Here is a 113,083-nt window from a genome sequence, read left to right as displayed (position 1 = left end):
GCGCGCCCTGACCGAGCAGCTCTGCGAGCCCCTGGCCGTGGAGGACTATGTGCTCCAGACCGCGGTGGAGACCAGCCCGCCGCGCTGGCACATCGCGCACGTGTCCTGGTTCTTCGAGACCTTCCTGCTGCGGCCCTATCTGCCCGGCTATCGGGTGTTCCACCCGCGCTACGAGTACCTGTTCAACTCCTACTACGAGCAGACAGAAACCGGCTTCTGGCCGCGCCCGGAGCGCGGCCTCCTGTCCCGGCCCACGGTGGCGGAGGTCTACGAGTACCGCCGCCACGTGGACGCGGGCATGGCGCGGCTGCTGGAGGACTGCCCGCAGGCGCACTGGCCCGCTGTGGCCGAGCGGCTCGCCATCGGCATCAACCACGAGCAGCAGCACCAGGAGCTGCTGGTGACGGACATCAAGTACAACCTGGCCTACAACCCGCTCAGGCCCGCCTACCGCGAGGACCTGCCGCAGGCGCCCAGCGCCGGGCCGGATGCCGTGGCCTACCTCGGCTTCGACGGCGGCCTCCAAGCAATCGGCGCCGACGCCGCCGCCGGCTTCGCCTACGACAACGAGACCCCACGCCACCAGGTGTGGCTGCGGCCCTACCGGCTCGCCGACCGGCTGGTGACCAATGCCGAGTACCTCGAATTCATCAGCAACGGCGGCTACCAGAATCCCGCGCTCTGGCTCGCCGACGGCTGGGGTGCGGTGCAGCAGCACGGCTGGCGGGCGCCGCTGTATTGGGAGCCGGCGGCGGGCGCTTCCCGGGCGGAGCTCGCGAGCGCCGACGCCTGGGCGCAGATGACGCTCGGCGGACTGCGCCCGCTGAGCCCGGCGGAGCCCGTCTGCCATGTGAGCTACTTCGAGGCCGACGCCTTTGCGCGCTGGGCGGGCAAGCGGCTGCCGACGGAGGCCGAATGGGAGGTTGCTGCGGCGGGTGTGCCCGTCACCGGCAACTGTGTCCAGGCCGGCGTGCTGCACCCCATGCCCGCGCCGGCGCGCACGGCCGGCGGCGGCCTGCGGCAGCTGTTCGGCGACTGCTGGGAGTGGACCGGCAGCGCCTACCTGGCCTATCCGGGCTATCGGCCGCCCGCCGGCGCACTCGGCGAGTACAACGGCAAGTTCATGTGCGGACAGATGGTCATGCGCGGCGGCTCCTGCGCCACCTCACAGGACCACACCCGCGCCAGCTACCGCAATTTTTTCTATCCCCATGAGCGCTGGCAGTTCAAGGGCCTACGACTGGCGGAGGACCAACAATGAAACCGGAGACCACCACTGGGGCGGCGGCCGCAGGCCGCGTCCACTTCCACGACCTGCATCCCACGCCCGCGGACATGCGCGCCGAGGTGCTGGCGGGGCTTGACCTGCCGCAGAAGCGCCTGTCACCCAAGTTCTTCTACGACGCCGAGGGCTCGCGGCTGTTCGACGCCATTTGCGAGCTGCCGGAGTACTATCCCACCCGCACCGAGATCGGCATCCTGCGCCGCCACGGTGCCGAGATGGCCGAGCGGCTCGGTCGCGAGGCCTTGCTCATCGAGCTCGGCAGCGGCTCCAGCCTCAAGATCCGCACCCTGCTGGAGGCATTGCGGCCGGCAGTCTACATGCCCGTGGACATCTCCAAGGAGCACCTGCTGCGATCAGCGCAGGACCTGGCGGCGGCCTTCCCGGGGCTCGACGTGCACGCGGTCTGCGCCGACTACTCCAGCGCCTTCGTGCTGCCGGTGGACCATCATGACCATCCACGGGCGGCGTTCTTTCCGGGCTCGTCCGTCGGCAACTTCGAGCCCGCGGCCGCCGCGCGCTTCATGGCGCGGGTGGGGCAGATTCTCGGGCCCGGCGGGCGGCTGCTCATCGGCGTCGATCTGATCAAGGACCGGCAGCGGCTGGAGGCGGCCTACAACGACGCCGACGGCGTCACCGCCGCCTTCAACCTGAACCTGCTGACCCGCATCAACCGCGAGCTCGGCGCCGACTTCGACCTGAACGCCTTCCGCCACGAGGCCGTCTTCGACGCGAGCTTAAGCCGGGTCGAAATGCACCTGATCAGCACCCGCCCGCAGCAGGTCACCCTGGCCGGCGAGACCTTCAGCTTCGCCGAGGGCGAGAGCATCCACACCGAGTGCTCCTACAAATACCGCATCGACGGCTTCCACGCCCTGGCCGCCGAGGCCGGCTTCACGGCCGAGCAGGTCTGGACCGACCCGGATGCGCTGTTCAGCGTGCACTGTTTGGTTTGGGGTTGAGCGCGGGGGCGCGAGCGTGGTAACCGCAAGCCGGGTGGATCGGCAGCCCTGGTTGCCGAGCCTGATACCGCTTTGCCGTGTCAGGCGTCCGCGGGGCGTTGCGCCCCACCAAGGCGGAAAAGTCCGGCTGCTGTCAGGGGCGCCCGGAGCCGCCGCGTGGAGCGTGGAGGGCGGCACCACCGAGCGGTGTCACGAGAGCAAGCTTCTTAAGAAGAACACTGCACCACGAGGCATACGCAGCGCACGAGCACAGAGAGACGCGTGCAGGCGAGCTTCGCCGGAGGTCTCGCTCACCTGCTGGATGACGCCGCAAACCTGCCTATCCTGCCGGCCCTCTTATGTGCTCTTCGTGCGCTTCGTGACTCAGACAGCGGATCCGGGATGACGCGTTGCTCCCGGGCGATGCGCTCGGGATGCCGCCGGGCGCGGCTGTCATCCGAGGTGGGCGCCGCTCGTGACGGACTGTGTGACGTCCAGCGTTCTCAAGCCGAGGAGGGCGGCCAGATGCTCGTCCAGACCCCGGCTGGGTGCGGACGCCGTGGCCGCGACGGCTCCGGGATGGACGGCCCAGGCGAGCCGTTTGCGGTGCTTGGGCTCGAAGTACTGGTTGCCGCTGCGCGTGCAGAACAGCCAGGCGCCTTTCGTATTGGGTGCATACTCGGTCCGGCCCCAGTACAAGCCGTCTTGGAGATGGGTGAACAATGCCCTGCTCTTGCGCCGCGTCCCGCTGGTGGCGGCGTCGGGACTCCAGCTGCCGCAGCACAGCCGGCCGATTTCATTGCACGGATTCTGCCGTCCGGCGCGCGGTTGGCCGCCGTCGCACGAGGTGGCCGAGAATAGGCACCAGCTGTCGCCGCCGGCGAATCGGGTGTAATTCAGCCACTGCGTCCAGGCGAGCGCCGCCCACCAGGTCATCGCGCCGGTGTCGGTATCGAACTCTGCCGGTGTCAGGTAGTGGGTGTCGTTGGCATCGGTGACGCTTGGTATCCGTGCGATGATGGTATCCACCAGGCCGGGGTCGCTGCGGCATTGCGTTCTGAAAAGGTTCGCATCCGCGGTCCAGGTGAGGCCGTCGGCGCGGGCGTTGACGTCGAAAACCAGGTCCACCCCCTGTGTGCGGCAGCACAGCAGCAGGACGTCTTCGCGATTGCGGGCGGCGTGTGCGCCTGATTCTTGTCGATATAAGTGCGTGTTCGATCTCATTCGTGTCGTGCTCAACGCAAGATGTTGATCAAAGGCATCCGATCCACCGCCGAGCACATCCTTGCCGGCGGCCGCCCTGCTGTCCGGCTGGGCAATGACATCCGTCATCGAGAATCTAGTGCATGCCGATCTGTTTTAATGTAAAGGATTGTATGAATAAGGGGGTAGGCGCCGAGGGCAAGTCCGCCCACTGCTGTTGGAGCGCCGTGCGCCGGGCGATCCTGGCCGGTCGCGGCGAGGACGTCGCACCCGCGGCGCGCAGCTGCTCGCCGAGGTTGTGATGGAGGCCGGCGCCGGGATGGCTTGAAGGGAATGATGAATGGAATGGGGCATTCCAGTATACGCCTCGGGGCTAATCCCTATTCCGGCCACAGATCCCTGCCACAGATCCCTGGAAGAGCATCAGGGTTTCTCTTGGGTACATCGCCGTGCAGGATGGATGGATGCCGCCGTGTCCGGGCATGGTCGGCGTCGTGACCACACCTGGATGCGGCTTCTTCTCGCCGGGATGGAGTGCCGGCGCAGCTGGGGAGCCGCATCTCGAACGGGGCTGTTGCGCGCGACGGCTCGCTCAACCCGCGAACGTCTCCCCCGGCTGCGCCCGCAGCATCCAGCGCACAGTGTCGCCGGCCCGCGGATCATCCTCGGCCGGTGACCAGGGCGCGAAGTCGGCTGCCGCCGTCGGCGCGAAGGGGCCCTGCTTGCACTCGAACAGGACCGTGTCCGGGCTCAGGCAGACGAGGGCGTGCCAGAGACCCTCAGGGTACTCCAGGCCCTTGGCGCCGCGGTGGGCGCCGGCCTCGTGGCGGGCGGTGACGGTCCCCGCGTCGTCGAAGGCGAGCCAGGCGGCGGCGCCCTTCAGCACCAGCATCAGCTCCCACTTGGGTGGATCGCTGTGCCGGTGCGGGCGGAAGTAGGTGCCGGGCTGAACGGCGATGAGCATGCGCTGCACGGGCTCGTCGTGGGCATCGTGCAGCAGATGATGCACGCGCCGGCGTGGGTCGTCGTCGGCGCGCTCGCAGAGACGTTTGAACAGGTCGTTGTCGATGATCTTCATGCGGCGTGCCGCTCGGTCACGGCCGGCGCCGGTGAGGTCGCCGGCGGGGGGCGGGGCTCAGTGGGTGTGCTCAGTGGGCGGCTGCGACGCGCAGGGGCCGGCCCGGGGCGACGGCCGCCTCCAGGTCCGCCGCGGACATGGGACGCCCGTAGAGGAAGCCCTGGGCCTCGGTGCAGCCCTCCCGGCGCAGAAATGCGGCCTGTGCCTCGGTCTCCACACCCTCGGCGATGACTTCTAGCCCGAGGCCGCGCCCCAGGGCGATGATGGCCCGGGCGATGGCGTCGTCGTTGGCATCCGCGGTGAGCTGATCGATGAAGGACTTGTCGATCTTGAGCCGGTGGATGGGCAGGCGCTTGAGGTAGGCAAGGGACGAGAAGCCGGAGCCGAAGTCATCCACGGCGATGGTGATGCCCATGCCGCGCAGCGCTGCGAGGTTGGCGATGACCTGCTCCGCATGGCGCATGAGCATGGACTCGGTGACCTCAAGCTCCAGGCGGTCCGGCTCGATGCGGGCGGCGCGCAGTGCCGCGGCGACCTCCTCCACCAGCCCCGGGCGCTCCAGCTGCAGCACCGACAGGTTCACAGCGAGCCGCGGCACCAGGAAGCCACGGGCATCCCAGTCCGCGAGCTGCCGGCAGGCGTGGGTCAGGGCCCAGGTGCCCAGCTCGACAATGAGCCCGAGCTCCTCGGCGATGGGGATGAAGCGCGCCGGCGGCACGGCCCCGAGCTGCGGGTGATGCCAGCGCATCAGCACCTCGGCCCCGTGCATGCAGCCGTCCTTGAGATGCACCTGGGGCTGATACTCCACGCTGAGCTCGTCCCGGGCCAGGGCGCCGCGCAGCGCGTTCTCCAGGCGCAGGCGCTCCACGGCGCCTTCGGTCATCTCCGGCTTGAAGAAGCGATAGGTGTTGCGGCCCTGCTCCTTGGCGCGGTACATGGCCACGTCTGCCTTGGCGAGCAGGGCATCCATGTCCGCGCCGTCCGGCGGGTAGACGCTGATGCCGATGCTGGCGGTGATGTGCAGCTCGCGGCCCTGTGCCGGAAACGGCTGGGTGAAGACCTTGAGCAGATCCTCCGCCAGCTCGGCAGCGGCGTTGGGCGCTGCCATGTCCTCCAGCAGCACGACGAACTCGTCGCCGCCGAGACGGGCGATGCTGACTGCATCCTGTACGCGCTTGGACATGGCGGCGGCCACGCTCTGCAGCAGGGCGTCGCCCACGGGATGGCCCAGGGTGTCGTTGACGTTCTTGAACAGGTCCAGGTCCAGGAAGAGCAGGGCCAGCATGCGCCCATCGCGGCCGGCGCGCGCGAGCGACTGCTCCAGTCTGGCGCGCAGCAGGGTGCGGTTGGCGAGCCCGGTGAGGGCATCCTTGTGCGCGAGCTCGTAGAGCGCCTCTTCGGAGCGCTTCAGCTGGGTGATGTCGCCGAACACGCCGATGTAGTTGGTGAGTCGCCCGCCGGCGTCGCGCACGGCGCTGATGGTGCTGAGCTGCGGGTAGAGCTCGCCGTTCTTGCGCCGGTTCCAGAACTGCCCGCGCCATTGGCCGGTGCGATCCAGTGCTGCCCACATGGTCTGGTAGAAGCTCGCGTCCTGGCGCCCGGACTGCAGAATACGGGGAGTCTGGCCCAGGGCCTCTGCCGCGGTGTAACCGGTGATCTCCGTGAAGGCGCGATTGACGGCGACGATGCGCTGCTCCGGGTCCGTGACGACGATGCCCTCGGAGGTGTTGTCGAACACCGTGCGGGCGCGCTCCTCTCGCTGCTCGGCGATGCGCCGGTCGGTGAGGTCGTACCAGATGGCGTAGTGGGCCGGGTGGCCGTCGATCTCCACCGGGATCAGCGTCACCTCCACGGGCAGCGTGCTGCCGTCGCTGCGCACATGCTCCCATTCGAAGCGCGCCACGCCCCCGTTTGCGGCCTCGCGCAGCAGCCGGGTCTCTTTCGCGGTGGTGGGCTCGCCGTCCGGCTGCACCGGCGGTGAGACATCCGCGGGGCGCTTGCCGATCAGCGCCGCCGCGTCGGTGCAGCCGAGCATGTCCAGTGCGGCCTGGTTGCAGGACCGGAAGACACCGTCCTGGATGATGGTCATGCCCTCGCCGGCGGACTCGAACAGCGCCCGGTAGCGGCGGTCCTGATCGCGCAGGGCCTGCTCCGCGGTACGCTGCTCGTGGATGTCCGCGATCATGGCGAGCGTGTAGCGGTTATCGTCGTCGCCTTCGACGCGGGTCACCGTGAGCCGCCCCCAGACGACGCTGCCGTCCTTGCGCAGGTAGCGCTTCTCGCGGGTGTAGCTCGAGCGCCGGCCGGCGCACAGCTCGCGGAAGTGCGGGGTCTCCGCGGCCAGGTCCTCGGCATGGGTGTAGTCACGGAAGCTGAGCTGCGAAAGCTCCTCGCCGCTGTAGCCGAGGAAGCGCTGCAGGGCCGGATTGGTCATCACCGGCCGCCCGTCGTTGTCCAGCAGGGCGATGCCCACGGGGGCGGCATCGAAGATGGAGCGGAAGCGGGCCTCGCTGCGCCGCAGGGCTTCCTGCGCGTCGTGGCGTGGCGTGATGTCCCGGTTGATGCCGCGGCGCCCGAGAAAGCGCCCGTCCGGGGTGGTCACCGGCCGGCAGACGTGCTCGATCCAGCGCGTGTGGCCGTCGCGGGAGCGGATGCGGAACTGGAGGTGGCAGGTGTCCGTGTGCGTGCTGTCCTGAACCGAGGCCATGTGCGCCTGCCATTGCGCCAGGTCGTCGGGGTGCACCAGCTGCTCGAATAGGCCCGCGTCCTTGCGGAAGTCCTCGGCGCTGTAGCCGGTGACCGCCAGGCAGGCGGGAGAGACGTAGACGAACCGGCGGTCCGGCCCGTACCAGTAATCCCAGTCCGGGCTGAAGTCGGCGAGCACGCGGTAGCGCTCCTCGCTCTGCTCCAGGGCGTCGTAGGCCCGGGCGAGGGCATTGCGCTGGCGGATGGTCTCCGTCTGGTCCACCACGGCGCAGACGAACTGCAGCGGCGCGCCCTCGGCGCCCGGCAGACGGGCGATGTGCAGGTCCGCCTGGAAGCGGCTGCCGTCGGCGGCGTCGAAGCGCAGTCCGGACAGGCCCTCCGCCTGGCTCTGCTTGGCGCGCTCGAAGGCGCCGGCGACGGCGCTGCGGTCATCCGGGTGGACCAGGCGCACCAGGAAGTATTGGTGCGAGCGCACGTCGCGCAGGGCGAGCAGACGCCGGGCTTGTGGATTGGTCTCCAGCACCAGTCCGTAGCCGTCCACCACCAGACCGGCCATGGGCAGGTTGGTGAACAGCGTGGTGTAGCGCGCGAGCGCCGTCTGCGCGTGCTGCTCGCTGGCGCGCAGCTCCTCGTTCTGGAGCTCCAGCTCCGCCTGGTAGACCCTCAGGTTTTCCACCAGGGCGGCGGCGTCCAGGTCGCCGTCGGCGAGGACCTGCTCCACCAGATCGAAGCGCCCGGTGCGCAGCGCGTCCAGGGCACGGTGACGCAGCGCTGCATCGGTCTCGGTGTAAGCGGCGGGCGGTTCGGCCGCGTCGGCGCTGTGCGTCTTGTCTCTTGTCATGGTTGCCGTTCTGGGCCGCGGTGCCGCCAACGGAGTCAAGCGCCGGGCATCGAGCCGCCGCCACCGGGGTCCCCGCACAGTGGGCACCCGGCGGCGGGCCTTCAGGCCGGGGTGGCGCCGCGATACCAGCGGGTGATATCCACGTGGCTCACGACGATGCCGCCGTTGCCGTGCACGATGGGTGCGGCGTGCATGGCGAACCAGCGCTCCCCGTCGTCGCCGTGGTACGGGTAGATCATGGAGAAGGTCTCGCTGGCCCCGCCGATGAGGGCGTCGAGCCCATCACGCAGTTGGGACTCCTGCGGCTCGTCGAAGCCTTTTTCGCCGGCCCAGGCTTCCGGATAGCGGCTGCCCAGTCCGCCCGCGGCGTCGTGAGCCGCCGCGAACTCACGCCAGGCGCGATTGATCATCTTCACCTCGCCGTCGTCGTCCAGCAGCGCGACGTGCTCCGGCAGCGAGTCCAGCACCGCCTGCAGGCGCTCGGCGTCGCGCAGCACGGTGACGTCCACGAAGGTGGCCACGGCGCCCCGGGCCTCGCGCTCGCGCACCGCGTAGGGCAGCACCCGCAGCAGATAGAGCCGGCCGTTGGCGGCGCGGATCTCGCGCTGGCTCATCTCGCCGTCGGCGATGGTGCGCTTGAGCTCGGCGACGAACTCTGGATAGTCCAGCAGATTGGTGAAGTCCTCGATGGAGCGGCCGATGTCGCCGTCGCGGATCTTGAACAGGCTGGTGGCCTCCGGCGTGAAGCGGGTCAGCAGCAGGTTGGCGTCCACGAAGATGGTGGCGATGGCCGCCGCCTTGGCCATGTTGTCCAGGTCTGCGTTGAGGCGGTTCAGGATCTCGATCTTCTCCTGGTTCTCGGCGTTGACGGTGTAGAGCTCCTCGTTGACGGACTGCAGCTCCTCGTTGGAGGACTGAAGCTCTTCGTTGGAGGCCATCAGCTCCTCGTTGGTGGCCTGGAGCTCTTCGTTGGCGGTCTCCAGCTCTTCGATGGTGGCCTGCAGGCTCTCGCGGGTGGCGGCCAGCTCGCGCTCCAGGGTCTGCACGCGCTCGGCGTGCTCCTGGTCCATGTTCATGGTCTCGATGGCGCTGCCGCGCGCCAGCGTCTCGTCCACCGGCGCGGTGTCCGGCTCGAAGGACAACAGCAGGTGCGGCTCGCCCTGGTCCAGCGACACGCTGCGCGCCACCAGCCGCAGCCGCTCGCTGCTGCCGTCGGGCAGCTGCATGGTGAGCAGGTCCGAGCGCAGCGGCTCATGGCCGCGGGCGGTCTTGTGCAGCAGGGCCTGGGCCACCGGGGCCAGCGCCGGCGGCAGCAGCTTGGCAAGGTCCAGGGTGACGGCGCCCTCGCCGATGCGCAGGTAATGGCTGACGTCGCCGAAGACGTGCATCAGCTCCTGGTTGCCGTTCAGCAGCAGGCTGGTGGGCGCGTAGGAGCGCAGCAGCACGGACTCGCCCGCCTCGATGGCGGCGGCGTCGGTGAGCTGGCGGTCCTTGTGGCTGTGGCGTCGCGGGTGGGCATGGGCAGCGCCGGCGAGGCGCTGCAGCTGCGAGGCGCCGGTGTCCAGCGGCAGTGCGACGTGGCGCAGGATGCGGAACACCTTGGCCTTGGAGTTGACGGCGGTGAAGTCGGTCTGGAGCTGTGCCAGGGTCTCGCTGGATCCCAAGAACAGGAAGCCGCCGGGGGCCAGGGCGTATTGCAGCCGCCTGAGCGCCCGCTCCTGGGCCTCGGTGCGGAAGTAGATGAGCAGGTTGCGGCAGGAGACCAGGTCCATGCGCGTGAAGGGCGGGTCCTGCAGCAGGTTGTGGCGTGCGAAGACGATGTTCTGGCGGATCTCGTTCTTGATGACGAAGTGGTTGCCGCGTTTGTAGAACCACTGCTCCAGGCGCTCCGGCGAGACCTCGGTGGTGATGGCCTCGGAGAAAACGCCGGCGCTGCCGAAGTCCACGTTGTGCTGCTCGACGTCGGTGGCGAACAGCTTGATCGGCGGCCAGCGCCGCGCCCGCGCGCAGGCCTCGGCGAAGAGAATGGCGATGGAGTAGGCCTCCTCGCCGGTGGAGGCGCCGGGCACCCAGATGCGGATGGGCTGGTTTTCGCCGCGCTCCTTGACGATGGTGTCGATGGCGGTCTGGGCGAGGACCTCGAAGGCCACGGGATCGCGGAAGAAGCTGGTGACCGGGATGAGCAGCTCCCGGCGCAGGGCGTTGAGCTCGGTGCGGTCGCCGTCCAGCAGGCGGGCGTAGTTCTCCAGGTCCGGCACGTGGCGCACCTGCATGCGGCGCTCGATGCGGCGCATCACCGTGGCCGGCTTGTACTCGCGGAAGTCGATGCCGCCCTGCTGCTGAAGCAGGTGCATGGTCTCCTCCAGCGCGCTCTGGCGGTCCGCGGTGATGCCTTCCTCGGGCGGGCGGATGCGCGGGCGCGGCGCCTGGCTGATGTGGTCCATCACCCGCGGGCCCAGCTCCTCCGGCGGCAGGGTGCCGTCCACCAGCCCGGTGGCAATGACGCTGCGCGGCATGCCGTCGAACTTGGCGGACTCGGGCTCCTGCGCCAGCAGCAGGCCGCCGGCGTCGTTGATGGCCACCGCGCCGCGGGTGCCGTCGGAGCCGGTGCCCGACAGCACCACACCGATGGCGTACTTGCCGAACTCCCGTGCCAGGGCGGTGAAGAAGAGGTCGATGGGCAGCGTGAGCCCACGGGGGTTCTTCGGGCTCAGGCGCAGCTGGCTGCGCGAGACGCTCATGACGCTCGCCGGCGGGATCAGGTGCACCCGATCCGGCTTGATGTCCATGCCGTCCTCGACGGTGACCACCGGCATGCCGGTGTGTCGGCCGAGGAGGTTACCCATCATGCTCTTGTGATCCGGCGACAGGTGCTGGATCACCACATAGGCGGCCCCAGAGCGCGCCGGCAGGCCGTGGAAGAAGCGCTCCAGTGCGTCGAGTCCGCCGGCGGAGGCGCCCACGGCGACGACATAGAATCTGGCTTCAGCCGGTGTGTCCTCGGTGTGCGGCAGGTCGACGCCGCTGCTGGTGTCTGGCATTGGGGGCACTGCTCTGCGTGATAGGGTCCAGCGTTATCCTACGGATTGTACGCCATTGAAGCGCCTAAGCCCTGCGGGGAGGTCGCAGTCTGCCGCGGCGGCCCCCCTGCCTCGGCACCGGGTGCACTGGTGATGGCCTGCCGGCGGCATCCATCGGCCCAGCCCATCCAGCGTCCAGTGGAACAGCGCCTTGCCCGGCGGCGCCGCGAGCCTTGCCGTTGACCCGTGTCAGGCGGCGCGCTTGCGGTCGGGGGCAAAGAAACATCAGAATATTCGGGCTTTCCGATGGGTGCCCCGGCCGCCGGCATTCGCCAGGCGGTGGCGGGGTTGAACGGGAAGCCGGTCCAACGCCGGTGTCGGTGCGCGCAACCGCAGCGCTGCCGCCGATGCCGCGTGATGCCGGCGCTGCCCCCGCAACGGTAGGCGAGTCGCGCCGTGACACATGCCACTGTGGCCAGCTGGGCCGCGGGAAGGCGTCGCGGCCGGGATGTGCGGGCAAAGGCCCCCCAGGAGCGCCCCCGGGAGCCCCCCCAGGAGCCCCCCAGGAGCCCCCCAGGAGCCCCCCAGGAGCCCCCCAGGAGCCGCCAGGCCCGCCTCCCAGCTCGTGAGCCCGGATACCGGCCCAACGGTTGCTCGCGGCGTCGCGGTGGGCGGTGCCGGCGTGCCGGTGCCGCTCGTGTGCCCGCCGCAGCAATCGGTCGCGTCCGCATCCGCGGGCCGCCGCCTTGTGCGTCCTGCCTCGTCCATCGCCCACGCCGCCCGCCGCCTCTCGGCGCTTGAATTCACCGAAATCCCCAGCGGGTGAGCGGGGAGTCGAGAGGTATTGCATGACACGTCTACCAGAAAAGCCTCTGCGGCAGCGGCGCCGCAGCGGTGTGCTCGTGGCAGCGTCGCTGCTGTCGCTCGCAACAACCGGCGCGACGAGTGCCGCGACTGACGCCGATTCCGCCCCGGACGCGGGCTTCGTCGATGCTGTGAGCGAGGTGGACCCCGTGGTGGTCACGGCCACCCGCACCGCGGAAACCGCGGATGCCACCCTGGCGCCCGTGAGCGTCGTCACCCGAGACGACATCGAGCGCTCCCAGGCGCGCAGCACCCTGGACCTGCTGCGCGGCCTGCCTGGCATTTCCATGGCAAGCTTCGGTGGGCCGGGGCGGGTCGCGAACCTGTATCTGCGCGGCACCAATCCCAACCAGGTCCTGTTTCTGGTGGACGGCATCAAGGTCGGCTCCGCCACCACCGGGCAGACCGAGTTTCAGAATCTGCCGGTGGATCAGATCGAGCGCATCGAGGTGGTGCGCGGCCCACGCTCCAGCCTCTATGGCTCGGAGGCCGCGGGCGGCGTGGTGCAGGTCTTCACCCGCCGCGGCGGCGGGCCGCTGCGGGCCTTCGGCAGCCTCAGCGCCGGGCGGTATCAGACGGCCGGTATCGCCGGCGGCATCCGCGGCGGCGGCGAGCAGGGGCGCTTCAGTGTCGCCGGCAACTTCGATCAGAGCCGCGGCTTCGATGCCTGCGCCGGGCGCGGCTTCCCGTACTTCGACGGCTGCGGCACGGACGAGCCGGATGCAGACGGCTACACCAATCAGGGTGTCAGCGCCAGCGCCGGCTACGACCTCTCCGAGCGGTTCAGCGTCGACGCCACATTCCTGCGCGCCGAGACGGACGTGGACTACGACGGCGCCTTCCAGAACCAGGCCCGCAACGTCCAGCAGGTGGCAGGCGTCAGTCTGCGCCTGCGCCCGCTGGACGCCTGGGACGTGAAGCTCTCCGCGGGACGCAGCTGGGACGAGCAGCGCAACTTCAAGGACGGCGCCTTCGCAAGCCGCTTCGACACCCGTCGCGACAGCCTGAGCCTGCAGAACGATGTCGCCGTGGGCGCCGATCATCTCGTCACCGTCGGCGTTGACTACCAGGAGGACGCCGTCACCAGCGACGTGGACTACACCCTGAGCTCCCGGGACAACATCGGCGTCTTCGGCGAATACCAGGCCTGGCTCGGTCCCGCCGCGGTCAAGGCGAGCCTGCGGCATGACGACAACGAGCAGTTCGGCGGCCACACCACCGGCGACCTTGTGCTCGGCTATGACATCACGCCGGACCTGCGGGTCACCGCGGCCTATGGCACGGCCTTCACGGCACCCACCTTCAACGACCTCTACTATCCGGGCGATGCCTTCTTCGCCGGCGGCAACCCGGACCTGGACCCAGAGGAATCCCGCAGCGCCGAGCTCGGCATCGCCGGGCGCGCCGGTCCCTTGGACTTCTCGCTGAATGTCTACGAGACCCACATCGACGACCTCATCACCCTGGTGCCGCCCACCTTCGCCGCCGAGAACATCGACCAGGCGCGCATCCGGGGCCTGGAGGCCGTGACCGTCGGCCGCCTGCTGGGCACGGACATTCAGGCCAACCTGACCCTGCTCGACCCACGCAATACATCCAAGGGCCCGGATGACGGCAATCTGCTGGCCCGGCGCCCGGAGCAGAGCTTCCGCCTGGACCTGGACCGCCGCTTCGGGCGGGTCGGCGTGGGTGCAAGCGTTTTCGCCGCCGGCCGGCGCTTCGACGACCCCGCGAATTCCGTGCGCCTGGACGGCTATACCCTGCTGGACCTGCGGGCGTCCTACGCCTTCAGCGAGGCCCTTAAGATCCAGGCCCGGCTGGAGAACGTCTTCGACACCGAATACGAAACCGTGGCCTACTACAACCAGCCGGGGCGGGGGCTCTATGTGACGCTGCGCTATGTGCCTTGATTTGAAGGGCGAGGGGCGAGAGGCGGGCCTCCTGCTGCATTCCCGGACAATGCGCCGCGTCACCCGAACCGCGAACCTCGAACCTCGAAACTCGATACGCGAACCTGGATGTCCATGCATAGGCTGATCCTGGGCGGCGTCCGCTCCGGCAAGAGCCGCCTCGCCGAGCGCCTGGCGCGCGATTCGGGCCTCGCCGTGACCTATATCGCCACCGCCAGGGCCTCGGACGACGAGATGACGGCGCGCATTGCCGCCCACCGCGAGCGCCGGCCCGCCGACTGGCGGCTGGTGGAGGAGCCGCTGGCGCTGGTGGACAGCCTGCGCCGGGAGGCCGCCGCCTGCCGCTGTGTGCTGGTGGAGTGCCTGACGCTCTGGCTCAGCAACCTGCTTTGGGCGGGCGACGAGGAGCGGTTGGGTCGGGAGCTTGAAGCCCTGCCGGCCCTGCTCGCCGACCTGCCGGGGCAGGTCATCTTCGTCGGCAACGAGACCAACCTCGGCGTCATCCCCATGAACGCGCTTGCAAGGCGCTACTGCGACCTCGCCGGCAGCCTGCATCAGCAGCTGGCGGCCCGTTGCGACGCCGTCTACTTCACCGCCGCCGGCCTGCCGCTGGCGCTCAAGGGGCCGCCGCTCCAAGGCAACGATTGATGACTGACATTGACTGGCTACGCCGACCCGCCATCGCACCGGACCCGGACGCCGCCGACCGCGCCGCGGCCCGCCAGGGCGAGCTCACCAAGCCCCGCGGCGCCCTGGGGATGCTGGAGGGGCTTGCCCTGCGCCTGGCCGGTCTGCAGCGCCGGGCGCGGCCGACGGCGGACCGGGTGTGGATCACCGTGTTCGCGGCGGACCACGGCGTCGCCGCCGGCGGCGTCTCGGCCTTCCCGCAGTCCGTCACCGCACAGATGGTGGCCAACATGGCCGCGGGCGGTGCCGCCATCTCCGTGCTGGCGCGCGAGCTCGGTGCCCGGCTCGAGCTGGTGAATCTCGGCACCGTGGTGGCGGTGCCGGAGCACCCGCTGGTGCAGGACGCTGTCATCGCCCCGGGCACCGCGGACTTTTGCCAGGGGCCGGCCATGCGCGACGGCGAGGTGGCGCCGGCGGTACAGGCGGGCGCCGCCGCGGTGGCGCGGGCGCAAGCGCAGGGCGTGGACCTCTTCATCGGCGGCGAGATGGGCATCGGCAACACCACCGCCGCCACGGCCGTGGCCTGCGCCCTGCTCGGGGCACGCCCTGCGGAGCTTGTGGGTCCCGGCACCGGCCTCGACGCCGCCGGCGTGCGGCGCAAGGCGGCCGTCATCGAGCGGGCCCTGGCGCTGCATGCGGGGCGGCTCGGCGACCCGGCCGCGGTGCTCGCGGCCGTGGGCGGCTTCGAGATCGCCGCGCTGGCAGGGGCCTATGTGGCCTGTGCCCAGCAGGGCGTCCCGGTGCTGGTGGACGGCTTCATCAGCACGGCGGCGGCGCTCGCGGCGACCCGCCTCTGCCCCGGCGCCGGCGACTGGCTGCTGCTCACCCATCGCTCGGCGGAGCCCGGCCATGCGGCCATGCTGGCGGATCTGGACGGGGCGGCGCTGCTGGACCTCGGCATGCGCCTGGGCGAAGGCAGCGGCGCCGCCGCGGCGGTGCCGCTGCTGCGCCTCGCCTGCGCGCTGCACAACGACATGGCCACCTTTGCCGAGGCGGGTGTTGCCGCGGGGCGTTGATGGTCGGCTTCCGGCAGCTCGGTGAGAGGGTGCGGCGATGACGGGATACGTCGAAGACGCTGGCTTCGTGGACCTGCTCCGCCACGGCGAGGCCGCCGGCGGGTCCTGTTTCCGCGGCAGCCGCGACGACCCCCTCACCGCGCTCGGCTGGGCGCAGCTGGAGGCGGCCACGGCGGACGCCGCCGCCGGGCACTGGGATGCGGTGCTGTGCTCGCCGGCACGGCGCTGCGCCGCCTTCGCCGAGGCCCTTGCGATCCGGCTCGACCTGCCGGTGACCGTGCTGCCCGCGCTGCGCGAGCGCGATTTCGGCACCTGGGAGGGCAAGCGCGCGGCCGAGCTGCCGCCGGCTGATCTGGCCGCCTTCTGGACGGACCCCGCCGGCTTCACGCCGCCGGGTGCCGAGCCGCTCGCCGACTTCCGCGGGCGCGTCGCCGCCGGCTGGCGCCAGGTGCTGGACGCCCCGGCCCGGCGACCCCTGGTGGTGACCCACGGCGGCGTGGTGCGCGCCATCCTCGGTGAAGTGCTTGGCCTCGCCGATACGGCGCTCCTGCTGCTGGAGGTGCCCCACGCCTGCCGCAGCCGCATCCGCCTGCCCATGGCGGGCGGGCTGCCGAGCCTGGTGGCACACGGTCGCTGAGGGCTCGGACTGTCAGCCGCAGCGGGCCAGCTCCACGAACCGCCCCGCACAGGACGGACAGACGCCGTGCCTGGTGCGCGGCAGCCGGTCGCAATCGAACAGGTGCAGGCGCAGCACCGCGTCCTCCAGCTCAAGCCAGCCCTGGTCCGTGTCCACCCGCTTGCAGGCGCTGCAGAGCGTCACGCTGCGCTCGTCGGTGGGGTGCTGGACGTTCAGCAGCTCCTGAGCGGTGCGCCGCTCGATGCGCAGAATCCGGTTGCGGAACTCGATCTCCCCTAAGCGCTGGTGGTAGAGCATGTGCATCTGCATGTAGCGCCGGCAGTCCGGTGCGTCGCAGCGGTATGGGAAGCGGAAGGGGCCGTGACCGTCCCGCAGCCGGGCCATCAGCAGGCCGTAGAGGTAGCGCAGGTGGCCATCCGCGATGCTGTCCATCAGCGGCCGCCCGAGCACGTCTGCGGCCGTCACCGACCAGCCGTTCTCCGTGGCGAAGTCGAGCCAGGCGTCGTTCACGTGACTGAGGCGGCCCCGCGCGTCCACGCAGTGCACGAAGGTGCGGGCATCGATCTGCTGGAACAGCTGCATGTCCGGCTGGTCCTGGCGCTTGGAGGGCTGCGGGGGATGTACGGCTTCCAGCCAATTCAAGATAACCCATTTCGCCGCTGCGGTGCTGCCCGGAAGCGCCGGTCCGGGGTACGCCCAGGGCCCGGCTGGGCAAGGCGGGGCCATTGGCAACATGTCGGATGGCAGATCCGTCACTGGTGAGGCGTGGCACCGAGCCGGCGGCCTGTTGTATCAGCCGCCGCATCCCGGGCACCATCCGCGCCGGGGCAGAGACGGGCGCAGCACCGGGAGGGCTCAGCCATGACAGATCGCGCAGAGGCGGCGCGCCAGATGCCGGATGCGGCATCGGGCATGGACGCGGCGGACTACGCCGAGTTGGCCCGCCGCCTGGGCCGGGCACGGCTGCGCCGGCGGCTCAACACCCAAATCGACCATGTCGCCGGCGACGCCCACCAGGATGCGATCCTGCTCGGGCTCTCCCGGGTGCTGGACATCGACGTGCTGGCGGACCGCACGGCACGCCTGCTGCGCATCCACGGCTGGGGCTATCGCAATTTCCTCGACCTGCGGCTGGTGGAGCACCGCCTGGCGCATCCGCGCCTGCCGCCGGCGCTGGCAGGCCTGCGCGTGCTGCAGCTGAGCGACCTGCATCTGGACCTGGACCCGGCGCTGGGCACCGTGCTGCGCGAGCGGCTCGCCGGCGTGGACTACGACATCGCCGTCATCACCGGCGATTTCCGCAACACCACGGATGCGGATCACGGGCCGTCCGTGGCGGAGACGCTGGCGTTGCTCGGGGTGCTCCGCCCGCCTGTGTATGCGGTGCTCGGCAACCATGATTTCATCGAGATCGTGCCGCCGCTGGAGCGGGCAGGGCTGCGTTTTCTGCTGAACGAGGTCGTGCCGGTGCCCTACGGCGGCGCCCGGCTGTACCTCGCCGGTGTGGATGATCCGCACTTCTACCGCACCCATGACCTGGCCGGTGTGCGCGATGCCATCCCCGACGAGGGCTTCACGCTGCTGCTCTGCCACTCGCCCGAGACCTACCGCGAGGCGGCGGATTACGGCTTCGATGTGATGCTCTCGGGCCACACCCATGGCGGACAGATCTGCCTGCCCGGCGGCCATGCGCTGGTGCAGGTGTGCAACGCGCCCAAGCCCATGCAGGCCGGACCCTGGCACTACCGGCAGCTGGTGGGCTACACCTCCGTCGGCACCGGCGCCTGTGGGGTACCGCTGCGCTGGTTCTGCCCCCCGGAGATCACACTGCACCGGCTGGAGCGTGGCTCATGAGGCGCGCTGCTTGCTTGCCCGCGGGCGGCGGCGCTGCTACCGTGCCGTCCGGGCGCCGAGCACCCGGTCCCGCCGCCGCACGCATTTGCGGCGCCCCTGTCTCTACCGGACGCTGCACACAGGAGCCACGATGGCCACCAGCCTGCTCGCCCTGCTCGATGACATCGCCACCGTCCTGGACGATGTGGCCGTGCTCACCAAGGTCGCCGCGCGCAAGACTGCCGGGGTGCTCGGTGACGACCTCGCCGTGAACGCAGAGCAGGTGACCGGGGTGCGCGCACAACGCGAGATCCCTGTCGTCTGGGCGGTGTTCAAGGGCTCGCTGCTGAACAAGGCCATCCTGGTGCCGGCGGCCCTGCTGCTGAGCGTCATCGCGCCCTGGGTCATCACGCCCCTGCTGATGGCAGGCGGGCTCTTCCTCTGCTACGAGGGCTTCGAGAAGCTCTCACACAAGTACCTGCACCCGAAGGAAGACTTCGATCGCCACCAGGAAATTGCCGACGCCCTGAACGACCCGAACGTCGATCTGGCCAAGCTCGAGCGACAGAAGATCAAGGGCGCCATCCGCACGGACTTCGTGCTGTCGGCGGAGATCGTCGCCATCACGCTCGGTATCGTCGCGGCGCAGGCCTTGCCGATGCGCATTCTCGTGCTCGCCAGCATCGCGCTGTTGATGACCGTGGGCGTCTACGGACTCGTCGCCGGCATCGTCAAGCTCGATGACGCCGGGCTCTACCTCACCAAGCGCAAGGGCGAGGGGCTGTGGCGTGAAGTACAGCACCACACCGGGCGCGCCATCCTGGCGGCGGCGCCCTATTTGATGAAGTCCCTGTCCGTGCTCGGCATGATCGCCATGTTCCTGGTGGGCGGTGGCATTCTGGTGCACGGCATCCCGGCGCTGCACCACGGTATCGAGCACCTGTCCCATGTGGTCCACGGCATGCCGGCGCTCGAAGGGCTGCTCGGCGTGGTGGCGAACGGACTCATCGGGGTCGCCGCGGGCGCCGCCGCCCTGACAGCGGTGAGCTACCTGGCCCGGCTGCGCGGCAGCCCGGCCTGAGTGCGGCCCAACTCCGGCCCCAACTGCGGCCCAAGTCCACCCTCAGCCCATCCCGCAACGAACGCTCGTGGTCACCCGGCTCCGCGACGCCCTTCGGGCATTGCTCCTCGCCGGCCGCTTTCTGACGCGCTGGCCCTTTCCGGTGGCCACGGACGCACCGCCGACGCTGTACGGGCACGCGGCGCCCTTCTACCCCGTCATCGGCCTGGTGCTCGGTGCCGTGCTCGGTGGGCTCGCCTGGGCCGGCCAGATGCTCGGGCTCGCCGGTGGGTCGGGTGCACCGGCGCTGGCGCTGGTGCTGCTCGGCCTCTGGACCTGGTCCACCGGCGCGCTGCATCTGGACGGGCTTGCCGATTGTGCCGATGCCTGGGTGGGCGGGCTCGGCAGTCGCGAGCGGACCCTTGCCATTCTGAAGGACCCGCACATCGGCACCATGGGTGTGGTGGCCCTGCTGCTGGTGCTGCTCGGGAAGCTGACGGCCCTGGGGGTGCTGCTGGGGCCCGGCATGGGCGACGCGGGTGGGGGTGCGATGCCCGGCGTCTGGGTGCTGCTGTGGGTGCCGGTGCTGGCACGGGCGCAGATCCTCTGGCTTGCGCTCACGACGCCCGCCGCGCGCCCTGAGGGTCTGGGCGCGGTGCTCGGCCGCCACCTGCCGCGCCGCCGTGCGTGGCTGGCCACGGGCATCGCGAGCGGTGCGGCGCTGCTCGGCATCGCCGCCGTGAGTCTGCCGGCGGCCCTGGCGGCCGGCATTGCTGCGGGCTTGGTGCTGGTGCGCTGGCGCGCCTCCCTGTGCCGGCGCCTCGGCGGTTACACGGGCGACGGCGTCGGCGCCCTGGTGGAGCTGACCGAAACCCTGGCGCTGCTCGGCGCCGCCCTGGTGCTCGCCGCAACCGGAGCCCCTCTGTCCGGCCCTCTGGCGGGTCAGGCGCCTGTCCCATGACCGTTCGGTTACGGTAGACTCCCGCGCGCCATGCCGGTGGCCGCGCGGCCTGAGCCGCGGTCATGGCCCGAGCGTACAACACCGCTGCCCGGAGCACGCGGATGACCGAGCCTTGCTCACCCCGCCCCCGCTGTCATCCCGAGCCGGCCGCCGCGCCACGGCCGCCGGAGCCGCCGCCCAGGCTGGATGATCTCACCCGGCTGCGCGAGCGCCTTGCGGATCTGCAAACGCTGTCCCGGGCGCAGGAGGAGCAGTGGTCGCAGCTCGCCAACCGCATCGGCGCCCTGGAGCGGGCGGCGGCACCGGATGCCGGACTCGCCGCGCGTGTGGACGCCGTGGCGGCGGAGGTCACTGCGCTGCGCGATCTGCTGGCGGCGCCGTTCGGCGGCGCGGACCCGGGCCCCACGGCGCTGCTGGGGCTGGCGGCCGCCAATGACGACGCGGCGCACAGCGCGAGCCTGGAGCAGCGGCTCACCGAGCTCGCCGATGCCCTGACCGCGCGCCTGGACGGGCTCGAGGCCCAGGTCACCGCCGCACGCACCTACGCCCGCCGCCAGGCAGAGACCCAACGCGCGTGGAACGACGCCCGCCGCCGCCGCTCAGTGCTGCTGCTCGGTGGCCCCTTCGCCGCGGCCCTGGCGATGGTCGGCCTGCTTGCCGCGGGCGCCTGGTGGCAGCTGGAGCGCCAGGCGGCGGCCATGGACCGGCGCCTGGCGGCGCTGGACGAGCAGGCCAGCAGCGAGCGCCATGCCGATCGCGCCCAGCTTCAGCAACGCCTCGCCGCGCTGCAGCAGGAGATCACCCGCCTGGAGGGCGCCGACGCGACCCTGGCCCAGCGTCAGCGTGAGGTGCTGGCGCAGGTGTCCGACAGCGCGCTGATGGGCGATCTGCTGGCGCGCCTGCGACGGCTGGAGGCGGCGGGCGGGGACAGCCGTCGGGCTGCGATGGGCGCGGTTGCCGCCGGCGAGCGTACTGCCGCAGCGCCGCCGCAGCGTCCCGGGCAGCCTGCGGCGCCGCACCACGGCGCCGTGGCGCCGGCACCCTGGTTGATCCAGCTCATCGGCTTTCGGGACGCGGCGCGGCTTAAGTCCTTCGCGCTGGAGCACGGCCTCGCGGGCGCCGACGCACCCGGCGGCTGGATGTCCACCGGCCGCTGGCGCGGGGCGCCCTGGCATACCCTCTATCTCGGCGGTTTCCGCACCCGCGCCGAGGCCGCACGGGCCATGGGGGCGCTGCCGCCGGCATTGGCGCAGCTCGACCCGATCCTGCGGCGGCGGCCAGCGGACCTGCGGCTGACCCGGGTCATGACGCCCGGCGATGGCATCGGCGGCACCTGAGCGTCGCAGCGGTTGGCCCTGGGGCCGGTATGTGAGCCACGCGGCGCACGAGGAAGGCCGCGCTCCGGCGGGCTCAGATGTTGCGAAAAGTCTGCCGGCCGTTGCAGTAGGTCGGCGGGTTTATTCACAGCCGCTCAGGAACGCTCGCCCACCTGCTCCATGGCAGCGTCATAGCGGGCGCCCAGCTCGTCGCGCAGACCCGCCGTCTTGGCGCCGGCACAGCCGCCCATCTCGCGCAACCGGGTGAGGAAGTCCTCCTGCATGCGCTCCCGGGCGCTGCGGTAGTAGCCCTCCGGGAAGAGGTCGTCGAGGACGTCCAGCACCGTCATCCGATAGCGGCTCACCAGCTCCTTGTTGAGGTTCTCCGTGCGCCGACCGGACTGATCGTTGCGGCAGCGGGCGTTGTAGAGGTCGAGCTCGTAGGCCGCCTCCACCGCCTCCACCAGCAGTGCGCGGTCCGCGTCGGTGAGAAACGCCTCATCCACAGCGCCCGCCGCGGGCGGCAGACAGGCGAGCAGGAGCCACAGTGCCGCTGTGCGCCGCAGGTGCCGGCGGCGCCCGTGCGCCGCCCGCTGCGGCTCCGTGGTGACCGCGACCTGGGGTGTCTTGGGTGCCGGCACGCTCAGCTGCGCCCGTAGACGGGCACGGCGGCACCGCTGACGCAGCGCGCGGCCGGGGAGGCGAGGAAGAGCATCACGTCCGCCAGGGCATCCGTGGGCACCCAGCTGTCATGGTCCTTGTCCGGCATGGCGGCGCGGTTCTGCGGTGTGTCCACGGTGCCGGGGAGGATGCAGTTGACGTTGATGTCGAGCGCCTTGGTCTCGGCGGCGAGGCTCTCGGTGAGGGAGACCACCGCCGCCTTGGAAGCGCAGTACGGACCCATGTTGCCCTGGCCCTGCAGGGCGGCGCGGGCGGCGACATTGACGATACGCCCATAGCCCGCGGCACGCATCAGCGGCAGGACGGCGCGGGCCATGTGGAAGACCGAGCGGGCGTTCAGGTCCAGCATCAGGTCCCAGGTGGCGTCGTCGGTTTCGTCCAGCGGCGGTCCCATGGCGAAGCCACCGGCGACGTTGGCCAGCAGATCGATGCGGCCGAAGCGCTTATGCACGGCCTCGACGGTGCCCTGCACCGAAGCCGGGTCGAGCAGGTCCACGGTGAAGCTGGCGGCGTCCGTGGCCTGCGGCAGCTGCGCCTGCTGCTGCGCCATGGCTTCGGCGTCGCGGTCCAGCAGCGCGATGCTGGCGCCGGCTTCGGCGAGCCTGCGGCAGAGCGCCGTGCCGAGGTTGCCGGCGGCGCCGGTGACCACGGCGACTTGGCCTTGGAATTCGCTCATAAGATGGGTCTCCTGATGGGGCTGGCGTTGCATTCCAAGCCAGGACAACTGAGGGCGCGCCCGCCCGGCATAAAGCGCCCGGCACGAAGCGCTCCGCGTCAGGCGCCGCCGCGGCGCCCGTCTGCGCATGGCCGCCGGCAGCGCAATGCGGCGGCCAACCTCAGCTTGTATGATAACCGCATGACCCCAGCACACACCGCCGCAACGGTTGTCCTGGCGTGCCCAGGCAGTGGCATGGCTGTGTCGCGCCCGGCCGCGGCTTGCGCCTGTGCGGCCGCCGGGCTCGTCCAGGGCCTGCCCTTGCGCCGGCCGCACGCCGGCGTGGGACCTCGCCGACACCGCAGCCGCCTGGGGCCGGACTCGGGCGGCCTGGGGGGCGGCTGATGGAATGGCTCTTCCTGCTGCTGCCGGTGGCCGCGGCAAGCGGCTGGTGGATGGCGCGGCGCAGCACGCGGGCCAGCGGCGGCGACGAGCGGGAGCCCGTATTCTTCCGCGGCCTCAACTACCTCCTGAATGAGCAGCCGGACAAGGCCATCGACGTCTTTCTCAAGCTCGTCGAAGTGGACAGCGAGACCGCGGAGACGCACCTGGCGCTCGGGGCGCTGTTCCGGCGTCGGGGCGAGGTGGACCGCGCCATCCGCATCCACCAGAGCCTGGTGGCCCGGCAGGGTCTCGGTGCCGCCCAGCGCGGCGTCGCGCTCTACGAGCTGGGGCGGGACTACATGCTGGCGGGACTGTTCGATCGCGCCGAGAGCCTGTTCCGGGAGCTGGTGGAGCATGGGCTCCAGCAGCAGCGCGCCCTGCGCGCCCTCATCGAGATCTACCAGGCCGAGAAGGAATGGCCCAGGTGTGTGGAGACGGCCGAGGCGCTTCAGCGCATCAGCGACGAATCCCTGAGCACCGAGATCGCCCATTATCACTGCGAGCTGGCCGAGCAGTGCCTGCGCGAGGGCAACGGGGACCTTGCCCGCTCCCACCTGCTGGACGCGCAGGCGGTGGACCCCGACTGCATTCGTGCCAGTCTGGTGCAGGCGCGCATGGAGCTCGCCGGAGGGGATGTGGAGACCGCGGCACTGCTGTATCGCCGTGTGGCCCAGCGCGGCCCCAGGTATCTGCCGGCGATGCTGCCGGGCTTGATGGAATGCTGGCAGCGGCTCGGCCGGGGGGCCGTCATTGCGGAGCTGCGGGGGCTGTTCGAGCAGCATCCATCGCCGCCGCTGATGCTGCGGCTCTGCGACGCCATCGAGGCGGAGCGCGGTGTCGCCGCCGCACGCGAGTTCCTCGTGAGCTACCTGAGCCGCCGTGCGGATCTCGCCGGCGCGGAGCGGCTGCTCGCGCTGCGGGGGCAGGTGCAGCAGCCGCCGTCGGTGGAGGACTGCGTCTTGCTGGAGGTCATCGCCCGCCAGCTCGCGGCGCAGCCCGGCTATCAGTGCGACCATTGCGGCTTCGAGGCGCGGGAGCTGCACTGGCAGTGCCCGAGCTGCAAGCGCTGGGGCAGTATCAAGGCCGTCGAGCCCGAGCCCATCGCCATGCCGGCGGTGCTGCGCCAGCGACAGATCGCCTGACCGCCCGAGCTGCCATGTCCATCGCGCCGCTGCAGCACCGCCACCGCGGCGCCGACTGTCCATACACAGGAGCGCTCCCGCAGCGATGACTCACCCCGTCGGACCGCGCATCATCGTCGCCCTGGACTTCGCCGACACAGCGCCGGCGCTTGCCCTGCTGGAGCGCCTGGACCCCGCGCGCTGCCGCGTCAAGATCGGCAAGGAGCTGTTCACCCGTGCGGGTCCTGCGCTGGTGCGGCGGGCGGTGGATGCGGGCTTCGCCGTGTTCCTGGATCTCAAATTCCACGATATCCCCAACACCGTGGCCGGCGCCTGCGCGGCGGCGGCGGACCTGGGCGTGTGGATGGTCAACGTCCATGCCCAGGGCGGTCCTGCCATGCTCGCCGCCGCCCGGGAGCGGCTCGCGCAGTGCCGCGAGCCGCCGCTGCTCATTGCGGTGACCGTGCTCACGAGCCTCGGCGCGGAGGACCTCGCCGCCATCGGCTGCCCCGGCATGCCCGCCGAGCGGGTGCTGGACCTCGCCGGGCTGGCCGCGCGGGCGGGGCTCGACGGCGTGGTCTGCTCGCCGCAGGAGGCGGCGGCCCTGCGGGCGCGGTTCGGCCCGGACTTCCGCCTGGTGACACCGGGCGTACGGCCGGCGAGCGCGGCGGTTCAGGACCAGAAGCGGGTCATGACGCCCGCGGCAGCCGTCGCAGCCGGCGCCGATTACCTGGTGATCGGCCGGCCCATCACGGGCGCACAGGATCAGGCGGCGGCACTGGCCGCCATCGCCGCGGAACTCGGCGACTGAGCCCGGCTCACGCCGCCGGCACCGGGATCGGCCCCTGGTGCACCGCATCTCTTCGACACGAGCAACACACAACAGGAGTCGATATGGCCAAAATCCGCAAAGCCGTGTTCCCGGTGGCGGGCCTCGGGACGCGCTTTCTGCCCGCCACCAAGGCGAGCCCGAAGGAGATGCTGCCGGTGGTGGACAAACCGCTGATCCAGTACGCCGCCGAGGAGGCGGAAGCCGGCGGCGCCGAGCACCTGATCTTCATCACGGGCCGGCACAAGCGCTCGATCGAGGATCATTTCGACAAGAACTACGAGCTGGAGACGGAGCTCAAGGAGGCCGGCAAGGACCGGCTCCTGAAGCTGGTGCAGAACGTCCTGCCGGAGCACGTGGACTGCATCTTTCTGCGCCAGCCGGAGGCCCTGGGACTGGGCCATGCCGTGCTCTGCGCCAAGCCGGTGGTGGGCAACGAGCCGTTTGCGATCATCCTCGCCGACGATCTGATCCGCAACGACGCCAAGGGCGTGGTGGAGCAGATGGCGGAGGTGTACGAGCGCACGGGCGCCAGCGTGCTGAGCGTGCAGGAAGTCCCGCCGAGCGAGACCGACAAGTACGGCATCGTCGCCACCGAGCAGCAGCCGGACGGCACGCTGCGTGTGGTCTCCATGGTGGAGAAGCCCAAGCCCGGCGATGCGCCCTCGAACCTCGCCGTGGTGGGCCGCTACCTGCTGTCACCGACCATTTTCGACAAGCTGGAGCAGACCAAGCCGGGCGCCGGCGGCGAGATCCAGCTCACCGATGCCATTGCCGCGCTGCTGGAAGAAGAGCCCGTGGTGGCCTATCCCTTCGAGGGTAAGCGCTACGACTGCGGCAGCAAGGAGGGCTACCTGGAGGCCACGGTGGAATATGCGCTGACGCACCCTGAGCTGGGTGAGGCCTTTCGCGCCTATCTGAAGCAGCTGGCGCTCTGAGCGCTGCCTGCGCGCAGGGGTCCGGCGCGCGCCCGCCGCGTGGGCTGGGGCGCGTGGGTTGGCCAAGCGGGCGGGTCTGACGGAGGGGCGCCGGCGGCCGCGCTTAAGCAGCGCACAGGCTCGCGAAGCTCGACAGGCGGTTGCGGCCTGCGCGCTTGCTTGCATAGAGCGCCTCATCGGCGTGGCGCAGAAGCTCCTCGACATCACCCGCCGCGACGGGCAGCGTGGCGAGCCCGATGCTGACGCTGACGCTCACGTGTCCTGCCGATCCCTCAACGGGTGCATCGGCCATACGCTTCAAAATGCGCTCGCCCGCGTTCTGTGCAGCGCTCTCGGGTGCGGACGGCAGCAGTACGATGAACTCATCCCCGCCATAGCGCGCCACCACGTCGTTTGCGCGCACACAGTCCTTGATGGCGGCAGCCACATTGCGGATGGCGCGGTTGCCCGTCTCGTGGCCGTGGTGGTCGTTGATGGCCTTCAGGTTATCGATGTCGATCATCAGCACCGACAGGGGCTCCGCGCGCCGGCGTGCCAGGCGCTCGTGCTGTGACAGGGCCTGATTGAAGGCGCGCATATTGCTGAGCCCGGTGAGGGTGTCGGTGTCGGCGAGCTGCTCGACATAGGCGCGCGCAAAGCCGAGGTCCGCCGCCAGCAGGGAGGTCACATAGGCCACCAGCACGAAGGGCGCGAAGCGCAGCATGAGCGAGCTGAAGATCTCGTAGCGGAAGATCTCGATGCCCCCCGCGGCATAGGCGGCGAGCAGATAGAAGCTGGTGATGAGCGCAAGCTCCAGCAGGGTGATGACCTTGCCGAGGGTCAGTGCGCTGAAGATGACCACCAGCAGGAAGAGATTCAGCAGCGGGCTGTCCACCTTGCCTGTGTGCCAGACGGCCACCGCGGTGAGGGCGAGCATGGCCCAGGTCTCGATGGTGAACTTCCAGCGCGCCGGCAGCGTGAACAGGTTGGCGTAGCGGAAGCCCACCACGAAGGCCGCGAAGGCCGCGCCGGCGGCAAGGATGCGCAGGGGCTGATCCACCGGCTCGTCCGGCAGGGTCATGTACACGAGGATCAGCACCAGCAGCAGCCACTCGATCTCGGCGAGGGTCCGATTGAACCCCTTGAGCTCGATGGTGCCGGCTTGCTTACCGGCGTCGTGCGGCTCCGTCATGGCGGCAGTGCGTCAGTGGTCTGGTTGTTTGTGGCTTGGTTGAGGCGTGCGTGCCGATGGAACAGCCCGCGGGCATGGTGAGTGCCTCACACCCGGGCGGATGCACACCCCGCCGGTCTGTGTGCCGGAGCCCCGACGCACACCGCCCTGCCGCAGTTTGCCCGGCCACAGTCTGTCCGGCCACAGTCTGTCCGGCCGCAATCCACCCAGGCGCATCCCGACCAGCTCTGATCGATTCAGCCCAATCGATTCAGCCCAGTAGGGCGTCCTCCAGGCGGTCCAGCGGCACGGCATCCAGATAGGCCTCAAGCGTTTGCTGGTCCACGCCGCTGCCCTCCACCTGTACCTGGATGCGCGTGCCCACCAGCAGCAGGATGCGGCTCGTGCCGCCTTCGTGCAGCTCCAGCACGCCGCGGTGGCCGGCGCGGGTGTAGGGGGTTGCGCTCGGGCTGGCCTGCATCAGCGTTGTGAGCATGGACAGCAGCGGGGAGTCCGCTGTGATGCTGACCGTGACGCTGGCGCCGTTCTCCCGGCGGTAGGTCCGCATCAGGTTGTTGCCGGTGAGCATCGCCGCAATGCCGCCGGCGTCGCTTACCGGGTCCTCTGCGGTCCAGCCGGGCAGGGGTGGCGGCAGCAGGTCCAGCTGCTCCGCCTTGAGCTGCTCCTGGATCTGCGCGACGGCGAACTCCAGCGCCTGGATGGCGACCTGCTCCTCGCCTGCCTCGTAGGCGCGCTTGGCGGCGTCGATCTGGTCCGTGACCGGGTCGGCGTGGGCGGTTGCTGCGACCACCAGGGCCGCGGCAGTGAAAGCGATCAGGCGTGACATGACACCGGCTCCATGCGGGATGACTCAGGACTGCTGCGGGAACGGCCCGCCGACCGGTATGCGGCAGCCCCTGGGCCAGCACCTGCCGAGCATCGGCCTTGATGCGACCGCTCCAACCCTATCCGGCGCAAGTCTAATGGATTTCCACAAAGGACACGATGCCCTTTGCGCGCGCTGCCCGGGCCAACCGTTGGAGTTGTGATGCCGGTCGGGTTGCGCGGTGCTCAGTACAGGAGCCGGGAGAGCTTGGCGCGGTAGGTCTTCACCAGCGGATCATCGCCCAGCAGGTCGAAGACCATCACAATGGCTTTGCGGGCGGCATCGTCGCCGTAGCCGCGATCGCGCTGCATGACTGTGAGCAGGTTGTCCAGGGCCGCCTGGTAGTCACCTGCGAGCACCTGCTGCGCGGCGAGTCCGTAACGCGCGGCGCTGTCGCCGGGGTCAGCGGCGAGGCGGGCCTCGCACGCCGCCGGCGACGGCGCCTCGGCCGCGGCCTCCGCAAAGGCGATCTGTCCGTGCAGCTGCGCGATCTCGGGGTCGTTGGCGAGCTCGATGGGGGTGTGCGCCAGCATGTCGGCCGCGGCGTCGTGCTCGCCCCGGGCCAGTGCCAGGCGCACCTCCAGCGGAAACAGGCGGGTGTTGTCGGGGTCTTCGGCCCGCAGCTCGGCGAGCAGCGAGGCGGCGGCCTCCAGCTCGCCCCTGGCTATCGCATCGGCGGCGGTGGCGATGCGGCGGTCGCTCTCGCTTTCGACGTGGCGGGCCAGGAAGTCGCGGATCTGGCCCTCCGGCAGCGCGCCCATGAACTGATCCACGGGGCGGCCGCCCTTGAACAGCTGCACCGTCGGCAGGCTGCGGATGCCGAACGCCGCCGCCAGGGCCTGCTCGGCTTCCGTGTCCACCTTGGCGAGCAGGAAGGCGCCGGCAAACTCATCTGCGAGCTTGGCCAGGAGCGGCATCAGCTGGCGACAGGGTGCGCACCAGTCGGCCCAGAAGTCCACCAGCACGGGGCGCTCGGCGGAGCCGGCGATGACCACCCGCTCGAAGTCGGCTTCGGTGACGTTGATCACGTGCGGTGACTCGGCCATGCAGTGCTCCGGATGTCTGGCAATTGCTCACGCGGTGGAAAATAATTGGTCAGTGACGCCGATTCAAGCAGGGCGCCCGCGAGCCGCGGGTGACCAGAGGAAACTGCCCGGAGGAGAGCGCCATGGCCGATCCGCTGCACCTCGTCTGTCCGCATTGCGATGCCGTCAACCGGGTCCCCGGGGCACGGCTGACCCAGGGGCCTGCCTGCGGCAAGTGCCATCGACCCCTGTTCGACGGCCACCCGGTGGCGCTGGACGAGGCGCGGTTCGAGCGCCACATCGCCCGCAGCGATGTGCCGGTGCTGGTGGACTTCTGGGCGCCCTGGTGTGGCCCATGCCGGATGATGGCGCCCGCCTTCGAGGCCGCGGCCGCACGCCTGGAGCCCAACGCCCGACTGGCCAAGGTGAACACCGAGGAGGCGCAGGGGCTTGCCATGCGCCACGGCATCCGCTCGATTCCGACGCTCGCGGTGTTTCGCGGGGGGCGGGAGCTGGCGCGCCAGGCGGGCGCCATGGACACGGCACAGCTGGTGCGCTGGATGCAGCCGTATCTCTAGCGGCGGCCCAGCCGGCGGGGCGCGGTCACGGCTGCGGGCCTCTCGCAGCCGCAGGCCCGTCAGGCGGTCCCGCTGCATCTGCCCCCGGGCAGCCCATGTCCGGCCCGCCGCTGTCGTGCGCCGTCGCCCGCAGGCGGACACAGCCGGCGGGGCGCGTGGACAGCATCTGGGGCATCCATTAGTATCTCGCGAGCGCTGTCCCCTGCGCCGGCATGGGCGGCAGCGCACTCTTGGCACGACGCTGCGGCTCGGCACGGTGACAGGCGGGATGGCCGGCACCGCGAAGACGCCTGCGTCATAGTGCGCCCCATTGGCCGACCCACAGCTCGCCCACGCTTCGCCCGGAGGTCCCCGTTGCACCAACCCGCCGTTCTGGTTCTGGAGGATGGCTCGATCTTCCGCGGCGTCTCCACAGGTGCGGCGGGCGAGGCCGTCGGCGAGGTCGTGTTCAACACGGCCATGACGGGCTACCAGGAGATCCTGACGGACCCGTCCTACGCCCGTCAGCTGGTGACGCTCACCTATCCGCACATCGGCAACACCGGCGTCAACGACGAGGACGAGGAGTCCGCCCGCGTGCATGCGGCGGGGCTGGTGGTCCGGGACGTGCCGGCGCGCACCAGCAACTGGCGCCGGACGCAGGACCTGCCTGCGTACCTGCGCGACCAAGGCGTCCCCGGCATCGCCGACATCGACACCCGCAGGCTCACGCGCATCCTGCGCGAGAAGGGCGCCCAGAACGGCTGTCTGCAGGCGGGCGGCGGCATTGACGAGGCGGCGGCGCTGGCTGCGGCGCGGGCCTTTCCGGGGCTCGCCGGTATGGACCTGGCGCGGGAGGTCACCACTGCGTCCACGTACAGCTGGACCGCCGGCCTGTGGTCGCTGGAGCTGGGGCAGGGGGCGCCCGTCGCGGCGGACGACCCGTCGCTGCGGTTCCACGTCGTCGCCTACGATTACGGCATCAAGCGCAATATCCTGCGCATGCTCGCCGCACGCGGCTGCCGCATTACGGTGGTGCCCGCCGAGACCCCGGCGGCGGAGGTGCTGGCGCTGCGCCCGGACGGCGTCTTCCTGAGCAACGGCCCGGGCGACCCGGAGCCCTGCGACTACGCCGTCAAGGCCATCCGCACCCTGCTGGACGCGGAGATTCCGCTGTTCGGCATCTGTCTCGGGCACCAGCTGCTGGGTCTCGCCTGCGGCGCCCGCACCGTGAAGATGAAGTTCGGGCACCATGGTGCGAACCACCCGGTGGTGGACCTGGCGACGGGCACCGTCATGATCTCCAGCCAGAACCACGGCTTCGCGGTGGACGAGTCGACGCTGCCGGCGGCGGTGGCGGCGACCCATCGCTCGCTGTTCGACGGCTCGCTCCAGGGCATCCGCCATCGCGAGCGTCCCGCGTTCAGCTTCCAGGGCCATCCGGAGGCGAGTCCAGGTCCGCACGATGTGGCACCGCTGTTCGATGCCTTCATCGCGGCCATGGCCGAGCGGCAGTGATGCCGCGGCCGCCGGACGCACACCCGGGATGACAGCGACCACGTGCCTCTGCGGCGCCTGATTCGCCCGCACCGGAATAAGCCATTCGCCGCCGCAACCGTCAGCCCCTGCGCCCACTGCGACCGGGACCGATGGTGCAGCGGGTCAGTGAACACAGACAGCCAAGCCAGCGGTCATGCCAAAGCGCACCGACATCCACAGCGTGCTCATCATCGGCGCCGGGCCTATCGTTATCGGCCAGGCCTGCGAGTTCGACTACTCCGGCGCGCAGGCCTGCAAGGCGCTGAAGGAGGAGGGCTTCCGGGTCATCCTGGTGAACTCCAACCCGGCCACCATCATGACCGACCCGGAGATGGCCGATGCCACCTACATCGAGCCCATCAACTGGCGCGTGCTGGAGCGCATCATCGAGCGCGAGCGCCCGGACGCACTGCTGCCCACCATGGGCGGCCAGACCGCGCTCAACTGCGCCCTGGACCTGGCCCGCGAGGGCGTGCTGGAGCGCTTCGGCGTCGAGATGATCGGCGCCACGCGGGAGGCCATCGACAAGGCCGAGGACCGGGATCTGTTCCGCCAGGCCATGCGCCGCATCGGTCTGGGCCTGCCGCGCTCGGCCATCGCCCACAGCCTGGAGGAGGCGCAGCAGGTGCAGGCGCAGGTGGGCTTCCCGGCCATCATCCGCCCGTCTTTCACCATGGGCGGCAGCGGCGGCGGCATCGCTTACAACGCCGAGGAGTTCGACGAGATCTGCCGCCGCGGCCTGGACCTCTCGCCCACCAGCGAGCTGCTCATCGAGGAGTCCGTGCTGGGCTGGAAGGAGTTCGAGATGGAGGTGGTCCGCGACCATGCGGACAACTGCATCATCATCTGCTCCATCGAGAACTTCGACGCCATGGGGGTGCACACGGGCGATTCCATCACCGTCGCCCCGGCGCAGACGCTCACCGACAAGGAATACCAGATCATGCGCGACGCCTCTCTGGCGGTGCTGCGCGAGATCGGTGTGGACACCGGCGGCTCCAACGTGCAGTTCGCCATCAATCCGGAAGACGGGCGGATGATCATCATCGAGATGAACCCGCGCGTCTCCCGCAGCTCGGCGCTGGCCTCCAAGGCCACCGGCTTTCCCATCGCCAAGGTGGCCGCCAAGCTCGCCGTCGGCTACACGCTGGACGAGCTGCGCAACGAGATCACCGGCGGTGCCACGCCGGCCTCCTTCGAGCCGAGCATCGACTATGTGGTCACCAAGATGCCGCGCTTCGCCTTCGAGAAGTTTCCGCTGGCGAACTCGCGCCTCACCACGCAGATGAAGTCCGTGGGCGAGGTCATGGCCATCGGTCGCAGCTTCCAGGAGTCCCTGCAGAAGGCCCTGCGCGGGCTGGAGACGGATCGCGACGGCCTGAATCCGGTGATCAATCCGGCCGATCCCAAGGCCCCCGACATCCTCCGGCGCGAGATCCGCCAGCCCGGGCCGGACCGGATCTTCTACCTCGCCGACGCCATGCGCCTCGGCTGGCCGCTGGACGAGATCCAGGCCCTATCGGGCATCGACCCCTGGTTCCTGGCCCAGGTGGAGGCGCTGGTGGCGCTGGAGGGCGAGGTGAAGGCCGCGGGCAGCGCGGGGCTGGACGCGCAACGGCTGCGGATGCTGAAGCGCCGCGGCTTCTCGGACAAGCGCCTTGCCAAGCTGGTGGGCGGCACCGAGGCCGGCATCCGCCGGCTGCGCCACGAGCACGGCATCCGCCCGGTGTACAAGCGGGTGGACACCTGCGCCGCGGAGTTCGCCTCCGCAACCGCGTACATGTACTCCACCTACGAGGAGGAGTGCGAGGCGGCGCCGTCGAGCCGGCAGAAGATCATGGTCCTGGGCGGCGGGCCGAACCGCATCGGCCAGGGCATCGAGTTCGACTACTGTTGTGTGCACGCGGCGCTGTCGCTGCGTGACGACGGTTTCGAGACCATCATGGTCAACTGCAACCCGGAGACCGTCTCCACCGATTACGACACCTCCGACCGGCTCTACTTCGAGCCGCTGACCCTGGAGGACGTGCTGGAGATCGTCGCCGTGGAGCAGCCCCTCGGCGTCATTGTGCAATACGGCGGGCAGACCCCGCTCAAGCTCGCGCGGGACCTGGAGGCCGCCGGCGTGCCCATCATCGGCACCTCGCCGGACTCCATCGACCTGGCCGAGGACCGCGAGCGCTTCCAGCGCCTGGTGCACGAGCTGAGCCTGAAGCAGCCGCCGAACGCCACCGCCCGCAGCGAGAGCGAGGCCATGGAGCAGGCCGCCGCCATCGGTTATCCACTGGTGGTTCGCCCGTCCTACGTCCTCGGCGGTCGCGCCATGGAGCTGGTCTACGACGACCTGGAGCTGGCCCGCTACATCCGCAATGCCGTCAGCGTCTCCAATGCGGCTCCGGTGTTGCTGGACCGCTTTCTGGACAATGCCATCGAGGTGGACGTGGACGCGGTCTGCGACGGCGAGCGGGTACTCATCGGCGGCATCATGGAGCACATCGAGCAGGCCGGCGTGCACTCCGGGGACTCCGCCTGCTCGCTGCCCCCGTACACCCTGTCCGGGGCCGTGCAGCAGCGCCTGCGCGAGCAGATGACGCAGCTCGGGCTCGCCCTCGGCGTGCGGGGTCTGATGAACGCCCAGTTCGCCATCCAGGACGATGACATCTACATCCTGGAGGTGAATCCGCGGGCCTCGCGTACGGTGCCCTTCGTCTCCAAGTCCATCGGTGTCCCGCTCGCCAAGGTGGGTGCCCGCTGCATGGCCGGCCGCAGCCTGGCCGAGCAGGGGCTGGAGCAGGAGGTCACGCCGCCGCGCTGTTTCGTCAAGGAGGCCGTGTTCCCCTTCGTCAAATTCCCCGGTGTGGACACGGTGCTGGGTCCGGAGATGAAGTCCACCGGCGAGGTGATGGGCATCGGCGGCAGCTTCGCCGAGGCCTTCGGCAAGGCCGTGGAGGGGGCGGGGCAATCGCTGCCCAAGCCCGGCAAGGCCATGCTCAGCGTGCGTGCGGCGGACCGGGTGCGGGTGGTGGCCGTGGCGCGGGTGCTGCGCGAGCTCGGTTTCGCCCTCTACGGCACCCACGGCACCGCGCGGGCGGTGCGTGAAGCCGGTATGGACTGCGTCGGTGTCAACAAGGTCAAGGAGGGGCGCCCGCACATCGTGGACATGATCAAGAACGACGAGATCGCCTTCATCGTCAACACCACCGAGGGCGCCCAGGCCATCGCCGACTCCGCCGAGATCCGCCGCGCGGCACTTCAGCACAAGGTGAGCTACACCACCACCATCGCGGGGGCGGAGGCCACCTGCATGGCGTTGCGCCAGGGCGATCTGCTGAACGTGAGTCCGTTACAGGCGCTTTACTGACCCAGGTGCCGGCGCTAGGCTAAGGCCCTCTCACGCGTCCGGCGCGCTGCAAGGTCGGGATCGCGCCGGGCTGCCCGTTGCAGCCGGCGCGGCCGGCCCGTGACTGCCAGCTCGCAACAGCCGGCCTGTCAACGGCATCGGCACTCGGCGCCGGAGCACCTCCGAACGCAACCCAAACAGCACGCCGCGGCTCGCAGACGTACCGTGGCGCGGAAGAGGATTTCACAGATGAGCCAGGTACCTCTCACGGCCAGGGGCGCTGAGCAATTGCGCGCCGAACTGGAGCACCTGAAGAAGATCGAGCGTCCGCGCATCATCGAGGCCATCGCCGAGGCGCGGGCCCACGGCGACCTCAAGGAGAATGCGGAGTACCATGCCGCGCGCGAGCAGCAGGGCTTCGTCGAGGGCCGCATCAAGGATATCGAGGGGAAGCTCTCGCATGCGCAGATCATCGATGTGTCGCAGTTGCCGCGCACGGGCAAGGTGGTCTTCGGCGTCACCGTGGACGTGCTCGATGTGGACAAGGACGAGGAGCACACCTTCATCATCGTCGGCGACGACGAGGCGGACATCAAGCAGGGCAAGATCAGCATCAGCTCGCCCATCGCCCGGGGCCTGATCGGCAAGGGCGAGGGCGATGTGGCCCTGGTGGATGCACCCGGCGGCAAGCGCGAGCTGGAGGTGCTGGAAGTCCGTTACGAATAGCCCATGCCTGTCATGCGACCCACCCAGACTGCATCTCCCCGTGACCGGCAAGCCCCTGCCGGCGCCTGCCGGGCGCGGGTGACCCTTATGCATCGGTGCCTTGTCCTGCTGTTCTGCCTCGCCGTCGCGGCGCCGGCCCAGGCGCTGCGCTGCGGCACCAATGTCGTGAGCGAGGGCGACAGCACCTTCAAGCTGCTCAAGACCTGCGGCGAGCCGACGCTGCGGGAGACCACCGAGCGCAAGATCCCCTACCAGATCTACGACCGGGTGCAGGGCCGCACCATCACCGCTTATGACAGCGTGCCCGTGGAGATCTGGACCTACAATTTCGGTCCGCGGCGCTTCATCCAGCGCATCACCATCGAAGACGGCCGCATCAAGCGCATCGAAAGCGGCGGCTACGGCTACTGAGCCGGGTTATACAGGAGCGCTGTATCGGGGGACCGGGTGCCCTGGTCAGGGGGGCGGCTGCCCGGCATGCACGCCCTTCGACGGGCTGCCTATACTTGGCGTTGATCGTTTGCAGCTGACTCTCGTGCCGGCGGCCTCCGCGCGTGGTCTGCGCAAAGTCCGGCTGCGTGCGTCGTGAATGGCGGCTCCGAATGGAGGCGCCGGCTCATCTGCTTGTCCAGGAGGACACCTGCATGTACGTGGTCACCAACCGTGAAGTGCGCGAAACCAAGCCCGGCGCACCCGAGGACCTCGATATCTTCGGCAAGCGGCCCAACCGCGACGGCCCCAATGAGCTGCGCATCGTACGTGTAGAGCATGACGGCAACGACTGGACCGCCGAGACCCTGAAGGACGAGCTTTTGGTGCGCGAGGCCCGCGCGCTCAAGGAGCAGTGGAACCTGGACATCGACCCGAGCGAGGTCCGGCATGCGAGTCTTCAGGTGGCCTGCGAGCTGTACGAGCAGACCCAGACCACGGGCCGCAATCTCGTCGTCTATGTGCACGGCTACAACAACGATATCCGCGATGTGGTGGAGACGGCGGCGCAGATCGAGGCGGACCACGGCGTCATCTGCCTGGTGTTCAGCTGGCCCGCCAACGGCGGCGGTCTGGTCAGCGGTACCGTCGCCTACCGCCGGGACAAGAAGGATGCCCGGGCCTCCATGGACGCGCTGAACCGCTTCTTCGAGAAGGTGCAGTTCTTCCACGAAACGCTCACGGCGGGCATGCGCGAGACGCTGCGCCGCAAGGCCGCCGAGCGCCATCCGGACAACCCCGACCGCACTCAGGCCCTGTATGCCAAGCTCTGCAGCGAGCAGTGCGCCACCAAGCTCAGCCTCGTCTGCCACAGCATGGGCAACTATGTGCTCAAGTATGCGCTGCGCCCGAGCATGGCCGGCGCCCGGGCGCTGATTTTCGACAACGTCTGCCTGGTGGCGGCGGACGCCAACAACAGCGGACACGAGTCCTGGGTGCAGGCGCTGGATGTGCGCAACCGCGTCTACGTCTTCATCAACGAGGAGGACTTTGCGCTCAAGTGGTCGCGGCGCAAGCCGGGCGAGGAGCAGCTGCCGCGCCTCGGGCACTACGTCAAGAACCTCGTGGCCGCCAACGCCTTCTATGTCGATGTTACCCATGCCGAAGGCGTCGGCGAGGCACATGGCTATTTCGTGGGCGAGGTACCGGCGGCCAACGCGGCCCTGAAGCAGCTCTTCACCGCGGCGCTGAACGGCGGCAGCCCGGAGTCCATGCCTGACACCATGCTGGCGTTCGCCGCCGACCTGAACCTCTACCGGCTCACCGGCGGCTGAGGGCGCGCACGCCCGGCGGCGGCGCCGGATCGCACTCAGGCTTGCACTCAGGCTCGCACACAGGCTCGCGATGAAGGCCCTGCTGGACCTCGACCGGCTGCTCGCCGACGGCGAGATCAGCGCCCGGCAGCACGCACGTCTGCGCCGGCACGCCGCGCAGGAGACCGCGAGTTTGGCCTACGGCCTGTTGGCGGGGCTCGGCGTCGTGGCCGTGGCGGGCGCGGGCATTGCGCTGCTGCCGGCACCGCAGACGGCCATGGCAGTGGGACTGGCAGTGGCCGCGCTCGGCCTCGCCCTTGCCTGCTTCGGCGCATCCGCCTGGCGGCTCGTGGCGACGCTCTGGGTCTTCGTCGGTACGCTGCTCACGGCGGGAGGGCTGGTGCTGGCTACCGAAGGGGCGCCGGCGGCCTTCGTGGCGGCAGCGCTGCTGCTGGCGGTGCCGGGGGTGCTGGTGCGAAGCCACCTGCTGGTGGTGCTCGCGGTGCTGGCGCTGGCCTCCGCGCTCGGCGCCAGGGCGGGCTATTTCGACGCGAGCTACCTGCTCGGCGTGGACGCCCCGGCGCTGACGGTGCTCGCCTTCACGCTGTTCGCCGGGCTCGCCTTCCTGTTGCATCTGCGCCTGCCGGCGAGCAGCTCCGGGCTGGCGCTGAGTGCCGCCCGCACCGGCGTCTTCCTGGTGAACCTCGGCTTCTGGGTGGGCTCCCTGTTCGGGGACCGGCTGGCGCTCGGTGAGGCCGAATGGGCCATCAGCCCGCTCGCCTTTGCCGTCACCTGGGCGCTGGCGCTGCTGGGCGCCGGCCTCTGGGGCTGGTGGGCCGGGCGTCGCTGGCTCGTGAACCTTTGCGCCGTATTCGGCGCCATCCACTTCCTGACGCAATGGTTCGAGCGCCTGGGGGCGGCCCCCGGCTCGGTGCTGGTGGCGGGGCTGCTGACGCTCGCCTTCGCGCTCGGCCTGCGGGTGCTGAACAGGGACGGCGGTGCACTCGGGTGAGCGCGGACCGGGGCGCGAACCGGGGCCGGCGGGCGGCCTTCGGGGTATCATATGCGATTGCTTTCGCAATCACGGAGACGCGCGTCATGGCGAGCTACAAGACCAACGAATTCAAGGGCGGACTCAAGATCATGCTGGATGGTGACCCATTCACCATCGTCGAGAACGAGTTCGTCAAGCCCGGCAAGGGCCAGGCCTTCAACCGGGTCAAGGTGCGCAACCTGAAGACCGGCCGGGTGGTGGAGAGGACCTTCAAGTCCGGCGACTCGGTGGAGGCCGCCGACGTCCACGAGACGGACCTGCAGTACCTCTACAACGACGGTGAGATGTGGCACTTCATGGACACCGAGACCTACGAGCAGCTCGGTGCCGACGCCGCCGCCGTGGGCGACGCCGCCAAGTGGCTCAAGGAGCAGGACATGTGCAAGGTCACGCTCTACAACGGTGCACCCCTGTCCGTGGAGCCGCCGAACTTCGTCATCCTGACGATCACCGAGACCGACCCCGGCGTGCGTGGCGACACCGCCACCGGCGGCACCAAGCCCGCGACCCTGGAGACCGGCGCCGTGGTCAACGTGCCGCTGTTCCTGGAGCAGGGCGAGATGATCCGCGTCGACACCCGCAGCGGCGAGTACCTCTCCCGCGCCAAGGAAGACTGACCGCCTCACTGGGCTCCGCGGTGACGCAACACCACTGGCGCCCACTCGCCACGCGCGCAGCCCTCGAGGCCCGCGCCCGGCTTCTCACCGAGCTGCGCACCTTCTTCGCCGAGCGCGGCGTCCTGGAGGTCGAAACCCCCATCCTCTCCGCCGCTGCGAACCCGGACCCCGCCATCGAGCCGCTGCACCTCGACGCCGACCTCACCGGCACCGGCAACCGGCGCTGGTATCTCCAGACCTCGCCGGAATTCCCGATGAAGCGCCTGCTCGCCGCCGGCAGCGGGCCCATCTACCAGGTCTGCAAGGTCTTCCGTGCCGACGAGCGTGGCCGGCGCCATCATCCTGAGTTCACCATGCTGGAGTGGTACCGACCGGGCTTCTCGCTGGAGGACTTGATGGACGAGGTGGCGGTGCTGGTGCGCCGCCTCGTCGGGCGCCCGGAGCTGCCGGTGGAGCGGCTTCGCTATCGCGAGCTGTTCCGGCGCCGCCTCGGCCTCGACCCCTGGACGGCGACCACGGCCGAATTGCAGGCCGCGGCCCAAGCCCGGGGCATCGCCGATGCGGACCTGCTGGCGCTCGACACCAACGGCTGGCTCGACCTGCTGCTGACGCACTGCCTGGAGCCCGACCTTGGCCGCGATGGGCTCACCTTCGTCCACGATTATCCCCCGAGCCAGGCAGCGCTCGCCCGCATCGAGCCCGGCAACCCGCCGGCGGCACGTCGCTTCGAGCTGTATTGGCAGGGCATGGAGCTCGCCAACGGCTTCGACGAGCTGCTGGACGCGGACGAGCAGCGCCGGCGTTTCCAACGCGACCTCGATGAGCGACGGGAGCTGGGCCGGGTGTCAACACCCATGGACGAGCGTCTGCTGGCGGCGCTGGAGGCAGGGGTGCCGGCAACCAGCGGTGTCGCCCTTGGCCTGGACCGGCTGCTCATGGGCATGCTCGGCGCCGACCATCTCGACGCAGTTCTCGCGCTTCCCGTCGAGTGGGCCTGAGGCTTCATGCACCTGTGCAGGTCATTCTCCGGCGGATGGTGCGCAAATTGCACCAAAACGGTGCGGCCCATCGTAGCCCGGGATGCGCCACGCTGGGGCGGTCTTCGCGCTTGCAGGGGCATAGCGCAGACGGCCAGCTTGGCCCGGCCCTTGCTTTCATTGCGGCGCCATCGCGGGCGACCCCAATGCCCGCCGCACTTGACCCGATACGGAGCCCGAACCTATGCGGAACCCCTTGCCCCTGTGGTCCACGATTTCACGACGCAAGTCCTTTGTGCTCGCCGCCGCCCTCACGGTCGGCCTTAGCGGCGGCCTGGCGCACGCCGAAGAGGAAGGCGAAGCGACCGAGGCCGCCGGCGACGAGACCATCAAGGTCGGCGTCCTGCACTCGCTCTCCGGCACCATGGCCATCAGCGAGACGACGCTGAAGGACACCATGCTGATGCTCATCGAGCAGCAGAACGAGAAGGGCGGCCTGCTCGGCAAGCAGCTGGAGCCCGTGGTGGTGGACCCGGCCTCGGACTGGCCGCTGTTCGCCGAGAAGGCGCGCGAGCTGCTGGATCAGGAGAAGGTGGCGGCGGTGTTCGGCTGCTGGACCTCGGTGTCGCGCAAGTCCGTGCTGCCGGTGTTCGAGGAGCTGAACGGGCTGCTCTTCTACCCGGTGCAGTACGAGGGCGAGGAGTCCTCGCGCAACGTGTTCTACACCGGCGCGGCGCCGAACCAGCAGGCGATCCCGGCCGTGGACTATCTGAAGGACGAGCTGGGCGTGGAGCGCTGGGTATTGGCGGGCACCGATTACGTGTATCCGCGCACCACCAACAAGATCCTCGAGGCCTACCTCAAGCAGAACGGTGTGGCGGATGAGGACATCATGATCAACTACACGCCCTTCGGCCATTCGGACTGGCAGTCCATCGTCGCCGACATCAAGCAGTTCGGCTCCGAGGGCAAGAAGACCGCCGTGGTCTCCACCATCAACGGCGACGCCAACGTGCCCTTTTACAAGGAGCTCGGCAACCAGGGCATTTCCGCCGAGGACATCCCTGTTGTGGCCTTCTCCGTGGGCGAGGAGGAGCTCTCCGGCATCGACACCAAGCCGCTGGTGGGCCATCTCGCCGCCTGGAACTACTTCATGAGCGTGCCCACGGACGAGAACGACGCCTTCATCGAGACCTGGCACACATTCATCGAGGACGAGGACCGGGTCACCAATGACCCCATGGAGGCGCACAAGATCGGCTTCGACCTCTGGGTGAAGGCCGTGGAGAAGGCCGGCAGCACCGACCCGGATGCCGTCATCGACGCCATCGTGGGGCTTGAGACCAAGAACCTCACCGGCGGCACGGCCAAGATGCTCCCCAATCATCACATCACCAAGCCGGTGCTCATCGGCGAGATCCAGGAGGATGGCCAGTTTGCCGTCGTCTGGCAGACCGATGAAGAGGTGCCCGGCGATGCCTGGTCCGACTACCTGGAGGGCTCGAAGGACCTGAAGGGCGACTGGACCGACCCCGTCAACTGCGGCAACTACAACACCAAGACCGAGGAGTGCCTCGGCGCCGAGGCCGCGGAGTAAGGGCGCGGCGTGGGTCGTCGCGGCGGGAGCGCCGGTTGTTCGAGCCCGGCTCGCCGGCGCGCGGCGCCGGCGGCTGGGCCGATGCCCCCGTTTTCGGACCAGTGCTCCCGTCATCACAGCTCCCAATGCAGGGAATCCCTCCACTGATGCGTAGATCGCGTCCATTGAGCGCAAGTGCCGGACACCTGCCCCAGGCGGGCGCCCCAAGCCAGTGCAGCAGGGCGTCGCTGTGGGCGGCGCTGATGCTTGTCTGCGGCATGGCTTGGGGGCAGTCGGCCCCGGAGTTGACGCTTGAGCAGTCCGCCATCGGTGCGGTGTCCGACGAGCAGTCGGCGCCGATGCAGCCGTCCGTGCTCACGGACGCGGCGGCTGAGTCTGGTGCATCGGCATCGGCCGAGGCAGCGCTGCAGCCGGAGGCCGCAGGCGCACGAGACACCGAAGCGACGATGTCCGGGACCACGGACCGGACTGCCGCCGCGGCCGCTTCGGCGAACGACAGCGCGGGGGCGGTCTCCGGGGCAGAGGTTCCGGCAACAGCGCAGGAGCAGCAGCCCCCGGCGTCATCGCAGGCCGCGGGCGCCGAAGCCCCGACACCGGACGAGGCCGTGGGAACGGACAGCGCGGGCGACGCAGCAGCCGTGGCGAGCGGCCCGGAGCCGCCGAGCCTCGCGGCGGCCCTGGCGAAGCTCACGGACCGCTCCTTCAAGGTCAAAGAACAGGCGGCGGCGGACATCGCCGCAAGCGGTGACCCCCGTGCCGCGGAGTTCCTGAAGGCCTTGCTTGAGGGCGACCTCTACTACCGGCGCGATGACAACCGCATCGTCTACGCCGAGCGCACCAGCGGCGGCTGGGCGCTCACGGACGCCCTCACCGGCGACGACCTCGGCAGCGTCGGCAGCCGCGACGCCCGCAAGATCACCATCAACAACCGCATGCGCAGTGCGCTGCGCACTGACATCGCCGCGCTGACGCTGGCGAGCCCGGACCCGGCGCAACGGCTGTCCGCCGCCAAGGAGATGATGGGTGACGTGGACGACACCGGCGTGGCGGCGCTGCGGGCGCAGCTGGCACAGGAGGAGGACCCCCAGGTGCGCGACGCCATCGAGCTGGCGCTGGCCGTCGCCGGCCTCCAGGCCGAGTCGCCGGCGGAGCGTATGGCGGCGGTCCAGGCGCTGGGCACCAGCCTCTATCCGGAGGCGCGTAACGCCCTGGATGACTTGATCGGCACCGAGCAGGACCCGGCCGTGCTGGCGGCGGCCGAGGCGGCGCGGGCCGACATGGCGCAGCGGGTCAAGAACATGCGCCGTCTGGAGACCGTCTTCTTCGGTTTGAGTCTGGGCTCGGTGCTGGTGCTGGCGGCCATCGGGCTCGCCATCACCTTCGGTGTCATGGGGGTCATCAACATGGCCCATGGCGAGCTCATCATGATCGGCGCCTACACCACCTACCTGGTGCAGCTGGCCATGCCCAATGCCATCGACTGGTCGCTCTTCGTGGCGATCCCGGCGGCGTTTCTGGTCGCCGGGCTCTTCGGCGTGGCCATTGAGCGGGGCGTGATCCGCTTCCTGTACGGGCGCCCGCTGGAGACGCTGCTGGCGACTTTCGGTCTCAGCCTGATCCTCCAGCAGCTGGTGCGCACGACCATCTCGGCGCAGAACGTCATTGTCGAGAACCCGAGCTGGATGAGCGGCTCGCTTCAGCTGAATCCGGCGCTGTCGCTCACCTTCAACCGGCTCTACATCTTCGTCTTCGCGCTGCTGGTGTTCGTGGCCCTGCTGCTGGTGCTGAAGCGCACGGCGCTCGGTCTTCAGGTGCGGGCCGTGTCCCAGAACCGGGCCATGGCGCGGGCTATGGGCGTGCGCTCGGCGCGGGTGGACGCGCTCACCTTCGGGCTCGGCGCCGGCATCGCGGGGGTCGCCGGCGTGGCCCTGTCGCAGCTCACCAACGTGGGCCCCAACATGGGGCAGGCCTACATCATCGACTCCTTCATGGTGGTGGTCTTCGGCGGTGTCGGGAATCTCTGGGGCACCCTGGTGGGCGGGCTCACGCTCGGCGTGGCGAACAAGTTCATGGAGCCCTGGACCGGTGCGGTGCTGGCGAAGATTCTGGTGCTGGTGTTCATCATCCTGTTCATCCAGTGGCGCCCGCGTGGGCTGTTCCCGCAGCGGGGCCGGGCGGCTGAAGGATAGGCTCTAGGGGCGAAGAGCGCGCGTATCCGTCCGGCTCCCAAGCTCCAGCGTGGGAGCCCTGGCGGACGTTCCGCCCCCGGGACCGGGACGCCAACCGGGGGAGCTTGAGATCCCATCTCGTGACACCGCAGAGCGGTGTCACGAGGTTTTCAACCGATATTTACGAACGCGGGGTTCGGTCCATTGGCGCTGTTGAAGGGTGATACCGGCGGGCAGGTGATGCTCGGCCTGCTGCTTGCGGTGGCCGTCGTGGTGCCGGTGCTGAATCTGGCCGTGCCCGAGGGCCATCCGCTGCACGTCAGCACCTACACGGTGACCCTGCTCGGCAAGTACCTGACCTATGCGCTGCTGGCGGTGGCCGTGGACCTGGTGTGGGGCTATCTCGGCATCCTGAGCTTGGGGCACGGCGCCTTCTTTGCCCTCGGCGGCTATGCCATGGGCATGTACCTGATGCGCCAGATCGGCGACCGTGGCGTCTACGGCGACCCGGTTCTGCCGGACTTCATGGTGTTCCTGGACTGGCAGGCGCTGCCCTGGTTCTGGCACGGCTTCGACATGTTTTGGCTTGCGGCGCTCATGGTTGTGCTGGTGCCCGGGGCGCTGGCCTTCGTGTTCGGTTGGCTGGCGTTCCGCTCCCGCGTCACCGGCGTCTACCTGTCCATCATCACGCAAGCGCTCACCTATGCCCTGATGCTTGCCTTCTTCCGCAACGAGATGGGCTTCGGCGGCAACAACGGTCTGACCGATTTCAAGGACATGCTGGGCTTCAACCTGCAGGCGGACAGCACCCGGGTGGGGCTCTTCGTCGCGTCGGCTGTGGCGCTGGCGCTGGGCTATCTCGCCTGCCGCTGGATCGTCACGTCCAAGCTCGGTCGGGTGGCCGTGGCCATTCGGGATGCCGAGGCCCGCACCCGTTTCATCGGCTACCGGGTGGACCGCGTCAAGGTCGCCATCTGGACCTTCTCGGCCATGCTTGCGGGCATCGCCGGCGCCCTGTACGTGCCCCAGGTGGGCATCATCAACCCGGGGGAGTTCTCACCCCTGAACAGTATCGAGCTGGTGGTCTGGGTGGCCGTCGGTGGCCGGGCGACGCTCTATGGCGCGGTCATCGGCGCCATCGTCGTCAACTACGGCAAGACCTATTTCACCGGCGCCTTTCCTGAGGCCTGGCTGTTCGCCCTCGGTGGCCTCTTTGTGCTGGTGACCCTGTTTCTGCCCCAAGGCATCGCCGGACTCTTTCGGCAGCTGAAGCGCCGCCGCAGCGGTGCGGCTGCGCAGAGCGCAGCCGCATGAGCAATATGCAAAGTCAACCGCATGATCTGCTGCTTCCCGGTCGTTCATTCGAGTGAACGGCGCAGAGGCGCAGGATCTGAAGTAAGGAGGTAACTCCATGAGCATGAGCAAAGATACGCCGCGGGACCTGCTGCGCCGCGACCGCGCCTTCAGTTTTCGGGGCCAGCGCCAGACTTGGCAGCAGTTCCGGGAGTCCATTCGCCGCGACCGACAGTTCCAGTTCGTGGTCAAGGCGAAGGGGCGGAAGCAGGAGGATTGAGCTTGAGTCAGATGGTCGACAACGGGCGCGACCTGCTGCATCGGGACCGCGCCTTCGACTTCAGTGCCCAGCAGCGGGCGTGGCTCCAGTTCAAGGAGAGCATGCGCCGGGACCGGACCTTCGACTTCATGGTCAAGGCCAAGGACCTGGAGCTGGACGTGAGCCATGGCCCGATCCTGTACATCGAGGACCTGAACGTGAGCTTCGACGGCTTCAAGGCCATCGATCATCTCAATTTCTATGTGGACGCCGGCGAGCTGCGCTGCGTCATCGGTGCCAATGGCGCCGGCAAGACGACCATGATGGACATCATCACCGGCAAGACGCGGCCTGACTCCGGCAGTGTGTACTTCGGCCAGAAGATCGACCTGCTCAGGCTCACCGAGCCCGAGATTGCGGAGATCGGCATCGGCCGCAAGTTCCAGAAGCCCACGGTGTTCGAGCACCACACGGTGTTCGAGAACCTGGAGCTTGCCATGGCCGCCGACAAGCGCGTCTTCCCGACGCTGCTGGCGCGGCTCACCGCGGCACAGCGGGAGCGCATCGACGAGGTGCTGGAGACCATCGGCCTCACCGAGCACGCTCGCCGCGAGGCGGGCAGTCTGTCCCACGGGCAGAAGCAGTGGCTCGAGATCGGCATGCTGTTGATGCAGGACCCACTGCTGCTGCTGGTGGACGAGCCCGTCGCGGGCATGACCCACCAGGAGATGGACCGCACCGCGGAGCTGTTGCTGTCTCTCCAGGGCAAGCATTCCGTCGTCGTCGTGGAGCACGACATGGACTTCGTGCGCTCCATCGCCCGCCGCGTCACCGTGCTGCACCAGGGCAGCGTCCTCGCCGAGGGGAGCATGGACCAGGTGCAGAACGACCCGCGGGTGGTGGAGGTGTATCTGGGTGAGTAGACTCCGGCCAGGGTTTCCGCACCACGACACCGCCCGAACAGCCAGCATGGCCAGCGACTACGACGCCGACTTTTACGCCTGGGCGCTGGAGCAGGCGCGCCTGCTGCGCGCAGGCCGCTTCAGTCAGCTCGACGTCGAGCACGTCGCCGAGGAGATCGAGGACTTGGGCAAACGGGAGCGCCGGGCGCTGCAAAGCCGGCTCGGGGTGTTGCTGGGGCATCTGCTCAAGTGGCGCCATCAGCCCGACTATCCGAACCGCAAGTCCTGGCGTGCGACCATCAATACCCAGCGCCGGTCACTGGCACAGCTGCTGGATGAGAATCCGAGCCTGCGCGCCGGGCTGGGGCAGGTCATCGAGCGGGCCTATGCCGATGGTGTGGACCTTGCCGTTGCAGAGACGCCGCTCGACTACGACGCCTTTCCGGCCGCTTGCCCCTGGACCATCGACGAGATTCTCGGTGACCATTGGCCGCAGGCGGCGCCGGCCTGAGCCGCTCGGGTCATGTCCGCAGGGTCCGCTCTGCGGATCATTCGCAGTGAAGGTCAGCGCTGCAGGCGCATTGACTGAAGATTGCAGGATTGCGTGAGGATGACTCGCGCTGATTCGCCGTCGGAAGCTGATACATCGATGCTCACGATCAACGCGCTGAACCAATACTACGGCGAAAGCCACACCCTCTGGGACCTGAACGTCGAGGTTCCGGCGGGGGAGTGCACCTGTGTCATGGGCCGCAACGGCGTCGGCAAGACCACGCTGATGCAGTGCATCATGGGGCTGCTGCCCCTGCGCGGAGGCAGTATGGACTTCATCGGCCGGGACATCGCCAGGCTGCCGGCGGAGCGCCGCGCCGAGCTCGGCATCGGCTATGTGCCCCAGGGCCGGCAGATCTTCCCGCTGCTCACGGTGCAGGAAAACCTGGAGATCGGCCTGCCGGCGCGCGTGGACGGCAAGCGCGAGGTGCCCGCCTACATCTTCGACCTCTTCCCGGTGCTCAAGGACATGCTGCGCCGCCGCGGCGGCGACCTCTCCGGCGGCCAGCAGCAGCAGCTCGCCATCGGCCGCGCCCTGGTCATCGATCCAAAGCTCCTGATCCTGGACGAGCCCACCGAGGGTATCCAGCCCAACATCGTCCACGAGATCGGCGACATCATCCGCAAGCTCATCGACGACCTGGGGCTCACGGTGCTGCTGGTGGAGCAGAAGCTCCCCTTCGCCCGCCGCGTCGCCGACCGCTTCGTCATCCTCGACCGCGGCCGGCTCATGGCCGCCGGCCCCATGCCGGAGCTGAGCGATGAACTGGTGAAGCAGTATCTGACCGTCTAACGTCGAGAAGCCGGATCGCAGACGCCCGGCGAAGGGTCAACCAGCGTGCCTGTCGGCGCGGCGGCTTATTGTCTACTGGATCGCATCGGCTCTGGCATACGCTTGGCAGGTCGCCCTTGGCCCATGGCACGGCGCTTGGACGCGGCGGGCTCAACCGGGTCATGGCACGCAGGAAACTTGGTATCGCGGGCTGCGGAAACTGCGTCCATTCACGCCCAGTTCATCGTATTTTCGATCAGTAGCCGGATCGCCTCGACTTGCGCGACCGCGCTGCACATGGCGCCCAGCGCCCCCACGATCTGCGCCGTGGGCTCGCCGTCAGGCGGCTGGTGCAACGGTATCGTGACGCTGCCGATCTCGATCAGATGATCCTGGCGTTCTTGAGCTGTTTGCGGTACACCAAGATCCGCATAGGTGCTGATCTCTCTCGGCAGCCCTCGGAGTTGACTGCCTTGGTCGGCGAGAAGCTCGACCGGTTCGTCGCGCCTGCAATGGCCAAGGATGAGTAAGCCAGCCCAGGCTCCCCCTCGTTTCCTGCAGTCGTCCGCAGCTGTGTCGCCGGGTCTCTCTCACGGCAGACCGGGCATTCTCTGAATCTCCGGTCGTGGCGCCAGCCCATAGGGCCACTGACAGGTCATTTCCGGCCCGGCGTGGATGCCGGGCCAGTCCCATACCAACGGCTGGTTGGCCGGCAGCACGCGCCTGCGCAGAGGTGGCGGTCATGATGGCCGCTGATCCACTGCCCGGCTGTAGTTGCGGCGTTCTCTTAAACATTCCTCCAGTGACGGTATCAATCATTGGGCCGGGAGCAGGTTGTTGTCAGACTGCTGGAGGACTTGACGCCTGCAACAGAGATCGCCTGATGCCGTCAATCCAGTCTGCGCTAACATTCGAATTAGCATTATTTTTTTGAATCTGGAGATGCAGTCGTGCGACGTCGTGTTGCCTTTGTCGCAGCATGGCGAAGCCGACAAGCATGTGCGAAGAGCCGAGCACGGACGGTCGCTGAGCGTCGATGATGCAACAAGCGCAATGGGGGAATTGCGCACGGTTGATCGCTGTTCAGCGCTTACCGGTCAGAGGTTCCCCCATTTACCTGCCATCCCGGTCTTCGATCACCACGCCAAAAAAACCATCCCGCCAGATCAGCCACGAGCCCGCAGGGAACAAGTCCTTCCTCCAGTGCGGCAACAGGTAGGTCCGTCTACAGGTATCCGCATATACTAATTTGCGTAATCTCTCGTCGGCTTTGCAGGGCATATAGAGCAAGTGCGCAAACACCTGTGCAGCCGCAGGCGCAGCACCGCGGCCGTTCCGTTTGTGAAGAGAATCTGGGGGAGCAGGGGCGCGTCCAGACCAATCGCGCAAACCCAAGGCGACGTACGAGCAAAATGGTCCGAAAGCCTGCCGTCGCAGGGCAAAGTGACAGCAGACTGGGCACGCGATACTGACGTGCCGTGAATACTTGTGTCAGGCTGAACAATCGGAGGCGCCTTGGCGAATGATCGGAAGTGATTTGTTGTGGTTTCATGAAGATTAGGCAACTCATGTTGTCGGCGATGGACAACTCTTGAAGCGGGAGGACACCGATCGTGACGATTCGATATCTATCGACTCAAGCTGTTACGGCTTTGATAGCCGGCACACTTGTAACCGCGGCCGCATCAATCAGCGCAGAATACGTGGAGCCGGATGCCAAGCGCATCCGTCTGGACTATCCGCTGAGATCTGATACCGCCGGTATCAACACCATGGAAGACTGGTTGGTCAATCATCCGACCACATATGCGCTGAACCCTGTCAACTTGCGCGCCGGATTCCACCCGGATCGCTCCGATCCCGATGAGAAAGGCGGAGACTACGATGTGGTCTATGTCTTCCCCGATGCGGCCACTGCGAACGCCTGGTGGGACCCGACGCTGAGCGATATGCCGCCGAACGAGATCCCGGATGACGCCGTCGCCTTGATCCACTGGGAGCTCGATAACGGCAGCGGCTCGTTCCCGGGTATCATGTCCAAGTCGGATGTCGAGGGTTTCAAATCGCGCAACTGCATCATGGCCGCGGGCGACGAAATCCCAGATCCCGAGGATCCTCTGGGTATGATCGAGAAGACCTGCAGTAACCCGCAAGGGACTGCCAAGCGCTTCAAGATGAACGTGCTGAAGGCGGACGTGCCGATCGACCTGGTATACAACGTCGAGCCGGCCGAGTTGACCTACACGAATTACGACTCGCTGCCGACGTTTGACGGCGTCGAGGAGTCAGGTCGCATCTACCGCGCTCTGCAGAAATGGAACAATACCACTGCGATGGATTCGGCGAGCGAGGAGCGCGACGGTGTGCGCATTGCCGGCTTCAGCCTCGCGCTCGGACAGGGCGTCGGCGGCGCCTTTGAGCCTATCCCGGATGCGCAAGGCTCCGGGCTCGAAGTGGACAAGGCGCTTGGCTTTGAGCTGCGACCCTGCATGCCGGACCACTTCTTTGACGTGCTGCGCGGAGGTCCGAATGTCGGCAGCAATCCGTGCTCGGACCAAGTCGACTCCACCGGCCAGCGCCTGCCGCAGGAGATCTGGCTGGAAGAGGAATACGCGACCTTCTCGCCGGCGATGTTCTCCTTCGTCGATGACAAGCGCAGGCCACTCGGCGGGTTCTGGGACAAGCGCCCGGCCGGCATCTACCCGCCCGCGGTCCAGGCGCTGGGCCTGCTCGACAGCGGGTATTTCGACAGTGACGACAATGTTTACTGGGACAGCCGCGTCGATGGCGCGTTGGCGCTGGCAGGTTATGTTGGTGCCACCACGCCCAACTACTTCGATCTGATCGTCACGCAGCTCATTGAGAACAGCGTCACAACGCTCGATGATGTGCCGATGCCGAACCCGTTCGGCTATCTTGCGTTCCAGGGCGTACTGTCCGACGAGAGTTACGGCGGGTTCGGTGACTCCGGTATCCTGCCGCAGGGCATTTATCGAGACGATGACGGTGACCCTGCGACCGAAGGCAGCCTGATCGCGTGGTGGGATGGCGTGCAGTACCGCTGGGGCATCGATGGTGAGGTGTTCGACGGTGTAGTCGAGCCGGATGAGGCGTACAGCCCCGTCGATCTTGCCGATCTGCAGGAGTGGGCACTGAATCCGTTGCAGGAAGAACCGGACTTCGACCGCTACCCGGATACGGGATTCCCACCTGGCCCGTTGTACGAGCTTGGCGTCAATGACGATTTGGGTGGTCTCAACATCGACTACTTCGTCTATCTGGGTCGCGGCTTCGACGTAGTGGCGAGCGAGACCTTCACGATCCGTATGACCCCGGTGTCAGTCGAGGCTGTGGGGATCGAGGCAGGCGACTACGGCAACGACATCCCGGCCTGGATAGACAATCCGGCGCCGCCGCTGGAAACCTTCCTTAAGAGTGCGGACGTTTTCCTGTCCCGCATCAATGTACCCAGTCAGCTGAATCTTCGCGACGACGAGAAAGAGCTGCGCCTGCGTGTCTTCGGCGATGGCGACACCATCGAGCAGGAGGCGACCGTGACCCTGACCGCGACAGTGGCGGGCGACGATGAAGAGGGTGTCGAGGTCGAGATCGAGCCGGAGAGCCGCACCAGGACCGTGGTACCCGGCGGCCGGGACACCGGTTTCGGCTTCCAGGCCGAGGTTGAGTGCGAGGAGAGCGGTGCGTACGAGATCACCTGGACAGCGATCATCGACGCGGCCGAGAACGGAGACCCCACCAACGACATGGTCGAGGCAGTGACCCTGGTGCAATGCCGGGTCGATGACGAGGGAAATAAGGAGGACAAGGACGATGACGAGGACGATGACGACGATGGAGAGGACGAGGACGAGGACGAGGACGAGGACGAGGATGAGGATGACGACGACGAAGAGGCCCGGGAGGAAGATGACGACTGACGGCAGTTGACAACGGCGTCCCTGTCAAAGGGGGAGGGGTTGATCCCCTCCCCATTTTTTGTGCGCGAGATTGAACGCCGCGGCGTCATGACGTGGCGCTGCCCGGGCGGCTGTCGCCGTGGTCCGGTGAGAGGGCGGCGAGTCCGCTCGGCGGGCTGGGCCGATGGGGAAGGACTCCGGCGCGAGGTGGAATCCAACGCGCTTGACTGAATCCGGTCCTCTGCGAAAGCGTCGCTGCCGGCGTTGTCGAAGGCAGGCAACGCAAGGCGTGTGTGCCTGCGTTCGGCGCCTCAGATCTGGGACTGCAGGTTCTTCGGCAGCGCCTTCACCAGCAGGCCGGTGACCACGGAGAAGGTGGCGGTGACGGCGGCGATCTTGGCCAGCTCCTGCGCGGGCGGCATGGTGAGCTTGAACTCGCCGCGGGCCTTGGCCTGGCCCATGTTGTAGTGGATGAGCGCCTCGGTCATGAAGACGCCGAAGGTGATGCCGGTGACGATGAGGTTGCCCACGGGGCGGTCGGCTCCTGGTTGCACAATGGTCCCTGCAAAGATAGCAGGGCCGGCGCGGCTCCGCCGGGACAGGAAGCCCATTGCGTGGCCCAGAGTGACGGCGTGCAGCTGTCGGCTCAGCGTGTGGCGCGCAGTTACAGGATGAGCCGGTGCTGCGCGGGTATCGGATCGGCCTGCGGCTCGGTCCCGGGGCTCAGTCGGCGCCCGCCGTGTCCGCGGCGGCGGCGGGCTCCGCACCATGCCCCGCAGCGGCATCGCGCTCCAGACGCATGCCCACCGCAAGGTCGACGACATAGAGCAGCATGGTCAGCGCGGGCGCCAGCAGTTGGCCCTTGAGCAGCTGGTGGATGGAGAGCGTCGTCATGATCAGGAAGACGACGATGCGCATGTCGTTCAGCGAGACGTGGAACAGGTGGCGCTCGGCATGCTCCGGATGGAGCTGGTCCTCGTCCAGCAACAGCAGGCCGGTGCGGCTCAGGGCCGACGGCAGGGCTGCCTCATGCACCGGATCGAACCAGAGCAGCACGCTGCCGGTGGCCGGGTTGATCGTGACCTCGTCGATCTCCGGGGCTGCGCTCAGTGCCTCGTACAGCGCGAGGAAGAAGGGCAGGTCGTGCCGGCGCTGCGGCAGGCGCAGGCGCAGGCGGCCGCTGCTGCGGTGGGCGATGCGTGCGGCGGCGGCGCTCACGGTGCGCACATCGGGCTCGGGTGGTCTGAACGGCTCAGGCGCCGCCGCGCGGCCCGTCCTCGGTGTCGCGGTGCATGGCGGCGAGGGCGGCCTCGCGCTCCTCACGCAGTTCGTCGCGCACCTCTGCCACCAGATCGTCCATCATTTCGCCCAGCTCCGCCGCGGTCTCTTTGCCCTTTTCCAACGCGAGGAGACCCGCCTTCACCACCGAGCGTGCCGCCGGTCGCACATAAGGCGCCAGGAAGGTCACGGCCACAGGCACCAGCACAGCGACACCGATGCCGATGGCCGTATTCCGCACCGCTTTGCTCTTGGTCAGGTTGGTCAGCTGGGGCATGTCCCGGGCTCCGTCTGCGTGCAACATCTGTGGCTCCGGGCCGGCCGGCACCGGTCCGTCGGCGCGCAGTCTAACGCAAACGACGCAGCCCGGGCGCCTGCGGTACCTGCGGCCCAGTGCTCCAATGCGGAAGTGGCGAGGTCGCCCCGGGTCTGCCGACTTCAGTAGGCACCCTGGGCCAGGCGGACTTCAGTCCACCGCTGGCAAGTGATCGGAGGGCATCGGATTTTTCGCGGCACTGCATCAGCGATGTGCGCTCCGGCAGCGGCGGTCCAGCCAATGATCGACGCTGAGATAGCGCCCCGCGCCGATGAAGAACAGCACGAGCAGCATGACGAAGTAGGTGGCGGCGAATTCGATGCCGTTGTTCAGCACCACGAAGCTGCCGGCCTCCGTCAGCCAGTCGTAGTTGCCGTGCTCGCGAAGAATCGCCTTGGCGGCAGCGAGGCGCTCGCCGGCCGGACCCACGTCCTCGAGCTGGAAGATGCCGAGCCTGGGTGATGCGAAGGCGGAGCCGGAATCGGCAATGGCCTGCCAGCCGTTCTGGATGTGCACGGTGACCATGGCCACCAGCATGGTCACCATCAGCGGGATGCTGATCCAGCGCACCGCGAAGCCCACCAGCAGCAGGACGGCACCCACGACCTCGGTCCCCGTGGCCAACGCCGCCATCAGGGTCGGGAAGGGCAGTCCAAGACCCCAATCGGGGTTGCCGAACCAGGCGACGGTGTTCTCGAAGCCCACGACCTTATTGGTCCCCGCCACCCAGAAGACGGGCGCGAGGTAGAGCCTGAGGGCCAGTGGGCCGAGGAAGTCCAGGGCGCGGGTGGCATCGAGCAGATCCTGGAGTTTGTTCAACAGCTTGATCACGGGGGTCTCTCCCAGTCTTGGCGTGGACTTGCAGAGGATTCCTCAGCAGAGACCGGGACTGCGGCTGCTTCTTGTCATGCGCGTGTATTCGATCGATCTGCCCAGGGCTGGGCATTTGTCTGGCTACCGGCGGAGTACGCCGATGTCGGCCTCTGCGACGCAGGCCGTCGCGCAAATAAGGTTACCGTCCCCGTATTGGGTCCCCTTAGTCGTGCGGGGTGCGGACGGTGGATGGGACTTAAGTATACCGTCCCCGTTACAGGGTGTAGCCCTTTGGCGCGGCCATGTCGCGGTTTGGGTTACCGTCCCCGAAATTGTTCGCGAAATTGGGGTGGTCAGGTCGTGTTGGGGCGGCCTGTGCCGAGGATGACGTCGCGCCGGCGCAGGTCGGCGAGCATCCTGGCGCCAGCGGCGATGACCTGGTCCGGTGCCGTATGGCCCAGCTCCGTGGCGATGACCTGCATGGCCTCGCGGCCGGTGCGCGGCGTGTCCTCCTGGAGCAGGGTGAGCAGGCGCTGGGTGACGGCGTTGATCTGCAGGAACTCGATGCGCTCGGCGCGGTTACGGTAGACCACCAGATGGGTGGGCGTCGCGTCCGGGGCATCCGGCTGAAAGTCGGGGCCGATGCGGTGCACCGGGAAGCGATAGCTCAGGTTCCAGGCGAGGGGGGAGATCACCGGAATACCGGTCAGCAGATCGCCGTTGGGGTCGGCGTGGGTGGGGTCGGGCTCGTCGTCGCTCACCGCCAGTGCGAGCTCGACCCATTCGTAGTGGGCCAGCTCCAGCAGGAAGGGCGGGTCATCCGTGCTCTGGTCGGCACGGGTGGTGCCGAGGTAGTCGAGAAATTCCTGCGAGAGCTCCAGGAACAGGGGGGTGGCTGCGCGGTGATGCACCATGAAGTCCCGCACCAGCGCGTCCCAGTCCACATCCGACAGTATCCGGCGCAGCACCGGAAAGGCGGCGCCGAGCAGGCCCGAGATGTTCTTGAAGAAAAGCTCCCGATAGACAGCCATGCGGCGCTCTTCCACATCCGCCGGCCGCGGCGCATGCGCCGGGTCGCGGATGTGCGCCGCGAAAGCCCGCTGCAGGGTACGGAAGTCAGCGCCCGTCGGCGCTGCTGTGACGGGCTCAGCCATGGGCCACCTGCCTGTGCTCGGGGCGGCGCTGTCGGGCTCGATGTTGGGCTTGGAGTGCGGCGATGTGGGCGACCTCGGCGTTCAGCTGCTCCAGCGGGGGGATGTTGAAGTCCCGCTCCAGCAGGGTGGGGAAGACGCCGAAGCGGGCGTAGGCATGCTCGAGCAGGTCCCAGACCGGGTCGATGACGTCGGCGCCGTGGGTGTCCACGCGCAGGTCCGGTGCCTCTTCGTAGTGTCCTGCCACGTGACAGTAAACGACACGCTCGGCGGGCAGGGCTTCGAGGAATTCGACGGCATCGTAGCCGTGGTTGATGCTGTTGACGTAGATGTTGTTCACGTCGAGCAGCAGGTCGCAGTCGGCCTCTGCCAGCACCGCGTTGATGAACTCGATCTCGCGCATCGCTTGCCCGGGGGCGGCGTAGTAGGAGACGTTCTCCAGCGCGATGCGCCGCTCCAGAATGTCCTGCACGCGTCGGACCCGGTCCGCCACGTGCCGCACCGCCGCGTCCGTGAACGGGATGGGCATCAGGTCGTAGAGGTGACCGTCGTCTGAGGTGTAGCTCAGATGCTCCGTGTAGGCGCGGATGCCGTGGATGTCCAGAAAGGCCTTCACGCGGTGCACGAAAGGCTCATCGAGTGGTGACGGCGAGCCGATGGACAGTGACAGACCGTGGCAGACGAAGGGGAAGCGCTCGGTCATGGTGCGGAACAGGCGCCCGAAGCGACCGCCGACGCCGATCCAGTTCTCTGGGGCGACTTCGTAGAAGCTCACCGCGGTGGGCGGCTGCTCGGCCGCGGCGGCAAGGAACTCCCGCCGCAGGCCGAGGCCGGCGCCCTGGACGGGGCAGCTTGGTTGGTACATGGCAACAGCCTGGGAGCGGTGTGTCTGCGTTGGCGGCCGGACCCGGCATTACGGGTCCGACCGTCTCAGGGTCGCGGGATGCACCGGGCGTGCATCGGGCGTAGGGCCCGGCGCTCAGCCGCTGTGCGCGATGGGCATCATCCCTCGCCGCACTTACCCTCGCCGCACTTGCCTTCACCGCACTTGCCTTCGCCTTCGCCCTTGTCGCCGCCGCACTTGCCTTCGCCGCACTTACCCTCGGCGCCGGCGACCTGCATGTAGCCGGCGTCGAGCTCGGTGGCGCTGAACAGCTCGTCCGCAGACAGCTCTGCGGTGGCGGCCTGGGCCGTGCTCAGGCCGCCGGCGAGCGCGGCACCGACGATGGCGGCAACAGGGGTGATGCTCTTCTTGGACATTGGATGGTCCTCGGTTTATCAAAAAATGGTCGTGGCTTGTCAGTGGTCGCGTCGGTCTGTCGCTCGGCCGCGAAGGCCGTGGTCCAAGCACGCGCGAGCGTTTTGATAACACGGAAACGGGGCCGTTACCATAGTGCGACGCTGGGTCTTTACGTGTCATCGCCTCTTAGAGACCCTCCTTGGGACTTGGTTCTTTCAAGCGTTCTGGGGGGGCAGCAAGGCGCTTTGGAGTCGATGCACCGCGCCACGGCCGCAAGCAGCCGCAGATGGCTGCGCTCGGTCGGCTGACCGCAGCGGCTGCGGCGAAGCGATGCTGGCTCAGCGATCGACCAAGGAGCCGTACCGGGCGGGCGGCCGACGGTGCCGCGTCGCCTGCTCATAGGCGTAGGCGTATTGGAACAGCTTTGGCTCGCCGAAGGGACGGGCGAGCAGTTGCAGGCCGAGCGGCAGCCCCGACGCGGTGAAGCCCATGGGCACGCTGATGGCGGGTTGGCCGCTGTGCGGGGCGATGATGGGGCTGTTGTTGCCGTGGGGGCTGGCGTCGTCGCCGACGCGCCGCGGCGGGTTGCTCCAGGTGGGGTAGACCAGGGCATCCACCTGCGACGCATCCATCGCCGTGACCACGGCGTCGAGCAGGGCCTTGCGGCGCGGGTCGCCCGCCACATCCACGCAGGGCGGCACCTGGTCGGCGGGGTCTCCGGGCGCCGCCGTCGCCCACTGCATCGCATCGGCATGCCGCGGCAGGAACAGGCCGGCGCTGACGATGGCGTCCAGCGAGCGTACGGGAGCGGCAGGTCCCAGAGTTGCCAGATAGCGGTCCAGGTCGTAGCGGAAGCGGCTGCAAAACCCTGTGCCCTCGGTGACGGCGTCGAGGCGGGGGATGGTGAAGGGGTCCACCAGTGTGGCGCCCGCGCGCTCGAGGTCGGCCAAGGCGCGCTCGAAAACGGCGGTGACCTCCGGGTCCGCCGTCTCCGTGTCGATCAGCGCCCGCAGCACCCCGAGGCGGGCGCCGCGCAGACCGTCGCGCTCGAGAAAGCGCCGGTAATCCGCGGGCACCCGCCCGCGCGCGGCTGCGGTGATGGGGTCCGCCGGATCGGGCCCCGCCAGCACGGAGAACACGATGGCCGTGTCGCGCACCGTGCGCAGCAGCGGTCCACCCACGTCGCGGTTGGTCAGCAACGGCACGATGCCGTCCCGGCTGGTGGCGCCGAGGGTGGCGCGGATGCCCACCAGCCCCGTGTGCGACGCCGGCCCGCGGATGGAGTTGCCCGTGTCCGTACCCATGCCGATGATGCCGAGATTGGCCGCGATACCGGCCGCCGTGCCGCCGCTGGAGCCCGCCGGCACGCGGGACAGGTCATAGGGATTGCGGGTCTCGCCGTGGGTGGAGCTGATGGTGCGGTAGGGACTGAAGGCCCACTCGCCCATGTTGGTCTTGGCCAGGACGATGGCGCCGGCGGCGCGCAGCCGCCGCACCATGAAGGCGTCGTCCGGCGGCAGGGAGCCCGCCAGTGCTGCGGAGCCCGCCTCCGTCGGCATGTCCGCCGTATCGAAGTTGTCCTTGAGCAGCACCGGGATGCAGTGCAGCGTGCGCAGGCGCCCGAGCCTCGCCTGCTCCGCGTCCAGCGCCCGTGCGCGGTCCAGGGCATTGGGATTGACGGCAATGATGGCGTTCAGCGCGTCCGGCGCCGACTCGGGTATCCGCAGGCGGCCCACCGGCGCCCCGGACCCGGCAGCCGATGGTGAGGGCGCCGCCAAACGTGGTTCTGTCGGCTCGCTGTCCGAAGCCTGATCCGGCGCCGGGTCATAGGCCCGGACACGCGCCAGATAGCCCCGAATCAGCCCCTCGCAGCTGAGCCGCCCGTCCCGCAGCGCCGCATGCGCGCGGTCGATGGTGAGCTCCACCAGACCCGGCGTTGCCGGCGGCGCATCCGGCCGCGCACAGCCCGACAGCACCACCACCAAAATAACGGGGACGGTAACCAAAATAACGGGGACGGTAACCTTATCTCGCCACATGCTACACCCTCCAGGGGGTCGACCTTCAGCATGGAGACACCGGCCTCAGGCGGGACCCTCGCCACCCGCGCCGTCACGCGGTTGGGGCACCTCGGGCGATGGCTGCGTCCAGTCGGCGTCAATCGCAATCGATCTCGCCGCGGCCCGGGTAGACCGTGCACTGGATGGGTGCGATGTCGGTGCCGGCGACTTCCAGCGGATAGCCCTCGGTGCTCTGCCGGGCGCGATCAGCGGCTTCGGCGCCGCGGGCCATGAATGCGACCACCCTGAGCCGGGTCACCGTGGTGGGATCGGCGATGGCGTAAGCAGCGCTGCGCTGGAGGGCGTCCCCGGACGCGGGCAACTGCGTGAAGGTTGTGGACAGCGTGAGGCCATCGGGCAGGGGCTCGGTGGGGTCCGACTCCAGGATCTTCACCAGCACGGTGGCGCAGACGTCATCCGGCCCGCTCTCGCCGGTCCAGCCGGGGACGCCCTCCGGTCGGGCGGCGGGGTCGAAGTGGTCCCGGGCCACCTGGCAGTCGCCCGGGAAGCTCAGGTCGGTGACCGACAGCACCTCCCACTTCTCGAAGCAGCCGGCAAGGGGAAGGCAGAACAGCGCGATGGCGAGCGATTTGCGAGAGATCATCGAGACCAGCTTCCTCGGTGGGCAGTCAAGGCGCCTGAGGCTGTTGCTCAGCGCTCAGGACCGGGTGGATGCGCGTGTGGCGGCGCTGCCGGGGCTCCGTTCGGACTCGCTCGGGCCGCTCAAGACTTCTCCGCCAGGCGATGCTCGAAGTGGCTCAACAACCGCGAGCGCAGGGTCTTTTCCTTGTGCTTGGCAGCAGCGGCAAGGCGCTTCTCGGCCACACCGATGAGGGTCTGCTGGGCGCCCTTGGCCTTCTCGTCCTCGGGCGTGCGCTGGGTGTATTGACCGTCGGCGTCCATGTCCCAGGCGGTGCGCTGGTCGGCGAGCTGCACGTCCAGGATCAGGCGCAGCTCCTGGCGCAGCTCCGGGTTGTCCACGGGTGCATGGACCTCCACGCGGCTTTCCAGATTGCGGCGCATCATATCGGCGGAGCCGATGAAGTATTCCTCGTCGCCGCCGTTGTGGAAGTAGAGAATCCGTGCGTGCTCCAGGAAGCGGCCGACGATGCTGATGACCTGGGCGTTCTCGCTGATGCCGGGCAGACCGGGGCGGAAACGGCAGGTGTCGCGGACGATGAGGTCCAGCTTCACACCGGCGCGGGTCGCCTTGTACAGCGCGCGAACGATGTCCGAGTCCTCCAGCGCGTTCATCTTCATCTGGATGTGGCCGCTGCCGGTGCGCTCATGCACGGCGATCTCGCGGTCGATCTTGTCCAGGATGCCGCGCTTCAGGGTGTAGGGTGCTGCTAGGATCTTGCGGTAGCTCGGCGGCGGCGAATAGCCGGTGAGATAATTGAACAGCTCGGTGAGGTCCTGGCCGACGTCCTCATCGCAGCCGAGCATGCCCAAGTCGGTGTAGAGCTTGGCGGTGCCGCCGTGGTAATTGCCGGTGCCGATGTGATAGTACCGGCGCAGCTGGGCGTAGTCCCGGCGCACCACGAAGATGAGCTTGCTGTGGGTCTTGAGGCCCATGACGCCGTAGGTAACATGGATGCCCTCGGCCTCCAGCCGCCGCGCCCAGCCGATGTTGGCGGCCTCGTCGAAGCGGGCCTTCAGCTCCACCAGCACGGCCACCTGCTTGCCGTGCTGCGCCGCCTCGATGAGCGAGTCCAGAATGGCGCCGCCGGAGGTGCGGTACAGCGTCATCTTGATGGCCAGCACCTTTGGGTCCTTGGCGGCCGTGGACAGGAAGCGCTCCACGGTGGTGGAGAAGGACTGGTACGGGTGCTGGAGCAGCAGCGGGCCATTCTCGCGGATGATGTGGAAGATGTTGCGGCGGTCGTTGCCGAGCACGGGGTGGTCGCCGGGGCGATGGGGCTTGTCGCGCAGCTCCGGGATGTCCAATGAGGCGAGCTCGAAGAGGTCCCGCTTGGCCATCATGCCCGGGACCTCATAGACATCTTCTTCTTCGTTGAGGCCAAGCTCCGCCGCGAGCATGCCGCGGTGCGTCTTGTGCATGCCCGCCTGCACCTCGAGCCGCACGATGGGCGCGAAGTGGCGCTCGCGCAGCTCGGTTTCGATGAGCTCCAGCAGGTCGTTGGCGGCCTCCTCGGTGGGCTCGACGATGGCATTGCGGGTGACGCGGAAGAGCTCGCAGCTGTCGATCTCCATGCCCGGGAAGAGCATGTCGAGATTGTTGACGATGAGGTCCTCCAGCGTCACGAAGGTGTTGACGCCGTCCACCTGGATCAGCCGCTTGCTGATGTCCTTGCTGACGGGCACCTTGATGCGGGCCATGTAGACCTCGGAGCCGCCCGGGTAGCGCAGCGTCACCAGCAGGTTCAGCGCCAGGTTGGAGATGAACGGGAAGGGGTGCGCCGGGTCCATGGCGAGCGGCGTGATCATTGGGAAAATGTCCCGACGGAAGTGCTCCCGCAGGCGCTCGCGGGCGTCCTTGGGCAGCGCGTCGATGGTCGCCAGGCGAATGTCGTGGGCTTCGAGCGCCGTCAGCAGCTCCAGAAAGATGCGGTCCTGCTCCGCCTGCATGCCGGCGAGCACGCTGCGGCATTCCTCCACCTGCTGACCGGGGGTGCGCCCGTCCACGGTGGGCGTGTGCACACCGGCGGCGATCTGCTGCTTGAGCCCGCCGATGCGCTTCATGAAGAATTCGTCGATGTTGTTGTTGACGATGGCCAGGAACTTCACGCGCTCCAGCAGCGGCGTGCGCGGATCATCCGCCTCGTGCTGCACCCGCTGGTTGAAGGCGAGCCAGGTGAGCTCGCGGTTCAGGTACAGCGTGGGGTCGTCGAGGTCCGGCGGTGCGGGTGGCGGCACCGCTTCGGTGTCCACGGCGGCGATGTCGGTATCCTCGTCGAGCACGGCGGTGGGGCTGGAATCGTTCATGGCGCAGGGGGCCTCGCGCGGGGCAGCGGTTCGCGTTGACAACAGGTTATGGTACCAATGCCGTCCGGTCGGTGCGTGGCGCTTTTGGTGCCGCCGACTCCGCCGGCCACAGGGTCCCGCCAGCGCTTGCCGCCAGCGCTTGCCGCCAGCGCTTGCCGCCAGCGCCGGCGCAGCCCGTGCCGGACGTGTTCCTCTTGCAGCCGAGAGCCTGCCATGTGCCTGCCATGAGCGACGTCACCGAGACCACCGATGAGCTCTTCGCGGGCGCCGCTCCGCCCACGGACTTCGTGTTCGATGCCCGGGTGGCGCAGGTCTTCCCGGATATGCTGCGGCGCTCGGTGCCGGGTTGGCCAGAGCTGCTGCGCCTGCTCGGGCTGGTGGCGGCGCGGGTCGCGGTGCCCGGGCGGACCATCTATGACCTCGGTGCCTCGCTGGGCGCGACCTCGGCGGCGCTGCTCGCCCGTCTGCCGCAGGCGCGCATCGTCGCCGTGGACAACGCACCGGCCATGCTGGAGGCGCTGCGGGTGCGCCTCGCGGAGCCGGTGGCGGCGGGGCGCATCAGGCCGGTCTGTGCCGACATCGCCGAGGTGCCGGTGACCGATGCCGGACTCGTGGTGCTGAACCTGACGCTGCAATTCGTCCCGCCGCCGGCCCGGCTCGACCTGCTGCGGCGCCTGCGCAGTGGCTTGGTGCCGGGGGCCGGGCTCATCCTGGTGGAGAAGGTGATCTTCCCGGATGCCGACACCGAGCGCCTGCTGGACGGCCTGCACCAGGACTTCAAGCGCGCCCAGGGCTACAGCGCGCTGGAGATCGCCCGCAAGCGTGCGGCATTGGAGGCGGTGCTGATGCCGGATGACATCGAGACCCACGAGCAGCGGCTGCGCCGGGCGGGGTTCCGGCGCATCGAGCGCTGGTTCCAGTGCCTCAACTTCATCGGCTGGGTGGCGCGCTGAGTCCGGCTCGGCAGGGCTTGGGGGCCGGGGCCGCTGCACCGGGACGAGGGCAGTGACGACGGCGCGCTTCGAGCCCTTCTTCGCCCGGCTCGCCAAGACCCGGGCGGGCGCATGGGCCGCCCCGTTGCGCCGGCTCACACACGAGCGTCTGCATCCGGCGCGCCATGGCGACCTGCCGGCCTGGCTTGCCGCGCTGGCCGGGCTGCCGGCCATCGCGGCGGGTGAGGTCCGGCTCGATGCGGCCTGTGTGTCGGTGGCGCCCCAGGCCACCATCGACGCCGCCGCCCGCGCTGCGCTGCACGCCGGGCTCGCGGCACTGCACCCCTGGCGCAAGGGGCCGTTCTGCGTGCACGGCGTCACCCTGGACGCGGAATGGCGCTCCGACTGGAAGTGGTCCAGGCTCGCAGAGGCCATTGCGCCCCTGGACGGGCGCCTGGTGCTGGATGTGGGCTGCGGCAATGGCTACTACGGCTACCGCGCGCTCGGCGCCGGTGCCGCGCTGGTGCTGGGCATCGACCCGACCCTGCGCTTCGTGCTCCAGTTCCTCGCCGTCAACCGGTACTTCGGCGAAGACCGGCTCGCGGTGCTCCCCGTGGCGGACAGGGATCTGCCGGCCGTGGATGCCGCGGGTGCGTTCGACAGCGTCTTCTCCATGGGCGTGCTGTACCACCGCCGCGATGCCGCAGCCCATCTCGCGCGGCTCCTTCAGGCGCTGCGGCACGGCGGACAATTGGTGCTGGAGACGCTGGTGCTGGACGACCCAGCACCTGACTCCGGCGCCGATCGGGTGCTGTATCCGCCGGGCCGTTACGCCCGCATGCGCAACGTCCATGCGATCCCCGGCACCACGGCGCTCGCGCACTGGGTCGCCGCCGCCGGCTTCCGCCGCATCGACGTCGTGGACATCACCCGCACCACCAGCGCCGAGCAGCGCAGCACCGACTGGATGCGCTTCGAGTCTCTGGACAAGTGTCTGGCGCCGGATGATCCGACGCGCACCGTGGAGGGCCATCCGGCGCCGGCGCGGGCCCTGCTGCTGGCGGAGCGGCCCTGATCGGCGCCGGCGTGCCTGCCGCCGAGGCGCGGCTCGACACCGTGCAGTGCCCCCTCGTCACATCAGCCATACCCAGCGGCCCGGCCACGTGCTTGACTGCGGGGGCGATGCCGCATCCCCCAAACCGCCGCCCATGGAGCATCCGCCATGCCCGCGTCCAAAGTCCTGCCTGCCCTTGTCACCGCCATCGCGCTGGCTGCGCCCACGCTGCCACTGCAGGCCGCGGAAGGCCTGCTCGTCGTGCAAAGCCCTTACGATGCGACAGCCACCATGGACAGGCTCGAAGCCGAGGTGGAGCGCCGCGGCCTCACCGTGTTTGCGCGCATTGACCATGCCGCCGGCGCCGTCGACGTGGATCTGGAGCTGAGGCCGACGCAGCTGCTCATCTTCGGCAATCCCAAGGGCGGCACGCCCTTCATGCAATGTGCCCAAAGCGTCGGCATCGATCTGCCGCTGAAAGCGCTGGTTTGGGAAGACGCCGCGGGCGACGTCCATCTCGGCTGGAACGATCCGGCCTACATCGCCGCGCGCCACGGGGTGCCGGACTGCCCGCCCGTCGGCAGGATCCAGGGGGCACTGAGGGGGATTGCGGAAGCCGTCGTCGCGCGCCAATAGGGCCGTTTGCTGGGCACGCGAGGTGTGCGTTGAATGGACACCAATCCACGTGGCAGCGCATGACCGACTTTCCCGACAAACTGCGGCTTAAGGAGCAGGCGGAGGAGGATCAATACTTCGCCCGGCGTGACCGTGAGCTCGTGGCCGCGCTGCACGCCCGCCGGCAGCAGCCGGTGGCCAGGCTGGTGAGCGGCGGGCAGACGGGCGTGGACCGGGCGGCGCTGGACGCGGGGCTCGCCGCCGGCGTGCCGGTCGGTGGCTGGTGTCCGCGCGGGCGGCTCGCCGAGGACGGCAAGATCCCGGCACGCTATCCGCTGCGCGAGACCCCGGACAGCGACCCGGCGCAGCGTACGGCCTGGAACCTGCGTGACAGCGACGGCACACTGATCCTGCACCGCCGCGGGCTCGCCGGCGGCACGGCGTTGACGGCGAACCTCGCCCGACGTCAGGGCCGGCCGCTGCTTGTGATCGATCTGAATCGGGCACCGGCGCCCGAAGACATCAGGGAATGGCTTCGCGCGCAGGGCATACGCGTGCTGAACGTCGCAGGGCCCCGGGAGTCCCAGGACCCGGGAATCGCTGCGGTGGCGCGGGCGCTGCTGCGGCGGGTGCTGGAGCAGTCCCCGGACGCAGTCGAGTCTGCCTAGGGGGCGGCGGTTGCGGTAGACTGCGCGCCTCGCGGACGTCTGCCTCCCCATGAATCTGCCCTTTGTTGTCCTGATCCCGCTCCTCGGCGCACCGCTCGCCGCCTGGGTCTCCCGTTACGGTCGCCTGCATGCCGCTTGGCTTGCGGGCGCGACGGCTGCGCTCGCCCTGGTGGTGCTGATCCCGGCCAAGCCGGCGGTGTTTCGCGGCGGCACCGAGGTTCAGTCGATTCCGTGGATGCCTGAGCTGGGCCTGGACCTGGCTTTTCGGCTGGACGGGCTCGGGATGCTGTTTGCCATCCTCATCCTGGTCATCGGTCTGCTGGTCATCCTCTACGCCCGGTACTACCTGAGCGAGTCGGACTCCACCGGCCGGTTCTTTGCCTATCTGCTGCTGTTCATGGGCTCGATGCTCGGCATCGTGCTGTCGGAGAACATCCTGCTGCTGCTGATGTTCTGGGAGATGACGAGCCTGTCGTCGTTCCTGCTCATCAGCTACTGGCAGCATCGCAGCGACGCCCGAAACGGCGCCCGCATGGCACTGGCGGTCACCGGGCTCGGCGGGCTTGCACTGCTGGCCGGCTTCCTGCTGCTTGGGGAGATGGCGGGCAGCTATAACCTCTCGGCCATTCTGACCCAGGGCGACGCCATCCGGGCGCACCCGCTCTACCTGCCCATGCTGGGGCTGATCCTGCTGGGTGCCTTCACCAAGTCGGCGCAGTTTCCGTTCCATTTCTGGCTGCCGCAGGCCATGGCGGCGCCGACGCCGGTGTCGGCCTATCTGCACTCCGCCACCATGGTGAAGGCGGGGGTGTTCCTGCTGGCACGGCTGTTCCCGGTGCTCTCAGGCACCGATGCCTGGTCCACAGTGGTCATGGGCGCGGGTCTGACCACGCTCGTCATCGGCGCTTACTTCGCGCTCTTTAAGCACGACCTGAAGGGGCTGCTGGCGTATTCCACCATCAGCCATCTTGGGCTGATCACGCTGCTGTTCGGCATCGGCACGCCGCTGGCCGCGGTGGCGGGTGTGTTCCACATCATCAACCACGCCACCTTCAAGGCGTCGCTGTTCATGGCCGCCGGCATCATCGATCACGAGTGCGGCACCCGGGACATGCGCCTCATCAACGGCTTGTGGCGCTACATGCCCTACACGGCCACGCTGGCCATGGTGGCCGCGGCGTCCATGGCCGGGGTGCCGCTGTTCAACGGTTTTCTGTCCAAGGAGATGTTCTTTCACGAGGCGGTGAACTTCCAGAAGTACACCACCTGGGACTGGCTGCTGACCGCCGGCGCGGCGGTGGCGGGTGTCTTCGCGGTGGCCTATTCGCTGCGCTTCATCCACGACGTGTTTTTCAACGGCGAGCCCCAGAACCTGCCGCGGGAGCCGCACGAGCCGCCGCGCTGGATGCAGGTCCCGGTGGAAATCCTGGTGGCCATCTGCCTGCTGGTGGGCATTCTGCCGGCGTATACGGTGGCGCCCCTGCTCAAGGTGGGCGTGGCCGGGATGCTGCAGGCGGAGCCGCCGTATTACAGCCTGGCCATCTGGCACGGGTTCAACGCGGCGCTGGTGATGAGCATCATCGCGCTGGTTGGGGGTGTGCTCGTGTATATCGGCCGCCGCCCGCTGTTCAAGATCGCGCACCGCTGGCATGGTCTGCTGGACGCCCCGGCGGTGTATGACTGGGTGCTGCGGCAGCTGCTGGCGCTGGCCGGCTTCGTGACCCGGATGCTGGACACGGGCTCGCTGCAGCGCCTGCTCGCGGTGCTCATTGTCGCGGCGCTGGCGGCCGGCGCCGCGGGCATCATCCCGCCGCACGTGCCCATCACCGGCCCCGTGCCCATCACCCTGCCGGATGCCGCCAGCGTGCTGGTGGCGGCGGCGCTGGTGCTGGCAGCGTTCGCGTCGGCGCTCGGGCATCAGCGCCGGCTGACATCGCTCATTGTGCTGGGCGCGGTGGGGCTCCTGGTGTCGCTGATCTTCGTGAAGTTCTCCGCGCCCGACCTGGCACTGACACAGTTGTCCGTGGAAATCGTCACCATCGTGCTGCTGCTGCTGGCGCTGTACTTCCTGCCCCGGCGCACGCCGGTGGAGACGGACACGGGCCGGCGGCTGCGGCATTTCCTCATTGCTCTGGGCGCGGGCTGGGGTGCGGGCCTGCTCACCTGGGCCATGCTGACCCGCCCGCATGCCTCCATCTCGGGCTTCTTCGTGGAGAACAGCGTCCCCGGTGGCGGCGGCACCAATGTGGTCAACGTGATTCTGGTGGACTTCCGCGGCTTCGACACCCTGGGCGAGATCACCGTGCTGGCCCTGGCCGGACTCGGCATCTATGCCCTGCTGCGGGACCTGCGGCTGTCGGGCCCGGTCCACGACATCGCCGGGCGGGCGTGGAGCTGGGACCTGCACCCGCCCATCATGGCGGCCCTGGTGCGTCTGCTGCTGCCGCTGGCGCTGCTGGTGGCGGTGTTCATCTTCCTGCGCGGGCACAACCTGCCGGGCGGCGGCTTCATCGCCGGCCTGGTGACCGCGGTGGCCCTGATCATGCAGTACCTGGCCAACGGCGTGACCTGGACCCACGAGCGCATGCCGGGCAATCTGCATCCGGCCATCGGTCTGGGTCTGCTGATTGCGGTGGTCACCGGCACCGTGAGCATGGCGCTTGGCTATCCCTTCCTGACTTCGGCCTACACCCATGTCCACCTGCCGTTCGCCGATTTCGAGCTGGCGTCGGCCATCGCCTTCGACCTCGGCGTCTACCTGGTGGTGGTGGGCGCCACGCTGCTGATCCTGGTGCACATGGGCCTGATGCACGGGGCGAGCCATCTGCGCGATAGCCGGGGCGTCCGGGCCATGGCGCCGCGGGCCGGCGATGCGGATGCCGCAGCACGCACGCAGGGCGCGGCGGACACCGAGCCATCCACCGGGCGCAGCCGCAGCCCGGTGACCGAGCCGACCGACTGACGGAGCTGGACCGCCATGGAAGCCCTGCTTGCCGGCATCATCGCGAGCCTCACCGGCTGCGGCGTCTATCTGGTGCTGCGCGCCTACACCTTTCCGGTGGTGCTGGGCCTGACGCTGCTGTCCTATGCGGTGAATCTCTTCCTCTTCGCCACCGGGCGGCTCACCGTCGGGCAGCCCGCCGTCATCAGCGCCGAGGCCGCCGGCTACGCGGACCCGCTGCCGCAGGCGCTGGTGCTGACGGCCATCGTCATCGCCTTCGGCATGACTGCGTTCGTGATCATGCTGGCGGTCAAGGCGCAGGCGGAGCTCGGCAACGATCACGTGGACGGTCGCCCGGAGGCGGCGGCCTCCTCGCGGAGGGATGCGATGGGAGACGCGATGGGCGATGCGATGGGCGATGGTCAGGCAGATCCCGGGGAGGAGCACCCTTGAGCCAGGTGATCATGCTCCCGCTGCTGCTGCCGCTGGCGGCGGCCATCCTGCTGCTCCTGACCCGCCGGCGGGTGTCGCTGGCCGTGCGCCGGCGGCTGAACCTTGGGGCCACGCTGCTGGAGCTGGCGGCGGTGCTCTGGCTGTTGGCGTTGGTGACGGGGGAGGGCATCCTCGTGTACCAGGTTGGGAACTGGCCCGCGCCCTATGGGATCTCGCTGGTGGCGGATCGGCTGAGCCTGTGGATGCTGCTGATCACCGCGCTGCTGGCGTGCTGCGCACTGTCTTATGCCGTGCAGGGCACGGACAGCGGCAGCCGGCACTTCCATCCCTTGTTCCAGCTCCAGCTGTTCGGCCTGAACGGCGCCTTCCTCACCGGCGATCTGTTCAATCTGTTCGTGTTCTTCGAGGTGCTGCTGCTGGCCTCCTACGGGCTGCTGCTGCATGGCGGCGGCCGGGCGCGGGTGCGTGCAGGCCTGCACTTCGTGGTGGTGAACCTGGCGGGCTCGACCTTGTTCCTGTTTGCCGTGGGTACGCTGTACGGCATCCTCGGGACGCTCAACATGGCGGATCTCGCGGTGCGGGTTGCGGAGACGGCGCCGGAGGATGTCGGCATCGTGCGCGCGGCAGGCCTGCTGCTGTTCACGGTCTTCGCGTTGAAGGCGGCCCTGCTGCCGCTCTATCTTTGGCTGCCGGCCGCCTATGCGCACACCTCTGCACCGGTGGCCGCGCTCTTCGCCATCATGACCAAGGTGGGGGCCTATGCCATCCTGCGGGTGGAGACCCTGATCTTCGGCGACGCCGCCGGCCCGCTGGCCCATCTCATCGAGCCCATGCTCCTGCCGTTGGCCCTGGCCACCATGACCGTGGCCGCGCTGGGTGTGCTGTCCGCCCGGGGGCTGCGCCGCCAGAGCGCCTATCTGGTGGTGCTGTCCATCGGCACCCTGCTCACTGCCTTCGCGCTCGGCACACCCGCCGGCATTGCCGCCGGGCTCTACTATCTGCCGCACAGCACCTTCGCCGCCGCCGCCCTGTTTCTGTTGGCGGACGTCATCGCCCGTGGCCGCGGAGCCCTGGCGGACCGGCTGGACCCGGGGCCGACGGTGCCCGCCGCGCCCGTGGTGGGCGGTGTGTTCTTCTTTCTCGCCGTCCTGATCTCCGGCTTGCCGCCCTTGTCCGGCTTCCTCGGCAAGTGGATGCTGCTGCAGGCGGCGCTGGACCGGCCGGGCATGGCCTGGGTGCTCGCACTGGTGCTGAGCGCGAGCCTGCTGACCATCGTCGCCCTGGCGCGCAGCGGCAGCCTGCTGTTCTACCGGGCCGATGGTGCGGTGCGCGGCGATGCCGCGGCTGCCGCGGTGACGGGCACCGGGAGCGGCTCCGGCGGCGCAGAGACACTGTGCCTTGCCGAAGACGGCCGCGCGCCCGGCACGGTGACCGGCTCCAGGGTGGACTGGCCCCGACTCCTGCCCGTGCTGGGCCTGGCGGGCCTGTGCCTCGCCCTGGTGCTGGCCGCGGGGCTGGTGACGGACTTCACCAACGCCACCGCCGAGGCCGTGCTCGCTCCCGAGCGTTACATCCAGGCCGTGCTGGGTGTGGACGGAGCGCGTTGACCATGCTGAGCCGTCTGCTGCCGCATCCGCTGCTCACTGTCACACTGACGCTCACCTGGATGTTGCTGGTGAACAGCTTCACCGCGGGCCAGGCGCTGCTCGGCGTCCTGCTCGGCTGGGCCATTCCGGTCTTCACCCGCCGCTTCTGGCCGGACCGGGTGCGCATTGCCCGGCCCTGGTGGCTGGTGTTTTTCCTGGTCAAGGTGTTGTGGGACATCCTGATTGCCAATGTGACGGTGGCGGCCCTGATTCTGGGTGGACAGCGCTTCGCGCGGCCGGCCTTCGTGGCGGTGCCCTTGGAGCTGCGCACCGAGCTCGCCATCAGCATTCTCGCGAACACCGTGTCCCTGACGCCGGGCACCGTCTCCGCGTGGCTCAGTCCGGACCGCCGCACCCTCATCGTTCACGGCCTGCGGGTGACGGACCCCGACGCCCTGGCGCATGAGATCAAGACCCGCTACGAGCGGCCCCTCAGAGACATCTTTGAGCCACCATGCTGAACATCGCCCTGATCATCGCCTTCACCCTGGTCTGCGCCGCGCTGCTGCTCAGCCTGTGGCGGCTGGTGGTGGGGCCGGATCACCCGGACCGGATCCTGGCCCTGGATACGCTGTACGTGAACACCATCGCGCTGCTGGTGCTGCTTGGCATCCTGCTCGGCAGCGCGCTCTACTTCGAGGCGGCGCTGCTCATCGCCATGATGGGCTTCGTCGGCACCGTGGCGCTGTGCAAGTACCTGTTGCGCGGCGACATCATCGAATAGGTGATCGATGCTTGAGCTTGCCATCTCGGCGCTGATCATCGTCGGCGCCGCCTTCACCTTCATCGGCTCCCTGGGCTTGGCGCGGCTCGGGGATTTCTACACCCGTCTGCATGGTCCCACCAAGGCCACGACCCTCGGCGTCGGCGCCTTGTTGATTGCGTCGGTGACCTTCTTCAGCACCCGCGGGGAGGGGATCAGCCTGCACGAAGTGCTGGTGACGGTGTTCCTCTTCATCACGGCGCCCGTGAGTGCGCATCTGCTGGCCAAGACTGCGCTGCACCTGCGCGTGCACTCCATCGCGCCGACGCCCGCACAGGTTGAGGTGGCGGATGGTGCGCAGGCGGGTGAAACTTCGCGCTGATCCCGTGGTCTGGATGGGCCAGGGCGACAGGGACTGCGGGTGTGCCTGCGGGGGGGGGCGCGCCGGGAACGGCCGGCGTCCCCTGGCCCGCCTGCTGGTCGCCGGAGGCAACCAGCGCCAGGCTTTTTTGCGATCCGCGAGTGGCGTGAGTGCGGAAGTGGGGAAGGGGGCGGCGCGCGCCTGCGTGCACGCCCTTGCCGGATGAGAACCGGCGGCCCGCGGTCAAGCCACGGCCAGCCTCACGCGGAGACGCGCAGGCGTCAGTGCGCGAAGGCGCCGTCAGTGCCACCCCGGGGCTTGTGCGGTCCCGTCGCCTTGTGCAGCCCGGTGTCGGAGACCAGGTCCAGTTTCCAGTTGACAACGCCGACCTGGGCGCCATCACCAAGCAGCTCACTCATGGAGACCATGGGGCTGCCGGCATTCACCGGGAAGCTGCTGTGACGATAGCGGCTCACCTGGAGATTCAGGCCGCGCAGCGGCTTTTGCTCCAGCGCGTCCATGAGCCTGAGCGCAAGGCGCGCGGGCTGGATGGAGACAAGGCCCCGATGCGAGACCACGCCCGTGGCGGTGTTGGTGAGACGCAGGATGCTGCAGCTGCGGATGGCGGGCGGAAACCGAAAACTGCTGTCGTCGAGGTCGTCGATGACCGTCTGGATGTGGGACTTGAGGTCTCTGCGCGAGACCTGGGGAGGCAGGTTGCCGATGGACAGCAGGATCGCTCCGGTCTTCCCGAACATGCGTGCTCACCTCGTCTGTATAAGGGGGGTTGGACGAGTCGCCGAGTCCGTCTCTGCGGTGCCCTCCGTCACAACCGGCGCGTCGCCGAGAGGCCGGTCGCGGGACCGCATGGCGTCATCCCCACTGCGGCGATATTTTACCCTTCACATGTGACGATGCGGCGTGCGGTCCGCACACATTATGTCGGCTCATTCGCGCCGTCGAGAACACAAATGATTGGATGATAAACACTTATCGTACACGAGCCTAAGGGCTGTTTATTTCGTGTATGTAAGGGTTTTGATATGAGTGAACATACGGGGAGCTCTTATCTATTGAAGCGGACGCAGCCTTCTGCCATGGGGCGCCTGCCGTGGCTGCGGCGCGGGGAAAATGTCGAGCGCCGACCCCAGCGGCGGCGCCTGTTCTGGGCGATTCACCAGTCGGGGATGCCACGCGCGAGTGACGACCCGCGTTGTTCTGAAGGCCCATCACCCCGACTCTGTGTCGGCAGGCGCCGAATCGACGAGCCGTCCCGGCGCACACTTCCGCCGAATCCTTGCCTTCTGCCGGCCTTCGCTGACACATCGTTAAGACCCATCCCGTGCGTACAGTCTTCAAGATTCTGCTGCCGATCCTGGTGCTCGCCATCGGCTTCGGTGCCTTTCGGGTGCTGAAATCCACCAAGCCCGAGCAAACCCCACCCGAGGTTCAGGAGCGCATTTGGCGCGTGGAGGTGGAGCGTGCGGTGCCGCAGCGCCTGGCGCCCGAGCTGACGCTCTACGGACGGGTTGAGACGCCGGACCTGATGCGCGCCACCGCGTCTGCGCCTGCCTGGGTCACGGAGGTGGCGGTGCGCGACGGCGATCGCATCGCCGAGGGGGATGTCCTGGTGCGCCTCGACGAGCGCGACTTTCTGCCGCGCATCGCCCAGGCGAGGGCACAGATTGCCGAGCTCGAGGCCCAGATCGACAGCGAGCGCAACCGCTACGAGACCGACAAGCTGGCGCTGGAGAAGGAGAAGCGGCTGCTGGCGCTGGCCCGGGATGCAGTCGCGCGCCAGGAGCGGCTCAAGACGCAGCGGGTCGGGGCTGAGCAGGCGCTGGACGAGGCCGAGCAGGCCGCGGTGCAGCAGGCCCTCGCCGTGTCCAATCGGGAAATGACCCTCGCCGACCATCCCACGCGGCTGCGTGCGCTGGAAGCGCGGCTCGCGAGCAACCGGGCGCGCCTCGACGAGCTTGAGCTGGAATACGCCCGCGCCACGGTTCGTGCACCCTACGACGGCATCGTCACCGGCGTGGAGGTCACCGTGGGGGATCAGGTCTCCAAGGGTCAGGTTTTGGCGCGCATGTTCGCGCTGGACAGCCTACAGGTGCGCGCGCGCGTTCCGGCGCCCTACCAGGCGGAGCTGGTGACGGCGCTGCGCGAGCGGGGCGAGCTGCCCGCTGAGGCGGAGATCGGCAAGCAGGCGTTGGCGCTGACCCTGGACCGCATCGCCGGCGAAGCTGGCCCGAGCGGCGTTGACGGCCTGTTTCACGTCGCCGGCGATCCGGCGGCGCTGCGGCTCGGGCAGATGCTGACGCTGCGCCTGGAGCGTCCCGCACGCGACGCTGTCATCGCCGTGCCCTTTCGGGCCGTCTACGGTGGCGGGCGCGTCTACAAGCTCGAAGCCGGCCGCATGGTGGGTGTCGATGTGGAAACGCTCGGCGAGCGCCGCGGCGGTGATGCCGGCGAGCGCCTCCTGGTGCGCTCGCCGCAGATCCAGGCAGGCGACCTCATCGTCACCACGCACATGCCGAACGCGGTGGACGGACTGCGGGTCGAGACCCTGGCGGAGGGGCGGGTGGCGAAGGCGCCCGCCGGCAGCGACCGGCCCGGCGGTGCGGCGGCGAGCGCGGGCAGCACGGACGCCGGCAAGACGCAGGCGGTGCAGTGAGCGAGTCCTCCGTACCCACGCCCGGCGGCCGGGCGCCCGGCGGCGGCCCGCGCACCTTCAACCGCCAGCAGCCCGCCATGCAGCATCGGGGCGACCTGATCGGGCTCTTCGCCCATCACAAGGTCGCTGCCAACCTGCTGATGATCATCATGATACTGGCCGGTGCCTTCGCGCTGGACCGGCTCAACGTGCAGTTCTTCCCCACGTTCGAGCTGGACATCGTGCAGGTGCGGGTGGTCTGGACCGGCGCCAGCGCCGAGGACATCGAAGACGGCATCACCGAGCCGCTTGAGCAGCGCCTGCGCACGGTCGACAACCTGGACAAGATGACCAGCACCTCGAGCCAGGGTATCTCTGCCATTACGCTGGAATTCGAGGAGGGCACGGATTCCCTGCTCGCCCTGGACCAGGTGCGCCGCTTCGTGGACGAGTTTCGCAACCTGCCTCAGGATGCAGAAAAGCCTGAAGTTTCGCTGTTGACCCGCTACGAGCAGGTGGCCAGGCTCCTGATCACCGGTCTCGACGATCCGGGCGAGATGCGCAAGCTCGCGCGTCGCTTCGAGTCCGAGCTGCTGGATCGGGGCCTGGACAAGGTGGACATCCAGGGCCTGCCCGACGAGGAGATCGCCATCCAGGTGCCCACCGAGCATCTGGAGCAGCTGGAGCTCGGCCTGACGGACCTGGGCGAGCGCGTGGGCGCGTTCAGCCGCGACCTGCCGGCGGGTGCGGTGGGCCGCGGCGAGGGCGCGCGGGAGCTGCGCAGCCTGGACAAGCGCCGCGACCCGCTCGCGTTCCGGGATCTGCCCGTGAAGACCGAGGAGCAGCTGCGCGTCAACCTGGGCGACGTCGCCGAGATCGCCCGCGAGCCCAGCGACAACACGGTGGACGTCACCGTGCACGGCAAGCCCGCGGTGGAGATGATCGTCCGCCGCGCCGAGACCGGCGATACGCTCAAGGCCGCACAGTCCCTGGCCGAGTGGCTCGACGAGACCCGGCCGATCCTGCCGCCGGGGGTGGAGATCACCGTTTACGACGCCTCCTGGGAGCTGGTGCGCGAGCGCATCATGCTGCTGGTGCGCAATGGCCTCGGCGGCCTGGTGCTGGTGGTGGCCATCCTCTACCTCTTCCTCACCGGCCGGGTGGCCTTCTGGGTGGCCTGGGGTATCCCGGTGTCCTTCGCGGCGACGCTGTTCATCCTGTATCTCACCGGCGGCAGCGTGAACATGATTACGCTGTTCGCACTCATTATGGCGCTCGGCATCATCGTCGACGATGCCATCGTCGTCGGCGAGGACGCCATGGCCCATTACCAGATGGGCGAGGACCCTCTGCTGGCGGCGGAAGGCGGTGCCCGGCGCATGCTGGCGCCGGTGATCGCCTCTTCGCTCACCACCATCGCGGCCTTCCTGCCGCTGATGCTGGTGGGCGGTCGCATCGGCAACATCCTCGGCGCCATTCCGTTGGTGATCATCTGCGTCATCCTGGCCTCGCTGGTGGAGAGCTTCCTGGTGCTGCCTGGGCATCTGCGCAACGCCTTCGTGCACACCCACAAGACCAAGCCCAACTCCATCCGCGCCCGGCTGGACCGCGGCTTCGAGGCCTTCCGCGACCGGGTGTTCCGGCCCTTCGCCAGCGTCGCCATCGCCAACCGGTTCACGACGGTGGCGGCGGCCATGGCGCTGCTGCTGTTCGCGCTCGGGCTCATGGCAGGTGGGCGCATCGGCTTCACCTTCTTCCCGACGCCCGAGTCGCAGATCATCAATGCCAATGTCACCTTCGTCGCCGGCACGCCCCGGGCTACGGTGGACCGCTTCCTGCTGCACTTGGAAGAAACGCTCTACGCCACCGAGGAGGCGTTGGATCACCAGCGCACCGACGGCAAGCTCATCAACGCGGTGGTGGCCTACCATGGCACCAAGGCCGGTGACGGCGGCAACGCGGATCAGCTGGGCGGCCTCACCGTGGAGCTGCTCGACGGCGATCTGCGCGATGTGCGCAACACGGACCTCATCCGCGCCTGGCGCGAGCGCATCGAGCTGCCGGCGGGGCTTGAGAACCTGAACATCGCCTCCCGCCGGGTCGGTCCGCCCGGACGGGACCTGACCATCCGGCTCACCGGCAGCGACGCGCAGCAGCTCAAGGCCGCCGCCGTGGACCTCGCCGAGACCATCTCAGGCATTGAGGGTGTGCGCGAGGTGGAAGATGACATGGCCTACGGCCGTGAGCAGCTCATCTACTCCCTGACCCCGGCCGGCGAGGCCCTGGGACTGACGGTGACGGACCTGGGTCGGCAGCTGCGGGCGGCCTTCGACGGCTTGCTGGTGCAGATCTTCCAGGACGGCCCGGACGAGGTGGAGGTGCGCGTGCGCCTGCCGGATGCCGAGCGCTCAAGCCTCGCGAGCCTGTACCGGCTCAACATCCGTACGCCGGCGGGCGAGTCGGTGCCGCTTACCGCGGTGGCGGAGTGGCGCTCCCGGCGCGGCTTCGAGGTGCTGCGCCATGCCGACGGGCAGCTGGCGGTGGAGGTCACGGCGGACGTCAACACCGAGGTCAATAACACCAACCGCATCATCGCCTCGCTGGAAGAGGGGCCTCTGCCGGCGCTGGCGCGGGACTACGGCATCCACTACTCCTTCGAAGGGCGCTCCGCGGATCAGCGCGACACGCTCTCCGACATGCGCAAGGGGCTGGTGCTCGGCCTGATCCTGATCTATCTCATCCTGGCCTGGGTGTTCTCCTCCTACGGCTGGCCGCTGGTGGTGATGGCCGTGATTCCGTTCGGACTCACCGGTGCCCTGGTGGGGCATTGGGTTATGGGCATCGACCTCACCATCCTGTCGCTCTTCGGCATGTTTGGGCTCTCCGGCATCGTCGTGAACGACAGCATCATCCTGGTGACCTTCTACAAGCACCTGCGCGCGGGCGGGATGCCCATCCAGGAGGCCTTGGTGGAGGCCGCCTGCCAGCGCCTGCGCGCCGTGCTGCTGACCTCGCTCACCACCGTCGCGGGTCTGACGCCATTGCTCTTCGAGCAGTCCTACCAGGCCCAGTTCCTGATCCCCATGGCCACCTCCATCGCCTTCGGCCTCGCGTTCGCCACGGTGCTGGTGCTGCTGGTCATCCCGTCGCTGCTGTCCATGCACGAGAGTGCGCATGGGCTTGTTCAGCGTCTCGGCGGCAGGCCCGAGCCGGCGCCGAGCGCCTGACGCGACGGCTCGACGAGTCGGCCGGGTCGGAGGCGCCGCGAGGCACCGACACGAAAGACTGCAGCATCGCGATGCGCCCGCTCACCCCAGGCGGCGATGCGACTCGAAACCCTAGAACGGGGGCGGTATACCGAATACCACCGTGACGCCCGTCAGCCCGGCGTGCCCACCACCCACCCCGCATCGTCGCAACGCGCTGCGGCGAGAGCCTGCAGCGAGTCGATCTCCGGCACCTGCTGACGCAGGATGCCGTCGGCAATGCTGTAGATCCAGCCATGCACCACCAGCCGCCGGCCTTGCTCCCAGGCGTGCTTGACGATGGTGGTGTTGCAGACGTTGGTCACCTGCTCCGTGACATTGAGCTCGCACAGCCGGTCCAGGCGCTGGCCCGAGGCCAATTCCGCCAAAGCGTCGGCATGGAAGCGGCCGACGTTGCGGATGTGCCTGAGCCAGTTGTCGATGAGGCCGTGATCCTGCGGCTCCAGCGCCGCCTTGACGCCCCCGCAGCCGTAGTGCCCGCAGACGATGATGTGCTCCACCTGCAGCACGTCCACGGCGTACTGGATCACGGACAGGCAGTTCAGGTCCGAATGCACCACCAGGTTGGCAATGTTGCGGTGCACGAAGACATCGCCCGGCGCCAGCCCGATGATCTCATTGGCCGGCACCCGGCTGTCGGAGCAGCCGATCCACAACAGCCTTGGCGCCTGCTGCCGCGCCAGACGGGCAAAGAAGTCCGGGTCATCGCCCTTGACGGACGCAGCCCAGGCGCGGTTGTTGTCGAACAGGTGGGGCAGGGTCTTCACGGGCGGAGTCCTCCTTCAGGACTGCGAAGCTCGCGATGGTTGCCGCGCATTGTCGATGAACGGGGCGTGGAAGGGCAGGGGGCAGGACGGTCAGCCGGACGCACCGCCGGCAGCCTATCCCCGGCGCCGTGGCCACGGGCCTGCCCGGCCTCGGCAGCCTGAGCGACGGCACCACCACGGAACAGCCCGGCACCATCATGAGCTTTCGAGTGGTATTGAGCGGTGGGCTCAGGGTCTGCGCTGCTTGGCGCGCATCCAGGGCGGGGCACGCCTCAGCTCCCCGACAGGTAGACGCTCACTGGTTTCACCGGCTGCCCGTCGGACCAGGTGCCGAGGTCGAAGGTGAGCTGATCTGCCCCTACGCCGTCACGGATAACGCGGTCCAGCGCGGACCAGAGGTAGCGCCAGTCCAGGTCGTCCACGGCACCGACGCCGTCGAGCAGCAGCAGCGCCAGCAGCGGCGGGAAGAAGCTGGTATCGGTGGTGGCCTGTTCGTGATTGGCGTAATGGCCGGGGCAGCCGTGAGTGTCGGTGAGGGACAGGAACAGGCGCTTGTGCTCGGTCTTGGTGGCGCCGAAAGGCGTATCCCACTGGGCCTCGGGCACCACCCAGTCCGCATCGCCGTGCAGGATGGCCACGGGCATGGTGAGCGCCTGCCCGGTGACGTTGATGTCCACGTCGTGCGCCAAGCGGTCTCGCAGCTTGGCGAGCTTGCCGTGCAGCTTGGCGCCGGAGGTGCTGGGGTCGCTGCGGCGCTGCGTCGGCGAGCCGGGGCCGCAGGCGTGCCGGAGCGGCTCGCGTCTGTCGCGGTCGGCGCGCAGCACGGGCCGAGGCGTCCGGCTGTACACGCACCGGACGCGGCCGCCGGCTCAGGTGGACGACACGGACTGCCCGGCCCGCTCCGCCACCGCGCGCTTCAGCGCATCGGCGCGCTTGTCGATCCAATTGTCCGTGGGCACGAGTCGCTCCAGGCGCAGGCTCAGGAGCCGCTTGCGGGGCTGCGGGTGCAGCCCGGCAAAGTAGACGCGGCAGTTGTGCGCAACGGCGTCGCGCACGGCGGCCTCGATGGCCAGCGACGTGGTCACACCCAGGTGCGGCACATCGGTGAGGTCCACCACCAGGCTCTTGGCCTCGGCGATCTCGTGCTGCTGGCGGGTGATGGCCTTGGCGGCGCCGAAGATGAGCGGGCCGCTCAGGCAGAGCAGGGCGATGCCGTTGCCCGGGTCGTCGAGGATCTTGCGCTCTTCCTCGGTGGCCTCGGTGCCCTCGGTGCAGCGGGCTCCCGGCTCCTGTCCCGGCAGTCCCAACAGCTTCACGCCCTCCGACTGCAGGTCGGCGAGCCGACGGATGGTGAGCACGTTGGCGACGAAGAGCCCGATGCCGACGGCGGTGATGAGGTCCACGAACACCGTCATCAGGATGACGCCGTACATGATGAGCGCCCCGCGCATGGACACCCGCTGCGCGCGCCGCAGGAAGCCCCAGTCGATGATGTCGATACCCACCTTGATGGCGATGCCCGCCAGCACCGCCTTGGGGATGGGCTCCACCATGGCGCTCGCGCCGAACACCACCACCGCCAGGATCAGCGCCCGGGTGAGGCCGGACAGGGCCGTGCGTGCGCCGGTCTGGATGTTCACCACCGTGCCCATGGTGGCGCCGGCCCCGGGCAGGCCGCCGAACAGGCCCGAGGCCAGGTTGCCGAAACCCTGGCCTATGAGCTCCTTGTCGGAGTTGTGCTGGGTGCGCGTGAGGCTGTCCGCGATGACGGAGGTCAGCAGGGCGTCGATGGAGCCGAGCAGCGCCAGCACCAGGGCATCGATGACCATCACCTGCCATTGCTCCGCGCTGAAGGTGGGCATCTGGAGGCTCGGCAGTCCCCCCGGCACCTCGCCGATGGCGCGGTAGGAGCCGCTGCCGAGCACGAACATGGCGAGCAGCGTGCCCACCACCAGCGCCAGCAGCTGCGGCGGCACGAAGCGCCGCCAGCCGCGCGGCATCAGGACCAGGATGGCAAGCGCCAGGCCGCCTAGGGCCGCCTCGCCGACGTTGACCCTGGCAATCAGCTCCGGCAGCGCAGTGAGCGAGCCGAGGACACCGCCGCCCGGGGACGCGAAGCCGAGCAGCGGCGGCAGCTGGATGATGATCAGGATGAAGCCGATGCCCGACATGAACCCGGAGATGACCGTATAGGGCATCATGGTCACGTACCGGCCGAGCTTCAGCAGGCCGAACAGGACTTGGAACAGCCCTGTCATCATGACCGTGGTGAAGGCCATGGCCATGCCGTTCTCAGGGTTCGCGGCCACCATGGTGGTGATGACGGCCGTGAAGACGACGGTCATGGGCCCGGTGGGCTCGGAGATCAGCGTCGGTGTGCCGCCGAACAGCGCCGCGAACAGGCCCACCAGCACGGCGCCGTAGAGCCCGGCCTCCGCGCCGGCACCGGAGGCGACACCGAAGGCGAGCGCCATGGGCAGCGCGATGACCGCGGCCGTGACACCGCCGAAGAGATCGCCCTTGGTGTTGTCGAGCCTGATCTGGTTGAAGATCTGCATGCCGGTGTCCTCTGCCGGGCTGGGGTTGACGCGCACAAACCGGCGCGGCAGTTTCAGCGCGGTCGCATACTAAGGGAAATCGATAAATCGAATCGAAAAGATAGAGCTTCGATGATGCTGCGTTGCCCGCGGTGCTGCCGGCAACGCGCCGCGGCGGGCCAGCGAGGATGCACCCGGGCGACGATGCACCCGGACAGCCAGGCAAGCGATCAGGCCGGCAGCCGGTGCCTGCGCACCCGCGGAGCCTGAGACGCCCGGCACTCGCTGCGGCACGACGTTGAGCGCCTGCGCAATGGCCCCAGCGCCGGCTCCGGCTTTTCCATTATATAAGCGATGGTTATTGGCATATCCGATTGATGGAATTGCCGCTTCAGCCCCCCTGTGGCAGCCTCTAGGGTTTACCAACCATCACACTGAGGCAGCATCCATGCGCGTCATCCTGCTCGGCGGCCCCGGGGCCGGCAAAGGCACCCAGGCCGGCTTCATCAAGGAGCATTTCCAGATCCCGCAGATCTCCACCGGCGATATGCTCCGCGGCCACGTCAAGGCGGGCACCGAGCTGGGCAAGGCCGCCAAGAAGATCATGGATGAGGGCGGCCTGGTGTCCGACGACATCATCATGGGCATGGTGAAGGAGCGCATTACCGAAGACGACTGCAAGAACGGCTTCCTCTTCGACGGCTTCCCGCGCACCCTGGCGCAGGCGGATGCGCTGAAGGAGGCCGGTGTGTATGTCGATGCTGTGGTCGAGATCGCCGTGCCGGACGAGGAAATCATCAAGCGCATGTCCGGGCGGCGGGTGCACCTGGCCTCGGGCCGCACCTATCATGTCGAGTTCAACCCGCCGAAGGAAGCCGGCAAGGACGACGAGACGGGCGAGCCACTGATTCAGCGCGACGACGACAAGGAAGAGACGGTCCGCCAGCGCCTCAAGGTCTACCACGATCAGACCGCCCCGCTCATCGACTACTACTCCAGCTGGGCGGAGCAGGGCGGCGAGGGTGCGCCACGCTACATCAAGGTCGAGGGCGTGGGCAGCGTGGATGACATCCGCGCGCGCATCATCGACGCGCTGGAGCAGAGCTGACCCCGCCCGCGGCGCTGCTCAGGCCGCACAGCCCACCTCGCCCACCGCGGGGACGCCGAGTTTCACTCGGCGCAACACCGCACCCCTGGGGACGCCGAGTTTCACTCGGCGCAACACCGCGCCCCTGGGGACGCCGAGTTTCACTCGGCGCAACGCCGTGCCCCTGGGGACGCCGAGTTTCACTCGGCGCAACACTGCACCCCTGGAGACGCCGAGTTTCACTCGGCGCAACACCGCGCCCCTGGGGACGCCGAGTTTCACTCGGCGCAACACCGCGCCGGCGTCCACCGGCCGATCAGTTGTTCGAGCCTGCGGACAAGCGGCAATCCAACCACTGCATGACGTGCCCGCGATGGTGATCGACCCCGCCGCCGGCGCGGGCCGACTGGAAGTCGGCGCCCCCAGGGGGCTGCGGCCGGCGCGGGCCGACTGGAAGTCGGCGCCCCCAGGGGGCTGCGGCGGGCGCGGGCCGACTGGAAGTCGGCGCCCCCAGGGAGCTGCGGTGAGCGCGGGTACACGGGAAGTCGGCGCTCTGCAATCTGCAAGCCCGATTCGCCCGCCGCACGCGGGTCCCGCCCACTCGCGCCGCCTGAATCTTGGGCGGGCGCCGCCTTTTCGCCGGCCGGCATGCGACAATCGGCGCATCACTTCGATGGGACCGGTCTCGACCATGTGGCTGCGGAGTTGTTCGACAGCGCTGCTGCTCTGCTGCTTCGGTGCCCCGCTGGCGGCAGGTATGCACAAATGCGTGGACGCCGACGGCAATGTGACCTATTCGCAGACTGCCTGCCAGGCGCCACCTGGGGCGACCCCACGCCGCGTCAGCGCGGCTGCGGAGGCAGCCGCCGACGGCAGCGGCGCCGCGCAGGGCGACGTGCTCTGTGAGCGGGTGCGCGCCTTTGCGCTGGAGCTGGCGGTGGCCATGCGCCAGGGGGTCGGACTCGACCGCACGGTAGCCGTGCTGGGCGGTCGGGCAGACCCCGCCGGCGTCACCGCGCGCTACGGCAGCAGCGCCGGTACGGGCAGCCGGCGCATCATCGGCGACGATGCGCTGGAGATCATCAACCATGTGTTCGCCTTCGCCGGTCGGGGTGCGGTGGAGCCGGCAAGCATTGCGGATTCGGCTGCGCAGCAGTGTCTGCGCGGGCGCTTCGAGTTCGAGCGCGGCGCCCCCGGCGGCGCCGATGGCCTGCGGCGCAGCGCCGGCAGCGGCATCCTGCTGAATCCACAGGGCATGGTGCTGACGGCGGACCGGCTCATTGCGGAGTGCCGCGGGCTGCGCGCCTATCGCGATGGTGCCTGGCAGGATGCGCGGGTGCTGCGGCGCGCCCCGGCCCTGGACCTCGCCGTTTTGGTGGCGGACGGCCTGCATGGGCGCCCGGCCGTGCTCACGGACGCCGACGGGGTCGAGGCGCAGCGCCTGTTTGCGGCGAGCCTGCCGCTGCGAGGGGTGCTGACGGGGGAGGTAAGCGTCATGGATGTGGCACCGTCGGACGCTGCGGCGGGTGACGGCGCCGGGCGCGGTTCGGCATCCGCGCCGGCCGGGCGCCAGGGCGCGGCGACATCCGGGCTGCCCGTTCCTGAGTCTGCCCTCCCCATCAGCCTGCCCGACGGGCCGGCGCGGCTGGGTGCACCCCTCATCGGCAGCGGCGGGCTCGTGGCCGGCGTCACCGTGGCGGGTGCCGATGCCGGGACCTTCGCGGCGGTGCCGGCGCCGGTGCTGCGGCGCTTCCTTGCGGATGCGGGCGTCGCCTTCTACAGCGCCGCTGCCCTCGGCCGCCTCACGCTCGAAGAGGTGCGCCGCCGGGCCGCCGGCTTCACCGTGCACCTGGAGTGCATGCCTTAACAAATCGTCATTCGCCGCCCCTTGCGGGCGGCGCCCCTGCTGCTGTGAAATCCCGCCGCCCTGGCGGGGGCGGCGTCAGGCCGGTGCACAGCACCAGCATCCAGATGGCCAGCGCCCGGGCCGCTCACCGGCGGGCATGAGGAATCAAGCCGCCGATTGCGGGCAGCTGTGCCAGCCTCCACCGCCGGCCGGACAGGGGTGCGTGCCGTGCCGCCCAGGCGGCGTCGCCGTTTCGGGCCGGCGCCGGCAGGGCATCCAGGCAACCCATCTCGATCATTGGACTGAACGGCTGCAACACGGTAAGTGCGAACATGATCGAAGTACGCGACCTGAGCCGCAGCTACGGCGCGCTCAAGGCGGTGGATGCGGTGTCTTTCGACATCGGTCGCCGCGAGATCGTTGGTCTGCTGGGCCACAACGGCGCCGGCAAGACCACCATCATGAAGATGCTCACCGGCTTTCTGGAGCCGAGCGGCGGCAGCATCCGCATCGACGGGCAGGACATCGCCGCCCGGCGGCGTGAGGTGCAGCGCAGGATCGGCTACCTGCCGGAGAACTGCCCACTGTATCCGGACGTGACGGTGCTGGAGCATCTGGACTACCAGGGCGCCCTGCACGGCATTGCGCCGCGGCAGCGCCCGGCGGCCATCCGCCGCGCCGTGGAGCGCACCGGGCTCGGCCCCAAGGCGACGGCGACGGTGGCGACGCTCTCCCGCGGCTACCGCCAGCGCCTGGGCGTGGCCTCGGCCCTGCTGCACGAGCCGGACGTGCTCATCCTGGACGAGCCCACCAACGGGCTTGACCCCTCGCAGATCCAGCACATGCGCGCGCTGATCCGCGAGCAGGCGGGCCATGCGACGGTGATCGTCTCCACCCACATCCTGCAGGAGGTGGAGGCCATCTGCGGCCGGGTGCTCATCATGCGTGCCGGGCAGCTCGCGCTGGACAGCGCCATCGGCGCCATCGGCGCGACCCCGCGGCTGCGGGTGACGCTGGACCGCCAGCCGGGCGAGGTGCGCGAGGCGCTGGGTGCGCTGCCCGGCATCAGCGCCGTGGACCACATCGGCGAGGAGGGCGTCCGGCGCGATTTCGCGCTCACCACCGAGGACCCCGACGCCGCCGCACCACGGGTGGCGGTGGCCGTCGCCGAGCGCGGCTGGGCGCTCTACGCCCTGGCGCGCGAGCGCCACGACCTGGAGGCCGTGTTCGGGCAGATCGCGGAGGGGGGCGCGGCAGGCGCCGCGGCGTCGACGCAGGAGGTGGCGACCCATGGCTGACATCCTGCACGTGACCCGCAAGGAGCTGTCCAGCTTCTTCGGCTCGCCGGTGGCGTATCTCTTCATCGGCGCCTTTTTGGCGGCCTGTCTCTTCGTCTTCTTCTGGGTAGATGCCTTCTTCGCCCGCAACCTCGCGGACACCCGGCCGCTGTTCGACTGGATGCCGGTGCTGCTGATCTTCCTCGCCGCCGCGCTCACCATGCGCCTGTGGAGCGAGGAGCGCCGCGCCGGCACCCTGGAGGTTCTCGCAACCCTGCCGGTGCCCACCTGGAAGCTGGTGCTGGCCAAGTTCCAGGCCGCGCTGGCGCTGGTGACGGTGGCGCTTGCGCTGACGCTGCCCCTGCCGGTGACCGTGTCCATCCTCGGGCCGCTGGACTGGGGGCCGGTGCTCGGGGCTTATCTGGCGACCCTGCTGCTGGCGGCGGCCTACATCGCCATTGGCCTCTTCGTCTCCGCGCGCACGGACAACCCCATCGTCGCGCTCATCGGCACCGTGCTGCTCTGTGCCCTGTTTTATCTCATCGGCTCGCCGGCGCTGACGGGGCTGTTCGGTCATGGCGCCGGTGAGGTGCTGCGGCTGTTCGGCACCGGCTCGCGCTTCGAGTCGATCACCCGCGGCGTCATCGACCTGCGCGACCTGTACTACTACCTGAGCCTGACGGCGGTATTCCTGGCGCTCTGTGTCCACAGCCTGGAGCGGCTGCGCTGGGCGGCGGACAGCGCGCAGCGCACCGACCACCACCGCTGGACGCTCGTCACCCTGCTGGCGGCGGCCAACCTCATCGCCGCCAACCTGTGGCTGCAGCAGGTGGGCACGGCCCGCGCCGATCTCACCGAGGGGCAGCGCTACACCGTCTCCGAGGCCACCCGCACCTATCTTGAGCAGATCCGGGAGCCGCTTCTGATCCGCGGCTATTTCAGTGCCGAGACGCACCCGCTGCTCGCACCCCTGGTGCCGCAGCTGCGCGACCTGCTGCGGGAGTACGAGGTGGTGGGCGGCGCCAATGTACAGGTGGAATTCGTGGACCCAGCGACGTCGCCGGAGCTGGAGCGCGAGGCCGGCGAGCAGTACGGCATCCGCCCGGTGGCCTTCCAGACCGCGAGCAAGTACCAGGCGGGGGTGGTCAACTCGTATTTCGACATCCTGGTGAAGTACGGCGATCAGTTCGAAACCCTGGGCTTCCAGGACCTCATCGAGGTGAAGGTCCAGGGCGAGACCGACCTCGACGTGCGCCTGCGCAACCCCGAGTACGACCTCACCCGCACCATCAAGAAGGTGCTCTACGGCTACCAGGGTGGCGGCGACCCCTTCGCCGGCGTCGGCGGCCCCATCCGCTTCCGCGGCTTCATCTCGCCGCCGGCGCTCCTGCCGGAGCCGCTGCCGGCGCTGCGCGAAGACCTGGAGGCGGTGCTGGAGGAGCTCGCTGCCGAGGCCAACCGCGGTGGGCGCATGACGGATCAGGCGCCGGATCAAGCATCGGACCGGGCGCGCTTCACCTGGGACATCGCCGACCCGGATCAGGACCCGGCGCTGGCCCAGGAGATCGACGAGCGCTTCGGCTTCCAGCCCCTGGTGCTGGGCCTGCTCGACCCCCAGCCCTTCTATTTCTACATGGTGCTGGAGCAGGGCGAGCGCGCGGTGCCCGTGCCGTTGCCGGAGGGGCTCGACAAGGCAAGCCTGGCGCGGGCCATCGAGGCCGGCATCAAGCGCTTCGCCCCCGGCGTCCTGCGCACGGTCGCCCTCTACACACCGGACCCGGCACCACCGCCCATGCCCGGGCTGCCCGGCGGCGGCGGACCCGGCTACACCCTGCTCAAGGACACCCTGCGCGAAGGCTTCGCGCTCACCGAGACGGACCTGGCCTCGGGTCAGGTGCCGGAGGATGCCGATCTGCTGTTCGTGGTGGACCCGACGGGGCTCGACGAGCAGCAGCAGTTCGCCGTGGACCAGTTCCTGATGCAGGGCGGCACCGTGATGGTGGCAAGCGCAAGGTTCGACGTGGACCTGACGGGCAGCCAGATCAGCGCCGGCCCGGCGCAGACGGGGCTTGAGGACTGGCTCGATCACCATGGTGTGGGCATGGCCCCGGCCCTGGTGATGGACCCGCAGAACACGCCCTTCCCGATTCCGGTGCCGCGGCAGGTGGGCGGCTTCGTGGTGGAGGAGATCCAGACCCTGGACTATCCCTACTTCCCAGACGTGCGTGACGACGGTCTGTCCGGGGCTAGCGGCATCACCGCCAATCTGCGCCAGATCACCATGAACTGGACCTCGCCCATCACGCTGGATGCCGAGAAACAGGCCGAGCGCGCGGTCACCCGGCTCATCCAAAGCTCGCCGGCGGCCTGGACCAGCGAGACACCGGACATGCAGCCGAATTTCGAGCAATTCGGCCGGCTCGGCTTCCCGGTGGGGGATGACCGCGGCCGCAAGCTGCTGGCGGTGCTGGTGGAGGGGCGCTTCGAGTCCGCCTTCGCCGGCGCGCGCTCGCCGCTGCTGCCGGCGGACGATGCGGGCGATGACACCGGCGCGGCCGCCGACCCGGCAGCCGGAGATGCGGCCGCCGACCTTGCCGCCGACACCCCCGTCGAGCCCGCCGCCGGCGACGGCGAGCCCGACACACCTGTCATCTCCACGGTGGTGGAGCATTCGCCGCCGTCGGCACGGCTCATCGTCATCGGCTCCGACAGCTTCCTGTCGGACACGGCCATGAGCCTCGCCACCGAGGCCACCCAGAGCCGCTACCTCAAGCCCCTGGAATTCGTCCAGAACGCCGTCGAATGGTCGCTGGAGGACCGGGGCCTGCTGGCACTGCGCGGTCGCGGCCAGTTCAACCGCCTGCTGGAGCCGGTGGGCCGTCAACAGCGCATGTTCTGGGAGTCGCTGAACTACGCCCTGGCCGCCGCGGGCCTGGCCCTGGTGTACTGGCTGCACCGGCTGCTGCGGCGCCGGCGTGAGCGGGCGCTGGAGGCCATGCTCGTGGATGACAACGCCGGGAGGGCACTGGCATGACGGAGGCGAGCATGAGTCAACCGGCAGCCCCGCGCCGCTTTGGCCTGGATACGGCCTGGCGCTCGGCGCTTCTGAGCCCCCTGGTGCTGCTGCTGGCGGCGCTGCTGGTGGTGCAGCTTGTCATGGCCCTGCTCATGGGCGGCGGCCGCAGCATGGCGCCGGCGGCGGGGGATCTGCCGCTGCTGGATCTGGACATGGACGCCGTGACGGCCATCGAGATCAGCACGGCAGACGGCGACAGCGTGCGGCTGGCGCGCAGCGGCGACGACTGGGTGCTGCCGGCGCTGGACGGCTTCCCGGCCAGCGGCAGCCGGATCGAGACATTGCTGGACGACCTCGCTGGCCTCGAGCGCCCGCTGCCGGTGGCCACCAGCGCCGAGGCCCGGCGCCGCTTCCGGGTGGCGGACGACGCCTTCGAGCGGCGGCTGACGCTGCGGGGCGACGGCGGCGCGGCGACGCTTCTCGTCGGCGACTCGCCGGGCTTCCGGCGGCTGTTCGCACGTGTCGGCGGCGAGGAGGCCGTGTACGACCTGCGGCTCGCCCTGTTCGACCTGGGCGCGAGCCCGGACGACTGGATCGACCGCGGCCGGCTCCAGTTCGACCGCGGCGAGATCAGCCGCATCAGCGCCGACGACTGGACGCTGGTGCGCGGCGAGGAGGGCTGGTCGCTGGAAGGCAGCGACGCCACCGTGGACAGCGCCGCCGCCGACCAGCTGGCCGACGCCGTCGCCACCGTGGGCTACATCAGCGTGCTCGGCCCGGACAGCGCGGCCGACTACGACCTGGATGATCCGGCGCGGGTCATCGCCATCGAGCACGCGGGCGGCGAGCGCCGCTACCGGCTCGCCCCCATCGCCGACAGCGGGGACTATGCGCTGCGGCGTGACGGCGAGCCTTATGTCTATCGCCTGAGCGCCTTCGACGCCGAGATCCTGGTGGACACCGACCGCGCGCGGCTGCTGGGGGAGACGGCGGCCGACGAGGACGGCGATGTTGATGGCAGCGCGGATGAGGCAAGCAGCGCGGCTGATGCAAGCGCTGCGCAGCCGCCGATGGAAGATGCCGCGGCACCGGCTGAGTCTGAAGCCCAAACGACAGCGCCGCCCACTGCGGATGTTGCGCCCGAGGCTACCGCAGCAGCCATGGGCTCGTCGGCGACGGCCGCGGGTGGCGAGCCGCAGGGGGTGGAGCCCGGAGCAACACCGCCGATGCCTGAATCTCCGGCATCTGAGCAGACCACCAGCGACGCGGACTGAAGTCCGCGCACCCGGGGGCGGCTCCGCGACGTCGGCGGTTGTGCCCCAGCCCGCGCTGATTTCAATGCGGGCGAGGCCGCCCTGCTGCGTTGCAGCGTGCGCCGCCGCACCGGCATACTCCGGACTCCGGGCGGGCCCACCCGCCGCAGCCGGAGCCCCCGAATGGCGCGCATCAAGCTCGAATTCCAGAACCCAGACGGCCACAGGCTTTCCGGACTCCTGGAGACGCCGCCGCCCGGCGTACCGACCCTGCGCTACGCGCTCTTCGCCCATTGCTTTACCTGCGGCAAGGACATCGCCGCCGCCTCGCGCATCAGCCGGGCGCTCGCGGCCCGCGGCATCGCCGTGCTGCGCTTCGACTTCACCGGGCTCGGCAACAGCGACGGCGACTTCGCCAACACCAGCTTCACGTCCAATGTGCAGGACCTCATCGCCGCTGCCCGGGCGCTGACGGCGGAGCATGCGGCGCCGGTCATGCTCATCGGCCACAGCCTGGGTGGTGCTGCGGTGCTCGCGGCGGCGCACGAGCTGCCGAGCGTGGAGGTGGTGGTGACCATCGCCGCGCCCGCCAGCCCCAAGCACATCGAGCACCTGTTCAGCGGCGTGCGGGGGGAGATGGAGACCACCGGCGCCGCGGAGGTCCAGGTGGGCCACCGCCGCTTCCGCATCAAGCGCCAGTTCCTGGACGATCTGGAGCACCATGCCGACGCCGAGCACATCAAGCGGCTGAAGCGGGCACTCCTGATCTTCCATTCGCCGGCGGACGAGATCGTGCCCATCGGTGAGGCAGCGAAGATCTACCAGGCCGCCAGGCACCCGAAGAGCTTCATCTCCCTGCATGACGCCGATCATCTCCTCACCAACCGCGAGGACTCGGAGTACGTCGCAGAGACCCTGGTGGCCTGGGCGAGCCGCTACCTGGGCCTGCGCACGCATGCCGAAGAGGCCGGGCTGGGCACGGCGCCCGAGGTCGCCCCCAAGGAGGTCGTCGTCACCGAGCGGGAGGGGCGCTTCCTGCGCGGGCTCTACACCGAGCATCACCAGCTGCTTGCAGACGAGCCCAAGTCCGTCGGCGGCATGGACCTCGGGCCCTCACCCTACGACCTGCTGCTGATGGCGCTCGGCGCCTGTACCTCCATGACCATCCGCATGTATGCAGACCACAAGGATCTGCCGCTGGACGATGTCGAAGTGCGCCTCAAGCATGAGCGCATCCACGTGGACGACTGCGAGGCGGACTGTGATGATGAGATCCGCGCCGGCGCCGACAAGCAGGGCCGCATCGAGCGCATCGAGCGCCGCATCGACCTCACCGGCGACCTCACCGGGGCTCAGCGCGCCCGCCTGCTTCAGATCGCCGACCGTTGCCCGGTGCACCGCACCATGGAGGGCAAGCCGCTGCTGGTGGCGCGGCTGGCGGGGGAGGGCGGTCCATCCTCAGGGCCAGAGGCCGCCGACTGATACAGGCCCGGCGCAGACAATAGGCTCGCGCAGAGCCGCAGAGGCAAGAAGTCAATGGACCCAGCCAACCGACAGAATGTCCTCCGCACGTCTCTGCTGCTTACATTCTGGCGTTTTCTCCCGTCCTCTCTTGTCCTCTGCGCCTTCGCGTCTTTGCGCGAGCTATGCATGAGGTCAGCACCGGGCACCCCAGGCTGGGGTTAAGGGAAGTGCATCCACCGCAGACCTGGAGCGCGGTGACGCCCCGGCCGGCCGGCAGCATCTCAAAACGCAAACTCCATCTCCCGAAAGATCCGCCCGGCGTTGCGCCGTGCCAGCTCCTCGAAGGTATCCAGCTGGCGGTAAGCGGACTGGTCCACTTCATAGGCGTCGGTCAGGCCGCCGCCCGCGTCGATGAGGGCACCGATCTGCTCGCGCATGTAGACAAGATAGTCCTTGGTGTATTTGGTTACCTCGGTCATGTTCGTGGGCTCGCCGTGGCCGGGGATGACGATCTCCGCCCCCAGGGCCTCGAAGGCATCCCAGCTGTCGATCCAGCCGGCGGTGTCCGTGTCCTCGAACACCGGCAGCAGCCGTTGATGAAAGGCGATGTCGCCGGCGACGACGAGCTTCTGCTGCGGCAGCCAGACGGAGATGTCGCCGGGGCTGTGGGCAGGCCCCAAGTTCAGGATCTCGATGCGCTGCCCGCCCAGCGTCAGGACCTTCTCGTCTTCGAAGGTCTCGTCGGGCATGACCACCTCCGTGAAGCTGCCCTTGTCCCGGCGCCCCTGCCGCATCCGGTCCAGGATCTCTGCACCCTGGGCCTCGATCTTCGCGGCGGCGTCGGCGTGCGCGATGATGGTGGCGCCCTGCGCCTTCCAGTAATTGGACCCGAGCATGGCGTGGCCCTGGCCGTTCTCCAGCACCACGTATTTCACCGGCTGGTCCGTCACCTGCTTGATCTGCGCATGCAGTGCGCGGGCCAGCAGGTAATTGTCGCCGGCGTTGATCACCACCACGCCCGCGTCGGTGACGATGAAGGAGAGGTTGTTGTTGTGGCCGGAGTTCTCGTAGGTGGGCGGCGCCGTGGCGCCGATGGCGGACCAGACGCCGTCCGCCACCTGCTGCGGCAGCCGGTAGAGCATGGATTGCGGCGCCGGGTCCTGGGAGGTTACCGGCAGCCCGGCGTCGCGCCAGGCGGAGAAGCCGTCGGCATAGTTGTAGACCTGGGTGTAGCCCATGCGGGCCAGGGTCTGCGCCGCCAGGGGGCTGCGCAGGTTGGTGCCGCAGTAGACGACCACCGGCGTGTCCCGGTCCGGCACCGCCGTTTCGATCTGCAGCTCCAGCCAGCCGCGGGGGATGTCCAGGTGCCGGGGCGCATCGATGCTGCCGCCCGCCCGCCAGGCCTCCCGGCCGGTGCGGATGTCCACCACCGCGGCGCTCGGGTCCCGCTCGATCAATGCCGCCAGCGCGTCTGTGGTGATGTCCTGCACCGCCGCTTTGGCCTGGTCCAGCAATGCCTCGCCCGTCGGCGGCGCCGGCGCATCGGCGCGCGCCGTGGCCGCGAGCGGCGACAGGGGCAGCAAGAACATGAGCAGCAGTCGGGGGGCGAAACGCATGGGTGATGGTCTCCAGAAGGTGATGAGCGGCAGTGGGGTCCCGTGCCGGCGTGCTCAACGCAGCGCAAGCCGTGTCAGTCGTGCCGGCAGCCGGGCGCATGATCGAGCCCTCGAATGCCCCAATCGTCACCCCGGAAACAGCACCCCGGAAACCGCCGACGGCTGCCGGCTCTGCGTCAAGCGGGGGCATCTGCCGATCTGAGCCGGCACACAGCATGCGGGCGATGGCAAGGCGTCCGGTGCTGTTACAGCTGAGGATCGGGTGCCGACAACGCGCGCCGCCGCCCAGGACCATCCTGTCGGGCGTCGGTCGCGGGCAGTACCGAAACTGAGCACGGACAACGCGAGCGGTCCGCGCTCCGTTTCAGATCAAGTGGACCCGATCCTTTGCCGGCGGTGCTTTCGCAAAGCGCGCATCCCGCGTCCAGACCGGGCAGTCCAGGGCCTCGGCGAGCACCAGGTAGGTGGCGTCGTAGGCGCTCAGGTTGTCGCGGTAGTCCCAGAGGCGGGGCAGCAGCAGGGTGTGTGGGTAGCGCTCAAGGGGCAGGTCGGCGAGGTCGTCCAGTGCGGCACGGCCACGCGCGGCTGACAGCTCGCCAGTGCTCACATAACGGCGCAGCGCCTGGGCGACCTCGATGTCCACCAGCTGCGGTGCGTTGAGTACGCGCGCAGGGTCCAGAAGCCTGTCTGTCAGGGTTTGTGCGTCCTCGGTCTGAAGCAGCAGGTCCACCAGCACGGAGGCGTCGACGACGATCATGGCCGGTGCCGTTCACCCGCTGGCCCAGCCCCGTCACGCTCGCGTCGCAGCACGTCTGCCGCGGGCTCGGTCACACGCACCGGCTCGCGCCCGGTCAGGCGCTCCCGCATTTCCTCGGGTGTCGGTCGGCTCGCCAGACGGCGCATGTAATCCATGAGGTAATCGGACAGGGACATGCCTGCCATGGCGGCCCGCGCCTTCAGCGTCCGGTGCAGCTCATCGGGGACGTTGCGGATTTGGATGTTTGCGGCCATTGCATTCGCCCGACGGCATGCGCTGAACATGAAAGCATGTTGAGGAAAGGCTGTCGCGCTGTCAAGCTCGGTCGTCGCTCGCTGCGCCGGTGTTGAGCGCTGGGTCCGAGGGCGGGGCGGGCAGCGCTTGCGGTGAGAGGGGCCGGCATGGGTTGAGGGGCCTTCAAAGGAGTGGTCCCGACCCGGGGTGCCGGCGGGGCCAGGGCGCCCTGGGGCACCTCAAGCGCTGCGCAGCCGGGTCAGCTTGACGAAGGCGATGGCCGCGAAGGGCAGCAGCAGCGTCAGCGCCATCACCGTCCACAGCAGCGCACCGAGCTCCGAGTAGTCCGCCGGCACTGTCACGACGCCGTCCTCGCGGACTTCGCGGGTGACGGTGAAGATCTGGTTCAGGTACTTGGTGCCGAGCTGGCTCGCGGACAGGGCCAGGTTGACGAAGGACGACATCACGGCGAAGAAGGTCGCCTTGAGGTGCGCGGGGGCGGAGTTGGCGATCCATGCGAGCATCGGGATCATGGCCACCAGCCCCAGCGGCGACTCCACCGCCGTGTCCACCAGGGCGATGAAGCGGGCGTCCACGATGCCGCCGGTGTGCGCGGCGGTCCACTCGTGCAGGCCGTAGTACATGGCCAGATTGGGCAGGGACAGGAGCGCAGTCAGGACAGTGAGAAAACCGACGATGTAGACGATGGAATGGTCCGCCAGGAAGCGGCGGAAGATGAACATGGCCGCCAGTGCCATGCCGCTGCCCACCAGCTGCAGCACGGAGACGAACTGCTGGTCGAAGCCCAGGTCGTCGATCATCCACCAGGTTTGACCGGCGCCGGGGTTGGGCAGCGCCCGAAAGGCGAAGACGACGACGGCGGTGCCGAGCAGGACGCGCGCGGCCTCCGGCGTCAGCTCCTTGAGCAGCCGCGAGATCAGGAAGCCGACGATGGCCATGGAGCCGACGAAGACGATCTCTTTGTTGTAGGGCAGGTCGCCGAGGCCCACGGCGAGGGTGAACAGCACGAAGGCCAGGCTGCCGCCGAGGATCCAGGGGTTCGGCCTGGTGCGCTGCTCGCCGCCGTGGATCAGGCGCTCCGCTGCCGCGGCCTCACCGAGCGCGCGCAGGCGGCGCACCTCGCGGTGCTTGAGGATGCCGCCGAGCATTACGCCGGACACGGACGCGATGGGGATCGCCAGCGCCAGCTCGTAGATGTGGATGTAGGTGGCGACCTTGGTGGCCTCGTCCATGGCATCGACGCCGCGGAACAGCCAGACGTTCAGGAGTGCCACGAGCACCGAGCCGCCGATGATGGCGACCCGGCCCAGGGTCTGCATGGTGGTGTGCATGAGCCGGCGCTGCTCGGGGTCGATGGGCCGGCCGTGCTCGTCCAGCGTCGGGACGGCTTCCACGGTCATGGCGTCCGCCACCACGTCCTGCACCACATAGCCGAGTGGCGCCAGCAGCACGCTCAGCACGTACCAGGTCTCCACCGGCATGACGGCACCCATGCTCTCCGGCCGGGCGAGCAGGCCCAGCATGATCAGCAGGCTCGCTGTGATCAGCAGCGCACCGAAGTACACCAGCAGCGCCTTCCAGCGCCAGACCAGGTCCACCAGGTGCCCGAGCGGCATCTTCAGCGACCAGGGGATCATGGCCCAGAAGCCGAGCGCCGCCAGGAACTCCGCCGACAGCCCCAGGTAGTCCTTGACGAAGAAGGTGCCGACAATCGCCGTGAGCCCCTGGATGCCGGCGGCCACGTACACCATCAATGGGGGCAGATATGACAGCCGCAGCTCCCGGCCGAGCTCCAGCACCGTGCGATCAAGCCATTGGTATGTGCGCGTCCACATGGGCGAGCTACATGTGGGGCGGCGGGGGTGAGTGCAACTGAGGGGGGGTGATGTTAGCTCTGCTCTGCGGTGATTCAGCTTGGCTCGACGGCGTCGTCACGCAGCTGGATCAGTGCGGCGGTGGCGCGGGTCTGGGGACGCCGACTTTCAGTCGGCTTGGCCGCCGTGAGGCGGCCTGTTGCGGCGAATGGGTGGTGCCTGTTGGCGGTGCCTGTTGGCGGTGCCTGGTGCAGAGGTGTCGCGCGGCGCCGACTGGAAGTCGGCGGCCCCGGGTGGGCCGACGGGACGTCGGCGGTTCCAGTCAGTTCCAGGCCAGCGCCGCGCGGGTGCGCCAGTAGGTGTCCGGGGCTTCCTGGAGCGCCTCGACCGCGGCCTCGGCGTCGGCGTCCCAGTTGACCTTACTCGCCGTCAGGTTGGCTTGCAGCTGGGCGGTGGTGGCCGCGCCGCTCAGCACCACGTCGGCCCAGGGCTGGGCGAGTGCTGCGGCGAGGGCCACGGCATCGAGCCCGACACCGAGGCGCGCCGCGAGCGCGCTGAGCCGCTGCCGGCGCTCGGCGAAGCCGGGTGCGGTGTTGCGGTCGGTGAGCCGGCCGTTGGCGAGCGCCTCCTTGACGATGACCCCGAGCCCTTCGGCGTGCGCCTGGGCCAGCGCCGGCCCGGCGGAGGGCTCCAACAGATTCCAGGTCGCCTGCACCGCATCGAACAGCCGGACGCCGTCCACGCGGATGTCCATGGCCCGCCGCAGCACGTCTGCCTGGGTCGGGCCGCTCAGCGTGAGCCCGATGCGCAGGCCGTCGGACTTGAGCCGCGCCAGTGCGCCGTGGACCTGGGCGTCGTCCAGCACGCCGCTGTCGAACGTGGCGGAGTGGATCTGGTACAGGTCGAGCCAGTGGCCCAGGTGCTCGCGGGTCTCGGCCCACTGGCGCTCCAGCACCGGCAGGCGGTGGTCCTTCACCTCGTGCCTGTCGGCGTCTACCTGCCAGTCCGCGGTGTAGGTGTAGCCCCACTTGGAGGCGACGGTGACGGCATCCGCCGGGACCTGCCGTGCGGCGAGCCAGGCGCCCAGAAAGGCCTCGCCGCGGCCATAGGAGCGCGCGGCGTCGAAATAACGCACGCCGGCATCCCAGGCGGCGTCCAGCACCTGCCAGGCGCGCGCCTGCATGGCCTCGACGCTGCGGCCGTCCTGGTAGTCCTCGCCGTGGCCCAGGTTGATGTAGCCGGGGCGGCCGAGGGCTGCCATGCCCAGGCCGAGGCGCAGGGCCTGGCTGCGGCCGTGGGCGAAGGGGTTTTGGGAAGGTGCTGTCTGCGGCATCGCGCTGTCCCGCTGCATGTCCGGCAGGCGATGGCCCCGGCAGCCGTTGCTGCGATGTCCGACGCGGCCTGCGCAGGTCCCGGTCGCGTGGGGCGGTCGCCTTTGAATGCATTCATGTCCTGCAGTGACGCTATGGTGTTCTGCTCGGGCCGAGACAAGGTGCTGTTCCTGTGTTTCGCCGCCGAGCGTGCGGCGGCGAGCCGACCGCCTGCCGATCCCCGCTCGGGTCCGGGCGCCGACGCGCCAGCCCCGGCCGGCATGCGATGATGGCGCCTCATGCCGCCGTCGGGCATGGTCGGCCGCCGCCCGCCTCGCTGCCCGGCCGCGCTCGCGGCTGCGCCCCGCCCGCCCGCCCGGTGTCCTGATGCCCATCTCTCCGTCGCTGCTGTTGACGCTCGGGCTCCTGTCCGCGCTCACGCCCTTTGCCATCGACATGTATTTGCCGAGTATCCCGGCCATCGCCCGGGACCTCGGCGCGCCTGTCTCGCTGGCCCAGCTCAGTGTTACGGCCTATCTGGGCGTATTCGCCGCCGCGCAGCTGCTGCTCGGGCCGCTGTCCGACGTGCTCGGCCGGCGGCTGCCGGTGGCGGTGGGGCTCGCGGTGTTCGCGCTGGCAGACGTAGCCTGCGCCCTGGCGCCCAACATGACGGCCATGCTCGCGGCCCGCGCCGTGCAGGCGCTGGGCGGCGCGGCGGTGGCGGTGACCGTGCCGGCGCTGGTGCGGGACTTGTTCGAGCGTGACGACTATGCCCGCGTGATGGGACTGGTGATGCTGGTGATGGGCCTCGCCCCGCTGCTGGCGCCGAGCCTGGGCGGGCTCGTGGTGGTGGTCGGGAGCTGGCGCTGGGTGTTCGCGGTGCTGCTGGGCATCACGGCGGTCACCGCCGTGCTCTTCTTCCGGCAGCTGCCAGAGACCCTGCCACCGGCGCATCGGCATCGGCTGGACCCGGCGGCGGTGGCGCGCAACTACGGGCTGCTGCTGCGCCACCGCGCCGCGCTCGGCTACCTGCTGACAGGCATGGCGAGCTTCGGCGGCATGATGATCTTCATCGTTGCCTCGCCCTATGTCTATATCGATCTGCACGGCGTGCCCGCGAGCTGGTTCGGCCCGCTGTTCGGCATCAACATCGCGGCGGCGATGGTGTTCTCGTATCTCAATTCGCGCTGGGTGCCGCGCTTCGGCGCCGAGCGGCTGCTGCGGGCGGGGCTCATGGTGCAGGGCGCGGCGGCGGCGGCGCTGGCGCTGCTCGGGCTGGGGGCGGTTGCCCTGGGTGCAGCACCGCCGCTCTGGCTCATCGCCCTCGGCGCCGGCGGCTACATCGCCATGGCGGGCGTGGTGATGGGCAATGCCATGGCGGGCTTCATGGCCTATTTCCCGCGCATGGCGGGCACGGCGTCGGCCTTCGCGGGGGCGGGGCGCTTCGGCTTCGGGGCGCTCGCGGGCACGCTTGCGAGCCTGGCGCACAATGGCACCGCGCTGCCGCTGCTGCTGGGCATGGGGCTCAGCGGCCTGCTGGCGGTGGGTACCTACCAGCTCCTCTGCTGCAGCACGGTGCCGGCGGCGGCGCGGGCGCGGGAGTTGGGTGGGGACCGGCCACCGCGGCTGCGCTGACCACAGGCCGCTGAGCCCCGGTCCGTTGACCCCGGCTCGCGTCGGGGCCGCCGACGGCAGCATGCCGGGCGGATCAGCGCAGCGCATCCGCCGCCCCGGTCGGTGCCTGCGCTGCGCTCAGCCAACCGACAGACGACGGGCTGCGGCGGCGGCCTCAGCGCGTGGGGATGCGCCCGAGCACCTCAATCCCATCGCCGTCCGGGCGCACCACGACGATCTCGCCCGAGCCCGGAAAGACGTCGGTGAGGGCGGTGATGTTGACCTGGTGGGTCACCAGCACCAGAGGCGGCGTCCCGGCTCGGGTCCGCACGCGGATCAGGTCCAGCACCGCGGCGGTGTGCCCGGGCGCTGCGCTGCGGTTGCGGAAGAAGGAATTCAGGCCCGGGAAGGGCTCCACCTCCCCCAGCGCCAGCCCTCGCGCGGTGTCCAGGCAGCGGCACCATTGGCTGGAGTAGAGCCGGGCGGTGTCGATGCCGTGGCGGCGGAAGCGCGCGCCGATGGCCGCGGCCTGCTCACGACCTTCGGCGGAGAGATTGCGCTGGGTGACGCAGTCGCCGAGGGCGAAGTCCGCCGGGTCGCCGGTGCCGGGGGCCAGTGCGTGGCGCATGAGTGCTGCGGCCTCGCCGGCGCGCAGCTGCTGCCAGAGGGCGTCATCGTCGGCGGCTGCGGCGGCGCCGATGCCGAGGGCGAGCAGCAGGAGCAGGGTGGCCAGAGATTGCATCGGCGTCTCGTCGAGTCGGGTGGATGGGTGCGCGGCGGGCTACTCCCACCGGAACAGCCGGGCCGCCGTGAACAGCAGCAGGGCGGCCAGCGCCGTCAGCAGCACCAGCTGCGGCAGCACGTCCAGCACGCCGGCCCCGTCGATCATGATGCCGCGGGCGGCGTCCACCACGTGGGTGAGCGGCATGAGCTGCGAGAGCCATTGCGCCGCGGCGCTGGTGCCCTCCATGGAAAACCAGACACCGGAGAGCAGCACCATGGGCCAGGCCATGAGGTTCAGCAGGCCGTCGGCGAGCTCTTCGGTGCGCAGGCGCGAGGCCACCAGCAGACCGAGGCTGATCATGCACAGGCCGCCGGCGATGTACACCAGTACCAGTGCCGTGTAGGAGCCGCGCATGGGGAAGTCCAGAATGGCCAGCGCGCCCAGATACACCAGGGTGCCTGTGGCGATGACCACCAGCAGGCGCGAGATCACCTGCGCCGAGAGGAACTCCAGCGGGCGCAGCGGCGTCGCCTTGAGCCGGCGCAGCACGCCGTTCTTGCGGTAGCGCACCACCACCCAGCCGACGCCCCAGAGGCTGGAGAACATGACGTTCATGGCGAGCACGCCGGGCAGCACCCAGTCGGCGTAGCTGAGTGCCTCGCCCGCGGCAAGCCGGCGCTCCGGGGCCGGCTCGTCGCCGCGGGCGTGGGCGCCGAGCAGCAGGCGCTCGGTGATCTGGCCGTTGGGCGACGCCGGGTTGACCCAGTAGCCCGTCACCGCGCCCCCCGGCCCGCGGCTGTCCACCAGCAGGTCCAGCTGGTGGCGGGCGACCTTGGTGACGGCGGCGCCCTGGTCCGAAACCGGCACGAAGGTGACGTAAGGTGTCGCGAGGAAGCCCGTGTCGTCCGCGGCGGTGTCAGGGTCGCCCAGCACGCCGACCTTGAACAGGTCGTCCGGGCCGCCGCCGAAGATGAAGGCGAAGGCGACGATCATCATCACCGGCATCATGATGTTCCAGATGAGACCGGCGCTGTCGCGGTAGAACTCGCGGTTGCGGGCGGTGAGGACGGCTGTGATGCGTTGCCACATGGCGGATGCTCGGTTGCGGGAGTCGGTTGCCGACGAGGGCTCGGCAGCGGGGTCGCACGCGTAACGGCCCACTGTTCAGGGCTGAGGGCTGAGGGTTGAGGGCTGAGGGCTGGGCCGGGATTCCTCAGCCCTCAGCCCTTTCCGCTCGGTGAGCGTCTGCCACTCTCACGCCCGCAAACTGTGCCCCGTGAGCTTCAAAAACAGGTCCTCCAGGCTCGGCGTCTCCACCCGCAGCGCCGTGAGCCCGGCGCCGATGCGCTCCAGATAGTCCAGCACCGGCGGCACCTGGTCCGTGTGCAGCTCGATTTCGTGCTCGGCCTGGCGCGCGTAGTCCGGCAGCGGCTCGCCGGCGGGCCAGGCGTCCGCGGGCAGGCGCACGACGGCGGGTGGGAAGTGCTCGCGCACCAGCGTCCGGGGCGCCCCCTGGATGATGATGCGGCCGTGGTCGACGATGGCGATCTCGTCACACAGCCGCTCGGCCTCTTCCATGTAGTGGGTCGTCAGCAGCACCGTCTTGCCGCGTGCCCGCACGGTCTCGATGAGGCCCCAGAAGTTGCGCCGGGACTGGGGGTCCAGGCCCGTGGTGGGCTCGTCCAGGAACACCAGCTCCGGGTCGTTCACCAAGGCGATGGCGAGCAGCAGCCGCTGGCGCTGGCCGCCGGAGAGCTTGCGTGTGTCGCGGCTCAGGATCTCGCCGAGATTGCAGAGCCGGACGAGCTCGTCGCGATCAGTGGTGCGACGGTAGAGCCGCGCGAACATGCTGAGCGACTCGCCGACGGTCTGGAAGTCCTGCAGCGCCGTGGCCTGGAACTGGATGCCGATGGCCTCGCGGAAATCCGCGCCCAGCGGCGCGCCCCGGAACAGGATCTCGCCCGAGGTGGGCGCCTGAATGCCCTCCAGCATCTCCAGCGTTGTGGTCTTGCCGGCGCCGTTGGGGCCGAGCAGCCCGAAGCATTGCCCGGGACGCACAGAAAAGCTGATGCCATCAACCGCCTTGACGCCCGGGAAGTGCTTGCAGAGCGCCCGCGCCTCGATGAGCGCTGTCTGATCAGTGCGGGCGGCGGTGTCCATGGGCGCAAGGTGGGGGCGTTCGGGGCCGTCAATAGATCTGTGATGAGCGCACGGCTTACCCGAGCAGGGCTGCGACAAACCTGACGGCACCTGATCTTCTGGCACCAGCGGACTTTAGTCCGCCTGCCCCAGGGTGCCGGCAGAAGTCCGCGTCCCCGGAGGCCGCCGTGCGAGGGCGGCGGCGGTGCACCGGCGGCATGCCTTCTCGGCTGCGTTGCCCGCTTAGGGGTGTCACCGCCGGGGCTTAACGCCAGACACGCAAAAAGCCCCGCAGCCGCCGGCTGCGGGGCCCTGCTGTCTGCCGCCCCGGGACCGGGGCGGCGGCGGGCGCTTACTCGCCCTGCTTCTTGGTGCTGATGTTCAGCGGGATGTAGGCCAGGCAGGTGCCGAAGTAGGCGGTACCGACGGCGATGAGTCCGAGGATGCCGAGGATCCAGCTCTGTAGGAAAAGGCCAGCCAGAATGAGCAGCGCGCCGGCGCCGTAGCGGATGTTGCGGTCCTGCAGACCAATGTTCTTGACCATGTGTGAAGCTCCAATGGGCTTGCTGAGGCTTGTGGTCGGCGTGCCCGCCGGGTCCATCGTGCGGCGAGGGACGGGTGGCGCAGCGCCGGTTGCGAAGGGAGATGGGTGCGGGCGCGGTGAATTTCTCACCAATGACCCTGCTGATGAAGTGGTTAGTATAGCCGGGGCGGATCGGCCGGTCGTTGCGATCGGACAATCAAACGGCGCTCGCGCCGGCTCAAGCTGCGCCGCGGCCACAGGTGTGTATGGCCCACTTGTGCGACCATTGGCCATCGCCCTGACGCGGTGGCTCGGATGCCGCCGGCGTCCGGCTGCCGCGTGCCGCTCGGCTGCCGTTCAATTGCCATCGCGCGGACCCTGACATGCACGGTTTACCACTGTCGCGGCTCCTGTTCTGGGCCGCCATCCTGTTCCTCGCCTCCGTTGCGCTCAAGCCCTGGCTGGAGGACCTTTTCGTCAGTATGCAGGCGGAGCCGCGGGCGGTGACGGCGCGCGGCGAGCTCGCCGGCGACGAGGAGGCCACCATCGAGATCTTCCAGCGCGCGAGCCCGTCGGTGGCCTACATCGCCACGACGGCGCCGCTGCTGAGCCCCTGGACGCGCAACCTCACCGAGGTGCGCCGCGGCACCGGCAGCGGTGTGGTCTGGGATCGCGACGGGCACGTCGTCACCAACTGGCATGTCATCGAGGAGGCCCGCAGCGCGCGGGTGGGGCTCTCCGACGGGCGCAGCTACAATGCCCAGTTCGTCGGCGCGAGCCCGGAGCACGACCTGGCGGTGCTGCGCATCGGCGCCTCGGCGGCGCGGCTTCAGCCGGCCATCATCGGCTCCAGCGCGGACCTGCGGGTGGGGCAGAAGGTGCTCGCCATCGGCAATCCCTTCGGCTTCGACTACAGCCTCACCACCGGCGTGGTCTCGGCGCTGGACCGGACCATCCTCTCCGAGCAGGCCGGGGAGATCCGCCGCCTCATCCAGACCGACGCCGCCATCAACCCCGGCAACTCCGGTGGCCCGCTGCTGGACAGTGCCGGGCGGCTCATCGGCATCAACACCGCCATCTACAGCCCGTCCGGCAGCTTCTCCGGCATCGGCTTTGCCGTGCCCGTGGACACGGTGAACCGCGTGGTGCCGCAGCTCATCGCCCGCGGCGAGTACGTGCGCCCGCGCATCGGCTTCTATGGTGACGACGACATCGCGGGCCCCGTGCTCAAGGAGCTGGGCGTGGAGGGCGTGCTGGTGCTGCGGGTGGAGCCGCGGTCGCCGGCGGCGCGCGCCGGGTTGCGGGGCACGCAGGTCTCCGGGGCCGGGGAGCTCATTCCGGGTGACATCATTCAGCGCATCGACGGTGTGCCTGTGGACAGCATGGCGGCGCTCATCGATCTGCTGGAGCGCTACGACGCCGGCGACACGGTCACGCTGGACGTGCTGCGCGACGGTGCGCAGGTGCCGTTGGACGTCACCCTGGGCGGGCGCTACGGGCGGCTCGACTGACGTGTTGTGAGCGAGTCCACTGACCCGCTGCTGATGCGCGCGGACGCGTCCGGTGGTGCCGCAGAGCTGGCGCAGAAGCGCGCACGCAGGTCGGCATCCACGGGACCGTCGCCTGCCAGCGCCCGTTCCAGGCGACCGGCTGCGGCGGCCAGCTCCGCCGCGCCGAGCGCGCCGGCGGCACCGCGCAGGCGATGCAGCAGATCGTGCACCGCTGCGCGGTCGTCGGCGTCCAGGGCTGCGCCGATGGCAGCGATCGCCGCGGGATACTCGGCGAGGAAGGTGCGCACCATGCCGCACCAGGCGTCCGGGGCCTAGTCCAGCCAGCGCAGAACATTGGCCGCATCGAAGCCGGGCAGAGCGCGTGCGCCGATCACGGTCCCGGGCGCCGGCTGCGCCGTGGCGGTGGCGTCCGTGGGCAGACGCAGCCGGCGGCACAGCTCGGCGTAGAGCACCTCGGGCTCCAGCGGCTTGGTGAGGTAGCCGTCCATGCCCGCCGCGAGACAGCGCTCGCGCTCCTCGGCCAGGGCGTTGGCCGTCAGGGCGACGATGGGGAGCGCCTCCCCGCCGGGCAGGGTGCGGATGCGCCGGCAGGCCGTGAGCCCGTCCATCTCCGGCCCCGTCCCCCCGCGCCATGACCCGAGGGCCGTCCCCCGCCGCGATCATCCTGGCCGCGGCCCTCCTCGCCCTGACCCTCGCCCAGGCGTCCGCCGAGGGGGTCATTCGCCCGGACGCTACCGTCTCCTTCCTCTCCACCGAGGGCCGGGTGCTGGCCCGCATCCAGGCAGAGATCGCCGACGACCCCGCCGCCCACGCCCGCGGGCTCATGTGGCGCCGCCTGCCCGACGATACCGTCGGCATGCTGTTCGTCTTCCCGCGGGCCGCGCCCCGGCGCTTCTGGATGTGTAACACCCCGGGCTCGCTGGACATGCTGTTCGCCGACGCCGAGCGCCGCATCGTCGCCATCGCCCGCGACACCACCCTCATGTCCGACCAGCGCTACCCCTCCGGCGCCCCGGCCATGTACGTGATCGACACCCGCGCCGGCTTCGCCGAGCGCCACGGCATCACCCCCGGCACGTCCTTCGACTACACCCCCGCCCCTGCGCCATAGCCCCTCGGGTGGAACCGCTGCGCTTATTCCACTACCGGGCTTCAGGAGGGGTCGTTCCGGCGGCTTTCCAGGAAGCGCGCGTAGCGTTCGCGCCGCGACTTCACCCCGCTCGATCTGTCGGGGACAGTGCTCTTGCGTGAAGGCCGATGTGGCGAAGACCTGGGGCTCCGGCAGCGCATCGAGAAGGTCGCCGGGGAAATCGATATCGACCCTCTCCGTCAGGACCGGCAACCCGAGCAGGTGCTCCCACAAGGCGACCGATTGGCTGCAGACCAGCGTCAGATCCTCGTCGGCCCGCGCGAGCCAGCGCAGCACCTCGTCGATGTTCATAGCTCCTCCAGAAGCGCCGCGTAGGCGTCCGGGGACAGCTCGCCGACCCTGAGGTCAGCGCCCGCGAGAACATCGCCGATCTCGTTCGGCTTGCGCTGCCGATCTCGTTGCAGTCGCTGTGAGGCGCCGTGGCGCTCCACCGCCCGGTAGAACGGCACCCGGAAACCGGCGTCGGCGACGATGATCGGCATCAAGCCCGCCGGCAACCCGCCTCGCGCTGCAGATGCCGGTTGCCCACCAGCCGATCGGTGCGCTTGAGCTTGTGGCAGAACGCCCCCGCACCCGGCAGGCGCCGGGCGATGTCGGTCAGCGTCAGCCCCGGCCCCAGCACACAGGCCGTCACCGCCGCGAACAGTGCGGCCAGACGTGCACGATGGATCGGGACGAGGAGATCGAGATCCGCCGCCGCGACGGCGCCGTGTCTTCGCTGAGCGCCAAGGGCCGCGCTCCGGCTCGCCGTTCGACGTGCCCGGGATCCGCTCGGACGCGACGGCGGCCGATATCCTCGATGCCGTGCGCGAGCCCCGCGCCGAGGAAGAAGGGCCGAGGGCCTAGGGCCGAGGGTCTCTCGCTCCCACGCTCCGGCGCGGGAGCCAGTGCGGACGCTCCAGCGTCCCGATGCGCCGGACCGCTCGCGCGGTCAAGACCGCGGGTTCCCACGCTGGACAGACCGGGCAAGTATTCGCCGCGTTGGCGGTGCAGCCCGGATGGAGCGCCAGCGGAATCCGGGAACGGTCTCAGCGGAAACGACATTTCAACAGGTTACGGCACACCCTGGATTGTCTGGTTGCTTGTCACGGTTCCCGCCGAGGCCCGTCAGGATTCGTCGACCGCCCGATCAAGCAACGCGAGGAATTCGTCGGGGGCAAGCACGGGCAGGATGCCGGCCGGGAAATCGCCGACGTTGCGCGTCAGCAGGTAGTCGGCGCGCGCGTGCAGTGCGCTGTAGAACTGGAGGGCGTCCTCGAAGTCGGGGATATCCGAGTCGATTGCCTGGTTCAGGATGCGCTGGTCCGGAGCGACGCTGGCGAAGACATCGCGGAGCAGGACCAGTGCCCGGCGCGCGGTGGCCAGGTCGCGGGCCTTGCGAACGATGTAGAAGACGTTGTTGAAGCTGATCGCGGAGACCAGGGGCCTCGCAGGCGCCGGTCTCGGCGAGGGTCCAGACGCGGGCGGCCGCGGTGTAGAACGGCTCGCGCTTTGCCAGGACGTCCAGCAGCAGGTTGGTGTCGACGAAAAGCCTCATCCGAGGTCGCCATAGCGCTCCCAGAGGGCGTCACCGAGGAGATCGGCGTCTGCATGGCCGGGGCCCAGATCCACCAACCCAGTCGCGGCCCGGGTGAGGGGGCCGATGAAGTCCGAGCCGCGCGGACAGTCCAGCGCGTCGAGCCCGCGGACGAGTCCGGCGAGCATGGCCGAGACACTGGTGTTACGGGCACGTGCGGCCTGCTTGGCGCGCGCTATGACCGACTCGTCCATGCTGAGGGTGAGCTTTGTGTTCATGGCAGATCGTCAGCTACGTAATAGTCACCAGACACGCTACGTATGATCGGCCAAATCGTCAAGCCGTCTGCCTCCGTCTCGCCTGGCCGTCGCGGCGGTGTATTTCAGACTCGCCGGCCGGGCAGGGCGACATCGCCTCGGTGCCGGAGATCGCACGACATCGCCTCAGCGCCGCGGATCGCGCGCCGGGGGCATCGAGCCCCCGGCGCGCGAGGCCGGCTGGAAGCCGGCAGTCCCAGTCGGCCGACGCTCCCACGAGCTCGGGTGTCAGGTTGACGCTGGCTTGGGCAGGCCGCGAAAATCCCGCCTAATGGCCCGGAACGGGGGCCTTTGAAGCCCACGACGCATCAATCGCCCGCGCTCGGCGTCTCTGCGTTCGGTGCGCGAGGGGGCGATTCCCGGAGTCGGCACGGACTGCGCCGGCCCGCCGGTGCAATCTCCCCCGGCGTAACGATCACCGAGGCTCCAGCCGACAGGTCGGCGAGGTATCCCGATCTCTATGCAGCAGACAGCTCCGCCACGTCCGGCCAGCATCCTCATCATCGACGACGAGCCGGTTCAGCTCCGCGCCATCGTTGCGGAGCTTACCGAGTTGGGCTTCGAGACCCTGATCGCCCGCGACGGGCCCGACGGCCTGCGCAAGGCGGAACAGGGCCGGCCTGACCTGATCCTGCTGGACATCCGGATGCCCGGCTGGGACGGCTACGAGACCTGCCGGCGTCTCAAGTCCATCCCGCTGACGCGTGCGATCCCGGTGATCTTTCTCACCGTGCTGAGCGACACCGCGCAGAAGCTCGCGGGCTTCGACGCCGGCTGCGTGGACTACATCGCCAAGCCCTTCGATCATCGCGAGGTCCTGGCGCGCGTGAGCGCGCACCTGCAACATCGGCACCTGTTCGCACGCATGGCCGAGCAGTTGGAGCCGCCCCGCCAGGCGCGGGCGACCCGCGCCGGCGGCAAGGACGCTGTGCCCGGGGAGGCCACGGATCAGATGGGCCTGCGTCTTCTCTACCGCGCCATCGACATCCTGCTCGACGAGATGGCCGAGCCCCCCGGGCTCATCGAGCTGGCCCACCGCGTCGGCACCAACCAGGCGCGGCTCGGGCGCGAATTCCAGACCCACCTGGGGATGACCACCTTCGAGTACCTGCGCGAGCAGCGCCTGGTCCGCGCGCAGACCGCCGCCGGCCGGCGCGCGCGCTCGAACCAGGCCAGCAAAGTCGCCCGCAACGCGAAGGAGCCGTGGCTGCTGGTGGCCTCGCCACAGCTTGCCGAGCGCAGCGCCAAGCCGCTGGTCTCAGCATCGGAAGGGTTGGTCGATTCGCGGTACTGCGGGCAGAAGCCACCGCACATGGTTGATGATCTGATCGCCGAGCGCCGCTCTTTGTTTTCAAACCGACGAACGCTCTGTGAGGTATTTCCGACCAGAGAGAAAACGGGGACAAGAGAGAAAGCGGTGACAGACGCTGACGGACATCGGGCGGCGGTTCACTGGGCAGACGAGCCTGCATGCCTCAGGTCAGATCCCTTTTTGATGGAATGCGTCCGAGCAATAACGGGCCAGGCGCGATTCGCGAGGCTGGCTACGGCGATCTTGGGCTCTGGGGCGATGGCACGCGGCTCGGTGCCATGCCGACCTCCGCGAAGCCGTCGGCGCGGCATCGAGCCGCGCGCGGCTTCACCAACGTCGATACCCTCACCACGGGGGATACGTTGTACGGCATCTATTACAACGCCGAGACCCATCAATGCGCCCAGCTGGCCAACGCCAAGGACCGCGTGGACAGCGCCGTCGACATCCGCACCCATCCGAAGTGCAAATGACCGGGCGTCTCCCGGCACCGAGGGCCTCTGGCTCCGACGCCCGGCGTTGGAGCCGGCTGCAACGCTCCAGCTTGGTGTTGGTCGAGGGGCTTCGGCTCGGCCGCGGCCGTTCGGCACCCGACGCGACGCAGGAGTGTCGGAGCGAGGAAAGCTCGGCTTTCCGGCTCCCAAGCTCCGCTTGGGAGCCAGGCTCGGAAAGCTCTGCTTCCCGAGGGCTGTTGGCTCGCGAAGCTCCCGTGGTGAGCGTCTCACGTGAAGCAGAGCTTCACACATCGTGTTCCCAAGCGGAGCTTGGGAACAAGGAGAAGGAGAAGGAGAAGCGCCGCGCGCCGCGACGAGATCGCCAATGACCGGCTGGCGATGATCATCGATTGACGGACGGCGGCGTGGCGGCTGTGGGATGGGTTTCGCTTCGCTCTACCCATCCTGCGCATTCAAGCGAGCGGATCGCACCAAGACAGTCCGGTGAATGCCGCGAAGTCCCTGTCGGAGCTGTAGAGCGAGAGGCCATGCTCCATGGCGAGCGCGGCCAGGTGCGCGTCCGGCACAAGGTTGCCCGTCGCCCTGGAGGCGACCAGCAGGTTGCCCAGGATCTCCGCGTGGCGCTCCGCGGGAGCCGGAATCCAGACACTGCGGCAGGCGAGCCAGCGGCGGACCTGCCCCCAGGCCGCCTCCGTGCTCAACGGGGACGTGAACAGACGGGCATTCGTCGTGATGCGCATGAAGGCCAGCAGAGCCGGCCGGGGCAGGCCCACGCGCCGCGGCCCGTTCAACTGGGTATCGAGCCAGTCCCGCGCTGCCTCATGCTGGGGGAAATCCTTCAGCGACGCGTACAACAGCAGATTGGCGTCGACCAGCATCAGCGCCAGTCCTCCGCCTCACTGGTGGCCAGCACCTCGGCCACGTTGTCCAGGCTCGGCACCCGCGCGCCCAGGCGATGGGTCTGGGTGCGAAACGGCGGTCCTTCGGGCGAGTCCTGATGCTCCATCCGATCCAGTCCCATCCGCAGCAGGTCGTTGATCAGCCGTTTCTGCACGCCCCGCCCCGCACCCGTGGTCTTGATGTTGCGCAGATCCAATTCCACGTTCCAGCGGCGCTGATGCAACACCTTCAGCTTTTTCTTCGGGGCCGCTTTGGCATCCAGGAAGGTGGTGACCATGATCTTTCCGCCGGCGGCGAACTCGCGCACCTTCAGCGTTGCCGGGGCTTGGGCATACTCCTGGGGTGTCATCCATTCCGGGCGCCTCGACGGTTTCTCCAACACCACCAGATGATCGCGCGCGCCGAGACGCTCTCCGGTTTTGAAGTCGGTGCTGCGTTTGCGCGCACCGTACTGCTGGAACACCCCATCGACGCGGCGTTGCACCAGTTCGCACAGCAGGAAATAGGTCGGGTAGAAGGCATCGCCGAGCAGGATATCGTCCACCTCAAGCGCATCGAGGAGGCTGCGCAACAGGGTTTGCTCATCGCTGCCCTTGCCTTCACACGGGCCGATGGCCGCAGCGAGCAGTGCGCCGCTGCCCAGGCAAATCAGTGTCACCATGCGGCAGATCGGGAAGCCTAAGCCGGGCTTCTGGCTGCTCGGCTGTGGATAGACGGCTTGGTTCTCCGCCGTGTCCGCCATGGTCGCGGTCGCGCCATCGACCAAGCGCACCGGGCGATTCCAGGAATGCCACCAGCGCGGTGCACCCGCGCCGATCATGCTGCCGACCTGCCGTGCCAACTCCGAGATCATCTCCGTCGGCAAGCGTCCGCGCGCCTGGCAGTATGCACTCGTGCTCGCAGCACAGCGGGGCAAACCGCCGAAGATACGCTTGATCACGGCCGCATCGACCGCCTGTTGACAGCTGCCGTCAGCCGAAAGTACCTGCGCCAGAAACATCGACAAGGTCTCCGTCGGCGGGAACAACCGTTCGCGATGCTCCGGCAGCAGTTCTTCTACTGCATCGAACAGGCGGGCACTGGTCAACACGTTGAAGAAAGCGTATGAGTCGGTCTCGTCGGTGCGGCGCTGAATCTGTTTCTGTTGCTCCAAGGCCGGACGATGGGTAGCATGCATGAAGGCTGGCGCCTGAGATGGTTGGTGTTGTTTGGCGATTTCACCGTACCATCTTGGCCAGCCTACCCCAAGCGTTTTCAAGCGCTTGCGCTTATCTTAGTGCCATTCGGGTCTGACCCCTTTTTCCACCCGTCCCCGTCCCCGCGACCGGGTTGCTTCTGATCCCGGGACTCCTCGGCCTCCTGGTGCGGCGCCAGCGCGGCTACAACGACTGTTCCCCGGGGCCGCTACGACCAGAACCAGCACGGCGAGTCCTATAAAAAGGGCTGCCGCGCCGCCGAGGACGGAAGTCGACAACTTCCCCTCGCATCCGAAGTGCAATTGACCGACTCTTTGTCGCTTGCTCCTACGCGCCAGAGACCGTGCAGGAATTGGCCGTAGGTCGGGCTGACGGCAGGAGGCCCAACGCGATGCCTGAGGTAAGCGCTTGAATGCTGGGCCTCCTTCGTCGGCCCAGCCTACACGGCGATCGCGGTTTCGGGCGGGAATAGGAATACCTTCACAATCTCGCCAGCGCGGGAGCAAGCGCGGACGCTTGAGCTTCCCGAGGCGTCGGACCGCTGGAGCGGTGAAGACTGGGTTCCCACGCCGGAGCGTCACTGTCGTTCCTCTGGTTCCCAAGCTCTGCTTGGGAACCCGGCGTTGGAAGCTCTGCTTCCCGTGCTGAGACCCACGCCAAGCAGAGCTTGGCGCACCGAGTTCCCAAGCGGAGCTTGGGAACGAGTGCGGATCCCTGTAGCCCGTGGATGGGGAGAGCGAAGCGAAACCCATCTGTCGAAGCCCTTCATTCCACTTCGCATTCAGATCAAGCTTTCGCATCAACCCCGAAATGACCATGACCCCAATCACCCGCACCCTGTTCGCCGCCCTGCTGGGCTCCAGCGGCGCCCTGGCCGGCGACATCCACACCGAGCGCGTCCAGTTCCACAAGGGTGCCAACAGCGCCACCATTGAGGGCCGCATCCAGGGCGACATGACCATCGACTACGTGCTCGGCGCGAAGCAGGGCCAGTCCATGAACGTCAGCCTGTCCACCGACAACGGCGCCAACTACTTCAACATCATCGCGCCGGGTAAGGAGAACGAGGCGATGTTCGTCGGCGCCAGCTCCGGCAACCAGTTCGAGGGCCCGCTGCCGGCGAGCGGCGACTACAAGGTCCGCGTGTATCTGATGCGCAGCGCCGCGCGCCGCGATGAGATCGCCAACTATCGGCTGGAGATGATCATCGATTGACGGGCGGCGGCGCGAAGCGCGCGACCGGCTCAGGGATGCAGGTGCGGTCCGGCGATGTCCAGCCTGACCCCCAGGGCGCCGAGCAGCCGCCGCATGGTGTCGAAGCGTGGGTGGGCGCCGGGCTTGAGCGCCTTGTAGAGGCTCTCGCGGCCGAGGCCCGCCTCGGCCGCCACCCGCGAGATGCCGCGGGCCTTTGCTACATCTCGAACCGCGGTGAGAAAGGCGTCCGGGTCTGGGTTCTCAAGGGCCGCACGCAGGTACTCGGCGATGGTCTCGTCGCTGTCCAAGTAGTCGCTGGCGTCGAAAGGGGCCAATGCCAGCTCGTCGGTTTGGCTCATTGCTTGTGTCTCAATTGCTTCGCGTAGGTCTTGGCCTTGTCGATGTCGCGCTCCTGGCCGCCCTTGGGGCCACCGCAGAGCAGGACGTCGACCACATCCCCGGTGCGTGTGAAATACAGTCGATAACCCGGTCCCGCATGAATCCGCATCTCAGATACGCCCTCTCCGACGGGCCTGCAATCGCCGAACTGACCCCGTTCCGCGGAGCGAATACGTTCGACAATGCGCGCCTTGCCGATGAGATCCTTGAGCTTGGTCAGTCAGGTATCGAAGGCGGCAGTTCTGAGGATAGTATTCACGAGGTCCAGAGTGTATCCATTCGGATACGGACAGGCAAGCTCGGGAAAGGGGCCAAGCTCGATTTCCGGTTTCTACCCTGACCGCGGGCGATACCATCTACGGCACCTACTAAAACGCCAAGACCCACCAGTGCGTCCAGTTGACCAGCAACGACCGCGTGGTCGGCGTTGACGACGTGCCCAGCCATCCGAAGTGCCGCTGAGCCCGCTATCCGCACCGGCAGGGCCGTAGGATGGGTAGAGCGAAGCGAAACCCATCCCGCAGCGGGGCTCGCGCTCCGGCATGGGCGCGCATCCGGCACCACGCCAGCGGCCTGGCGTCGCCGACGGGAGGGTGGCGCCATGATCGCGACGCCGGCGCGACACTTGATCTGCCCGAAATCACTTGTACAATTGTACGAATGAAAATTGTCGCGGACACCAACATCCTGCTGGCGGTCGCGCTCGACGAGCCCGAACGGCAGCGCATCATCGACCTGACGGTCGGGGCCGAGGTCTTCGCCCCGGAGATCCTGCCCTACGAGATCGGCAATGCCCTGTCGGCCCTGGTCAAGCGCCGACGCCTGACCGGCGAGCAGGCGATGGCTGCCCTGGCCGTCACCCGGCGGATGCCGGTCCGTCTGGTGGCGGTGGACGTTGCGCAGGCGCTGCAATTGGCAACCGACAGGGGCATCTATGCCTACGACGCCTATGTTCTGCACTGCGCCCGCGCCCTGTCGTATCCGCTGCTCACCCTCGATGCGCGCATGCGGCAGGTCGGCGCCGAGCTGAAGATTACGCTGCTCGAGCAGGAGTGACACGAAGATGCAGGTATTTACCTACTCCGAGGCCAGGCAAAACCTCGCAAAGCTTCTTGAGCTGGCCCAAGACGAGGAGATTGAGATCCGCCGCCGCGACGGCGCCGTGTTCTCGCTGACCGCGAAGCGCCCGCGCTCCGGCTCGCCGTTCGACGTGCCGGGCATCCGCTCCGCCGCGACGACAGCCGATATCCTCGATGCCGTGCGCGAGTCCCGCGCCGAGGAAGAAGGGCCGAGGGCGTAGAATGAGTAGAGCCAAGCGAAACCCATCTGTCCAAGGCCATCGACGTGATGAGCGCGCGCGGCGTCACCAACGTCGATACCCTGACCGCGGGCGACACCATCTACGGCACCTACTACAACGCCAAGACCCACCAGTGCGTCCAGTTGACCAGCTACGACCGCGTGGTTGGCGTCGATAACGTCCCCAGCCATCCCAAGTGCCGTTGAGCGCCTGCCGTTCCTGGCACCCTGACCCTCTGGCCCCCAACGCCCAGCGTTGGGAGTCAGTCGCAACGCGCCAGGGTTGGGCCGGTCGCGGGGGCTTGGGATCGCCCGTGGCGGTTCGCCAGCAGACGCGACGCTGAAGCATCGGGGCGGGAAAAACCATGATTGTCGTCTTCAGGCTCGTCTATCTCTGCGCGGCGCTACTGTCCATTGCCGCGGGCGTGCTCGTCGTCCGCAGCTTATTCATTGCGGGTCGGGCCCCGCAGACGAATGAATACCTCGGCATCCACCTGGCTGTCGGCGCCGTCTTCCTGGGCGTCGGCGTCCTGCTCGCAGGGATAGAGCGGCACGTCGCCGGGATTGCGGCACTGGCGATGGACGGGGACGCTGCCGAGACAGCCCGGGGGCTGACCGCCCACCTCAGCCGGCTGCTGGCGTACCTGCTGGCGGGAGGTGGCTTGCCAGTTCGAGGGCGTGCTGCCCGCGAGCGGCGACTACAAGCTGCGCGTCTATCTCATGCGCAGCGCCGCGCGCCGCGACGCGATCGCCAATTACCGGCTGGAGATGATCATCGATTGACGGGCGGCGGCACGCTCCGTCCGATTTTTGGGCAGGATGCCCAATAAATCGATATCTCCCTGGAGCCGCACCACCCGAGTACGTCGCCCACCGGGGCTGACCTGCTCCTCCTCACTGAGCCGCTCAGCCAGCGGGGGAATGCCCATGCGGCGGTCGAAGATCACCAGCCAGCCCGAGTCGAGCCCGAGTCCGGCCAGATAGCCGTCGAGCTGCGCGAGGCCCTCGGCCAGCGGGTCGGCGGCGCCCTCGCGCCAGACCTTGAGCGCCAGCCCCAGGGTCAGCGCCCCATAGCGCAGGCACAGGTCCATGCGCCCGCGGCCGATGGCGTATTCGCGCTCGATCATCCCATTGCCATTGACCACCCGCTGCAGGAAGGCCATCAGCACCAGGTGCGGGGCGATCTCGTGGTAGGGGGCGCTGCCGAGCAGGGGCTCGCCGTGCTGGCGCCAGAAGTCGATGAAGGCTTCGAGCAGGCGATCCGGGTTCAGGCTGCCGTCGGCGTCGAGCCAGGTGGGGCTGATCCGTGGCATCGATGCGTCGGGGGTGAAGGTCAGCGCGCGGGGCAGCACCTCCCGATAGATCGGGTTGGCGATGGTCAGGCCCGCGCCCGGCGCCATCCGGCACAGGCCCAGGTCGATTCAGATATTGAACGTCGTCTTGGGGCACGTGTCCCAGCGCGGTGCCGGCCAGCATCGGCTCGATGATGTGGCGCACCCGCGGCTCGTGCAGCTTGTCGGCGAGTTGATCCAGGTGTGTCACCCGGCGCAGGATCAGGTTCTCCTTTAAAGTGGACCCCGAAAACAGGACACAAGTTTAAGCTAGCGCCCAACACAGAAGAGGCATCGAGACATGGGCGAAGC

Annotated in this window: 104 protein-coding genes and 1 riboswitch (1 of these 105 cut by a window edge); of the genes, 60 read left to right on the top strand and 44 right to left on the bottom strand. The window is 68.9% G+C overall.

Features of this window, described 5'->3' with window-relative positions; translation table 11 throughout:
• Together egtB and egtD are read left to right on the top strand one after the other, a co-directional pair.
• Positions 1–1,261: the 3' portion of an ergothioneine biosynthesis protein EgtB gene (egtB, locus tag QZ607_RS09090; RefSeq protein ID WP_295882037.1), read on the top strand. Its footprint begins 92 nt before the window's first position; 1,261 of the gene's 1,353 nt are visible here — the last part of the coding sequence; the start codon falls outside the window, past its left edge; it ends in the stop codon at positions 1,259–1,261.
• On the top strand, positions 1,258–2,244 hold the full coding sequence (egtD, locus tag QZ607_RS09085; protein ID WP_295882036.1) for an L-histidine N(alpha)-methyltransferase: 987 nt from the start codon (positions 1,258–1,260) through the stop codon (positions 2,242–2,244). The genes egtB and egtD overlap by 4 nt, the downstream gene beginning before the upstream one ends.
• 432 nt (positions 2,245–2,676) lie before the next feature.
• On the opposite strand, the gene QZ607_RS09080 is transcribed toward egtD, so the two are convergent.
• The 4 genes from QZ607_RS09080 to QZ607_RS09065 form a co-directional block, all read right to left on the bottom strand.
• Positions 2,677–3,555 (bottom strand): hypothetical protein, encoded by an 879-nt coding sequence (locus QZ607_RS09080; RefSeq protein ID WP_295882034.1) that lies wholly within the window; start codon positions 3,553–3,555, stop codon positions 2,677–2,679.
• A gap of 463 nt (positions 3,556–4,018) precedes the next feature.
• Positions 4,019–4,504 (bottom strand): WbuC family cupin fold metalloprotein, encoded by a 486-nt coding sequence (locus QZ607_RS09075; protein ID WP_295882032.1) that lies wholly within the window; start codon positions 4,502–4,504, stop codon positions 4,019–4,021.
• Between the two features lie 70 nt (positions 4,505–4,574).
• Entirely contained in the window at positions 4,575–8,051 is a 3,477-nt protein-coding gene (locus QZ607_RS09070) for a PAS domain S-box protein (RefSeq protein ID WP_295882031.1), read from the bottom strand.
• Positions 8,052–8,152: 101 nt separating this feature from the next.
• A complete protein-coding gene (locus tag QZ607_RS09065) occupies positions 8,153–11,092 on the bottom strand; it encodes a chemotaxis protein CheB (protein WP_295882029.1) in 2,940 nt (979 codons plus the stop codon).
• A 382-nt stretch (positions 11,093–11,474) separates the two neighbouring features.
• Positions 11,475–11,605, top strand: a riboswitch (cobalamin riboswitch).
• A gap of 314 nt (positions 11,606–11,919) precedes the next feature.
• On the opposite strand from QZ607_RS09065, the gene btuB reads away from it, so the two are divergent.
• From btuB to QZ607_RS09045, 4 genes are all read left to right on the top strand, one after another.
• Positions 11,920–13,845, top strand: a complete 1,926-nt coding sequence (gene btuB / locus QZ607_RS09060; protein WP_295882026.1) for a TonB-dependent vitamin B12 receptor — start codon at positions 11,920–11,922, stop codon at positions 13,843–13,845.
• 114 nt (positions 13,846–13,959) lie between these two features.
• A complete protein-coding gene (cobU, locus tag QZ607_RS09055) occupies positions 13,960–14,493 on the top strand; it encodes a bifunctional adenosylcobinamide kinase/adenosylcobinamide-phosphate guanylyltransferase (protein WP_295882077.1) in 534 nt (177 codons plus the stop codon).
• On the top strand, positions 14,490–15,548 hold the full coding sequence (cobT, locus tag QZ607_RS09050; RefSeq protein ID WP_367268170.1) for a nicotinate-nucleotide--dimethylbenzimidazole phosphoribosyltransferase: 1,059 nt from the start codon (positions 14,490–14,492) through the stop codon (positions 15,546–15,548). Before cobU ends, cobT begins: the two co-directional genes overlap by 4 nt.
• A gap of 37 nt (positions 15,549–15,585) precedes the next feature.
• A complete protein-coding gene (locus QZ607_RS09045) occupies positions 15,586–16,185 on the top strand; it encodes a histidine phosphatase family protein (protein WP_295882022.1) in 600 nt (199 codons plus the stop codon).
• 12 nt (positions 16,186–16,197) lie between these two features.
• On the opposite strand, the gene QZ607_RS09040 is transcribed toward QZ607_RS09045, so the two are convergent.
• A complete protein-coding gene (locus QZ607_RS09040) occupies positions 16,198–16,827 on the bottom strand; it encodes a hypothetical protein (RefSeq protein ID WP_295882021.1) in 630 nt (209 codons plus the stop codon).
• 219 nt (positions 16,828–17,046) lie between these two features.
• Here QZ607_RS09040 and QZ607_RS09035 point away from each other — a divergent pair, with 219 nt between their 5' ends.
• The 4 genes from QZ607_RS09035 (at position 17,047) to QZ607_RS09020 (ending at position 21,376) form a co-directional block, all read left to right on the top strand.
• Complete coding sequence (locus tag QZ607_RS09035) at positions 17,047–18,039, top strand: metallophosphoesterase (RefSeq protein ID WP_295882020.1); 993 nt, start codon at positions 17,047–17,049, stop codon at positions 18,037–18,039.
• A gap of 130 nt (positions 18,040–18,169) precedes the next feature.
• Positions 18,170–19,099 (top strand): DUF808 domain-containing protein, encoded by a 930-nt coding sequence (locus QZ607_RS09030; RefSeq protein WP_295882019.1) that lies wholly within the window; start codon positions 18,170–18,172, stop codon positions 19,097–19,099.
• A gap of 67 nt (positions 19,100–19,166) precedes the next feature.
• Positions 19,167–20,039 (top strand): adenosylcobinamide-GDP ribazoletransferase, encoded by an 873-nt coding sequence (locus tag QZ607_RS09025; protein ID WP_295882017.1) that lies wholly within the window; start codon positions 19,167–19,169, stop codon positions 20,037–20,039.
• Positions 20,040–20,140: 101 nt separating this feature from the next.
• Entirely contained in the window at positions 20,141–21,376 is a 1,236-nt protein-coding gene (locus tag QZ607_RS09020; RefSeq protein WP_295882015.1) for an SPOR domain-containing protein, read from the top strand.
• 134 nt (positions 21,377–21,510) lie between these two features.
• Here QZ607_RS09020 and QZ607_RS09015 read toward each other — a convergent pair whose 3' ends face one another.
• Together QZ607_RS09015 and QZ607_RS09010 are read right to left on the bottom strand one after the other, a co-directional pair.
• Entirely contained in the window at positions 21,511–21,996 is a 486-nt protein-coding gene (locus QZ607_RS09015; RefSeq protein WP_295882013.1) for a hypothetical protein, read from the bottom strand.
• Positions 21,997–21,998: 2 nt separating this feature from the next.
• Complete coding sequence (locus QZ607_RS09010) at positions 21,999–22,712, bottom strand: SDR family NAD(P)-dependent oxidoreductase (protein ID WP_295882011.1); 714 nt, start codon at positions 22,710–22,712, stop codon at positions 21,999–22,001.
• 383 nt (positions 22,713–23,095) lie between these two features.
• On the opposite strand from QZ607_RS09010, the gene lapB reads away from it, so the two are divergent.
• From lapB to galU, 3 genes are all read left to right on the top strand, one after another.
• Positions 23,096–24,277 (top strand): lipopolysaccharide assembly protein LapB, encoded by a 1,182-nt coding sequence (gene lapB / locus QZ607_RS09005; protein ID WP_367268169.1) that lies wholly within the window; start codon positions 23,096–23,098, stop codon positions 24,275–24,277.
• Positions 24,278–24,362: 85 nt separating this feature from the next.
• Entirely contained in the window at positions 24,363–25,067 is a 705-nt protein-coding gene (gene pyrF, locus QZ607_RS09000) for an orotidine-5'-phosphate decarboxylase (RefSeq protein ID WP_295882010.1), read from the top strand.
• Positions 25,068–25,150: 83 nt separating this feature from the next.
• Positions 25,151–26,023 carry a UTP--glucose-1-phosphate uridylyltransferase GalU gene (gene galU / locus QZ607_RS08995; protein ID WP_295882008.1) on the top strand — a complete coding sequence of 291 codons (873 nt, stop codon included), beginning with the start codon at positions 25,151–25,153 and terminating at the stop codon, positions 26,021–26,023.
• Positions 26,024–26,126: 103 nt separating this feature from the next.
• On the opposite strand, the gene QZ607_RS08990 is transcribed toward galU, so the two are convergent.
• The 3 genes from QZ607_RS08990 to QZ607_RS08980 form a co-directional block, all read right to left on the bottom strand.
• Complete coding sequence (locus QZ607_RS08990) at positions 26,127–27,194, bottom strand: GGDEF domain-containing protein (RefSeq protein WP_295882006.1); 1,068 nt, start codon at positions 27,192–27,194, stop codon at positions 26,127–26,129.
• 250 nt (positions 27,195–27,444) lie between these two features.
• Positions 27,445–28,020 (bottom strand): hypothetical protein, encoded by a 576-nt coding sequence (locus tag QZ607_RS08985; protein WP_295882005.1) that lies wholly within the window; start codon positions 28,018–28,020, stop codon positions 27,445–27,447.
• 224 nt (positions 28,021–28,244) lie between these two features.
• Entirely contained in the window at positions 28,245–29,105 is an 861-nt protein-coding gene (locus QZ607_RS08980) for a tetratricopeptide repeat protein (protein WP_295882003.1), read from the bottom strand.
• A 122-nt stretch (positions 29,106–29,227) separates the two neighbouring features.
• Here QZ607_RS08980 and trxC point away from each other — a divergent pair, with 122 nt between their 5' ends.
• The 18 genes from trxC to QZ607_RS08890 all read left to right on the top strand — a co-directional run bounded on the left by trxC (position 29,228) and on the right by QZ607_RS08890 (position 51,117).
• On the top strand, positions 29,228–29,662 hold the full coding sequence (trxC, locus tag QZ607_RS08975; protein ID WP_295882002.1) for a thioredoxin TrxC: 435 nt from the start codon (positions 29,228–29,230) through the stop codon (positions 29,660–29,662).
• Between the two features lie 354 nt (positions 29,663–30,016).
• Entirely contained in the window at positions 30,017–31,159 is a 1,143-nt protein-coding gene (carA, locus tag QZ607_RS08970; protein WP_295882000.1) for a glutamine-hydrolyzing carbamoyl-phosphate synthase small subunit, read from the top strand.
• Positions 31,160–31,334: 175 nt separating this feature from the next.
• Positions 31,335–34,541, top strand: coding sequence for a carbamoyl-phosphate synthase large subunit (gene carB / locus QZ607_RS08965; RefSeq protein ID WP_295881998.1), 3,207 nt, complete (start codon positions 31,335–31,337; stop codon positions 34,539–34,541).
• A 228-nt stretch (positions 34,542–34,769) separates the two neighbouring features.
• Positions 34,770–35,246 carry a transcription elongation factor GreA gene (greA, locus tag QZ607_RS08960; protein WP_295881996.1) on the top strand — a complete coding sequence of 159 codons (477 nt, stop codon included), beginning with the start codon at positions 34,770–34,772 and terminating at the stop codon, positions 35,244–35,246.
• 87 nt (positions 35,247–35,333) lie between these two features.
• The gene (locus QZ607_RS08955; protein ID WP_295881995.1) at positions 35,334–35,657 is read left to right on the top strand and encodes a DUF2845 domain-containing protein; all 324 of its coding nucleotides are present in this window, start codon (positions 35,334–35,336) and stop codon (positions 35,655–35,657) included.
• 233 nt (positions 35,658–35,890) lie between these two features.
• Positions 35,891–37,009, top strand: coding sequence for an alpha/beta hydrolase (locus tag QZ607_RS08950; protein ID WP_295881993.1), 1,119 nt, complete (start codon positions 35,891–35,893; stop codon positions 37,007–37,009).
• 70 nt (positions 37,010–37,079) lie between these two features.
• Positions 37,080–38,000 carry a hypothetical protein gene (locus QZ607_RS08945; protein WP_295881991.1) on the top strand — a complete coding sequence of 307 codons (921 nt, stop codon included), beginning with the start codon at positions 37,080–37,082 and terminating at the stop codon, positions 37,998–38,000.
• 86 nt (positions 38,001–38,086) lie between these two features.
• Positions 38,087–38,659, top strand: coding sequence for an elongation factor P (efp, locus tag QZ607_RS08940; RefSeq protein ID WP_295881989.1), 573 nt, complete (start codon positions 38,087–38,089; stop codon positions 38,657–38,659).
• A gap of 20 nt (positions 38,660–38,679) precedes the next feature.
• The gene (gene epmA / locus QZ607_RS08935) at positions 38,680–39,657 is read left to right on the top strand and encodes an EF-P lysine aminoacylase EpmA (protein WP_295881987.1); all 978 of its coding nucleotides are present in this window, start codon (positions 38,680–38,682) and stop codon (positions 39,655–39,657) included.
• Between the two features lie 223 nt (positions 39,658–39,880).
• Positions 39,881–41,233, top strand: a complete 1,353-nt coding sequence (gene urtA / locus QZ607_RS08930) for an urea ABC transporter substrate-binding protein (protein ID WP_295881986.1) — start codon at positions 39,881–39,883, stop codon at positions 41,231–41,233.
• 446 nt (positions 41,234–41,679) lie between these two features.
• A complete protein-coding gene (gene urtB, locus QZ607_RS08925; protein ID WP_295881982.1) occupies positions 41,680–43,422 on the top strand; it encodes an urea ABC transporter permease subunit UrtB in 1,743 nt (580 codons plus the stop codon).
• A gap of 219 nt (positions 43,423–43,641) precedes the next feature.
• Positions 43,642–44,715 carry an urea ABC transporter permease subunit UrtC gene (gene urtC, locus QZ607_RS08920; protein ID WP_295882072.1) on the top strand — a complete coding sequence of 358 codons (1,074 nt, stop codon included), beginning with the start codon at positions 43,642–43,644 and terminating at the stop codon, positions 44,713–44,715.
• Positions 44,716–44,812: 97 nt separating this feature from the next.
• Positions 44,813–44,974, top strand: coding sequence for a hypothetical protein (locus QZ607_RS08915; RefSeq protein WP_295881980.1), 162 nt, complete (start codon positions 44,813–44,815; stop codon positions 44,972–44,974).
• Between the two features lie 101 nt (positions 44,975–45,075).
• Complete coding sequence (gene urtD, locus QZ607_RS08910; RefSeq protein ID WP_295882070.1) at positions 45,076–45,876, top strand: urea ABC transporter ATP-binding protein UrtD; 801 nt, start codon at positions 45,076–45,078, stop codon at positions 45,874–45,876.
• 46 nt (positions 45,877–45,922) lie between these two features.
• Complete coding sequence (locus QZ607_RS08905) at positions 45,923–46,366, top strand: DUF29 domain-containing protein (RefSeq protein ID WP_295881978.1); 444 nt, start codon at positions 45,923–45,925, stop codon at positions 46,364–46,366.
• A 138-nt stretch (positions 46,367–46,504) separates the two neighbouring features.
• Entirely contained in the window at positions 46,505–47,200 is a 696-nt protein-coding gene (urtE, locus tag QZ607_RS08900; RefSeq protein WP_295881976.1) for an urea ABC transporter ATP-binding subunit UrtE, read from the top strand.
• Positions 47,201–47,457: 257 nt separating this feature from the next.
• Positions 47,458–47,709 (top strand): hypothetical protein, encoded by a 252-nt coding sequence (locus tag QZ607_RS08895; protein ID WP_295881974.1) that lies wholly within the window; start codon positions 47,458–47,460, stop codon positions 47,707–47,709.
• 1,083 nt (positions 47,710–48,792) lie between these two features.
• Positions 48,793–51,117, top strand: coding sequence for a choice-of-anchor F family protein (locus QZ607_RS08890; RefSeq protein ID WP_295881972.1), 2,325 nt, complete (start codon positions 48,793–48,795; stop codon positions 51,115–51,117).
• A 290-nt stretch (positions 51,118–51,407) separates the two neighbouring features.
• On the opposite strand, the gene QZ607_RS08885 is transcribed toward QZ607_RS08890, so the two are convergent.
• The 10 genes from QZ607_RS08885 to ppk1 all read right to left on the bottom strand — a co-directional run bounded on the left by QZ607_RS08885 (position 51,408) and on the right by ppk1 (position 60,900).
• On the bottom strand, positions 51,408–51,626 hold the full coding sequence (locus tag QZ607_RS08885; protein WP_295881970.1) for a hypothetical protein: 219 nt from the start codon (positions 51,624–51,626) through the stop codon (positions 51,408–51,410).
• A 193-nt stretch (positions 51,627–51,819) separates the two neighbouring features.
• Positions 51,820–52,323 (bottom strand): hypothetical protein, encoded by a 504-nt coding sequence (locus QZ607_RS08880; protein WP_295881969.1) that lies wholly within the window; start codon positions 52,321–52,323, stop codon positions 51,820–51,822.
• A 25-nt stretch (positions 52,324–52,348) separates the two neighbouring features.
• Positions 52,349–52,651: a DUF5132 domain-containing protein gene (locus QZ607_RS08875; protein ID WP_295881968.1), complete on the bottom strand. Its 303-nt coding sequence runs from the start codon at positions 52,649–52,651 to the stop codon at positions 52,349–52,351.
• Between the two features lie 243 nt (positions 52,652–52,894).
• Positions 52,895–53,521 carry a DoxX family membrane protein gene (locus tag QZ607_RS08870; protein ID WP_295881967.1) on the bottom strand — a complete coding sequence of 209 codons (627 nt, stop codon included), beginning with the start codon at positions 53,519–53,521 and terminating at the stop codon, positions 52,895–52,897.
• Between the two features lie 335 nt (positions 53,522–53,856).
• Complete coding sequence (locus tag QZ607_RS08865) at positions 53,857–54,657, bottom strand: DUF2063 domain-containing protein (RefSeq protein ID WP_295881965.1); 801 nt, start codon at positions 54,655–54,657, stop codon at positions 53,857–53,859.
• Positions 54,650–55,519 (bottom strand): DUF692 domain-containing protein, encoded by an 870-nt coding sequence (locus tag QZ607_RS08860; protein WP_295881964.1) that lies wholly within the window; start codon positions 55,517–55,519, stop codon positions 54,650–54,652. Before QZ607_RS08860 ends, QZ607_RS08865 begins: the two co-directional genes overlap by 8 nt.
• Before the next feature lie 137 nt (positions 55,520–55,656).
• Positions 55,657–55,914 (bottom strand): low-complexity protein, encoded by a 258-nt coding sequence (locus QZ607_RS08855; RefSeq protein WP_295881962.1) that lies wholly within the window; start codon positions 55,912–55,914, stop codon positions 55,657–55,659.
• A gap of 318 nt (positions 55,915–56,232) precedes the next feature.
• Positions 56,233–57,933, bottom strand: a complete 1,701-nt coding sequence (locus QZ607_RS08850; protein WP_295881960.1) for an amidase — start codon at positions 57,931–57,933, stop codon at positions 56,233–56,235.
• A gap of 118 nt (positions 57,934–58,051) precedes the next feature.
• Positions 58,052–58,558, bottom strand: coding sequence for a hypothetical protein (locus QZ607_RS08845; protein ID WP_295881958.1), 507 nt, complete (start codon positions 58,556–58,558; stop codon positions 58,052–58,054).
• A 119-nt stretch (positions 58,559–58,677) separates the two neighbouring features.
• Positions 58,678–60,900, bottom strand: coding sequence for a polyphosphate kinase 1 (ppk1, locus tag QZ607_RS08840; RefSeq protein ID WP_295881956.1), 2,223 nt, complete (start codon positions 60,898–60,900; stop codon positions 58,678–58,680).
• A gap of 224 nt (positions 60,901–61,124) precedes the next feature.
• Between ppk1 and cmoA the strand changes: the two genes are divergently transcribed.
• The 10 genes from cmoA (at position 61,125) to QZ607_RS08790 (ending at position 70,294) form a co-directional block, all read left to right on the top strand.
• A complete protein-coding gene (cmoA, locus tag QZ607_RS08835; protein ID WP_295881955.1) occupies positions 61,125–61,853 on the top strand; it encodes a carboxy-S-adenosyl-L-methionine synthase CmoA in 729 nt (242 codons plus the stop codon).
• Positions 61,854–61,905: 52 nt separating this feature from the next.
• A complete protein-coding gene (gene cmoB / locus QZ607_RS08830; protein ID WP_295881954.1) occupies positions 61,906–62,907 on the top strand; it encodes a tRNA 5-methoxyuridine(34)/uridine 5-oxyacetic acid(34) synthase CmoB in 1,002 nt (333 codons plus the stop codon).
• A gap of 147 nt (positions 62,908–63,054) precedes the next feature.
• Positions 63,055–63,522 carry a DUF302 domain-containing protein gene (locus tag QZ607_RS08825; protein WP_295881952.1) on the top strand — a complete coding sequence of 156 codons (468 nt, stop codon included), beginning with the start codon at positions 63,055–63,057 and terminating at the stop codon, positions 63,520–63,522.
• Between the two features lie 59 nt (positions 63,523–63,581).
• Positions 63,582–64,169 (top strand): putative molybdenum carrier protein, encoded by a 588-nt coding sequence (locus QZ607_RS08820; RefSeq protein ID WP_295881949.1) that lies wholly within the window; start codon positions 63,582–63,584, stop codon positions 64,167–64,169.
• A gap of 49 nt (positions 64,170–64,218) precedes the next feature.
• A complete protein-coding gene (locus QZ607_RS08815) occupies positions 64,219–67,131 on the top strand; it encodes a monovalent cation/H+ antiporter subunit A (RefSeq protein ID WP_295881947.1) in 2,913 nt (970 codons plus the stop codon).
• A gap of 15 nt (positions 67,132–67,146) precedes the next feature.
• Positions 67,147–67,563, top strand: coding sequence for a Na+/H+ antiporter subunit C (locus QZ607_RS08810; protein WP_295881945.1), 417 nt, complete (start codon positions 67,147–67,149; stop codon positions 67,561–67,563).
• Positions 67,564–67,568: 5 nt separating this feature from the next.
• Positions 67,569–69,170, top strand: a complete 1,602-nt coding sequence (locus QZ607_RS08805; RefSeq protein ID WP_367268172.1) for a monovalent cation/H+ antiporter subunit D — start codon at positions 67,569–67,571, stop codon at positions 69,168–69,170.
• A 2-nt stretch (positions 69,171–69,172) separates the two neighbouring features.
• Positions 69,173–69,670, top strand: coding sequence for a Na+/H+ antiporter subunit E (locus QZ607_RS08800; protein WP_295881942.1), 498 nt, complete (start codon positions 69,173–69,175; stop codon positions 69,668–69,670).
• Positions 69,664–69,933 carry a K+/H+ antiporter subunit F gene (locus tag QZ607_RS08795; protein ID WP_295881940.1) on the top strand — a complete coding sequence of 90 codons (270 nt, stop codon included), beginning with the start codon at positions 69,664–69,666 and terminating at the stop codon, positions 69,931–69,933. The genes QZ607_RS08800 and QZ607_RS08795 overlap by 7 nt, the downstream gene beginning before the upstream one ends.
• Positions 69,934–69,940: 7 nt before the next feature.
• Positions 69,941–70,294, top strand: a complete 354-nt coding sequence (locus QZ607_RS08790) for a Na+/H+ antiporter subunit G (protein ID WP_295881938.1) — start codon at positions 69,941–69,943, stop codon at positions 70,292–70,294.
• Positions 70,295–70,554: 260 nt separating this feature from the next.
• Here QZ607_RS08790 and QZ607_RS08785 read toward each other — a convergent pair whose 3' ends face one another.
• Positions 70,555–71,031 carry a hypothetical protein gene (locus QZ607_RS08785; protein WP_295881936.1) on the bottom strand — a complete coding sequence of 159 codons (477 nt, stop codon included), beginning with the start codon at positions 71,029–71,031 and terminating at the stop codon, positions 70,555–70,557.
• A 584-nt stretch (positions 71,032–71,615) separates the two neighbouring features.
• Here QZ607_RS08785 and QZ607_RS08780 point away from each other — a divergent pair.
• Both QZ607_RS08780 and QZ607_RS08775 read left to right on the top strand, forming a co-directional pair.
• Positions 71,616–72,947 carry an efflux RND transporter periplasmic adaptor subunit gene (locus QZ607_RS08780; protein WP_295881935.1) on the top strand — a complete coding sequence of 444 codons (1,332 nt, stop codon included), beginning with the start codon at positions 71,616–71,618 and terminating at the stop codon, positions 72,945–72,947.
• Between the two features lie 77 nt (positions 72,948–73,024).
• A complete protein-coding gene (locus tag QZ607_RS08775) occupies positions 73,025–76,153 on the top strand; it encodes an efflux RND transporter permease subunit (RefSeq protein ID WP_295882068.1) in 3,129 nt (1,042 codons plus the stop codon).
• A gap of 152 nt (positions 76,154–76,305) precedes the next feature.
• On the opposite strand, the gene can is transcribed toward QZ607_RS08775, so the two are convergent.
• The 3 genes from can to QZ607_RS08760 all read right to left on the bottom strand — a co-directional run bounded on the left by can (position 76,306) and on the right by QZ607_RS08760 (position 79,517).
• Complete coding sequence (can, locus tag QZ607_RS08770) at positions 76,306–76,959, bottom strand: carbonate dehydratase (protein ID WP_367268168.1); 654 nt, start codon at positions 76,957–76,959, stop codon at positions 76,306–76,308.
• A 272-nt stretch (positions 76,960–77,231) separates the two neighbouring features.
• Complete coding sequence (locus QZ607_RS08765; RefSeq protein WP_295881933.1) at positions 77,232–77,783, bottom strand: hypothetical protein; 552 nt, start codon at positions 77,781–77,783, stop codon at positions 77,232–77,234.
• A gap of 45 nt (positions 77,784–77,828) precedes the next feature.
• Positions 77,829–79,517, bottom strand: a complete 1,689-nt coding sequence (locus tag QZ607_RS08760) for a SulP family inorganic anion transporter (RefSeq protein WP_295881932.1) — start codon at positions 79,515–79,517, stop codon at positions 77,829–77,831.
• 427 nt (positions 79,518–79,944) lie between these two features.
• Here QZ607_RS08760 and adk point away from each other — a divergent pair, with 427 nt between their 5' ends.
• The 6 genes from adk to QZ607_RS08730 all read left to right on the top strand — a co-directional run bounded on the left by adk (position 79,945) and on the right by QZ607_RS08730 (position 89,457).
• Positions 79,945–80,604 (top strand): adenylate kinase, encoded by a 660-nt coding sequence (gene adk / locus QZ607_RS08755; protein WP_295881931.1) that lies wholly within the window; start codon positions 79,945–79,947, stop codon positions 80,602–80,604.
• Between the two features lie 670 nt (positions 80,605–81,274).
• Complete coding sequence (locus QZ607_RS08750) at positions 81,275–82,450, top strand: DUF4124 domain-containing protein (RefSeq protein ID WP_295881930.1); 1,176 nt, start codon at positions 81,275–81,277, stop codon at positions 82,448–82,450.
• Between the two features lie 311 nt (positions 82,451–82,761).
• The gene (locus QZ607_RS08745; RefSeq protein WP_295881929.1) at positions 82,762–83,727 is read left to right on the top strand and encodes an ABC transporter ATP-binding protein; all 966 of its coding nucleotides are present in this window, start codon (positions 82,762–82,764) and stop codon (positions 83,725–83,727) included.
• Entirely contained in the window at positions 83,720–86,740 is a 3,021-nt protein-coding gene (locus tag QZ607_RS08740; protein WP_295881928.1) for a Gldg family protein, read from the top strand. Before QZ607_RS08745 ends, QZ607_RS08740 begins: the two co-directional genes overlap by 8 nt.
• Before the next feature lie 11 nt (positions 86,741–86,751).
• Positions 86,752–87,996, top strand: a complete 1,245-nt coding sequence (locus tag QZ607_RS08735; protein WP_295881926.1) for a DUF4340 domain-containing protein — start codon at positions 86,752–86,754, stop codon at positions 87,994–87,996.
• Positions 87,997–88,158: 162 nt separating this feature from the next.
• Complete coding sequence (locus tag QZ607_RS08730) at positions 88,159–89,457, top strand: bifunctional alpha/beta hydrolase/OsmC family protein (protein WP_295881925.1); 1,299 nt, start codon at positions 88,159–88,161, stop codon at positions 89,455–89,457.
• A 263-nt stretch (positions 89,458–89,720) separates the two neighbouring features.
• Here the strand turns inward: QZ607_RS08730 and QZ607_RS08725 are convergent, their stop codons facing one another.
• The 5 genes from QZ607_RS08725 to QZ607_RS08705 form a co-directional block, all read right to left on the bottom strand.
• Positions 89,721–91,055, bottom strand: a complete 1,335-nt coding sequence (locus QZ607_RS08725; RefSeq protein WP_295881924.1) for a rhodanese-like domain-containing protein — start codon at positions 91,053–91,055, stop codon at positions 89,721–89,723.
• A 364-nt stretch (positions 91,056–91,419) separates the two neighbouring features.
• Positions 91,420–91,812, bottom strand: coding sequence for a type II toxin-antitoxin system VapC family toxin (locus QZ607_RS08720; RefSeq protein WP_295881923.1), 393 nt, complete (start codon positions 91,810–91,812; stop codon positions 91,420–91,422).
• On the bottom strand, positions 91,809–92,066 hold the full coding sequence (locus tag QZ607_RS08715) for a hypothetical protein (RefSeq protein WP_295881921.1): 258 nt from the start codon (positions 92,064–92,066) through the stop codon (positions 91,809–91,811). Before QZ607_RS08715 ends, QZ607_RS08720 begins: the two co-directional genes overlap by 4 nt.
• A 219-nt stretch (positions 92,067–92,285) precedes the next feature.
• Positions 92,286–93,902: a hypothetical protein gene (locus QZ607_RS08710; protein ID WP_295881919.1), complete on the bottom strand. Its 1,617-nt coding sequence runs from the start codon at positions 93,900–93,902 to the stop codon at positions 92,286–92,288.
• A gap of 301 nt (positions 93,903–94,203) precedes the next feature.
• Positions 94,204–95,214, bottom strand: coding sequence for an aldo/keto reductase (locus QZ607_RS08705; protein WP_295881918.1), 1,011 nt, complete (start codon positions 95,212–95,214; stop codon positions 94,204–94,206).
• Positions 95,215–95,578: 364 nt separating this feature from the next.
• Between QZ607_RS08705 and QZ607_RS08700 the strand changes: the two genes are divergently transcribed.
• On the top strand, positions 95,579–96,826 hold the full coding sequence (locus QZ607_RS08700) for a Bcr/CflA family multidrug efflux MFS transporter (protein WP_295881917.1): 1,248 nt from the start codon (positions 95,579–95,581) through the stop codon (positions 96,824–96,826).
• A gap of 154 nt (positions 96,827–96,980) precedes the next feature.
• On the opposite strand, the gene QZ607_RS08695 is transcribed toward QZ607_RS08700, so the two are convergent.
• From QZ607_RS08695 to QZ607_RS08680, 4 genes are all read right to left on the bottom strand, one after another.
• Positions 96,981–97,547: a histidine phosphatase family protein gene (locus QZ607_RS08695; RefSeq protein WP_295881914.1), complete on the bottom strand. Its 567-nt coding sequence runs from the start codon at positions 97,545–97,547 to the stop codon at positions 96,981–96,983.
• 39 nt (positions 97,548–97,586) lie between these two features.
• A complete protein-coding gene (locus QZ607_RS08690; RefSeq protein ID WP_295881913.1) occupies positions 97,587–98,618 on the bottom strand; it encodes an ABC transporter permease in 1,032 nt (343 codons plus the stop codon).
• 165 nt (positions 98,619–98,783) lie between these two features.
• Positions 98,784–99,689, bottom strand: a complete 906-nt coding sequence (locus QZ607_RS08685; RefSeq protein WP_295881911.1) for an ABC transporter ATP-binding protein — start codon at positions 99,687–99,689, stop codon at positions 98,784–98,786.
• Positions 99,690–100,020: 331 nt separating this feature from the next.
• Entirely contained in the window at positions 100,021–100,212 is a 192-nt protein-coding gene (locus QZ607_RS08680) for a DUF2892 domain-containing protein (RefSeq protein ID WP_295881909.1), read from the bottom strand.
• A gap of 362 nt (positions 100,213–100,574) precedes the next feature.
• Between QZ607_RS08680 and QZ607_RS08675 the strand changes: the two genes are divergently transcribed.
• Positions 100,575–101,702, top strand: a complete 1,128-nt coding sequence (locus tag QZ607_RS08675) for a trypsin-like peptidase domain-containing protein (RefSeq protein WP_295881908.1) — start codon at positions 100,575–100,577, stop codon at positions 101,700–101,702.
• Here the strand turns inward: QZ607_RS08675 and QZ607_RS08670 are convergent.
• Together QZ607_RS08670 and QZ607_RS08665 are read right to left on the bottom strand one after the other, a co-directional pair.
• Positions 101,684–101,992: an Hpt domain-containing protein gene (locus QZ607_RS08670; RefSeq protein WP_295881907.1), complete on the bottom strand. Its 309-nt coding sequence runs from the start codon at positions 101,990–101,992 to the stop codon at positions 101,684–101,686. The two genes, QZ607_RS08675 and QZ607_RS08670, sit on opposite strands and share 19 nt — an antisense overlap.
• 21 nt (positions 101,993–102,013) lie before the next feature.
• A complete protein-coding gene (locus QZ607_RS08665) occupies positions 102,014–102,310 on the bottom strand; it encodes a response regulator (RefSeq protein WP_295881905.1) in 297 nt (98 codons plus the stop codon).
• Positions 102,311–102,333: 23 nt separating this feature from the next.
• Between QZ607_RS08665 and QZ607_RS08660 the strand changes: the two genes are divergently transcribed.
• Positions 102,334–102,813, top strand: a complete 480-nt coding sequence (locus tag QZ607_RS08660) for a DUF192 domain-containing protein (protein WP_295881904.1) — start codon at positions 102,334–102,336, stop codon at positions 102,811–102,813.
• A gap of 326 nt (positions 102,814–103,139) precedes the next feature.
• On the opposite strand, the gene QZ607_RS08655 is transcribed toward QZ607_RS08660, so the two are convergent.
• The 3 genes from QZ607_RS08655 to QZ607_RS08650 form a co-directional block, all read right to left on the bottom strand.
• The gene (locus QZ607_RS08655; RefSeq protein WP_295881902.1) at positions 103,140–103,334 is read right to left on the bottom strand and encodes a hypothetical protein; all 195 of its coding nucleotides are present in this window, start codon (positions 103,332–103,334) and stop codon (positions 103,140–103,142) included.
• Positions 103,335–103,959: 625 nt separating this feature from the next.
• On the bottom strand, positions 103,960–104,274 hold the full coding sequence (locus tag QZ607_RS25835; protein ID WP_367268171.1) for a PIN domain-containing protein: 315 nt from the start codon (positions 104,272–104,274) through the stop codon (positions 103,960–103,962).
• A gap of 111 nt (positions 104,275–104,385) precedes the next feature.
• Positions 104,386–104,646: a DUF6364 family protein gene (locus tag QZ607_RS08650; protein WP_295881901.1), complete on the bottom strand. Its 261-nt coding sequence runs from the start codon at positions 104,644–104,646 to the stop codon at positions 104,386–104,388.
• Between the two features lie 499 nt (positions 104,647–105,145).
• On the opposite strand from QZ607_RS08650, the gene QZ607_RS08645 reads away from it, so the two are divergent.
• Positions 105,146–106,726 (top strand): response regulator, encoded by a 1,581-nt coding sequence (locus tag QZ607_RS08645; RefSeq protein ID WP_295881899.1) that lies wholly within the window; start codon positions 105,146–105,148, stop codon positions 106,724–106,726.
• Positions 106,723–106,845 carry a hypothetical protein gene (locus tag QZ607_RS08640; protein WP_295881898.1) on the top strand — a complete coding sequence of 41 codons (123 nt, stop codon included), beginning with the start codon at positions 106,723–106,725 and terminating at the stop codon, positions 106,843–106,845. Before QZ607_RS08645 ends, QZ607_RS08640 begins: the two co-directional genes overlap by 4 nt.
• 59 nt (positions 106,846–106,904) lie before the next feature.
• Here the strand turns inward: QZ607_RS08640 and QZ607_RS08635 are convergent, their stop codons facing one another.
• Together QZ607_RS08635 and QZ607_RS08630 are read right to left on the bottom strand one after the other, a co-directional pair.
• Positions 106,905–107,330 (bottom strand): TA system VapC family ribonuclease toxin, encoded by a 426-nt coding sequence (locus QZ607_RS08635; protein ID WP_295881897.1) that lies wholly within the window; start codon positions 107,328–107,330, stop codon positions 106,905–106,907.
• Positions 107,330–108,505, bottom strand: coding sequence for an IS4 family transposase (locus QZ607_RS08630; protein ID WP_295881895.1), 1,176 nt, complete (start codon positions 108,503–108,505; stop codon positions 107,330–107,332). Before QZ607_RS08630 ends, QZ607_RS08635 begins: the two co-directional genes overlap by 1 nt.
• Positions 108,506–109,358: 853 nt before the next feature.
• Between QZ607_RS08630 and QZ607_RS08625 the strand changes: the two genes are divergently transcribed.
• Positions 109,359–109,763, top strand: coding sequence for a hypothetical protein (locus tag QZ607_RS08625; RefSeq protein WP_295881893.1), 405 nt, complete (start codon positions 109,359–109,361; stop codon positions 109,761–109,763).
• A 29-nt stretch (positions 109,764–109,792) separates the two neighbouring features.
• Here QZ607_RS08625 and QZ607_RS08620 read toward each other — a convergent pair whose 3' ends face one another.
• Positions 109,793–110,101, bottom strand: a complete 309-nt coding sequence (locus QZ607_RS08620; RefSeq protein ID WP_295881892.1) for an addiction module antidote protein — start codon at positions 110,099–110,101, stop codon at positions 109,793–109,795.
• Positions 110,098–110,313 (bottom strand): type II toxin-antitoxin system RelE/ParE family toxin, encoded by a 216-nt coding sequence (locus tag QZ607_RS08615; RefSeq protein ID WP_295882067.1) that lies wholly within the window; start codon positions 110,311–110,313, stop codon positions 110,098–110,100. Before QZ607_RS08615 ends, QZ607_RS08620 begins: the two co-directional genes overlap by 4 nt.
• Here QZ607_RS08615 and QZ607_RS08610 point away from each other — a divergent pair.
• The 4 genes from QZ607_RS08610 to QZ607_RS08595 all read left to right on the top strand — a co-directional run bounded on the left by QZ607_RS08610 (position 110,239) and on the right by QZ607_RS08595 (position 111,647).
• On the top strand, positions 110,239–110,481 hold the full coding sequence (locus tag QZ607_RS08610) for a hypothetical protein (RefSeq protein ID WP_295881891.1): 243 nt from the start codon (positions 110,239–110,241) through the stop codon (positions 110,479–110,481). The two genes, QZ607_RS08615 and QZ607_RS08610, sit on opposite strands and share 75 nt — an antisense overlap.
• A gap of 152 nt (positions 110,482–110,633) precedes the next feature.
• A complete protein-coding gene (locus QZ607_RS08605; protein ID WP_295881889.1) occupies positions 110,634–111,197 on the top strand; it encodes a type II toxin-antitoxin system VapC family toxin in 564 nt (187 codons plus the stop codon).
• Positions 111,198–111,204: 7 nt separating this feature from the next.
• Positions 111,205–111,441, top strand: coding sequence for a prevent-host-death protein (locus QZ607_RS08600; RefSeq protein WP_295881888.1), 237 nt, complete (start codon positions 111,205–111,207; stop codon positions 111,439–111,441).
• 47 nt (positions 111,442–111,488) lie between these two features.
• A complete protein-coding gene (locus QZ607_RS08595; RefSeq protein WP_295881887.1) occupies positions 111,489–111,647 on the top strand; it encodes a hypothetical protein in 159 nt (52 codons plus the stop codon).
• Between the two features lie 236 nt (positions 111,648–111,883).
• On the opposite strand, the gene QZ607_RS08590 is transcribed toward QZ607_RS08595, so the two are convergent.
• Positions 111,884–112,063, bottom strand: a complete 180-nt coding sequence (locus QZ607_RS08590) for a hypothetical protein (RefSeq protein WP_295881885.1) — start codon at positions 112,061–112,063, stop codon at positions 111,884–111,886.
• A gap of 34 nt (positions 112,064–112,097) precedes the next feature.
• Between QZ607_RS08590 and QZ607_RS08585 the strand changes: the two genes are divergently transcribed.
• Entirely contained in the window at positions 112,098–112,223 is a 126-nt protein-coding gene (locus QZ607_RS08585; RefSeq protein ID WP_295881883.1) for a hypothetical protein, read from the top strand.
• Here the strand turns inward: QZ607_RS08585 and QZ607_RS08580 are convergent.
• Positions 112,196–112,840, bottom strand: coding sequence for a hypothetical protein (locus tag QZ607_RS08580; protein ID WP_295881882.1), 645 nt, complete (start codon positions 112,838–112,840; stop codon positions 112,196–112,198). The genes QZ607_RS08585 and QZ607_RS08580 overlap by 28 nt on opposite strands.
• Between the last annotated feature and the right edge of the window lie 243 nt (positions 112,841–113,083).

The organism is uncultured Thiohalocapsa sp. (genome assembly GCF_913063425.1).
Taxonomy (GTDB): domain Bacteria; phylum Pseudomonadota; class Gammaproteobacteria; order Chromatiales; family Chromatiaceae; genus Thiohalocapsa.
The sequence above is the reverse complement of the archived record's forward strand: the minus strand, read 5'-3'. Positions and strand labels throughout refer to the sequence as shown.

Excerpts from the sequence above, each read along its gene's own strand:
- egtD (WP_295882036.1), top strand. The coding sequence starts at position 1,258 with ATGAAACCGGAGACCACCACTGGGGCGGCGGCCGCAGGCCGCGTCCAC.
- QZ607_RS09080 (WP_295882034.1), bottom strand. The coding sequence starts at position 3,555 with ATGACGGATGTCATTGCCCAGCCGGACAGCAGGGCGGCCGCCGGCAAG.
- QZ607_RS09075 (WP_295882032.1), bottom strand. The coding sequence starts at position 4,504 with ATGAAGATCATCGACAACGACCTGTTCAAACGTCTCTGCGAGCGCGCC.
- QZ607_RS09070 (WP_295882031.1), bottom strand. The coding sequence starts at position 8,051 with ATGACAAGAGACAAGACGCACAGCGCCGACGCGGCCGAACCGCCCGCC.
- QZ607_RS09065 (WP_295882029.1), bottom strand. The coding sequence starts at position 11,092 with ATGCCAGACACCAGCAGCGGCGTCGACCTGCCGCACACCGAGGACACA.
- btuB (WP_295882026.1), top strand. The coding sequence starts at position 11,920 with ATGACACGTCTACCAGAAAAGCCTCTGCGGCAGCGGCGCCGCAGCGGT.
- cobU (WP_295882077.1), top strand. The coding sequence starts at position 13,960 with ATGCATAGGCTGATCCTGGGCGGCGTCCGCTCCGGCAAGAGCCGCCTC.
- QZ607_RS09045 (WP_295882022.1), top strand. The coding sequence starts at position 15,586 with ATGACGGGATACGTCGAAGACGCTGGCTTCGTGGACCTGCTCCGCCAC.
- QZ607_RS09035 (WP_295882020.1), top strand. The coding sequence starts at position 17,047 with ATGACAGATCGCGCAGAGGCGGCGCGCCAGATGCCGGATGCGGCATCG.
- QZ607_RS09030 (WP_295882019.1), top strand. The coding sequence starts at position 18,170 with ATGGCCACCAGCCTGCTCGCCCTGCTCGATGACATCGCCACCGTCCTG.
- QZ607_RS09020 (WP_295882015.1), top strand. The coding sequence starts at position 20,141 with ATGACCGAGCCTTGCTCACCCCGCCCCCGCTGTCATCCCGAGCCGGCC.
- QZ607_RS09010 (WP_295882011.1), bottom strand. The coding sequence starts at position 22,712 with ATGAGCGAATTCCAAGGCCAAGTCGCCGTGGTCACCGGCGCCGCCGGC.
- lapB (WP_367268169.1), top strand. The coding sequence starts at position 23,096 with ATGGAATGGCTCTTCCTGCTGCTGCCGGTGGCCGCGGCAAGCGGCTGG.
- pyrF (WP_295882010.1), top strand. The coding sequence starts at position 24,363 with ATGACTCACCCCGTCGGACCGCGCATCATCGTCGCCCTGGACTTCGCC.
- galU (WP_295882008.1), top strand. The coding sequence starts at position 25,151 with ATGGCCAAAATCCGCAAAGCCGTGTTCCCGGTGGCGGGCCTCGGGACG.
- QZ607_RS08990 (WP_295882006.1), bottom strand. The coding sequence starts at position 27,194 with ATGACGGAGCCGCACGACGCCGGTAAGCAAGCCGGCACCATCGAGCTC.
- QZ607_RS08985 (WP_295882005.1), bottom strand. The coding sequence starts at position 28,020 with ATGTCACGCCTGATCGCTTTCACTGCCGCGGCCCTGGTGGTCGCAGCA.
- QZ607_RS08980 (WP_295882003.1), bottom strand. The coding sequence starts at position 29,105 with ATGGCCGAGTCACCGCACGTGATCAACGTCACCGAAGCCGACTTCGAG.
- trxC (WP_295882002.1), top strand. The coding sequence starts at position 29,228 with ATGGCCGATCCGCTGCACCTCGTCTGTCCGCATTGCGATGCCGTCAAC.
- carB (WP_295881998.1), top strand. The coding sequence starts at position 31,335 with ATGCCAAAGCGCACCGACATCCACAGCGTGCTCATCATCGGCGCCGGG.
- greA (WP_295881996.1), top strand. The coding sequence starts at position 34,770 with ATGAGCCAGGTACCTCTCACGGCCAGGGGCGCTGAGCAATTGCGCGCC.
- QZ607_RS08955 (WP_295881995.1), top strand. The coding sequence starts at position 35,334 with ATGCATCGGTGCCTTGTCCTGCTGTTCTGCCTCGCCGTCGCGGCGCCG.
- QZ607_RS08950 (WP_295881993.1), top strand. The coding sequence starts at position 35,891 with ATGTACGTGGTCACCAACCGTGAAGTGCGCGAAACCAAGCCCGGCGCA.
- QZ607_RS08945 (WP_295881991.1), top strand. The coding sequence starts at position 37,080 with ATGAAGGCCCTGCTGGACCTCGACCGGCTGCTCGCCGACGGCGAGATC.
- efp (WP_295881989.1), top strand. The coding sequence starts at position 38,087 with ATGGCGAGCTACAAGACCAACGAATTCAAGGGCGGACTCAAGATCATG.
- urtA (WP_295881986.1), top strand. The coding sequence starts at position 39,881 with ATGCGGAACCCCTTGCCCCTGTGGTCCACGATTTCACGACGCAAGTCC.
- urtB (WP_295881982.1), top strand. The coding sequence starts at position 41,680 with ATGTCCGGGACCACGGACCGGACTGCCGCCGCGGCCGCTTCGGCGAAC.
- urtC (WP_295882072.1), top strand. The coding sequence starts at position 43,642 with ATGCTCGGCCTGCTGCTTGCGGTGGCCGTCGTGGTGCCGGTGCTGAAT.
- QZ607_RS08915 (WP_295881980.1), top strand. The coding sequence starts at position 44,813 with ATGAGCATGAGCAAAGATACGCCGCGGGACCTGCTGCGCCGCGACCGC.
- urtD (WP_295882070.1), top strand. The coding sequence starts at position 45,076 with ATGCGCCGGGACCGGACCTTCGACTTCATGGTCAAGGCCAAGGACCTG.
- QZ607_RS08905 (WP_295881978.1), top strand. The coding sequence starts at position 45,923 with ATGGCCAGCGACTACGACGCCGACTTTTACGCCTGGGCGCTGGAGCAG.
- urtE (WP_295881976.1), top strand. The coding sequence starts at position 46,505 with ATGCTCACGATCAACGCGCTGAACCAATACTACGGCGAAAGCCACACC.
- QZ607_RS08875 (WP_295881968.1), bottom strand. The coding sequence starts at position 52,651 with ATGCCCCAGCTGACCAACCTGACCAAGAGCAAAGCGGTGCGGAATACG.
- QZ607_RS08865 (WP_295881965.1), bottom strand. The coding sequence starts at position 54,657 with ATGGCTGAGCCCGTCACAGCAGCGCCGACGGGCGCTGACTTCCGTACC.
- QZ607_RS08860 (WP_295881964.1), bottom strand. The coding sequence starts at position 55,519 with ATGTACCAACCAAGCTGCCCCGTCCAGGGCGCCGGCCTCGGCCTGCGG.
- QZ607_RS08855 (WP_295881962.1), bottom strand. The coding sequence starts at position 55,914 with ATGTCCAAGAAGAGCATCACCCCTGTTGCCGCCATCGTCGGTGCCGCG.
- QZ607_RS08850 (WP_295881960.1), bottom strand. The coding sequence starts at position 57,933 with ATGTGGCGAGATAAGGTTACCGTCCCCGTTATTTTGGTTACCGTCCCC.
- QZ607_RS08845 (WP_295881958.1), bottom strand. The coding sequence starts at position 58,558 with ATGATCTCTCGCAAATCGCTCGCCATCGCGCTGTTCTGCCTTCCCCTT.
- ppk1 (WP_295881956.1), bottom strand. The coding sequence starts at position 60,900 with ATGAACGATTCCAGCCCCACCGCCGTGCTCGACGAGGATACCGACATC.
- cmoA (WP_295881955.1), top strand. The coding sequence starts at position 61,125 with ATGAGCGACGTCACCGAGACCACCGATGAGCTCTTCGCGGGCGCCGCT.
- QZ607_RS08825 (WP_295881952.1), top strand. The coding sequence starts at position 63,055 with ATGCCCGCGTCCAAAGTCCTGCCTGCCCTTGTCACCGCCATCGCGCTG.
- QZ607_RS08820 (WP_295881949.1), top strand. The coding sequence starts at position 63,582 with ATGACCGACTTTCCCGACAAACTGCGGCTTAAGGAGCAGGCGGAGGAG.
- QZ607_RS08815 (WP_295881947.1), top strand. The coding sequence starts at position 64,219 with ATGAATCTGCCCTTTGTTGTCCTGATCCCGCTCCTCGGCGCACCGCTC.
- QZ607_RS08810 (WP_295881945.1), top strand. The coding sequence starts at position 67,147 with ATGGAAGCCCTGCTTGCCGGCATCATCGCGAGCCTCACCGGCTGCGGC.
- QZ607_RS08800 (WP_295881942.1), top strand. The coding sequence starts at position 69,173 with ATGCTGAGCCGTCTGCTGCCGCATCCGCTGCTCACTGTCACACTGACG.
- QZ607_RS08795 (WP_295881940.1), top strand. The coding sequence starts at position 69,664 with ATGCTGAACATCGCCCTGATCATCGCCTTCACCCTGGTCTGCGCCGCG.
- QZ607_RS08790 (WP_295881938.1), top strand. The coding sequence starts at position 69,941 with ATGCTTGAGCTTGCCATCTCGGCGCTGATCATCGTCGGCGCCGCCTTC.
- QZ607_RS08785 (WP_295881936.1), bottom strand. The coding sequence starts at position 71,031 with ATGTTCGGGAAGACCGGAGCGATCCTGCTGTCCATCGGCAACCTGCCT.
- QZ607_RS08775 (WP_295882068.1), top strand. The coding sequence starts at position 73,025 with ATGCAGCATCGGGGCGACCTGATCGGGCTCTTCGCCCATCACAAGGTC.
- QZ607_RS08760 (WP_295881932.1), bottom strand. The coding sequence starts at position 79,517 with ATGCAGATCTTCAACCAGATCAGGCTCGACAACACCAAGGGCGATCTC.
- adk (WP_295881931.1), top strand. The coding sequence starts at position 79,945 with ATGCGCGTCATCCTGCTCGGCGGCCCCGGGGCCGGCAAAGGCACCCAG.
- QZ607_RS08750 (WP_295881930.1), top strand. The coding sequence starts at position 81,275 with ATGTGGCTGCGGAGTTGTTCGACAGCGCTGCTGCTCTGCTGCTTCGGT.
- QZ607_RS08745 (WP_295881929.1), top strand. The coding sequence starts at position 82,762 with ATGATCGAAGTACGCGACCTGAGCCGCAGCTACGGCGCGCTCAAGGCG.
- QZ607_RS08740 (WP_295881928.1), top strand. The coding sequence starts at position 83,720 with ATGGCTGACATCCTGCACGTGACCCGCAAGGAGCTGTCCAGCTTCTTC.
- QZ607_RS08735 (WP_295881926.1), top strand. The coding sequence starts at position 86,752 with ATGAGTCAACCGGCAGCCCCGCGCCGCTTTGGCCTGGATACGGCCTGG.
- QZ607_RS08730 (WP_295881925.1), top strand. The coding sequence starts at position 88,159 with ATGGCGCGCATCAAGCTCGAATTCCAGAACCCAGACGGCCACAGGCTT.
- QZ607_RS08725 (WP_295881924.1), bottom strand. The coding sequence starts at position 91,055 with ATGCGTTTCGCCCCCCGACTGCTGCTCATGTTCTTGCTGCCCCTGTCG.
- QZ607_RS08720 (WP_295881923.1), bottom strand. The coding sequence starts at position 91,812 with ATGATCGTCGTCGACGCCTCCGTGCTGGTGGACCTGCTGCTTCAGACC.
- QZ607_RS08715 (WP_295881921.1), bottom strand. The coding sequence starts at position 92,066 with ATGGCCGCAAACATCCAAATCCGCAACGTCCCCGATGAGCTGCACCGG.
- QZ607_RS08710 (WP_295881919.1), bottom strand. The coding sequence starts at position 93,902 with ATGTGGACGCGCACATACCAATGGCTTGATCGCACGGTGCTGGAGCTC.
- QZ607_RS08705 (WP_295881918.1), bottom strand. The coding sequence starts at position 95,214 with ATGCCGCAGACAGCACCTTCCCAAAACCCCTTCGCCCACGGCCGCAGC.
- QZ607_RS08700 (WP_295881917.1), top strand. The coding sequence starts at position 95,579 with ATGCCCATCTCTCCGTCGCTGCTGTTGACGCTCGGGCTCCTGTCCGCG.
- QZ607_RS08695 (WP_295881914.1), bottom strand. The coding sequence starts at position 97,547 with ATGCAATCTCTGGCCACCCTGCTCCTGCTGCTCGCCCTCGGCATCGGC.
- QZ607_RS08690 (WP_295881913.1), bottom strand. The coding sequence starts at position 98,618 with ATGTGGCAACGCATCACAGCCGTCCTCACCGCCCGCAACCGCGAGTTC.
- QZ607_RS08685 (WP_295881911.1), bottom strand. The coding sequence starts at position 99,689 with ATGGACACCGCCGCCCGCACTGATCAGACAGCGCTCATCGAGGCGCGG.
- QZ607_RS08680 (WP_295881909.1), bottom strand. The coding sequence starts at position 100,212 with ATGGTCAAGAACATTGGTCTGCAGGACCGCAACATCCGCTACGGCGCC.
- QZ607_RS08675 (WP_295881908.1), top strand. The coding sequence starts at position 100,575 with ATGCACGGTTTACCACTGTCGCGGCTCCTGTTCTGGGCCGCCATCCTG.
- QZ607_RS08670 (WP_295881907.1), bottom strand. The coding sequence starts at position 101,992 with ATGGTGCGCACCTTCCTCGCCGAGTATCCCGCGGCGATCGCTGCCATC.
- QZ607_RS08665 (WP_295881905.1), bottom strand. The coding sequence starts at position 102,310 with ATGGACGGGCTCACGGCCTGCCGGCGCATCCGCACCCTGCCCGGCGGG.
- QZ607_RS08660 (WP_295881904.1), top strand. The coding sequence starts at position 102,334 with ATGACCCGAGGGCCGTCCCCCGCCGCGATCATCCTGGCCGCGGCCCTC.
- QZ607_RS08655 (WP_295881902.1), bottom strand. The coding sequence starts at position 103,334 with ATGCCGATCATCGTCGCCGACGCCGGTTTCCGGGTGCCGTTCTACCGG.
- QZ607_RS08650 (WP_295881901.1), bottom strand. The coding sequence starts at position 104,646 with ATGAACACAAAGCTCACCCTCAGCATGGACGAGTCGGTCATAGCGCGC.
- QZ607_RS08645 (WP_295881899.1), top strand. The coding sequence starts at position 105,146 with ATGCAGCAGACAGCTCCGCCACGTCCGGCCAGCATCCTCATCATCGAC.
- QZ607_RS08635 (WP_295881897.1), bottom strand. The coding sequence starts at position 107,330 with ATGCTGGTCGACGCCAATCTGCTGTTGTACGCGTCGCTGAAGGATTTC.
- QZ607_RS08625 (WP_295881893.1), top strand. The coding sequence starts at position 109,359 with ATGACCATGACCCCAATCACCCGCACCCTGTTCGCCGCCCTGCTGGGC.
- QZ607_RS08620 (WP_295881892.1), bottom strand. The coding sequence starts at position 110,101 with ATGAGCCAAACCGACGAGCTGGCATTGGCCCCTTTCGACGCCAGCGAC.
- QZ607_RS08610 (WP_295881891.1), top strand. The coding sequence starts at position 110,239 with ATGAATCCGCATCTCAGATACGCCCTCTCCGACGGGCCTGCAATCGCC.
- QZ607_RS08605 (WP_295881889.1), top strand. The coding sequence starts at position 110,634 with ATGGGTAGAGCGAAGCGAAACCCATCCCGCAGCGGGGCTCGCGCTCCG.
- QZ607_RS08600 (WP_295881888.1), top strand. The coding sequence starts at position 111,205 with ATGCAGGTATTTACCTACTCCGAGGCCAGGCAAAACCTCGCAAAGCTT.
- QZ607_RS08595 (WP_295881887.1), top strand. The coding sequence starts at position 111,489 with ATGAGCGCGCGCGGCGTCACCAACGTCGATACCCTGACCGCGGGCGAC.
- QZ607_RS08580 (WP_295881882.1), bottom strand. The coding sequence starts at position 112,840 with ATGGCGCCGGGCGCGGGCCTGACCATCGCCAACCCGATCTATCGGGAG.